Source organism: Streptomyces sp. NPDC020192, assembly GCF_044388685.1.
In the GTDB taxonomy this organism is placed as follows: domain Bacteria; phylum Actinomycetota; class Actinomycetes; order Streptomycetales; family Streptomycetaceae; genus Streptomyces.
Map to the genome: position 1 here is coordinate 168,822 of NZ_JBIRXG010000013.1, position 107,556 is coordinate 276,377.

At 69.8% G+C, this 107,556-nt stretch carries 114 protein-coding genes, 4 tRNA genes, 2 pseudogenes and 1 riboswitch (1 of these 121 cut by a window edge); of the genes and pseudogenes, 91 read left to right on the plus strand and 29 right to left on the minus strand.

The features are described 5' to 3' along the window. Both ACH47Z_RS25260 and fahA read right to left on the minus strand, forming a co-directional pair. Positions 1-848, minus strand: partial view of a M56 family metallopeptidase gene (locus tag ACH47Z_RS25260; protein WP_399077347.1) — the 5' portion only. It extends 91 nt beyond the left edge of the window; only the first 848 of its 939 coding nucleotides appear in the window; it begins with the start codon at positions 846-848; its stop codon lies beyond the left edge, outside the window. Between the two features lie 487 nt (positions 849-1,335). After that, positions 1,336-2,553, minus strand: a complete 1,218-nt coding sequence (gene fahA / locus ACH47Z_RS25265) for a fumarylacetoacetase (RefSeq protein ID WP_399077349.1) — start codon at positions 2,551-2,553, stop codon at positions 1,336-1,338. 288 nt (positions 2,554-2,841) lie between these two features. On the opposite strand from fahA, the gene ACH47Z_RS25270 reads away from it, so the two are divergent. The 5 genes and pseudogenes from ACH47Z_RS25270 to ACH47Z_RS25290 all read left to right on the plus strand — a co-directional run bounded on the left by ACH47Z_RS25270 (position 2,842) and on the right by ACH47Z_RS25290 (position 6,881). Continuing rightward, on the plus strand, positions 2,842-4,101 hold the full coding sequence (locus ACH47Z_RS25270; protein ID WP_399077547.1) for an ATP-grasp domain-containing protein: 1,260 nt from the start codon (positions 2,842-2,844) through the stop codon (positions 4,099-4,101). Between the two features lie 75 nt (positions 4,102-4,176). After that, positions 4,177-5,391 (plus strand): FAD-dependent oxidoreductase, encoded by a 1,215-nt coding sequence (locus ACH47Z_RS25275; protein WP_399077352.1) that lies wholly within the window; start codon positions 4,177-4,179, stop codon positions 5,389-5,391. A gap of 264 nt (positions 5,392-5,655) precedes the next feature. Beyond that, a pseudogene (locus ACH47Z_RS25280) lies at positions 5,656-5,742 on the plus strand (carboxymuconolactone decarboxylase family protein); the annotation flags it as partial. A gap of 15 nt (positions 5,743-5,757) precedes the next feature. Then, a complete protein-coding gene (locus tag ACH47Z_RS25285; protein ID WP_399077354.1) occupies positions 5,758-5,934 on the plus strand; it encodes a hypothetical protein in 177 nt (58 codons plus the stop codon). 65 nt (positions 5,935-5,999) lie between these two features. Continuing rightward, positions 6,000-6,881 (plus strand): HAD family hydrolase, encoded by an 882-nt coding sequence (locus ACH47Z_RS25290; protein ID WP_399077355.1) that lies wholly within the window; start codon positions 6,000-6,002, stop codon positions 6,879-6,881. Here the strand turns inward: ACH47Z_RS25290 and ACH47Z_RS25295 are convergent. Then, complete coding sequence (locus ACH47Z_RS25295; RefSeq protein WP_399077357.1) at positions 6,866-7,357, minus strand: transglycosylase SLT domain-containing protein; 492 nt, start codon at positions 7,355-7,357, stop codon at positions 6,866-6,868. The two genes, ACH47Z_RS25290 and ACH47Z_RS25295, sit on opposite strands and share 16 nt — an antisense overlap. Positions 7,358-7,362: 5 nt before the next feature. Further along, positions 7,363-7,537, minus strand: a riboswitch (cyclic di-AMP (ydaO/yuaA leader). Positions 7,538-8,133: 596 nt separating this feature from the next. Here ACH47Z_RS25295 and ACH47Z_RS25300 point away from each other — a divergent pair. From ACH47Z_RS25300 to ACH47Z_RS25315, 4 genes are all read left to right on the plus strand, one after another. Continuing rightward, positions 8,134-9,144, plus strand: coding sequence for a polyprenyl synthetase family protein (locus tag ACH47Z_RS25300; protein ID WP_399077359.1), 1,011 nt, complete (start codon positions 8,134-8,136; stop codon positions 9,142-9,144). Between the two features lie 395 nt (positions 9,145-9,539). Continuing rightward, positions 9,540-10,736 carry an outer membrane lipoprotein carrier protein LolA gene (locus ACH47Z_RS25305; protein ID WP_399077361.1) on the plus strand — a complete coding sequence of 399 codons (1,197 nt, stop codon included), beginning with the start codon at positions 9,540-9,542 and terminating at the stop codon, positions 10,734-10,736. 71 nt (positions 10,737-10,807) lie between these two features. Continuing rightward, a complete protein-coding gene (locus tag ACH47Z_RS25310; protein ID WP_399077363.1) occupies positions 10,808-11,824 on the plus strand; it encodes an ABC transporter ATP-binding protein in 1,017 nt (338 codons plus the stop codon). After that, the gene (locus tag ACH47Z_RS25315; RefSeq protein ID WP_399077365.1) at positions 11,811-12,692 is read left to right on the plus strand and encodes an ABC transporter permease; all 882 of its coding nucleotides are present in this window, start codon (positions 11,811-11,813) and stop codon (positions 12,690-12,692) included. The genes ACH47Z_RS25310 and ACH47Z_RS25315 overlap by 14 nt, the downstream gene beginning before the upstream one ends. 27 nt (positions 12,693-12,719) lie before the next feature. Here ACH47Z_RS25315 and ACH47Z_RS25320 read toward each other — a convergent pair whose 3' ends face one another. Beyond that, the gene (locus tag ACH47Z_RS25320; RefSeq protein ID WP_399077367.1) at positions 12,720-13,307 is read right to left on the minus strand and encodes a flavodoxin family protein; all 588 of its coding nucleotides are present in this window, start codon (positions 13,305-13,307) and stop codon (positions 12,720-12,722) included. Positions 13,308-13,511: 204 nt separating this feature from the next. On the opposite strand from ACH47Z_RS25320, the gene ACH47Z_RS25325 reads away from it, so the two are divergent. Then, positions 13,512-14,735 carry a hypothetical protein gene (locus ACH47Z_RS25325; RefSeq protein WP_399077369.1) on the plus strand — a complete coding sequence of 408 codons (1,224 nt, stop codon included), beginning with the start codon at positions 13,512-13,514 and terminating at the stop codon, positions 14,733-14,735. A 21-nt stretch (positions 14,736-14,756) separates the two neighbouring features. Here ACH47Z_RS25325 and ACH47Z_RS25330 read toward each other — a convergent pair whose 3' ends face one another. From ACH47Z_RS25330 to ACH47Z_RS25340, 3 genes are all read right to left on the minus strand, one after another. Next, the gene (locus ACH47Z_RS25330; RefSeq protein WP_399077371.1) at positions 14,757-15,224 is read right to left on the minus strand and encodes a VOC family protein; all 468 of its coding nucleotides are present in this window, start codon (positions 15,222-15,224) and stop codon (positions 14,757-14,759) included. A 70-nt stretch (positions 15,225-15,294) separates the two neighbouring features. After that, entirely contained in the window at positions 15,295-16,281 is a 987-nt protein-coding gene (rarD, locus tag ACH47Z_RS25335; RefSeq protein WP_399077373.1) for an EamA family transporter RarD, read from the minus strand. Positions 16,282-16,409: 128 nt separating this feature from the next. Continuing rightward, complete coding sequence (locus ACH47Z_RS25340; protein WP_399077374.1) at positions 16,410-17,264, minus strand: SDR family oxidoreductase; 855 nt, start codon at positions 17,262-17,264, stop codon at positions 16,410-16,412. Between the two features lie 93 nt (positions 17,265-17,357). On the opposite strand from ACH47Z_RS25340, the gene ACH47Z_RS25345 reads away from it, so the two are divergent. Continuing rightward, positions 17,358-17,747 carry a winged helix-turn-helix transcriptional regulator gene (locus ACH47Z_RS25345; protein ID WP_399077375.1) on the plus strand — a complete coding sequence of 130 codons (390 nt, stop codon included), beginning with the start codon at positions 17,358-17,360 and terminating at the stop codon, positions 17,745-17,747. A gap of 16 nt (positions 17,748-17,763) precedes the next feature. On the opposite strand, the gene ACH47Z_RS25350 is transcribed toward ACH47Z_RS25345, so the two are convergent. The 5 genes from ACH47Z_RS25350 to ACH47Z_RS25370 form a co-directional block, all read right to left on the minus strand. Continuing rightward, entirely contained in the window at positions 17,764-18,825 is a 1,062-nt protein-coding gene (locus ACH47Z_RS25350) for a 2-oxoacid:ferredoxin oxidoreductase subunit beta (protein ID WP_399077377.1), read from the minus strand. Further along, the gene (locus ACH47Z_RS25355; protein WP_399077379.1) at positions 18,818-20,746 is read right to left on the minus strand and encodes a 2-oxoacid:acceptor oxidoreductase subunit alpha; all 1,929 of its coding nucleotides are present in this window, start codon (positions 20,744-20,746) and stop codon (positions 18,818-18,820) included. The genes ACH47Z_RS25350 and ACH47Z_RS25355 overlap by 8 nt, the downstream gene beginning before the upstream one ends. A 335-nt stretch (positions 20,747-21,081) precedes the next feature. Then, positions 21,082-21,771, minus strand: a complete 690-nt coding sequence (locus ACH47Z_RS25360) for a LuxR C-terminal-related transcriptional regulator (RefSeq protein WP_399077381.1) — start codon at positions 21,769-21,771, stop codon at positions 21,082-21,084. A gap of 133 nt (positions 21,772-21,904) precedes the next feature. Next, positions 21,905-23,254: a sensor histidine kinase gene (locus ACH47Z_RS25365; protein ID WP_399077383.1), complete on the minus strand. Its 1,350-nt coding sequence runs from the start codon at positions 23,252-23,254 to the stop codon at positions 21,905-21,907. Between the two features lie 133 nt (positions 23,255-23,387). Continuing rightward, entirely contained in the window at positions 23,388-24,584 is a 1,197-nt protein-coding gene (locus ACH47Z_RS25370; protein WP_399077385.1) for a sensor histidine kinase, read from the minus strand. Between the two features lie 234 nt (positions 24,585-24,818). Here ACH47Z_RS25370 and ACH47Z_RS25375 point away from each other — a divergent pair, with 234 nt between their 5' ends. The 12 genes from ACH47Z_RS25375 (at position 24,819) to ACH47Z_RS25430 (ending at position 36,161) form a co-directional block, all read left to right on the plus strand. Continuing rightward, the gene (locus ACH47Z_RS25375; protein WP_399077387.1) at positions 24,819-25,238 is read left to right on the plus strand and encodes an NADH-quinone oxidoreductase subunit A; all 420 of its coding nucleotides are present in this window, start codon (positions 24,819-24,821) and stop codon (positions 25,236-25,238) included. Next, on the plus strand, positions 25,229-25,825 hold the full coding sequence (locus ACH47Z_RS25380; RefSeq protein WP_399077389.1) for an NADH-quinone oxidoreductase subunit B: 597 nt from the start codon (positions 25,229-25,231) through the stop codon (positions 25,823-25,825). Before ACH47Z_RS25375 ends, ACH47Z_RS25380 begins: the two co-directional genes overlap by 10 nt. Then, on the plus strand, positions 25,822-27,060 hold the full coding sequence (locus ACH47Z_RS25385; RefSeq protein WP_399077391.1) for an NADH-quinone oxidoreductase subunit C: 1,239 nt from the start codon (positions 25,822-25,824) through the stop codon (positions 27,058-27,060). Before ACH47Z_RS25380 ends, ACH47Z_RS25385 begins: the two co-directional genes overlap by 4 nt. Beyond that, the gene (locus ACH47Z_RS25390; protein ID WP_399077393.1) at positions 27,057-28,025 is read left to right on the plus strand and encodes an NADH-quinone oxidoreductase subunit H; all 969 of its coding nucleotides are present in this window, start codon (positions 27,057-27,059) and stop codon (positions 28,023-28,025) included. Before ACH47Z_RS25385 ends, ACH47Z_RS25390 begins: the two co-directional genes overlap by 4 nt. Before the next feature lie 2 nt (positions 28,026-28,027). Next, on the plus strand, positions 28,028-28,579 hold the full coding sequence (locus ACH47Z_RS25395; protein ID WP_399077395.1) for a NuoI/complex I 23 kDa subunit family protein: 552 nt from the start codon (positions 28,028-28,030) through the stop codon (positions 28,577-28,579). Next, positions 28,576-29,232: an NADH-quinone oxidoreductase subunit J gene (locus ACH47Z_RS25400; RefSeq protein ID WP_399077397.1), complete on the plus strand. Its 657-nt coding sequence runs from the start codon at positions 28,576-28,578 to the stop codon at positions 29,230-29,232. The genes ACH47Z_RS25395 and ACH47Z_RS25400 overlap by 4 nt, the downstream gene beginning before the upstream one ends. Further along, the gene (gene nuoK / locus ACH47Z_RS25405; RefSeq protein WP_399077399.1) at positions 29,232-29,621 is read left to right on the plus strand and encodes an NADH-quinone oxidoreductase subunit NuoK; all 390 of its coding nucleotides are present in this window, start codon (positions 29,232-29,234) and stop codon (positions 29,619-29,621) included. The genes ACH47Z_RS25400 and nuoK overlap by 1 nt, the downstream gene beginning before the upstream one ends. Beyond that, positions 29,618-31,612, plus strand: a complete 1,995-nt coding sequence (locus tag ACH47Z_RS25410; RefSeq protein ID WP_399077402.1) for an NADH-quinone oxidoreductase subunit L — start codon at positions 29,618-29,620, stop codon at positions 31,610-31,612. The genes nuoK and ACH47Z_RS25410 overlap by 4 nt, the downstream gene beginning before the upstream one ends. Before the next feature lie 6 nt (positions 31,613-31,618). Beyond that, on the plus strand, positions 31,619-33,193 hold the full coding sequence (locus ACH47Z_RS25415) for an NADH-quinone oxidoreductase subunit M (RefSeq protein ID WP_399077404.1): 1,575 nt from the start codon (positions 31,619-31,621) through the stop codon (positions 33,191-33,193). Continuing rightward, entirely contained in the window at positions 33,190-34,707 is a 1,518-nt protein-coding gene (locus ACH47Z_RS25420; protein WP_399077406.1) for an NADH-quinone oxidoreductase subunit N, read from the plus strand. The genes ACH47Z_RS25415 and ACH47Z_RS25420 overlap by 4 nt, the downstream gene beginning before the upstream one ends. Positions 34,708-34,908: 201 nt before the next feature. Further along, positions 34,909-35,772 carry a zinc metalloprotease HtpX gene (gene htpX, locus ACH47Z_RS25425; protein ID WP_399077408.1) on the plus strand — a complete coding sequence of 288 codons (864 nt, stop codon included), beginning with the start codon at positions 34,909-34,911 and terminating at the stop codon, positions 35,770-35,772. Then, positions 35,769-36,161, plus strand: a complete 393-nt coding sequence (locus ACH47Z_RS25430; protein WP_399077409.1) for a YccF domain-containing protein — start codon at positions 35,769-35,771, stop codon at positions 36,159-36,161. The genes htpX and ACH47Z_RS25430 overlap by 4 nt, the downstream gene beginning before the upstream one ends. A 90-nt stretch (positions 36,162-36,251) precedes the next feature. On the opposite strand, the gene ACH47Z_RS25435 is transcribed toward ACH47Z_RS25430, so the two are convergent. Continuing rightward, positions 36,252-37,505 (minus strand): APC family permease, encoded by a 1,254-nt coding sequence (locus ACH47Z_RS25435; protein ID WP_399077411.1) that lies wholly within the window; start codon positions 37,503-37,505, stop codon positions 36,252-36,254. Positions 37,506-37,659: 154 nt separating this feature from the next. On the opposite strand from ACH47Z_RS25435, the gene ACH47Z_RS25440 reads away from it, so the two are divergent. Then, on the plus strand, positions 37,660-37,926 hold the full coding sequence (locus ACH47Z_RS25440; RefSeq protein ID WP_399077413.1) for a GlsB/YeaQ/YmgE family stress response membrane protein: 267 nt from the start codon (positions 37,660-37,662) through the stop codon (positions 37,924-37,926). An 86-nt stretch (positions 37,927-38,012) separates the two neighbouring features. On the opposite strand, the gene ACH47Z_RS25445 is transcribed toward ACH47Z_RS25440, so the two are convergent. Further along, positions 38,013-38,501: a YajQ family cyclic di-GMP-binding protein gene (locus ACH47Z_RS25445; RefSeq protein ID WP_399077415.1), complete on the minus strand. Its 489-nt coding sequence runs from the start codon at positions 38,499-38,501 to the stop codon at positions 38,013-38,015. Between the two features lie 225 nt (positions 38,502-38,726). Here ACH47Z_RS25445 and ACH47Z_RS25450 point away from each other — a divergent pair. From ACH47Z_RS25450 to ACH47Z_RS25460, 3 genes are all read left to right on the plus strand, one after another. Then, positions 38,727-38,808, plus strand: a tRNA-Tyr gene (locus ACH47Z_RS25450). 171 nt (positions 38,809-38,979) lie between these two features. Then, a complete protein-coding gene (locus tag ACH47Z_RS25455) occupies positions 38,980-39,204 on the plus strand; it encodes a hypothetical protein (protein WP_399077417.1) in 225 nt (74 codons plus the stop codon). 43 nt (positions 39,205-39,247) lie between these two features. Next, positions 39,248-39,460, plus strand: a complete 213-nt coding sequence (locus tag ACH47Z_RS25460) for a hypothetical protein (protein ID WP_399077419.1) — start codon at positions 39,248-39,250, stop codon at positions 39,458-39,460. Between the two features lie 96 nt (positions 39,461-39,556). Here ACH47Z_RS25460 and ACH47Z_RS25465 read toward each other — a convergent pair whose 3' ends face one another. Beyond that, positions 39,557-40,213 carry an SDR family oxidoreductase gene (locus tag ACH47Z_RS25465; protein WP_399077421.1) on the minus strand — a complete coding sequence of 219 codons (657 nt, stop codon included), beginning with the start codon at positions 40,211-40,213 and terminating at the stop codon, positions 39,557-39,559. A 281-nt stretch (positions 40,214-40,494) separates the two neighbouring features. Beyond that, positions 40,495-41,760: an amidohydrolase family protein gene (locus tag ACH47Z_RS25470; protein WP_399077423.1), complete on the minus strand. Its 1,266-nt coding sequence runs from the start codon at positions 41,758-41,760 to the stop codon at positions 40,495-40,497. A 509-nt stretch (positions 41,761-42,269) separates the two neighbouring features. Between ACH47Z_RS25470 and ACH47Z_RS25475 the strand changes: the two genes are divergently transcribed. The 9 genes from ACH47Z_RS25475 to ACH47Z_RS25515 all read left to right on the plus strand — a co-directional run bounded on the left by ACH47Z_RS25475 (position 42,270) and on the right by ACH47Z_RS25515 (position 47,575). After that, positions 42,270-42,342 (plus strand) — tRNA-Thr (locus ACH47Z_RS25475). 46 nt (positions 42,343-42,388) lie between these two features. Beyond that, a tRNA-Met gene (locus ACH47Z_RS25480) sits at positions 42,389-42,461 on the plus strand. 90 nt (positions 42,462-42,551) lie between these two features. Continuing rightward, positions 42,552-42,716 carry a 50S ribosomal protein L33 gene (gene rpmG / locus ACH47Z_RS25485; RefSeq protein ID WP_003948671.1) on the plus strand — a complete coding sequence of 55 codons (165 nt, stop codon included), beginning with the start codon at positions 42,552-42,554 and terminating at the stop codon, positions 42,714-42,716. Positions 42,717-42,829: 113 nt separating this feature from the next. Continuing rightward, positions 42,830-43,282: a MaoC family dehydratase N-terminal domain-containing protein gene (locus ACH47Z_RS25490; RefSeq protein WP_399077425.1), complete on the plus strand. Its 453-nt coding sequence runs from the start codon at positions 42,830-42,832 to the stop codon at positions 43,280-43,282. Between the two features lie 7 nt (positions 43,283-43,289). Further along, positions 43,290-43,718, plus strand: coding sequence for a MaoC family dehydratase (locus ACH47Z_RS25495; RefSeq protein WP_399077427.1), 429 nt, complete (start codon positions 43,290-43,292; stop codon positions 43,716-43,718). 112 nt (positions 43,719-43,830) lie between these two features. Continuing rightward, a complete protein-coding gene (locus ACH47Z_RS25500) occupies positions 43,831-44,400 on the plus strand; it encodes a TetR/AcrR family transcriptional regulator (RefSeq protein WP_399077429.1) in 570 nt (189 codons plus the stop codon). 85 nt (positions 44,401-44,485) lie between these two features. Beyond that, positions 44,486-45,991 carry an MFS transporter gene (locus tag ACH47Z_RS25505; protein ID WP_399077431.1) on the plus strand — a complete coding sequence of 502 codons (1,506 nt, stop codon included), beginning with the start codon at positions 44,486-44,488 and terminating at the stop codon, positions 45,989-45,991. Between the two features lie 38 nt (positions 45,992-46,029). Then, positions 46,030-46,263, plus strand: coding sequence for a hypothetical protein (locus ACH47Z_RS25510; protein ID WP_399077433.1), 234 nt, complete (start codon positions 46,030-46,032; stop codon positions 46,261-46,263). Between the two features lie 256 nt (positions 46,264-46,519). Beyond that, positions 46,520-47,575, plus strand: coding sequence for a UDP-N-acetylmuramate dehydrogenase (locus ACH47Z_RS25515; RefSeq protein ID WP_399077435.1), 1,056 nt, complete (start codon positions 46,520-46,522; stop codon positions 47,573-47,575). Between the two features lie 31 nt (positions 47,576-47,606). Here ACH47Z_RS25515 and ACH47Z_RS25520 read toward each other — a convergent pair whose 3' ends face one another. Beyond that, positions 47,607-48,239 (minus strand): NAD(P)-dependent oxidoreductase, encoded by a 633-nt coding sequence (locus ACH47Z_RS25520; RefSeq protein ID WP_399077437.1) that lies wholly within the window; start codon positions 48,237-48,239, stop codon positions 47,607-47,609. Positions 48,240-48,341: 102 nt separating this feature from the next. Here ACH47Z_RS25520 and ACH47Z_RS25525 point away from each other — a divergent pair, with 102 nt between their 5' ends. Continuing rightward, the gene (locus ACH47Z_RS25525; protein ID WP_399077439.1) at positions 48,342-48,965 is read left to right on the plus strand and encodes a TetR/AcrR family transcriptional regulator; all 624 of its coding nucleotides are present in this window, start codon (positions 48,342-48,344) and stop codon (positions 48,963-48,965) included. An 18-nt stretch (positions 48,966-48,983) separates the two neighbouring features. Further along, the gene (locus ACH47Z_RS25530) at positions 48,984-49,700 is read left to right on the plus strand and encodes a hypothetical protein (RefSeq protein WP_399077441.1); all 717 of its coding nucleotides are present in this window, start codon (positions 48,984-48,986) and stop codon (positions 49,698-49,700) included. Here the strand turns inward: ACH47Z_RS25530 and ACH47Z_RS25535 are convergent. After that, positions 49,636-50,685 carry an adenosine deaminase gene (locus ACH47Z_RS25535; RefSeq protein WP_399077443.1) on the minus strand — a complete coding sequence of 350 codons (1,050 nt, stop codon included), beginning with the start codon at positions 50,683-50,685 and terminating at the stop codon, positions 49,636-49,638. The genes ACH47Z_RS25530 and ACH47Z_RS25535 overlap by 65 nt on opposite strands. 135 nt (positions 50,686-50,820) lie before the next feature. Next, on the minus strand, positions 50,821-52,047 hold the full coding sequence (locus ACH47Z_RS25540) for a pyridoxal phosphate-dependent aminotransferase (protein ID WP_399077445.1): 1,227 nt from the start codon (positions 52,045-52,047) through the stop codon (positions 50,821-50,823). A gap of 273 nt (positions 52,048-52,320) precedes the next feature. On the opposite strand from ACH47Z_RS25540, the gene ACH47Z_RS25545 reads away from it, so the two are divergent. The 10 genes from ACH47Z_RS25545 (at position 52,321) to ACH47Z_RS25590 (ending at position 66,223) form a co-directional block, all read left to right on the plus strand. Further along, a tRNA-Trp gene (locus ACH47Z_RS25545) sits at positions 52,321-52,393 on the plus strand. Between the two features lie 108 nt (positions 52,394-52,501). After that, positions 52,502-52,786: a preprotein translocase subunit SecE gene (secE, locus tag ACH47Z_RS25550; RefSeq protein WP_399077447.1), complete on the plus strand. Its 285-nt coding sequence runs from the start codon at positions 52,502-52,504 to the stop codon at positions 52,784-52,786. A gap of 80 nt (positions 52,787-52,866) precedes the next feature. Beyond that, positions 52,867-53,703: a transcription termination/antitermination protein NusG gene (gene nusG, locus ACH47Z_RS25555; protein WP_399077449.1), complete on the plus strand. Its 837-nt coding sequence runs from the start codon at positions 52,867-52,869 to the stop codon at positions 53,701-53,703. 169 nt (positions 53,704-53,872) lie between these two features. After that, positions 53,873-54,307, plus strand: a complete 435-nt coding sequence (rplK, locus tag ACH47Z_RS25560) for a 50S ribosomal protein L11 (protein ID WP_031167035.1) — start codon at positions 53,873-53,875, stop codon at positions 54,305-54,307. Between the two features lie 99 nt (positions 54,308-54,406). Then, complete coding sequence (gene rplA / locus ACH47Z_RS25565; RefSeq protein ID WP_399077452.1) at positions 54,407-55,132, plus strand: 50S ribosomal protein L1; 726 nt, start codon at positions 54,407-54,409, stop codon at positions 55,130-55,132. A gap of 181 nt (positions 55,133-55,313) precedes the next feature. Continuing rightward, positions 55,314-56,243: a hypothetical protein gene (locus tag ACH47Z_RS25570; RefSeq protein WP_399077455.1), complete on the plus strand. Its 930-nt coding sequence runs from the start codon at positions 55,314-55,316 to the stop codon at positions 56,241-56,243. Positions 56,244-57,163: 920 nt separating this feature from the next. Beyond that, positions 57,164-57,694 carry a 50S ribosomal protein L10 gene (rplJ, locus tag ACH47Z_RS25575; protein ID WP_399077457.1) on the plus strand — a complete coding sequence of 177 codons (531 nt, stop codon included), beginning with the start codon at positions 57,164-57,166 and terminating at the stop codon, positions 57,692-57,694. A 116-nt stretch (positions 57,695-57,810) separates the two neighbouring features. After that, positions 57,811-58,191 carry a 50S ribosomal protein L7/L12 gene (rplL, locus tag ACH47Z_RS25580; protein ID WP_399077460.1) on the plus strand — a complete coding sequence of 127 codons (381 nt, stop codon included), beginning with the start codon at positions 57,811-57,813 and terminating at the stop codon, positions 58,189-58,191. A 549-nt stretch (positions 58,192-58,740) separates the two neighbouring features. Next, positions 58,741-62,226, plus strand: coding sequence for a DNA-directed RNA polymerase subunit beta (gene rpoB, locus ACH47Z_RS25585; RefSeq protein WP_399077462.1), 3,486 nt, complete (start codon positions 58,741-58,743; stop codon positions 62,224-62,226). 97 nt (positions 62,227-62,323) lie between these two features. Further along, complete coding sequence (locus ACH47Z_RS25590; RefSeq protein ID WP_399077464.1) at positions 62,324-66,223, plus strand: DNA-directed RNA polymerase subunit beta'; 3,900 nt, start codon at positions 62,324-62,326, stop codon at positions 66,221-66,223. Positions 66,224-66,282: 59 nt separating this feature from the next. On the opposite strand, the gene ACH47Z_RS25595 is transcribed toward ACH47Z_RS25590, so the two are convergent. From ACH47Z_RS25595 to ACH47Z_RS25620, 6 genes are all read right to left on the minus strand, one after another. Next, positions 66,283-67,494, minus strand: coding sequence for a M48 family metalloprotease (locus ACH47Z_RS25595; RefSeq protein WP_399077466.1), 1,212 nt, complete (start codon positions 67,492-67,494; stop codon positions 66,283-66,285). Positions 67,495-67,545: 51 nt separating this feature from the next. Continuing rightward, positions 67,546-68,040 (minus strand): Pycsar system effector family protein, encoded by a 495-nt coding sequence (locus ACH47Z_RS25600; protein ID WP_399077468.1) that lies wholly within the window; start codon positions 68,038-68,040, stop codon positions 67,546-67,548. After that, the gene (locus ACH47Z_RS25605) at positions 68,037-69,476 is read right to left on the minus strand and encodes a hypothetical protein (RefSeq protein WP_399077470.1); all 1,440 of its coding nucleotides are present in this window, start codon (positions 69,474-69,476) and stop codon (positions 68,037-68,039) included. Before ACH47Z_RS25605 ends, ACH47Z_RS25600 begins: the two co-directional genes overlap by 4 nt. Positions 69,477-69,518: 42 nt before the next feature. Further along, entirely contained in the window at positions 69,519-71,879 is a 2,361-nt protein-coding gene (locus ACH47Z_RS25610) for a hypothetical protein (protein WP_399077472.1), read from the minus strand. Beyond that, entirely contained in the window at positions 71,876-72,745 is an 870-nt protein-coding gene (locus ACH47Z_RS25615) for a hypothetical protein (RefSeq protein WP_399077474.1), read from the minus strand. The genes ACH47Z_RS25610 and ACH47Z_RS25615 overlap by 4 nt, the downstream gene beginning before the upstream one ends. Before the next feature lie 829 nt (positions 72,746-73,574). Beyond that, positions 73,575-74,351, minus strand: a complete 777-nt coding sequence (locus ACH47Z_RS25620; protein ID WP_399077476.1) for a Crp/Fnr family transcriptional regulator — start codon at positions 74,349-74,351, stop codon at positions 73,575-73,577. Between the two features lie 469 nt (positions 74,352-74,820). Between ACH47Z_RS25620 and rpsL the strand changes: the two genes are divergently transcribed. The 5 genes from rpsL to ACH47Z_RS25645 all read left to right on the plus strand — a co-directional run bounded on the left by rpsL (position 74,821) and on the right by ACH47Z_RS25645 (position 82,390). After that, on the plus strand, positions 74,821-75,192 hold the full coding sequence (rpsL, locus tag ACH47Z_RS25625) for a 30S ribosomal protein S12 (RefSeq protein ID WP_003948652.1): 372 nt from the start codon (positions 74,821-74,823) through the stop codon (positions 75,190-75,192). A gap of 2 nt (positions 75,193-75,194) precedes the next feature. Beyond that, a complete protein-coding gene (rpsG, locus tag ACH47Z_RS25630; RefSeq protein ID WP_003992340.1) occupies positions 75,195-75,665 on the plus strand; it encodes a 30S ribosomal protein S7 in 471 nt (156 codons plus the stop codon). A gap of 39 nt (positions 75,666-75,704) precedes the next feature. Further along, positions 75,705-77,831, plus strand: coding sequence for an elongation factor G (gene fusA, locus ACH47Z_RS25635; RefSeq protein WP_399077478.1), 2,127 nt, complete (start codon positions 75,705-75,707; stop codon positions 77,829-77,831). 156 nt (positions 77,832-77,987) lie between these two features. Then, entirely contained in the window at positions 77,988-79,181 is a 1,194-nt protein-coding gene (gene tuf, locus ACH47Z_RS25640) for an elongation factor Tu (protein ID WP_399077480.1), read from the plus strand. A 185-nt stretch (positions 79,182-79,366) separates the two neighbouring features. After that, on the plus strand, positions 79,367-82,390 hold the full coding sequence (locus ACH47Z_RS25645) for a glycosyl hydrolase 115 family protein (RefSeq protein WP_399077482.1): 3,024 nt from the start codon (positions 79,367-79,369) through the stop codon (positions 82,388-82,390). 39 nt (positions 82,391-82,429) lie between these two features. Here the strand turns inward: ACH47Z_RS25645 and ACH47Z_RS25650 are convergent, their stop codons facing one another. Further along, positions 82,430-83,314 (minus strand): hypothetical protein, encoded by an 885-nt coding sequence (locus ACH47Z_RS25650; RefSeq protein WP_399077484.1) that lies wholly within the window; start codon positions 83,312-83,314, stop codon positions 82,430-82,432. Further along, positions 83,295-83,864, minus strand: a complete 570-nt coding sequence (locus tag ACH47Z_RS25655) for an ATP-binding protein (protein ID WP_399077486.1) — start codon at positions 83,862-83,864, stop codon at positions 83,295-83,297. The genes ACH47Z_RS25650 and ACH47Z_RS25655 overlap by 20 nt, the downstream gene beginning before the upstream one ends. 137 nt (positions 83,865-84,001) lie before the next feature. Here ACH47Z_RS25655 and ACH47Z_RS25660 point away from each other — a divergent pair, with 137 nt between their 5' ends. From ACH47Z_RS25660 to ACH47Z_RS25675, 4 genes are read left to right on the plus strand one after another with little or no spacing between them, the layout of a single operon-like run. Then, the gene (locus tag ACH47Z_RS25660) at positions 84,002-84,862 is read left to right on the plus strand and encodes a helix-turn-helix domain-containing protein (protein WP_399077488.1); all 861 of its coding nucleotides are present in this window, start codon (positions 84,002-84,004) and stop codon (positions 84,860-84,862) included. Continuing rightward, entirely contained in the window at positions 84,859-85,038 is a 180-nt protein-coding gene (locus tag ACH47Z_RS25665) for a DUF397 domain-containing protein (protein ID WP_399077490.1), read from the plus strand. The genes ACH47Z_RS25660 and ACH47Z_RS25665 overlap by 4 nt, the downstream gene beginning before the upstream one ends. A gap of 50 nt (positions 85,039-85,088) precedes the next feature. Next, positions 85,089-85,436, plus strand: coding sequence for a hypothetical protein (locus ACH47Z_RS25670; protein WP_399077492.1), 348 nt, complete (start codon positions 85,089-85,091; stop codon positions 85,434-85,436). A gap of 35 nt (positions 85,437-85,471) precedes the next feature. Further along, positions 85,472-86,152: a serine/arginine repetitive matrix protein 2 gene (locus ACH47Z_RS25675; protein ID WP_399077494.1), complete on the plus strand. Its 681-nt coding sequence runs from the start codon at positions 85,472-85,474 to the stop codon at positions 86,150-86,152. On the opposite strand, the gene ACH47Z_RS25680 is transcribed toward ACH47Z_RS25675, so the two are convergent. Then, on the minus strand, positions 86,149-86,691 hold the full coding sequence (locus ACH47Z_RS25680; protein ID WP_399077496.1) for a GNAT family N-acetyltransferase: 543 nt from the start codon (positions 86,689-86,691) through the stop codon (positions 86,149-86,151). The two genes, ACH47Z_RS25675 and ACH47Z_RS25680, sit on opposite strands and share 4 nt — an antisense overlap. An 83-nt stretch (positions 86,692-86,774) precedes the next feature. After that, positions 86,775-87,992 carry an MFS transporter gene (locus tag ACH47Z_RS25685; RefSeq protein ID WP_399077498.1) on the minus strand — a complete coding sequence of 406 codons (1,218 nt, stop codon included), beginning with the start codon at positions 87,990-87,992 and terminating at the stop codon, positions 86,775-86,777. A gap of 240 nt (positions 87,993-88,232) precedes the next feature. On the opposite strand from ACH47Z_RS25685, the gene ACH47Z_RS25690 reads away from it, so the two are divergent. From ACH47Z_RS25690 to ACH47Z_RS25855, 34 genes and pseudogenes are all read left to right on the plus strand, one after another. Then, positions 88,233-88,634: a hypothetical protein gene (locus ACH47Z_RS25690; protein WP_399077500.1), complete on the plus strand. Its 402-nt coding sequence runs from the start codon at positions 88,233-88,235 to the stop codon at positions 88,632-88,634. A 67-nt stretch (positions 88,635-88,701) separates the two neighbouring features. Further along, positions 88,702-90,843: a hypothetical protein gene (locus ACH47Z_RS25695; RefSeq protein WP_399077502.1), complete on the plus strand. Its 2,142-nt coding sequence runs from the start codon at positions 88,702-88,704 to the stop codon at positions 90,841-90,843. After that, complete coding sequence (locus ACH47Z_RS25700; RefSeq protein ID WP_399077504.1) at positions 90,843-91,379, plus strand: hypothetical protein; 537 nt, start codon at positions 90,843-90,845, stop codon at positions 91,377-91,379. Before ACH47Z_RS25695 ends, ACH47Z_RS25700 begins: the two co-directional genes overlap by 1 nt. Beyond that, positions 91,376-91,765 (plus strand): hypothetical protein, encoded by a 390-nt coding sequence (locus ACH47Z_RS25705; protein ID WP_399077506.1) that lies wholly within the window; start codon positions 91,376-91,378, stop codon positions 91,763-91,765. Before ACH47Z_RS25700 ends, ACH47Z_RS25705 begins: the two co-directional genes overlap by 4 nt. A 101-nt stretch (positions 91,766-91,866) precedes the next feature. Then, the gene (locus ACH47Z_RS25710; RefSeq protein ID WP_399077508.1) at positions 91,867-92,238 is read left to right on the plus strand and encodes a hypothetical protein; all 372 of its coding nucleotides are present in this window, start codon (positions 91,867-91,869) and stop codon (positions 92,236-92,238) included. Between the two features lie 442 nt (positions 92,239-92,680). After that, positions 92,681-92,989, plus strand: a complete 309-nt coding sequence (rpsJ, locus tag ACH47Z_RS25715; protein WP_003948644.1) for a 30S ribosomal protein S10 — start codon at positions 92,681-92,683, stop codon at positions 92,987-92,989. A gap of 16 nt (positions 92,990-93,005) precedes the next feature. Next, positions 93,006-93,650, plus strand: a complete 645-nt coding sequence (gene rplC, locus ACH47Z_RS25720) for a 50S ribosomal protein L3 (RefSeq protein WP_020135811.1) — start codon at positions 93,006-93,008, stop codon at positions 93,648-93,650. An 8-nt stretch (positions 93,651-93,658) separates the two neighbouring features. Further along, positions 93,659-94,312, plus strand: a complete 654-nt coding sequence (rplD, locus tag ACH47Z_RS25725) for a 50S ribosomal protein L4 (RefSeq protein WP_399077510.1) — start codon at positions 93,659-93,661, stop codon at positions 94,310-94,312. Continuing rightward, positions 94,312-94,731 (plus strand): 50S ribosomal protein L23, encoded by a 420-nt coding sequence (gene rplW / locus ACH47Z_RS25730; RefSeq protein WP_145886671.1) that lies wholly within the window; start codon positions 94,312-94,314, stop codon positions 94,729-94,731. The genes rplD and rplW overlap by 1 nt, the downstream gene beginning before the upstream one ends. A gap of 38 nt (positions 94,732-94,769) precedes the next feature. Next, positions 94,770-95,606 (plus strand): 50S ribosomal protein L2, encoded by an 837-nt coding sequence (gene rplB / locus ACH47Z_RS25735; protein ID WP_399077513.1) that lies wholly within the window; start codon positions 94,770-94,772, stop codon positions 95,604-95,606. Between the two features lie 12 nt (positions 95,607-95,618). After that, on the plus strand, positions 95,619-95,900 hold the full coding sequence (gene rpsS / locus ACH47Z_RS25740) for a 30S ribosomal protein S19 (protein ID WP_023547380.1): 282 nt from the start codon (positions 95,619-95,621) through the stop codon (positions 95,898-95,900). Positions 95,901-95,945: 45 nt separating this feature from the next. Then, on the plus strand, positions 95,946-96,293 hold the full coding sequence (gene rplV / locus ACH47Z_RS25745) for a 50S ribosomal protein L22 (protein ID WP_003998827.1): 348 nt from the start codon (positions 95,946-95,948) through the stop codon (positions 96,291-96,293). Continuing rightward, positions 96,293-97,111, plus strand: a complete 819-nt coding sequence (gene rpsC, locus ACH47Z_RS25750) for a 30S ribosomal protein S3 (protein WP_055706471.1) — start codon at positions 96,293-96,295, stop codon at positions 97,109-97,111. Before rplV ends, rpsC begins: the two co-directional genes overlap by 1 nt. Positions 97,112-97,116: 5 nt before the next feature. Continuing rightward, positions 97,117-97,536, plus strand: a complete 420-nt coding sequence (rplP, locus tag ACH47Z_RS25755) for a 50S ribosomal protein L16 (RefSeq protein WP_103837549.1) — start codon at positions 97,117-97,119, stop codon at positions 97,534-97,536. Next, positions 97,536-97,760 carry a 50S ribosomal protein L29 gene (gene rpmC, locus ACH47Z_RS25760; RefSeq protein WP_018564811.1) on the plus strand — a complete coding sequence of 75 codons (225 nt, stop codon included), beginning with the start codon at positions 97,536-97,538 and terminating at the stop codon, positions 97,758-97,760. Before rplP ends, rpmC begins: the two co-directional genes overlap by 1 nt. Beyond that, complete coding sequence (gene rpsQ, locus ACH47Z_RS25765) at positions 97,760-98,047, plus strand: 30S ribosomal protein S17 (protein WP_189268843.1); 288 nt, start codon at positions 97,760-97,762, stop codon at positions 98,045-98,047. Before rpmC ends, rpsQ begins: the two co-directional genes overlap by 1 nt. Positions 98,048-98,154: 107 nt before the next feature. Next, positions 98,155-98,523 carry a 50S ribosomal protein L14 gene (gene rplN, locus ACH47Z_RS25770; protein WP_003998823.1) on the plus strand — a complete coding sequence of 123 codons (369 nt, stop codon included), beginning with the start codon at positions 98,155-98,157 and terminating at the stop codon, positions 98,521-98,523. A gap of 2 nt (positions 98,524-98,525) precedes the next feature. Then, positions 98,526-98,849, plus strand: coding sequence for a 50S ribosomal protein L24 (rplX, locus tag ACH47Z_RS25775; RefSeq protein WP_061920721.1), 324 nt, complete (start codon positions 98,526-98,528; stop codon positions 98,847-98,849). After that, on the plus strand, positions 98,849-99,406 hold the full coding sequence (rplE, locus tag ACH47Z_RS25780) for a 50S ribosomal protein L5 (protein WP_019753095.1): 558 nt from the start codon (positions 98,849-98,851) through the stop codon (positions 99,404-99,406). The genes rplX and rplE overlap by 1 nt, the downstream gene beginning before the upstream one ends. 5 nt (positions 99,407-99,411) lie before the next feature. Then, positions 99,412-99,597, plus strand: coding sequence for a type Z 30S ribosomal protein S14 (locus tag ACH47Z_RS25785; RefSeq protein WP_003948630.1), 186 nt, complete (start codon positions 99,412-99,414; stop codon positions 99,595-99,597). 214 nt (positions 99,598-99,811) lie between these two features. Beyond that, positions 99,812-100,210 carry a 30S ribosomal protein S8 gene (gene rpsH / locus ACH47Z_RS25790; RefSeq protein WP_116148541.1) on the plus strand — a complete coding sequence of 133 codons (399 nt, stop codon included), beginning with the start codon at positions 99,812-99,814 and terminating at the stop codon, positions 100,208-100,210. A gap of 24 nt (positions 100,211-100,234) precedes the next feature. Next, the gene (gene rplF / locus ACH47Z_RS25795; protein ID WP_399077517.1) at positions 100,235-100,774 is read left to right on the plus strand and encodes a 50S ribosomal protein L6; all 540 of its coding nucleotides are present in this window, start codon (positions 100,235-100,237) and stop codon (positions 100,772-100,774) included. A 3-nt stretch (positions 100,775-100,777) separates the two neighbouring features. Further along, positions 100,778-101,161 carry a 50S ribosomal protein L18 gene (gene rplR, locus ACH47Z_RS25800; RefSeq protein ID WP_053661883.1) on the plus strand — a complete coding sequence of 128 codons (384 nt, stop codon included), beginning with the start codon at positions 100,778-100,780 and terminating at the stop codon, positions 101,159-101,161. A gap of 36 nt (positions 101,162-101,197) precedes the next feature. Next, the gene (rpsE, locus tag ACH47Z_RS25805) at positions 101,198-101,803 is read left to right on the plus strand and encodes a 30S ribosomal protein S5 (protein ID WP_019753099.1); all 606 of its coding nucleotides are present in this window, start codon (positions 101,198-101,200) and stop codon (positions 101,801-101,803) included. Between the two features lie 2 nt (positions 101,804-101,805). After that, on the plus strand, positions 101,806-101,988 hold the full coding sequence (gene rpmD / locus ACH47Z_RS25810) for a 50S ribosomal protein L30 (RefSeq protein ID WP_399077520.1): 183 nt from the start codon (positions 101,806-101,808) through the stop codon (positions 101,986-101,988). A 2-nt stretch (positions 101,989-101,990) separates the two neighbouring features. Beyond that, positions 101,991-102,446 carry a 50S ribosomal protein L15 gene (gene rplO / locus ACH47Z_RS25815; protein ID WP_030745257.1) on the plus strand — a complete coding sequence of 152 codons (456 nt, stop codon included), beginning with the start codon at positions 101,991-101,993 and terminating at the stop codon, positions 102,444-102,446. Between the two features lie 176 nt (positions 102,447-102,622). Next, entirely contained in the window at positions 102,623-103,936 is a 1,314-nt protein-coding gene (gene secY / locus ACH47Z_RS25820; RefSeq protein ID WP_399077522.1) for a preprotein translocase subunit SecY, read from the plus strand. Next, positions 103,936-104,598 (plus strand): adenylate kinase, encoded by a 663-nt coding sequence (locus ACH47Z_RS25825; RefSeq protein ID WP_399077524.1) that lies wholly within the window; start codon positions 103,936-103,938, stop codon positions 104,596-104,598. Before secY ends, ACH47Z_RS25825 begins: the two co-directional genes overlap by 1 nt. 108 nt (positions 104,599-104,706) lie before the next feature. Beyond that, entirely contained in the window at positions 104,707-105,543 is an 837-nt protein-coding gene (map, locus tag ACH47Z_RS25830) for a type I methionyl aminopeptidase (RefSeq protein ID WP_399077526.1), read from the plus strand. Between the two features lie 147 nt (positions 105,544-105,690). Next, entirely contained in the window at positions 105,691-105,912 is a 222-nt protein-coding gene (gene infA, locus ACH47Z_RS25835) for a translation initiation factor IF-1 (protein WP_003948620.1), read from the plus strand. A 59-nt stretch (positions 105,913-105,971) separates the two neighbouring features. Next, complete coding sequence (gene rpmJ, locus ACH47Z_RS25840; RefSeq protein ID WP_003998809.1) at positions 105,972-106,085, plus strand: 50S ribosomal protein L36; 114 nt, start codon at positions 105,972-105,974, stop codon at positions 106,083-106,085. Positions 106,086-106,281: 196 nt separating this feature from the next. Further along, entirely contained in the window at positions 106,282-106,662 is a 381-nt protein-coding gene (gene rpsM, locus ACH47Z_RS25845) for a 30S ribosomal protein S13 (protein WP_031167100.1), read from the plus strand. 66 nt (positions 106,663-106,728) lie between these two features. Continuing rightward, entirely contained in the window at positions 106,729-107,133 is a 405-nt protein-coding gene (gene rpsK / locus ACH47Z_RS25850) for a 30S ribosomal protein S11 (RefSeq protein ID WP_003956432.1), read from the plus strand. Between the two features lie 151 nt (positions 107,134-107,284). After that, positions 107,285-107,556: pseudogene (locus tag ACH47Z_RS25855) on the plus strand (DNA-directed RNA polymerase subunit alpha); the annotation flags it as partial.

Sequence of the window (107,556 nt, forward strand, 5' to 3'; positions counted from 1 at the left end):
CGGCGCAGCAGGCGCGGCGGGGGCTCCAGCAGGCGGTCCACGCGCTCGCCGAGCAGGCGGCGGCTGGAGTCGCAGGACAGGACGCCCCGGTGCTGGTTCAGCTCGATCAGCGCGAGGGCTGTGGTGAGGTGGCCGCAGCGACGGGATGCCGTGTCGTCGGCGGCCAGCTCGACCAGGCGGTGCGTCTGGTCACAGAAGTGGGCGAAGACCGGCACGCGCGGGAAGCCCGTGGCGAGCGCGGTGGACAGGTGCAGCAGCCAGTCGTGATGGGCACGCGCGTGCCCGCGTTCGTGCGTGAGGACGGCGTCCAGCTGGTGGTCGGTGAGACGCTGCAGCGCACCCGTGGTGACGACCAGCTGCGGCGGGTGCCCCGGCATCCACCAGGCGTCCGGGTACTCGTCCTCGAGCACCAGCATCGGGCCGCGCGCCGCCGGCAGCCCGGCCGGCAGGTCGGGGGCGCGCTCGCGCAGTTGCGCCCGGGCCTGGCCGCGCCTGCGGCGGGCCTCGACGAGTTCCCGGGCCAGCATCGCCGTTGTCCAGGCGGCCCCGAAGGCCAGCAGCAGGGTGAGGGCGGTGGCCCACACCGGTGCGGAGGAGAGGTCGTACGCGGCGGTCACGGAGGGCGGCGCGGGGGCGAAGACGCGGTCGCGGACGGTGTGGAAGACGGCCGCGGTGCCCAGGATCAGCGCGGCGAGGCAGCACAGCAGGACGGTGGCCACCAGACACTGCCACACCCACAACGCGACCACGGGTTCCCGCTCGGGCCAGGCGGCGCGGGTCAGCGCGCGCGGCGCCGGCAGGGCGGCCGTCAGGGCGACGACGCTCAGCAGGAGCAGGCAGACGGTCATGCCGGGGCTCCGGTTCCTGGTCGCAGAGGTGTGCGGGGCGGGTGGTGCCGAGGGTGCGCCGCGCGGGTGCGCGCCGCGTATGGTGCGTGTCCCTGCCAGTATGACGAAAACCGTGGGCACGAGTCAGGTGTCGGCGACGATCCGGTTCGCGGCCCGCCACGCGCGTGTGGACGCCCATAACGGCCGCCGGTGCTCCCGCGCGGCGCCGCCCCGCCACTCCCGCAGCCGCTCCCGCAAGGCCCGGCCCCGCTACTCCCGCAGCGCTCCACGTACCGCATCGAGCCGCTCGTCGTCGTCCGCCCCCAGGGCCTGTGTCTGGGTGGCGAACGTTCTGGTCAGCGCGGTCAGTTCGGCCGGGGCGGGGAGGTGCGGGCGGCCGGTCGCGGGGCGGTACGGGGCAGGTGGCGTCGACGCGTACGAAGGCGCCGTTCACCGGAGCGGTCCCCGGTCCGCCCAACGCGTCGGTCGGCTTGCTACAAGGTGCTGGTCACCGTGTTACGACCCGCCCGCGGACCTCCCCCAGCCCGACCCGGCGCCCGTCCGGACCGGGGGCCCACGCGGACAGGGTCACGACGTCGCCATCCTCCAGGAAGGTCCGCTTGCCGTCGGGGAGTTCGAGGGGCTCGCGGCCGTTCCAGGTCAGCTCCAGCAGGGAGCCGCGCTGGCGTTCCTCGGGGCCGCTCACCGTGCCGGAGCCGTACAGGTCGCCGGTGCGTAGCGAGGCGCCGTTCACCGTCATGTGGGCGAGCTGCTGGGCGGCTGTCCAGTACATGGTCGAGAACGGGGGCTCGGAGACCACGTGGCCGTTGATCGCGATGGAGATCCGCAGGTCGTAGCCGCTCGGCTCGATGTCCGGCGCCGAGTCGTCCAGATAGGGCAGCAGGGGGTGCGTGCGTTCCGGCGCGGCCACGCGCGCGTGCTCCAGCGCTTCCAGCGGGGTGATCCACGCCGACACGGAGGTCGCGAAGGACTTGCCGAGGAAGGGGCCGAGGGGGACGTATTCCCAGGCCTGGATGTCCCGCGCGGACCAGTCGTTCAGCAGGCAGAGGCCGAAGACGTGGTCACGGAAGTCACCGAGTGCGACGGAGCAGCCCAGCTCGGACGGGACGCCCACGACGAAGCCGACCTCGGCCTCGATGTCCAGCCGGATCGACGGGCCGAACACGGGTGCCGGGTCGCCCGGGCCCTTGCGCTGCCCGGACGGCCGTACGACGTCGGTGCCCGAGACGACGACCGTGCCGGAGCGGCCGTGGTAACCGATCGGCAGATGCTTCCAGTTGGGGGTGAGGGAGTCCTCGGCGTCCGGGCGGAAGATCCGGCCGACGTTTCTGGCGTGGTTCTCCGAGGCGTAGAAGTCGACGTAGTCCGCGACCTCGAAGGGCAGGTGCAGAGTCACCTCGGACAGAGGGTGGAACAGCGGTTCCAGGTCCGCGCGGTGCACGGGGTCCGTGACCCAGGACGTGATCGTGCGCCGTACCTCCGACCAGGCTGTGCGGCCGGCGGCCAGCAAGGGGTTGAGGGTGGGGCGGGCGAGCAGCGACTGGTACGGCGAGCCGAGGGCGGCGGCCGCGGCGCCCGCGTCGAGGACGTGGTCCCCGAGCCGGACACCGACCCTCCGCTCCGTGCTGCCGGAGGGCGTGAACACGCCATAGGGAAGGTTGTGCGGACCGAAGGGGTCGCCCTCGGGGACGTCGAAGGGGGGCATGGGGTGCTGCCTCACTCTCATCCGGGCCATGCATGGCGATGCGTTCCATGTGGTCGCGCCACACGTTACGGCCGTGACGCATGTCTTGGGCAGAGCCTCAAGTAACCCAGGGGCTGCCTGCGAAGTGTTCGAAAGGTTGCCCGCACGATGCCTAAAGGGTTCGCAATGTCCGGAAAAGCCTTGTCGGAGCGGGCAATTCCGGCTTAGCGTCCTTTGGGGACATGGACGGATGGATCCGTTCCGTTGGGGGGACACGTGGGGGGACCCGTGGCCGGAGACGCCGTCAGTGTGCCGTTCGAGCCGGACCGTGACGTGCCGGGACTCATCGTCAAGTTCGGCGACTATCCGCTGCACCACGGCGGGGTCGGTGCGATCCGCAGTCTGGGCCGCCTCGGCGTGCCCATGTATGCCATCACCGAGGATCCGTACACGCCGGCGGCCTCCTCGCGCTATCTGAAGAAGGCGTTCGTGTGGCCGACAACCGGTGCGGAGGACCCGGGCCACCTGGTCGAGGGAATGCTGCGCATAGGCCGCCGGATAGGCCGCCCGGCCGTCCTGATACCGACCGACGAAGAGGCCGCCGTCCTGATCGCCGAGCACCAGGACGAGCTGGCCGGATCTTTTCTCTTCCCGGGGGTCGACCCCGCGCTGCCGCGCCGGCTCGCCAGCAAACAGGGGCTGCACGAACTGTGCGTCGAACACGGCATCGCGAGCCCGTCCGCCGCGTTCCCGGAGTCGTACGACGACATCGTCGCCTTCGCCGACACGGCCCGCTTCCCGGTGGTGGCCAAGAACCGCGAGGCGTTCGTACGGCGCCGACGGCCCGCCGTGAACGGCACCACACGCATCGCCACCCGCGAGGGCCTGCTCGCCCTGGCCCGCGACTGGGGCGAGGAACCGGGCGTGATTCTCCAGGAGTACCTGCCGCGCGAGGAGGCCGAGGACTGGATCGTGCACGCCTGCTTCGGCCCGGACTCCACTCCGCTCGCGCTGTTCACCGGCGTCAAGGTCCGCTCGTGGCCGCCGCACGCCGGCATGACGGCGAACGCGTACGTCGTCGACAACCCGGAACTCGCCGACCTCGCCGCCCGTTTCATCAAGCAGATCGGCTTCAGCGGCGTCATCGACCTCGACCTGCGCTTCGACCGGCGCGACGGACAGTACAAACTCCTGGACTTCAACCCCCGCATGGGCGCGCAGTTCCGGCTCTTCGAGAACGAGTCGGGGGTGGACGTCGTACGCGCCCTGCACCTGAGCCTGACCGGCCGCGCCGTACCGGAGGGGGAGCAGCGCGCCGGCCACCGCTACATCGTGGAGAACATCGACCTGCCCGCCCTCCTCGCCTACCGCCGCAGCGGCTATACGACGCCGCACGCGCCGGCGCGGGCGAGCGGGACGGAGCTGGCCTGGCTCGCGGGTGACGACCCGCTGCCGTTCCTCACGATGCTCGCCCGCTTCGTGCGCCCGGGCGCGAAGCACCTCTATCAGCTGTGGCGCACCAACCGCCGCGGCAACGGCACCGCCAAGAAGCCTGCATCCACCACCTAGGCATCCGAGAAGCAGGCATCCACGAAGCAGGCAAGGCCACCACGCGTGGCGCACCGTGTCCTGGGGAGGGACTTCGTGACTCGACCGGTTGCAGTCATCGGCGCCGGGCCGTTCGGCCTGTCGACCGCCGCCCATCTCCGCGCGCGCGGCATCCCCGCCCGCGTCTTCGGCGACCCCATGGTCAGCTGGCGCGCGCACATGCCCGACGGCATGCTGCTGAAATCGACCCCCGCCGCCTCCAGCCTCGACTGCCCACAGCCCGGTCACACCCTCGCCGACTACTGCGACGCGGCCGGCATCCGCCGTCTGGCCGCCGACGAGGACATCATCCCGGTGGAGACCTTCATCGCCTACGGCGAGTGGTTCCAGCAGCGCCTGCTGCCCGGCCTGGAGCAGGTGCGGGTCGTCTCCGTCGACCGCGCCACGGACAGCGACCGGAGCGGCGGCTTCGAACTCAAACTGGACTCCGGGGAGTTGTTCACCGCGCGCGCGGTCGTCGTCGCCACCGGGCTGTCCGGCCTCGCCCATCTTCCGCCGGAGCTGGCGGGCGCGGCGGCCGACGGACCCACCGCGACCGGCCCGGTCTCGCACAGCTCCCAGCACCACGACCTCGGCCGGTTCGCCGGCAAGGAGCTGATCGTCGTCGGCGCCGGCCAGTCCGCGCTGGAGACGGCGGCACTCGCCGCCGAAGCGGGGGCACGCGTGCGCGTGGTCGCGCGTGGCCGGGGCCGGGTCGCCTTCGGCGCCCCACCGTGGAAGCAGCCGAAGCTGCGCCCCGAGTCCCCCTTCGGCAACGCCTGGTCGCTGTGGGCGCTCAGCTACTACCCGCACCCCTACCGCTACCTGCCCGAGGCCGCCCGCCACTACCTGGTCCGCCGGGTCCTCGGACCGCTCGGCGCCTGGTGGCTGCGCGAGCGTTTCGAGAGCGCCGTACAGGTGCGGGAGGTCGAGCGGATCGTGAGCGCCGAGGCGCCGGACGGCAGCCCGGTCCTCACCGTTCGCACGCACGGGGGCCGTACCGAGCGGCTCGCCGCCGACCACGTCATCGCGGCCACCGGCTACCGCGCCGCCGTCGCGGCGATGGACTTCCTCGGCCACGGGCTGCGCACCCGGCTCGCGGTGAGCCGCGGCACGCCGAAACTCGGCCCGGGCTTCGTCTCCTCCGTGCCCGGCCTGTACTTCACGGGTCTGCCGGCGGCGTCGTCGTACGGCCCGGTGATGCGCTTCGTCTGCGGCACGGAGTTCGCCTCCCCGCGTCTGGCGAAACACCTGGCGGCGGCCCACGGCTGACGTCCGCGCCGGCCCCGTGCGTGACGTGCGCCACGCGTGCGTGACGCACGTCGGCCCGCGCGGAAAGGTCCGCCGGGACCGTCACATCTCCCGCCCGTGCTCCGTCAGTGCGGTGACAGCGAAGGACAGCGCGGCGGCGGCGACCGGCGCGCATCACGGACACGGCGGGAGACACCACCATGCAGGCACGGACGACGAACGCGGCCACCCATCTCCCCTCCGCCATGAAGGGCATCGACATGCTCCTGAAGGGCATCGGCGAGGAAGGAAGGCGCGAGCGAGGAGCGGATCTCCTCCGTCGCCGCCTGGCGCGAGGCGCCCCTCTTCACCGACGCCGAGCGCGCCGCGCTGCGGCTGGCCGAGCGGATGACCCGGCTCGCCGACCGCTCCGAGGAACCGGTGCCGGACGAGCTGTGGGACGACGTCGCCGGCCACTACGACGAGAAGCAGATCTCCGCACTGCTCCTGAGCATCTCGCTCGTCAACCTCTTCAACCGGGTCAACACCGCCACCAGGAAGCCGGCGGGCACCACTTGGGGCTGATGAGCACGTAAGTACGCGGCACGACAAGATGAGTCGGACCGGCGTCCCGTCCGTATTCTCTGATCATGGCAGCCTCCCCCGCATATGCACTGATCGCCACTGACCTGGACGGAACGCTGCTGCGCGGCGACGACACGGTCTCCGGCCGGTCGCTCGCCGCGCTTGCGCGGGTGGCGCGGGCCGGTGTACGGCACCTGGTGGTGACGGGCCGTCCGGCCCCGCGGGTACGGCCGCTGCTCGCGCACCTCGGCTGCACGGGGCTCGCGGTGTGCGGGCAGGGCGCGCAGGTCTACGACGCCGGAAGCGGGCGTTTGCTGTGGTCGGTCCGGCTGGACCGGGAGCTGGCCGAGGAGGCGCTCGGCAAGATCGAGGCCGAGGTGGGACAGGTCTTCGCGGCCGTCGACCAGGACGGCGTCGACGGGCGCACACTCATCGAGCCCGGCTACCGGATGCCGCACCCGACCCTACCCGCGGTGCGGGTCGGCCGGCGCGACGACCTGTGGCGCGAGCCCATCAGCAAGGTGCTGCTGCGCCATGCGGACCTGTCCGACGACGAGTTGGCGGCCGTCGCGCGCGCGGTGGTGGGTTCGCTGGCGACGGTCACCATGTCGGGGCCGGGAACCGTGGAGCTCCAGCCCGCCGGGGTGACCAAGGCGACCGGGCTGGCGCTGGCCGCCGACCGGCTGGGGATCACGGCCGAACAGGCCCTGGCGTTCGGGGACATGCCCAACGACATCCCGATGTTCGACTGGGCCGGGCGCGGGGTGGCGATGGCGAACGCGCATCCCGAACTCATGGCGGTGGCCGACGAGGTCACCTTGTCGAACGAGGACGACGGCATCGCCGTCGTCCTCGAAAGACTCTTCCCGGACTCTCCGACCGACCGGCCGGCGCTTCAGCACGCGCCGGTCACGTACGGGTCGGGCGACGGTCAGTACGCGCTGTAGACGTTGTCGATCGAGCCGTAGCGCGCGGCGGCGTAGTTGCAGGCCGCGGTGATGTTCGCGACCGGGTCGTAGATGTTGAACGCGGTGCCGGCCACGTGGTACGCGTTGAAGGTCGGGGCGATGACCTGGAGCAGGCCCTTGGACGGGATGCCGGCGGCGGCGTTGGAGTCCCAGTTGTTGATGGCCCACGGGTTGCCCGAGGACTCCCGGATGATGTTGCGGTAGATGCTGTTGTACGAGCCCGGGATGCCCTTCTTCGCCATGATCGCGAGCGACTCGCGGATCCAGCCGTCGAGGTTGTTCGGGTACCCGGCGAGGGTGGTGGAGGCCTTGGTGGCCTTCGTGGTCGTGGCGGCGGAGGCGCTGGTGGCGCCGACGAGCGGCAGAGCGAGGACGGCGGCACCGGTGCCGACGACGGCGAGGGTGCGCACGAGGCGGCTGGTCCGGGTGCGACGGTGCTGAGCGGCAGCAGGCATGGGGATGTTCCTCTCCGTCGCCTGCGAGGTGAGCTGTCGGGTTCGGGCGGGGAGGTGCCCGGCCGTGCCTTGGGGAAGGCACGGCTTCACCCCAAGCCGTTCCGGTGCGACGTGTGCCGTCCGGTCCGGCGACTTACCTGGGTCCCCCGCTCCTGCCGTACGAAATGGTTCGTGGATGGTTATGCGGGCGGCGGCAGGATTCGGCGTCCGCCCGACGGCCCGGAACGTATGCGAGAGCACATGTCGGGAACAAGTAGCAGATTCACACAACGCCCCATTTGACCTTGGTCTGCGCCCTATGTGGCACTTGATCCTTTGCTGTTGCCAACCCTCAACTCGCCGACAGGGCAAGAGGGGAGGGGTGTTCGGCGGCCAGGGGTGTGGGGATCAAGGACGTGACCCAACTCACGAAATAGCAAATCGCTCCAAAACGGGCATCAGGGATTTGGGGGTTTGCTCATGGGGTGGCGACGACCGGCGGGGGAGGGGCGGCCGGCGGGTGATCTCGGGGATGGTCTCGGGGGGGTGGGGTGGAGGTGTTACTCCGCTCGCCCCCTGGTTCGCGACAAAGTGGCTGACTTCCTGTTAAGTCGATAAATATCCGTTCTTACTGTCCGATCTCACGCATAGCGGTCATGATCCAATACCGCCCGGGCTGGACCGGTGGGCGCTATCGGTGATCGAAACAGGACCGGATACGCTGACTCGAGTGATGGCAGCGACCTATCGACAAACCGTGTAATCGCCAGCAGACACCAGCAGACAGGAGACCCCTCGTGACCGTCGTCGGGCCGTTCGGGCTGAGCGTGCGGGACCAGGCTCTCGAAGCCGATGTCCAGGCCGGATTGGCGGCTGTCGAGGAAGGCTTGCTCGAGGCCACCAAGAGCGAGGTTCCGTTCATCACGGAGGCCGCGCAGCACCTCGTGCGGGCCGGTGGGAAGCGGTTCCGGCCGCTGCTCGTGATGCTCGCGGCGCAGTTCGGCGACCCCTACGCGCCGGGCGTGGTGCCGTCGGCCGTCGTCGTGGAGCTGACCCACCTCGCGACGCTGTACCACGACGACGTCATGGACGAGGCGGCCGTGCGGCGCGGCGTGGACAGCGCCAACACCCGCTGGGGCAACTCCGTCGCGGTCCTCACCGGCGACTTCCTCTTCGCGCGCGCCTCCCAGATCCTCGCCGACCTCGGGCCCGAGGCGGTCCGGGTGCAGGCCCTCGCGTTCGAGCGGCTGGTCACGGGCCAGATCCTGGAGACCGCGGGCCCCTCCGACGGCCGTGACCCGGTCGAGCACTACCTGGACGTGCTCGGCGGCAAGACGGGCTCGCTGGTGGCGGTGTCGTGCCGGTTCGGCGCGATGATGTCCGGCGCCGACGAGACGGTCGTCGACGTGCTCACCCAGTACGGCGAGCGGCTCGGGGTCGCCTTCCAGCTCGCCGACGACGTCCTGGACATCGCCTCCGACTCGCACGAGTCCGGCAAGACCCCGGGCACCGACCTGCGCGAGGGCATCCCGACCCTCCCCGTGCTCCGGCTGCGCGAGCGCGCGGCCCGGCTGGGGCTGCCCGAGGACCTCGCGTTGTGCGAGCTGCTGGACTCCGACCTCAGCGACGACGCGCGGCACGCCGAGGCGCTGACCGCGCTGCGCGCCCACCCCGCGCTGGAGCAGGCCCGCCGCGACACCGTGCGGTACGCGGAGGAGGCCCGGGCCGCGCTGTCCCCGCTGCGGGAGTGCGACGCCAAGGCGGCCCTGCTGGAGCTGTGCGACGCGGTGGTGCACCGCGCGGGCTGACGCCCGGCGCCGGATCCGTGGAAACGTCGGCTGACGTGTCCACGACCTGCCGTCGGCGTCGGTCGATCCGCCGCTGACGGCCGGCCACCCGCCACGTCCGGATGCCCGCCTGCCCGCCGCATACGGCCGCCTGTGCCCGGCAAACGGCCGTACGGCGTCCTACGGCATCCGTGCGATCCGGTCCGGGCCCCCTAGGGGTCACGGGAGTCGTCGCCCCCGGGTGTCATACCGCAGTCGTACACGGAGTTGGCTCCGTGGTCTGACGCTTCTTCATGGCCGGTTTGGTGAGATGGAGAACACGGACATCACCACTCCTCACCGATTCGGGTGAGAATGGCGGCTCAGGGTGGACCAGCGTGAGGACAGCCGCCGCCGACGACGGAGGTAAGGCACACATGGCACCGTACGAATCCGACGACGCAGTGGACGGCGCACGGGACGAGAACCCGCACACCGGACGCCGCAAGGCCGCGCGGTACGCGGTCCCGGTCGCGGTGGTGGGCGTGGCGGCGGCCACGATCGGGCTGGTCCCGGCGCTCGCCGCCTCCGGCGACCCCGACCTGCCCAAGATCACGGCCAAGCAGCTCATCGACAAGATCGCCAAGTCGGACGTGCAGCAGCTGTCCGGCACGGTGAAGATCAGCACCGACCTCGGCCTGCCGAACCTCGGCGGCCTGGAGAACAGCCTGGCCTCCGGGGCCACCAAGGGCTCCGGCGACGGCTCCTCCGCCGACCCCCAGGCCAAGCTCACCGAACTGGTCTCCGGCACGCACACGCTGCGCGTGGCAGCCGACGGCCCGGACAAGCAGAAGGTGTCGCTGCTGGAGAGCGGCTCCGAGTACAGCGTCTTCCACGACGGCACGAACGTGTGGGGCTACGACAGCAAGACCAACGAGGTCGTCCACGGCACCTCCGCCGACTCCGGCAAGGACCGCAAGGCCGAGCCCCCGGCCACGCCCAAGGACTTCGCCGACCAGGCGCTGAAGGCGGTGGACGACACCACGTCCGTCACCGTCGACGGCACCGAGCAGGTCGCCGGCCGCGCCGCCTACAAGCTGCTGATCAAGCCCCGCCAGTCCGGCACCACGGTCGGCGCGATCAGCATCGCGGTCGACTCGAAGACGGGCATGCCGCTGAAGTTCACGCTGACCCCGAAGAGCGGCGGCGCGGCCGTCGTCGACGCGGGCTTCACCGAGGTCTCCTTCGCCAAGCCGTCCGCCGCCACCTTCGACTTCACCCCGCCCAAGGGCGCGAAGGTGACGGAGCAGAAGAAGGACGCCAAGGACCGGGAGCACGCGCCTGGCATGGGCTTCGGCGAGGACCACGGCAAGGGCACCGTCCTCGGCAAGGGCTGGACGTCCATCGCCACCTTCGAGACCGGCGCCAAGGGCGGCCTGCCGACCGGCGGTTCCAAGGCCGGTGACCTCGGCGGCTTCCTCGGCTCGCTGGGTGACAAGGTCTCCGGAAAGTTCGGCAAGGGCACGGTCTTCTCCACCCGCCTGGTCAACGTCCTGATGACCGACGACGGCAAGGTCTACGCCGGCGCGGTCACCAAGGGCGCCCTGGTGAAGGCGGCGAACGAGGGAAAGTGACCCCGTTCGGGCACTACGGACCGTTTACCGTGCGTTGACTCTTCACGGGAGCACGAATCGAGGGGGAGCCGATGGACGGACCGTCCGCCGCGGAGCCGGAGCCGGAGCCGGAGCGGGAGGCGGGGCACGCGCACGAGCGTGCCCCGGGCCAGGCGGAGGCGAGCGTCATCGCCACCCGCGGCCTGACCAAGCGCTACCGCGGCGGACAGCTCGCCGTCGACAGCCTCGACCTGGCCGTACCGGCGGGCAGCGTCTTCGGCTTCCTCGGTCCGAACGGCTCGGGCAAGACCACCACCATCCGCATGCTGATGGGCCTGATCGAGCCGACCGCCGGCACGGCGAGCGTGCTGGGCCGCCCGATGCCCCGGGCGGCCCGTGCCGTTCTGCCCCAGGTCGGCGCGCTCATCGAGGGCCCCGCCCTGTACGGCTTCCTCTCCGGCCGGGACAACCTGCTGCGCTACGACGCCGCCGACCCGACCGCCGACCCGCGCACCCGGCGCGTCCGCGTCGGAGCCGCCCTGGACCGGGTGGGCCTCGCGGCCGCCGCCGGCAAGAAGGCGAAGGCGTACTCGCTCGGCATGAAGCAGCGCCTCGGTCTCGCGGCCGCGCTGCTCCAGCCGCGCCGGCTGCTCGTCCTGGACGAGCCCACCAACGGCCTCGACCCACAGGGCATGCGGGAGATCCGCACCCTGATCAGGGAGCTGGCCGCCGACGGCACGACGGTCTTCCTCTCCTCCCACCTCCTCGACGAGATCGAGCAGGTGTGCACGCACGCGGCGGTCATGGCGCGGGGCCGGCTCGTCACCCAGGGCGCGGTGGCCGACCTGGCGGCCGGGGCACGCGGCCGGCTGCTGGTGATCACCCCGGACGCGGCCGAGGCGGCCCGGGTGCTGAAGGAGCAGGGCGTCGCGGACGTCACCGCCGACGGCGACCGGGTCACCGGCGACCCGCCCGCGCGGGACCTCGCCGAGGTGAACGCCGCCCTGGTCACGGCGGGCGTGCGGGTCCGCGGCTTCACGCTCGAACGGGCCTCGCTGGAGGACGCGTTCGTGGCACTGACGGGGGAGGGCTTCGATGTCGCGGGCTGAGACGGCGTACGAGCCTGTCGTACGGCGGCCGAGTCCGCTGTGGACGTTCGGGCTGCTGCGCAGCGAACTGGTCACGACCGTCCGCCGCTGGCGCACCCTTGCCCTGCTCGGGGTGCTGGCCGCGGTGCCGGTACTGGTCGGGATCGCGGTGAAGATCCAGACGCGCGGCGGCGGATCCGCTGACCACGGCGGCCAGGGCCCGGCGTTCATCTCGCAGATCACCAACAACGGCCTGTTCCTGGTCTTCACCGCGCTGGCCGCGACGCTGCCGTTCTTCCTGCCGATGGCCGTAGGTGTCGTCGCGGGCGACGCGATCGCGGGCGAGGCGGGTGCAGGCACCCTCCGTTATCTGCTGGTCGCCCCGGCCGGCCGGACCAGACTGCTGCTCACCAAGTACACGACCGTGATGGCCTTCTGTCTGCTGGCCACCCTGGTCGTCGCCGTCTCGGCACTGATCGTCGGCGCGGTGCTGTTCCCGCTGGGCGATCTCACGACCATCTCCGGCACGCAGATCAGCTTCACCGAAGGCCTCGGCCGGGCCCTGCTGATCGCCCTGGTCGTCGCCGCCTCACTGGTCGGCGTGGCGGCCCTCGGCCTGTTCGTGTCGACCCTGACCAACAGCGGTATATCGGCGATGGCGACCACGGTCGGCCTGGTCATCACCGTCCAGATCCTCGACCAGATACCCCAGTTGCACGCGCTGCAGCCGTACTTGTTCTCGCACTACTGGCTGTCCTTCGCCGACCTGATGCGCGACCCCGTCTACTGGGACGACCTCGTGAAGAACCTCGGCCTCCAGGCGCTGTACGCGGCCGTGTTCGGCTCGGCGGCCTGGGCGAGGTTCACGACGAGGGACATCAGCGCCTGACCCGCTGCGAGAGCCTTGGAGACGGTCTCAGGCGACCTGGTACGGGAAGCGCGCGAGGGGCGTGTCCTGTGCGAAGAACGTCTTCGCGCGGGTGAGCGCGTCGATGTCCCGCAGTACGTCACCGGGCCCGCTGCCGTTGCCCAGCAGCACCCCGCCGAAGCGCATGCCCAGATAGGCGGCCGAGTTGTTGAGCGTGCCGACGTACGGATCGGCGACCGACGGCTCGCGGTCGGCCAGCGCGGCGACGCCCCAGAGCGTGCGGTCGGCCATGGTCGCCTTGAAGTCCAGGCCGGGGATGCGCAGCCAGCCCGACCAGTGGTCGAGGTAGCGCTTGGTGAGGCCGGACACCGAGTACCAGTACAGCGGCGAGGCGATGACGATGTCCGTGGCCGCGAGGGTGGCGTCCAGCAGCAGACGGGTGGTGCTGCCCTCCGGCGGCACTGTGTGGTCGGCGCCGTGCCGCAGGTCCACGAAATCGGGCAGCGGGTGCTCGGCGAGTCGGATCCAGCGCTGCTCGATGTCACCGGGCAGCTGCTCGGCCGCCTCACGGGCCAGCAGTTCGGTGTTGCCCTCGGTGCGGGCGCTGCCGAGCACGAAGAGGAAACGGCGGTTCATGGGTCCCCCAGGGGAGTGCTGTCGTACCAGGAATTAAGGCGTGTGCATTTTATGCACACGCAAGTAATTTTCTCCAGGGCCACCCGAGTGCGGCTGGTGCGAGGCTGTGACGCCGCGGTGACGCGGAAGCCGTGGGGAGCCGACACACTGGTGGGCAGGACGCGTACGACCGGATCGCGACGCCGGGGGAGTGAGGGAAAACCGATGGCTCGACTGAGCTTCGAGAAGAAGCGGGCGCAGCAGCCCGCGGCGCATCCGGCGGTGGTACCGGTCCGGGTGTTCGGCGCGGGAGGCGCTTCGGTGGGCGGGACGTCGGTGGTCGCCGCGCCGGGCGAGGAGATCCAGCAGGCGGTCCTGAACCACCTCCAGCGCCTTGCCATCAGCCTCGGCGCCCCCATACACGCCACGATCCACGACGACCGGACGGGCCTCGTGGTCCCCCTGGAGGTCTCGGCGGACGGCTCCAGCCGGGTCGCGGGAGAGCCGGTCCGCGTGGCTCCGCCGGAGAAGCCGGGCGCTGCGGGCGTGGCTGCGCGGGAAGGCGTGGCGGACGTGTCGGACAGGGCGTCGGCGCAGGAGCCGGGGCCGGTGCGCGTACCCGCCGGGACGGTGCAGACGCCGACCGGGCAGTTCGGCCCCCCGCCGGTCATGGCGGCGCCCCCTGCCCCGACTCCGGCGGCCGTCACCGACGTTCCGGGGACCGGCGTCCCGACGGCAGGTGTCCCGAAGTCCGCTGCTCCGGAGGTCGGTGCCCGCGAGGCCGGCGTGCCGGAGGCTGGTGTGCCGGAGGCCGACCTCCCGAAGACCGATCTCCCGAAGACCGATCTCCCGAAGACCGGCTTCCCCGTGACCGGCTTCCCCGACGCCGAGGAACCCACCAGCACCGCCCACACCCCCGCCCGCGGCTTCGATGCCGTTGCCGAGGAGGTGCTCGGGGACGGGCCCGTGACGGAGACGGCGGAGGGGGCCGAGTTGCTGACCGAGCCGATGACGCGGATCAACGAGGCTGTGCGGGCGGGCCGTATCGAGGCGGCGGCCGAACTCGCCGACCGTACGGTCACCGAGGCGGCCGCCGTGCTGGGCCCCGGCCATGCCGAGGTGCTGCACCTGCGCGAACTGTCGGCCTACATCGCCTACTTGGGCGGCGACCCGGTCCGTGCCTTCCGGCAGTCACTGGACCTCGCCCGGCTGCGCCGGCAGGCCCGGGACACGGAGGCCGCCTACGGCAACGTGCAGAGCGCGGCGACCGCCTGGCGTGCGGTGCGCGACCCCGAGGAGGGCCTGCGGCTGGGCCACGACCTGATCGAGCTGTGGACGGACCTCAGCGCCGAGCCGGGTCCGGCCTCCGACGATCTGCGGCCCCTGGAGTCCGCCCGCGCCCGGATGGTCCGCCTGACCGACCGGGCGGCCCGGGCCGCACAGTCCTGACCGGGACCGGCACCACCAGCCTCACTGCAGGCAGAACTCGTTCCCCTCCGGGTCTGTCAGAATCAGCCACTCCCCAGCCGGCTCCTTCACCTCGCGCACCACCCGCGCGCCCAGCGCCTCCAGGCGTGCCGCCTCCGCCGTGCGCCGCTCCGGGCCGGCGTGCAGGTCCAGGTGGAGCCGGTTCTTGACGGTCTTCGGCTCCGGGACACGCTGGAAGAGCAGGCGCCGGCCCAGACCGGTGCCGGTCTCCGGGTCGTACGGGTCGTCGGGGTGTCGTACGGCGATCAGGTCACGGAAGGCGGGGCGGCCGTGGTACTCGACCGTGGCCTCGCCGGGCAGCGCGCCGGCGGACAGCAGCCGTTCGACGAGGGCGCTGTTGTCCTCGGCGGTGTAGTGCAGCGCGGCAGCCCAGAAGTCGGCCTGGGCGTGCGGGTCGGCCGCGTCGATGACGAGCTTCCAGTGCAGAGGTGCGGGCGTCTGTGTCGACATGGTCGCCACTTATAGCGCGCGGCACTCACATTGACCCTTCAGGCCGACAGAACCTCAGGCCGACATCCCGTCAGACGTCCACCGCCGCCGACTCGGTCGACCCGGCCGGCTCGGCGGGCTCGGCCCGCTCCACGCGCCGTACAGCCAGCGCTTCCCGCGTCCGTCGCGCCGTGCGCAGCGCGTCGCCCGTGAGCAGGACCAGCGCCAGCCAGACCAGCGCGAACCCGGCCCAGCGCTCGGGCGGCATGGCCTCGTGGAAGTACAGGATGCCGAGCAGGAACTGGAAGACGGGCGCGAGGTACTGCAGCAGGCCCAGCGTGGACAGCGGCACGCGGATCGCGGCCGCGCCGAAGCAGACCAGCGGGGCCGCGGTGACCAGGCCGGTGGAGGCGAGCAGGGCGGCGTGGCCGGCCCCGTCGTTGACGAAGCTGGCCTCGCCGTGGGCGACGAGCCACAGCAGATAGCCGAGCGCGGGCAGGAACTGGACCGCGGTCTCGGCGGCCAGCGACTCGACGCCTCCGAGGCCGACCTTCTTCTTGACCAGGCCGTAGGTGGCGAAGGAGAGGGCGAGGGTGAGCGAGATCCACGGCGGGCGGCCGTAGCCGACGGTCAGCACGACGACGGCGGCGAAGCCGGTCGCGACCGCCGCCCACTGCACGGGCCGCAGCCGCTCCTTCAGCAGCAGCACGCCCATGGCGATGGTCACCAGCGGGTTGATGAAGTACCCGAGTGAGGACTCGACCACATGGCCGGAGTTCACGGCCCAGATGTAGACGCCCCAGTTCACGGTGATGACGGCGGCGGCCACGGCGATGAGCGCGAGCCGGCGCGGCTGGCGCAGCAGCTCGCCCGCCCAGGCCCAGCGCCGTATGAAGAGCAGCGCGGCGGCGACGACGAGCAGGGACCAGACCATGCGGTGGGCGAGGATCTCCACCGCCCCGGCGGGCTTCAGCAGTGGCCAGAACAGGGGGACCAGCCCCCACATGCCGTAGGCGGCGAAGCCGTTCAGCAGGCCTATCCGGTCCTCACCCTTGGAATCCTTGGACGTCCCGCTCACGGCCCCTCCTCCTCGTGGTGCGTTCCGAGCTCTCGCACGCGAGAAAGAAGGTAGCGCCGAGCACCCCCGGCTGTCATGCCCGTATCGTCATACGGTCATGACAGCCGGGTTGGCGCGGAAGGCGAGGCTCAGCCCTTGAGCGCCGTGGCGACCGACTCGGCGATCGGCGTGGTCGGGCGGCCGATCAGGCGGGTGAGGTCACCGCTGGTCACGACCAGCTCGCCCTTCTCGATGGAGGCGTCGACGCCGGCCAGGATCTGTGCGAACGGCTCGGGGAGCCCGGCGCCGGTGAGGATGGCCGCGTAGGCGTCGACGGTGACCGGGTTGGCGGCGATCGTCCGGCCGGTCTGCCGGCTCAGCTCCGCCGCGTACTCCGCGTAGCTCCAGGCGACGTCGCCGCCGAGCTCGTACGTCGTGTTCTCGTGACCCTCGCCGGTCAGGACGGCGACGGCGGCGGCCGCGTAGTCGGCGCGGGCGGCGGTGGAGACCCGGCCCTCGCCGGCGGCGTGGGTGACGGCGTCGTGCGCCAGGACCGGGCCCAGGTTCTCGGTGAAGACCTCGCTGTACCAGCCGTTGCGCAGCAGCACGTACGGCAGGCCGGAGGCGAGGAGCGCCTGCTCGGTGCCGCGGTGGTCGTCGGCGAGCGCGGCCGTCAGGCTGCCCGGCGCGCTGGTGTAGGCGAGGAGCGCCACTCCGGCCGCCTTGGCCGCCTCGATGACGACCTTGTGCTGGGCCACGCGGTTCTTGCCGACCTCGCTGCCGGAGATCAGCAGCACCTTGTCACCGGCGGAGAACACGCCGTCGAAGGACTCCGGGGTGTCGTAGTCGGCGACCGCCAGCTTCACCCCGCGTGCCGCCAGCGATGCGGCCTTCGCCTCGTCGCGGACGACCGCGGTGATCTGTTCGGCCGGGACCTTCTCGAGCAGGCCCTCGATCACGTGGGTGCCGAGGTGTCCGGTGGCTCCGGTGACGACGATGCTCATGATGTGCCATCTCCTTCTCGGGTGCGTTCTACCGCTAACCCTAGGAGGTGCGCTAACTATCGGAAAGTACCCACTTTGAAGTAAGGTACGGGCATGCCGGTAAGTGAGTGGAAGGGTGACGGCGAGGCCATGTGCCCCCAGCGCCTGCTTCTGGAGCATGTCACCAGCCGTTGGGGCGTGCTGGTGCTGATCCAGCTCCTCGACCGCCCGTATCGCTTCAGCGAACTGCGCCGGGCGATCGGCCGCGTCAGCGAGAAGATGCTCACCCAGACCCTCCAGACCCTGGAGCGCGACGGCCTGGTCCACCGGGACGCCAAGCCCGTCATCCCGCCGCGCGTCGACTACTCCCTGACCGAACTGGGCCGCGAGGCGGCGGAGCAGGTGCGGGCGCTGGCGCAGTGGACCGAGCAGCGCATGCCCGACGTGCTCAGCGCACGCCTCGCACACGAAGAGGCCCGGGGCATCAAGTCCCGGGCCTCGTAGTCAAGCGGGCGACGGTCTAGCCGACGACCGTCCAGGTGTCCCCGCCCGCCAGCAGCGTGGCCAGGTCACCCTTGCCCTTCTGCTCGATCGCGGTGTCCAGCTGGTCGGCCATCGCGGTGTCGTAGACCGGCCGTTCGACGTTGCGGAAGACACCGATCGGGGTGTGGTGCAGGGTGTCGGGGTCGGCCAGCCGGGAGAGCGCGAAGGCGGTGGTCGGGGACGCGGCGCGCGCGTCGTGGACCAGGACGTCCGACTCGTTCTCCGCCGTCACCGTGACCACCTCCAGGTCGCCGGTGGCCCGGTCGCGTACGACACCGCGCGCGCCGTCGGCGCCGAAGCGGATCGGCTGCCCGTGCTCGAGACGGATCAGCGCCTCCTCGGACTGCTGTCTGTCCTTCAGGGCGTCGAAGGCGCCGTCGTTGAAGATGTTGCAGTTCTGGTAGATCTCGATCAGGGCCGTGCCGGGGTGGTCCGCTGCCGCGCGCAGCACCTCGGTCAGGTGCTTGCGGTCGGAATCGATCGTGCGCGCCACGAAGGACGCCTCCGCGCCGATCGCCAGCGACACCGGGTTGAACGGCGCGTCCAGCGAGCCCATCGGCGTCGACTTGGTGATCTTGCCGACCTCGGAGGTGGGCGAGTACTGGCCCTTCGTCAGGCCGTAGATCCGGTTGTTGAACAGCAGGATCTTCAGGTTGACGTTGCGCCGCAGGGCGTGGATCAGATGGTTGCCGCCGATGGACAGCGCGTCGCCGTCGCCGGTGACCACCCACACCGACAGGTCCCGCCTGCTGGTGGCCAGGCCGGTCGCGATCGCCGGGGCGCGGCCGTGGATGGAGTGCATCCCGTAGGTGTTCATGTAGTACGGGAAGCGGGAGGAGCAGCCGATGCCGGAGACGAAGACGATGTTCTCCTTGGCCAGCCCCAGCTCCGGCATGAAGCCCTGCACGGCGGCCAGGATCGCGTAGTCACCGCAGCCCGGGCACCAGCGCACCTCCTGGTCCGACTTGAAGTCCTTCATCGACTGCTTGGCCTCGGCCTTGGGGACCAGCTGCAGCAGCGCGTTGCCGGCGTCAGTCATGGATGGCCTCCTTCAGCGCCGCGGCGAGCTGTTCCGCCTTGAACGGCATGCCGTTGACCTGGTTGTAGGAGTGGGCGTCGACCAGGTACTTTGCCCGGATCAGGGTGGCGAGCTGCCCGAGGTTCATCTCGGGGATCACGACCTTGTCGTACCCCTTCAGCACGGTCCCGAGGTTGCGCGGGAAGGGGTTGACGTGGCGCAGGTGGGCCTGGGCGATCGACTCGCCGGCCCGGCGCAGCCGCCGTACCGCCGCCGTGATCGGTCCGTACGTCGAGCCCCAGCCCAGCACCAGCGTCCTCGCGCCGTCCGGGTCGTCGACCTCGATGTCCGGGACCTCGATGCCGTCGACCTTGGCCTGCCGGGTGCGGACCATGAAGTCGTGGTTGGCCGGGTCGTAGGAGATGTTGCCGGTGCCGTCCTGCTTCTCGATGCCGCCGATGCGGTGCTCCAGACCCGGCGTGCCCGGGACGGCCCACGGCCGGGCGAGGGTCTGCGGGTCCCGCTTGTACGGCCAGAAGACCTCGGTGCCGTCGGCAAGGGTGTGGTTCGGGGCGGAGGCGAACTGGACGGTCAGGTCCGGCAGTTCCTCCAGCTCCGGGATCCGCCAGGGCTCCGAGCCGTTGGCCAGGTAGCCGTCGGACAGCAGCATCACCGGCGTGCGGTACGTCAGCGCGATCCGGGCCGCCTCCAGGGCCGCGTCGAAGCAGTCGGCCGGGGTGCGGGGGGCGACGATCGGGACCGGCGCCTCGCCGTTGCGGCCGAACATCGCCTGCAGCAGGTCCGCCTGCTCGGTCTTGGTCGGCAGACCCGTGGACGGGCCGCCGCGCTGGATGTCCACCACCAGCAGCGGCAGCTCCAGCGAGACCGCGAGAGCGATCGTCTCGCTCTTCAGGGCCACACCCGGGCCGGACGTCGTCGTCACCGCCAGCGAGCCGCCGAACGCCGCGCCCAGCGCCGCGCCGATGCCCGCGATCTCGTCCTCCGCCTGGAACGTGCGCACGCCGAAGTTCTTGTGCTTGCTCAGCTCGTGCAGGATGTCCGAGGCCGGGGTGATCGGGTACGAGCCCAGGAACAGCGGCAGATCCGCCTGCCGGGAGGCCGCGATCAGGCCGTAGGCGAGGGCGAGGTTGCCGGAGATGTTCCGGTAGGTGCCCACGGGGAAGGCCTTGGCGGCCGGGGCGACCTCGTAGGAGACCGCGAAGTCCTCCGTCGTCTCGCCGAAGTTCCAGCCGGCCCGGAACGCGGCGATGTTCGCCGCCATGATCTCCGGCTTCTTCGCGAACTTCGACCTCAGGAACTTCTCGGTGCCCTCGGTCGGCCGGTGGTACATCCAGCTCAGCAGGCCCAGCGCGAACATGTTCTTGCTGCGTTCGGCCTCCTTGCGGGAGAGGTCGAACTCCTTCAGCGCCTCCACCGTGAGCGTGGTCAGCGGCACCGGATGCAGGTTGTAGCCGTCCAGCGAGCCGTCCTCGAGCGGGGAGGCGTCGTAGCCGACCTTCTGCAGGGCACGCTTGGTGAACTCGTCGGTGTTGACGATGATCTCGGCGCCGCGCGGCAGATCGCCGATGTTCGCCTTCAGGGCAGCCGGGTTCATCGCGACGAGCACGTTCGGCGCGTCACCCGGGGTGAGGATGTCGTGGTCCGCGAAGTGGAGCTGGAAGCTGGAGACGCCGGGCAGGGTGCCGGCGGGGGCTCGGATCTCGGCGGGGAAGTTGGGGAGAGTGGAGAGGTCGTTGCCGAAGGAGGCTGTCTCCGAGGTGAAACGGTCTCCGGTGAGCTGCATGCCGTCGCCCGAGTCCCCCGCGAACCGGATGATCACCCGGTCCAGGCGCCGCACGTCCTTCGCGTCGCCCGGGTTGCGCTGCTCTCCGACGACGGATCCGTCGGCCTGCTCCGTTGGGCTGCTGACCTGGCTGGTCACTGAACTGGACCTCCTTCGAGGCGGCTGTCCGGGGTGTGGTCGTCCCACGGACCATCCCAGATCAACCCTACGTCGGTTAGGGTCGCCTTCCCGAGGTCATCCACGCATTGGACGACATTTCGAGACGGCGTGTCGCGCTGCCTTCTTCATCGCCTTCCATGATGGCGCGCGGCCACTCGGGCGCCGATCAAGGCGCTCCCCGCGCGTTCCACGGTTCTCCGCCCGCCTCCCGCGGAAGCCGGACGGTCTGACGCGCGGCTGACGGGGTCGTGAGTCCGGATCCGGACGGGGTCATGAGCCGAGATGCCGACGGGTCATGGGTTCCGGCACGGGGGTCATGAGTTCAGATACGTCAGGACCGCCAGGACCCGCCGGTGGTCGCCGTCGCTCGGGGCCAGGCCGAGCTTCAGGAAGATGTTGCTGACGTGCTTCTCCACGGCGCCGTCGCTGACCACCAACTGCCGGGCGATCGCCGAGTTCGTCCGCCCTTCGGCCATCAGCCCGAGCACCTCGCGCTCGCGCGGGGTCAGCCCGGTCAATACGTCCTGCTTGCGGCTGCGGCCGAGCAGCTGCGCGACCACCTCCGGGTCCAGCGCCGTACCGCCCTCGGCGACCCGCACCACCGCGTCCACGAACTCGCGCACCTCGGCGACCCGGTCCTTGAGCAGATAGCCCACGCCCCGGCTGGAACCGGCCAGCAGTTCGGTGGCGTAGCGCTCCTCCACATACTGTGACAGCACCAGCACCCCGAGCCGGGGATACGCCTTGCGCAGGCGTACGGCCGCGCGCACGCCCTCGTCGGTGTGGGTCGGCGGCATCCGTACGTCCGCCACCACCACGTCGGGCATCGTCCCCTGCGCGTCCAGGTCGGCGATGGTCTTCACCAGCGCCTCCGCATCCCCGACACCGGCCACGACATCGTGCCCGCGGTCGGTCAGCAGCCGGGTCAGGCCCTCTCTGAGCAGCACTGAATCCTCGGCGATGACCACCCGCACCCTGTCCTCCACGATCTCCCGGCCCCCCATGCCCGCTCCCGGACTTCCCTGCAGTTCGTCTCTACGGTCCGTACGGGGGTCAAGCATTACAGCAATCGCCACGGCCCGCCGCCCCACCAGGGAAGTTCACTGGTGGGGCAGGGGGTCGTAGGGGGTACGAGGGTCAGGCCCGCCAGGGCAGTTCCGCGACCACCCGGGTGGGGCCGCCCACGGGGGAGTCCACCACGAGGACGCCGTCCACCGCGTCCAGGCGTCCGGCGAGGCCCGCCAGGCCCGAGCCGCGGGAGGCGTCCGCGCCGCCCACACCGTCGTCGGTCACCTGGATCAGCAGCCGGTCCTCCGCGTGCCACACGTCGACCGAGGCGCTGCGGGCCTGGCTGTGCTTGCTGATGTTCTGGAGGAGTTCGGAGACCGTGAAGTAGGCGATGCCCTCGATGGCGGGCGCCGGGCGGCCTGGCAGATCGACCTCGACCTTCACCGGAACCGTGCACCGCGTGGCGACCGAGGACAGGGCCGCGTCCAGCCCGCGGTCGGTCAGTACGGCCGGATGGATGCCGCGGGCGAGGTCGCGCAGCTCCCGCAGGGCCGTCTTCACCTCGCCGTGCGCCTCCTCCACCATCTGCGCCGCCGCCCGCGGATCCTCCCGGAGCTTCTCCTTCGCCAGCCCCAGGTCCATGGCCAGGTTCACCAGCCGAGCCTGTGCCCCGTCGTGCAGATCCCGCTCGATCCGGCGCAGGTCGGCGGCGGCCGTGTCGACCACGACCCCGCGGTCCGACTCCAGCTCCACCACCCGCGCCGACAGCGGTGACGGCCCCAGCAGCCCACGGACGAGCAGCCCGTCCACGGTCGTCAGGGCCCGTACGATCCACGGCGTGGCCAGCGTGAACAGCAGCCCGACCAGCGCGGCCACGGTGATCTCGAAGGGGTTGTCGAGATAGACGCTGTGGTGCTCGTCGCCGTAGAGCTGGATGCCGCCATGGCCGCCGTACATCGGGAAGACCCAGAACCACAGCGGGTACGTCAGCAGCGACAGGCTCAGCGTCCACAGGCTCACCGCCACCGAGAACGAGAACACCGCCCAGGGCAGCTGCACCAGCGTGTAGAGCAGGTTCCGCCAGGAGGCGCCGCTCTTGAGGACCGCGCCCATCCAGGCCAGTGCGCCCGGCTTGCGCACCCGCAGCGGCTCCGGCGCGGCCACGTCCAGGCCGAGCAGCCCGCGCGCCCGCGCCCGCTCCAGCGCGCCGAATCCCCGGCAGCCGGCGAGCGCCGCCGCGAGCACCGGGACACCGAGGAAGGTCACGAGGAGGCCCGCCCCGAGCGACACCGTCGTCACGGTCCAGGTGAACAGCACGATCGAGACCGGCAGGCTCAGCAGGACGTACCCGAACTCGCGCCAGGTGCGCGCCTCGAACGGCGCCCGCAGGCCGGCGGGCAGCCGGTGGCCGGTGCCGGCGGGCCGCCCCTGCTCCCGTCCGTACCCCTGTCCGTACCCGTGTCCGTACTCCATGGCCATCGAATCTCGTTCCGTTCTCGTCGTCTTCCCGGCGTGCCGTATCTCCAGGGTCGTGTGCCGCGGGTTCCCGGGCCATGGAGTCCGTCGGCGTCTCGACCCGGGGGTTCTCCCCACCCCGCAGCCCGTAAGGGGGCTATTCCGTCCGGTCCCGCCAAGGGAGTTCCGCCGTGACGACCGTGGGGCCGCCGGCCGGGGAGTCGAGGACGAACAGGCCGTCCACCGCGCCCAGCCGCTCCGCGAGGCCCCGCATCCCGCTGCCGCCCTCCAGCCGGGCGCCGCCCTGCCCGTCGTCGTGGACCTGGATCAGCAGCCGGTCCTCCGCGCGCCACACGTCGACCGAGGCGCTGCGGGCCCGGCTGTGCTTGCTGATGTTCTGGAGGAGTTCGGAGACCGTGAAGTAGGCGATGCCCTCGATGGCCGGCGCCGGCCGGTCCGCCAGGTCCACGGTGACCTTCACCGGAACCGTGCACCGCGTGGCGACCGAGGACAGGGCCGCGTCCAGACCCCGGTCGGTGAGCACGGCCGGATGGATGCCGCGGGCGAGGTCGCGCAGCTCCTGCAGGGCCAGCTTCACCTCCCCGTGCGCCTCCTCCACCATGTCCGCCGCCGAGTCGGGGTCCTCCAGCAGCTTCTCCTTGGCCAGACCGAGCCCCATGGCCAGGTTCACCAGCCGGGCCTGCGCCCCGTCGTGCAGATCCCGCTCGATCCGGCGCAGATCGGCGGCGGCCGTGTCGACCACGATCCCGCGGTCCGACTCCAGCTCGGCGATACGGCGCTCCAGCTCGTCCGAGGGCGACAGCAGCCCGCGCACCATGAACCGGTCCACGTTCGCGAGGCCCCGGGCCAGATACGGCAGCACCGGCCACAGCACGAACAGCGAGGTCAGCGCGGTGCAGAAAGTGAGAATGCCCCAGGGCAGCCGGATCAGGTCGTACAGCAGCGTGCGCCAGCCGACCGGGTCCTTGAGCGCCATCCACAGCCGCTGCGTCAGCCCGCCGCCCTTCGCGAGCGGCAGCGGGGTCGGCTCCTCCACCCGCACCCCGAGCAGTTTGCGGGCCCGGGCGCGCTCCAGCTTGCCCAGCTGCCGGGCGCCCAGCAGGCTGAGTGCGAGCAGCGGCAGGCCGACCACGGTGATCGTGAGCGCCCCGCCGACGGACAGCGCGGTGATCGCGTAGACGAAGCCGAACACCGTCACCGGCAGGTTCAGCAGGAGATGCAGGATCTCCTTCCACGTGTGCGCGTCGAAGGCCGGCCGGGGCGGAGGCAGGCGGTCGGTGCCGTCGGCCCGGTCCGTGCGGTCGGGCCGGGCGGCTGAGCTGGGAGCGGTCATACCGGTCAGCCTGCCGTGCGCGGCACCGTCCGCGCCATGCGGTACACCGCCCTCCGCTCGCGGGGGAAAACCCCACCCCCCTCCCGTCCTTGGCCCTCCACCACCTGTCCCACCCCGTGACGAGCTGCTTACTGGTCCTTTATCAGGGCCTAGACTCCGGTGCGTACGGATCCTCGAATATGCGGGATCACACACTTCACTCAGGTCACCAGGTCAGGGAGCGAGGCGCGGACGGTGCGGGAGACGTTGGGGGACGGGGCGGTCGCCACGGCGAACGTCATCGCGGCCGGCTACTTCCGGTCCTACTCGGTCGTGGGCCTGCTCGCGCTCGTCGGCGTGCTGTTCGTCGCGGTCGCTTTCGGCGCGGGCCGCCTGCTGCGGCCCGTGGTCCCCACCCCCGAGAAGCTCCTGACCTACGAGTGCGGCGTCGACCCTGTCGGCGAGGGCTGGGCCCACACCCAGGTCCGCTACTACGTCTACGCCTTCCTGTACGTGATCTTCGCGGTCGACTCGATCTTCCTGTTCCCCTGGGCGACGGTCTTCGCCGCCCCCGGCTACGGCGCGACGACGCTGGTGGAGATGTTCCTCTTCCTCGGCTTCCTCGCCGTCGGCCTGCTGTACGCATACAAGAAGGGCGTCCTGGCATGGACGTGAACCCGGACCCCGTTTACCTGCCCGAGCCGAAGCGGCTGGGCGCCCTCGCCCGGCTGGCCCCCGAGCCGATGAAGGTGATCCTGAACTGGGGCCGCCGCTACTCGCTCTGGGTCTTCAACTTCGGCCTCGCCTGCTGCGCGATCGAGTTCATCGCCGCGTCGATGGCCCGCCACGACTTCATCCGGCTCGGTGTCATCCCCTTCGCCCCGGGTCCCCGCCAGGCCGACCTGATGGTGGTGTCGGGCACGGTCACGGACAAGATGGCCCCGGCCGTGAAGCGCCTGTACGAGCAGATGCCCGAGCCGAAGTACGTCATCTCCTTCGGCGCCTGCTCCAACTGCGGCGGCCCGTACTGGGACTCCTACTCCGTCACCAAGGGCGTCGACCAGATCATCCCGGTGGACGTCTACGTCCCCGGCTGCCCGCCCCGCCCCGAGGCGCTCCTCCAGGGCATCCTCAAGCTCCAGGAGAAGATCGCCCGCGAGTCGCTCGGCGAGCGGTACGGCGACTCCCGGCCGTCGGTGGCCGCGCTCACCAGCGACCTGGTGAAGCCGCCTGTCCCAGCCGGTGAGGGGGACGCCCGATGAGCACGGTCGGCTGGCTGCCCGCCCCGGTCGAGGACCTCTTCGGTACGGACGCCACGGCCGAGGAGTCGTACGACCTCCTGACCGTGGACGTACCGCCCGCCGCCTGGCTCACCGCCCTGGAGACGGCCCGTACGACCCTGGGCTGCACCTACTTCGACTGGCTGAGCGCGGTCGACGAACCGGGCACGGGCTTGCGCGTCTCGGCCCACGTCGTCGCCCTGCACCCGGTCCGCCGCCTCCTCGTCCGTACGACGGTCCCGTACGAGGCGCCGGAACTGCCCACCGCCGTCGGCGTCTACGCGGGCGCCGGCTGGCACGAGCGCGAGACCCACGAGATGTTCGGCGTCCGCTTCGCGGGCCACCCGGGCCTGGACCACCTCCTCCTCCCCGAGAACTTCGAGGGCCACCCCCTCCGCAAGGACTTCGTCCTCGTCGCCCGCGTGGCCAAGGCCTGGCCCGGCGCGAAGGAGCCGGGCGAATCCGAGCACGGCGGCCCCAAGCGCCGACAGATGCTGCCCCCGGGCGTCCCCGACCCCAACGAGTGGGGCCCCCTGAAGGGCCAGCTCCCACCCGCCCCGTCCCGCCCAGCGCGCGAACGCCCGGCCCGCGCGGGTACGGGTGCGACGGGCGAGCGTCCGGTACGGCGTACCCGCACGGCGGCGGAGGGCTCGGCGAGCCAGACCGCGCCGTCGGCCGGGACGACCGGGGCGCCGGGGGAGACCGGTGCCGCCGCCGGTCCCGGTCCCGCTGCGGGTGCGCGGCCGCGTCGGATGCGGAGCGCGAGCCAGGGCTCGGTGAGCCAGGCAGCGGCGCAGCCTGCGGCCGAGGGCGAGTCCGGTCAGACGGCCAGTCAGACGGCGGAGGGTTCGGCCGGCGCCGAGGCCTCCGCGGCACCGACGCCCGGCCCGGTACCCGCCCGCCCGCGCCGCTCGCGCAGCGTCTCGGAGGGCTCGGCCACACAGCGGGCCGAGGCCGAGGAGCCGACGCGGACGCCGGAGCAGGAGGAGGGGCCGCAGGAGCAGGCCCCGGAGCCTGCCGAGCCGACGGAACCGGAGGGCACAGCCCGCCCCGCCCGCCGCAGCACGGCCCCGCGCAGCTCGGACGCCCCGTGGCACCACGCCCGCCCGGCCTTCGACGAGCCGACGCAACCCGAACAGCCCACTCCCGAGAACGAACCGCCCACCGCCGAATCCCCCGACGGCACCCCCGATGACACCGCAGGAGGCCCGCAGTGAACGACGTGCTGGACGTCGCCCTGCGACTCCTCGTCGTGTTCGTCGTCTTCCTCACCTTCCCCCTGATCGTCGGCCAGACCGAGCACAAGGTGATGGCCCACATGCAGGGCCGCCTCGGCCCGATGTACGCGGGCGGCTTCCACGGCTGGGCCCAGCTCATCGCGGACGGCGTGAAGTTCGCGCAAAAGGAGGACGTGGTCCCGGCGGGCGCCGACCGCCGCGTCTTCCAGCTCGCCCCCGCCGTCGCCCTGCTGCCGTACCTCCTCGTCCTGCTCGCCATTCCGATCGGCCCGAGCGAGGGCGCGGTCGGCCAGGTCCTCGACGCGGGCGTCTTCTTCGTGCTCGCCGTGATGGGCGTCGGCGTGCTCGGCTCACTCATGGCGGGCTGGGCCAGCGCGAACAAGTTCTCCCTGCTCGGCGGCCTGCGCACGGCCGCCCAGCTGCTCGCCTACGAACTCCCGATGCTGCTGGCGGCCGCCTCGGTCGCCATGGCGGCGGGCACGGTCTCCCTGCCCGGCATCCTGCACGCCTTCCACTGGTGGTGGGTGCCCTGGCAGATCGTCGGCGCGCTCGTCTTCTTCGTCGCCGGTCTCGCCGAGCTGCAACGCCCGCCGTTCGACATGCCCGTCGCCGACTCGGAGATCATCTTCGGCGCGTACACCGAGTACACCGGTCTGCGTTTCGCACTGTTCCTCCTCGCCGAGTACGCCGGCATCGTCGTCCTGTGCGGTCTGACCACCGTCCTCTTCCTGGGCGGCTGGCACGGCCCGTGGGGCCATGACGGCCTGGGCTGGCTGTGGACCCTGCTGAAGACCGCGATCCTCGCCTTCGTCGTCATCTGGCTCCGCGTCACCTACCCCCGCCTGCGCGAGGACCAGCTCCAGAAGCTCTCCTGGACCCTCCTCGTCCCCCTTTCCCTCGCCCAGATCGCCCTCACCGGCGTCGTCAAGGTGGTGATCTCCTAACCGTGGCTCCCATTCCTGGCAGTGGCCTGGCCAAGGGCCTGGCCGTCACCCTGCGCACGATGACGAGGAAGTCCGTCACCGAGCAGTACCCGGACGCCCAGCCCGAGCTGCCGCCGCGCACCCGTGGCGTGATCGGCCTGTTCGAGGAGAACTGCACGGTCTGCATGCTCTGCGCCCGCGAGTGCCCGGACTGGTGCATCTACATCGACTCCCACAAGGAGACCGTCCCGCCCGCCGCCCCCGGCGGCCGCGAGCGCAGCCGTAACGTCCTCGACCGGTTCGCGATCGACTTCTCCCTGTGCATGTACTGCGGTATCTGCATCGAGGTCTGTCCTTTCGACGCCCTGTTCTGGTCCCCGGAGTTCGAGTACGCCGAGACCGACATCCGCGATCTCACCCACGAGCGGGACAAGCTCCGCGAGTGGATGTGGACCGTGCCGGCCCCGCCTGCCCTGGACCCCGCCGCCGAGGAGCCGAAGGAGATCGCCGCCGCCCGCAAGACCGCCGAGAAGCTGGCGGCCGCGCAGGCCGAACCGGGGGAGGGACAGCCGTGAGCCGCGCCGCAGCCGTGAGCCTGGCGGCAGCCCGGCACGGCTTTCTGTCCCCGACCGGTGTCGAGATCGCCTTTCTGCTCGTCGGCCTGGTCACCTTCGGCGCGGCCCTGGTCACCGTCACCACCCGCCAGCTGGTGCACGCCGCCCTGTGGCTGGTGGTGGCGCTCGGCGGGCTCGCCGTCGAGTACCTCCTGCTCACCGCCGAGTTCATCGCCTGGGTGCAGGTCCTCATCTACGTCGGTTCCGTCGTCGTCCTCCTCCTGTTCGGTCTGATGCTGACCAGGGCGCCGATCGGCCGCTCCCCGGACGCCGACTCCGGCAACCGCTGGGTCGCCCTCGGCGTCGCGGCCGCCGCCGCCGTGGCCCTGGTGTGGGTGGTCGTCGACGCCTTCCGCACGACGTGGATCGACCTGAGCGGCCCCGCCGCCGGCACCACCCGCGTCACCGGCGAGAGCCTCTTTCGCACCTGGGTCCTGCCCTTCGAGGCCCTCTCCGTCCTCCTCCTCGCGGCGCTGGTCGGCGCGATCGTCCTGTCCCGCAAGGCGAAGGCGGAGTCGAGCCCTCCCCCTGTGAACTCCCGAGCGGTCACCCAGAGTTCCCCTTCCGTCACGGATTCCGGAATTCACCCGGACGAGAAGGAAGGCGCCCGCTGATGCACCTCGCCTACCCCGCCGTACTCTCCGCCCTCCTGTTCTGCACCGGCCTGTACGGCGTCCTCGCCCGCCGCAACGCGATCCTGGTCCTGATGTCGGTCGAGCTGATGCTCAACGCCGTCAACCTCAACCTGGTCGCGTTCGATGTCTGGCTCAGCCGGACCGCCCGGGAGACCCTGCACTCCGGCCAGGCACTGACCCTGTTCACCATCGCCATCGCCGCCGCCGAGATCGGCATCGGCCTGGCCATCGTGCTCGCTGTCTACCGCAACCGAGGCACCTCCGACATCGACAAGCTCCGCGACACCGCCGAAGGCCCCGAGACCGGTGGCCCCGGCACCGAGGGCCCCGGCACCTCCGCGGCCGAGAAGGCTGAGGCCACCGCGTGACCACGACCCACCTCGCCGTCCTCGTCCCCCTCCTGCCGTTCCTGGGCGCCGCGGCCGGGCTGCTGCTCGGCCGTACCGCCCCCGGGTTCGTCCGCCCGCTCGCCGTGCTGCCGCCGCTGGCCTCGCTCGTGCTGGCCGCGGTGGTCGCCGCCCACCAGGGCGGCGGCCGGGCGATCGACGCCCACACGGAGCTGACCCCCACCGGCTCGATCCCGATCGAACTGGCCCTGCACCTCGACGGCTTCGCCGCGCTCGTCGCGATCCTGGTCGCCTTCGTCGCGACCTGCGTGCAGATCTACTCGACGGGCTACCTGCGCGACGACCCGCGCTACCCCTCCTACGCCGCTCTCGTCTCCCTGTTCACCTCCGCGATGCTCCTGGTCGTCTACTCCGGCGACCTGATCGTGCTGCTCGTCGGCTGGGAAGTCATGGGCATCTGCTCCTACTTCCTCGTCGGCCACTACTGGGAGACCCCCGAGGCCCGCGCCGCCTCCCTGAAGGCCTTCCTGGTCACCAAGCTCGGCGACGTGCCGTTCCTCATCGGCCTGTTCGCCCTGGGCACCGACGCCGGATCGTTCCGCATCACCCGGATCCTCGGCACCGTCACGAGCGGCGGCCTCGACCACCCGACCGTGATCGCCCTGCTGCTCCTCGCGGGCGTGGCCGGCAAGTCGGCGCAGTTCCCGCTGCACACCTGGCTCCCGGACGCGATGGCCGGCCCCACACCCGTCTCCGCGCTGATCCACGCCGCGACGATGGTCGCCGCCGGTGTCTACTTCATCGCCCGTCTCCTTCCGGTGTTCGAGGCCTCCCGGGCCGCGATGATCGTCCTCGCCGTCATGGCCGCCGTCACGATGACCGGCTCGGCGCTCGCCGCTCTCGCCCAGGACGACATCAAGCGCGTCCTCGCCTACTCGACGATCGGCCAGCTCGGCTACATGACCGGCGCCCTCGCCGTCGGCGACCGCGGTGCCGCCGTCTTCCACCTCCTGTCCCACGGCGCCTTCAAGGCGCTGCTGTTCCTCGCGGCCGGCGTGATCATCCACGCCGCCGGCACCAACTCGCTGGCCGCCATGTCCCGCATGCGCGGCCTGCGCGACCGCGTCCCGGACGCCTACTGGACGATGACCGTGGCGCTGCTCGCGCTCGCCGCGATCCCGCCGTTCAGCGGCTTCTTCTCCAAGGAGTCCGTCCTCGGCGCCGCCGAGCACGTCGCCACCGGGAACACCGACCACGCGCCCGGTGCCGCCGGCTGGACCGTCCTCGTCGCCGGTCTGCTCACCGCCCTGCTCACCGCCGCCTACGCGACCCGCCTGTGGCTGCTGGCCTTCCGCGGCCGGGGCGCCGAAGCCCCGGACCACGGCCGCCAGCCGCTGACGATGACCGTGGTGCTGTGGGTCCTGGCCGTGCCCTCCCTGGCCTTCGGCGGGCTCGCCTACCGCGCGCTGCCCGGTTGGTTCGACGGCCGCGACCTGACCCCGACGCTCCTCACCTCCGTCCTCGGCACCGGCCTCGCGCTGGTCGGCGGACTGCTCACCTACGGCGCCTGGCAGCGCACCGGCGCGCTCGCCGCCCGCGTCCCGATGGGAGCCGTCGCCGCCCACCCCGAGAGCTACGCCGGTCTGGTCGAGGCCGAGACCATCGCCAGTCACGCGCCGGCCTACGGCGACATCGCCGCCGCGCCCGACCCGGCGGACCCCGGGCGGCTGCTGCTCGGCCCGCTGTACCGGCCCGCGGCCGCCGGCTTCCACCTGGACACCGTGTACACGGCGCTGTTCGTCCGCCCGGTCCAGGCCGGAGCGAGTCTCGTCCGGTTCCTCGACCGCGAGGTCGTCGAGACCTACGTACGCGGCGCCGCCGCCCTGCCCCGGCTGCTCGGGGCCGCCGTACGGCGGGCGCAGACCGGCAATGTGCAAACCTATGTGAGCGCGCTGCTCGCCGGCACCGTCGTCCTGACGGTCGCCGTCGTCCTCGTCGCCACGGGAGCGTGAGCAGGCGTGATCGATATCAACGAGTCCGTGATGCAGTTCCTTCTGGCATTCGTCGTCGTCGGCCCGCTCCTCGGTGCCGTCGCCGCGCTCCTGCCCGCCCCGCCCGGGCTGAAGGGGAAGTCGCCCGAGCAGGCCGTGCTCCGCCACGGCGTCACCGTGACCGGCGCGATCCTCATCGCCGCGATCGCCCTGGCGCTCGGCTTCGACCACGACCACCCGTCGAAGATGCAGGCCACGACCGACATCAGCTGGATCCCCGCACTCGACGTGCGGATCCACCTCGGCATCGACGGCATCTCCCTCCCCCTTCTGGTCCTTACCGCGCTGCTGACCTTCCTCTGCGCGCTGTACTCCTACTCCAAGCCGCCGGCCGGCGGCTCCCCGAAGGCGTTCGTCGCACTGCTGCTCCTGCTCGAGTCCGGCACCCTCGCGACCTTCGCCGTACTCGACCTGCTGCTGTTCTTCCTCGCGTTCGAGATGGTGCTCATCCCGATGTACTTCCTCATCGCCCGCTGGGGCGGCGAGGGCCGGACCCGGGCCGCGTGGAAGTTCATCCTGTTCACGCTGCTCGGCTCCGTCGTCATGCTGCTCGGCCTGCTCCTGATCGGAATCAAGGCGGGCACATTCGACATGGTGGCACTCGCCACTGACAACGGCCGGTCACTCACCGCATCCGTGCAGGTCATCGCCGTTCTGGCGATCGGGATCGGGCTCGCGGTCAAGGCGCCGATGTGGCCGCTGCACAGCTGGCTGCCCGACGCTCACACGGCCGCCCCGACCGTCGGCTCGGTCCTGCTGGCCGGTGTCCTGCTGAAGATGGGTACGTACGGGTTCGTTCGGATTCTGTTGCCGATCACGCCGCACGGTTTCCACACCTTCGCGCCGTATCTCGCCGCGTTCGCCGTCGTCGGGATCATCTACGGGTCCCTGGCCTGCCTGGCTCTCGCCAAGCGGGGCGCCAAGGGCGACCTCAAGCGGCTGATCGCCTACTCCTCCGTCGGCCACATGGGCTTCGTCCTGCTGGGCGTCGCCACCATGACCCCGACCGGCGTGAACGGCGCCCTGTTCGCCAACATCGCCCACGGCCTCATCACCGGCCTGCTGTTCTTCCTGGTCGGCGCGCTGAAGGACCGTACCGGCACGACCGACCTCGACGCCCTTGCCGAGGAGACCGGCGCCGCCCTGTACGGCAAGGCCCCGCGCCTCGGCGGCCTCCTCGCCTTCGGCGCCGTCGCCTCGCTCGGCCTGCCCGGACTCGCCGGGTTCTGGGGCGAGATGCTGGCCCTGTTCGGCGCGTTCAAGCCCGCCGCCGACCTCAGCCGGCCCGCGTTCCTCACTTTCATGGCGATCGGCGCGTTCGGCACCCTGCTGACGGCCGCGTACATGTTGATCGTGGTCCGCCGCGTCTGCATGGGCGGCGTGGAGCAGGAGGTTCCGAAGCTCGCGGACGTCCACGGCTACGAGTTCGCCGCCTGGACCCCGCTCGTCGTCCTCACCGTCGGCGCCGGACTGTGGCCGAGGGCGCTGCTCGGCCTGACCGACCCGGCCGTGCACCAGCTCCTCGCAGGAGGCACCCGATGAGCGCCCAGCCCCTCGCCGAGTCGCTGGTCCAGTCCGTCGACTGGCTCGCCGTCGCCCCGCCGGTCATCGCCGCCGCCGTGGGCCTCGTCGTGCTGGTCGCCGACCTGTTCCTGCCCGAGGCCCGCAAAGCCGTGCTGGGCAGGCTCTCGATCGCCGGACTGGCCGTGGCCACGCTGATGCTCCTGCCACTCCTGGACGGCGACCGCAGCACCTTCTGCGTGAACGGCGCCACGCGCGCGTGCAGCTACACCGCCGACCACTTCACGCTCGTCATCCAGTTCCTCGTCCTCGGCGGCGCCCTCCTCGCGGCCCTGCTGTCGGTCACGAACCTCAAGGACGACGAGCGGCGCGTCCCACCGGGGGAGTTCTGGTTCCTGCTGCTGTCCTCCGCGGCCGGCGCCGCCCTGCTGCCCGCCTCCCGCGACCTGGCCACCCTGATCGTCGCCCTGGAGGTCGCCTCCCTGCCGGCCTTCGCCCTCGTCGGCATCCGGCACGGCGACAAGCGCTCCTCCGAGGCCGCCCTGAAGTTCTTCCTGTCCTCGGTCACGGCCACCGCGGTCAGCCTGATGGGCATCAGCTTCGTCTATGCCTCCACCGGCACCCTCTACCTCACCCAGGTCGCCCAGCGCCTGCCCCACGTCGACGGACAGCTGCACACCCTCGCCCAGACCGGTGTCGTGCTCACCCTCGTCGGCTTCGCGTTCAAGACGGCCGCCGTGCCCTTCCACTTCTGGGTGCCCGACACCTACGTGGGCGCGCCGCTGCCCGTCGCCGCCTATCTGTCGGTCGTCGGCAAGGCGGTCGGCTTCTCCGGCCTGATCCTCGTCACCGTCGTCGCGTTCCCGTCGTACGCCGACGTCTGGGGGCCCGCGCTCGCCGCCCTGGCCGCCCTCACCATGACCGTCGGCAACGTCGCCGCCCTGCGCCAGCAGGCCACGCGCGCGTACAGCGCCGTACGGCTGCTCGCCTGGTCCTCCGTCGGCCAGGCCGGCTACCTGCTGGTGCCGATCGCCGCCGCCGGCTACGCCAAGGACCCGCAGAAGGCGATCGGCTCCACGGTCGCCTACGCGCTGATGTACGCGGCCGTGAACCTCGGCGCGTTCGCGGTGGCCGCCCTGGTGGGCCGCGGCCGCGCCCTGAACCGGATCAGCGACTACCGGGGCCTGTACGCCACCAACCCGCTCACCGCGCTCCTCCTGGCGTTCTTCCTGCTGTGCCTGGCCGGGCTGCCGCCGGGCATCATCGGCCTGTTCGCCAAGGTCACCGTGTTCTCGGCGGCCGTCGACGCGGGCCTCGGCTGGCTCGCCGTCGTCATGGCCGTCAACGTGGTGATCGCCCTCTTCTACTACCTGCAGTGGACGGCCCTGCTGTTCCGCGCCCCCGAGGGCGAGCCCGCCCGGCACCGCGTTCCGGCCCCCCTCACGGCAGCCCTCGCGCTCACCGGGGTCCTCGGCGTCGCCCTGTCCGGAGCGCCCCAGCTGGTCCTCCGTTTCGCGGCCACCGGACTGTTCTGAGCCGGATTCGGAGAAGCCGCCCCGCGCGCGTGGAGTATCCGTGCCCCACGCGCGCGTGCGCGTGAAGCCGCACGTCACCCGTACAGCCGAGCGGCGCCCGCGCGGGCACAGGGAACTCGTGACCGCCGCCTGGCGTTGTCACAAGCGGGAGGGTCCACTGGACCGAAGTGTTCCCCAGCTGCACGATTTGGAGGGCGTACGGTGCACCGCCGGCACAACGGGCTCAGGACCGCAGTACTCCTCGGGGGACTGTCCGCACTCATCATCGTCATCGGCAGCTTCTTCGGCCGCACCGGACTGGTCGTCGCCGTCCTGGTCGCTCTCGGCACGAACGCGTACGCGTACTGGAACAGCGACAAGCTGGCACTCCGCGCCATGCGCGCCCGCCCGGTCAGCGAGTTCGAGGCCCCCGCGCTCTACCGGATGGTCCGCGAGCTGTCCACGCAGGCCCGCCAGCCCATGCCCCGGCTGTACATCTCGCCGACGGAGGCCCCCAACGCCTTCGCCACGGGCCGCAACCCGCGCAACGCGGCCGTGTGCTGCACCGAGGGCATCCTGCGCCTGCTGGACGAGCGCGAACTGCGCGGCGTCATCGGCCATGAGCTCAGCCACGTCTACAACCGGGACATCCTCATCTCCTCGGTAGCCGGCGCCCTGGCCTCGGTGATCATGTTCCTGGTGAACTTCGCCTGGCTCATCCCGATCGGCCGCTCGGACGACGACGACGGACCCGGCCTGCTCGGCATGCTCCTGATCATGATCCTCGGCCCGCTCGCCGCCACCCTCATCCAGCTGGCCATCAGCCGCTCGCGCGAGTACGAGGCGGACGCCTCCGGCGCTCAGCTCACCGGCGACCCGCTGGCCCTCGCCCGCGCCCTGCGCAAACTGGAGACGGGCACCCAGCAGCTCCCGCTGCCGCCCGAGCCCCGGATCGAGACCGCCAGCCACATGATGATCGCGAACCCCTTCCGCGCGGGCCAGGGACTCACGAAGATGTTCTCCACACACCCGCCGATGGCGGACCGCATCGCCCGGCTCGAGAAGATGGCAGGACGTACCCGGTGAAGACCATCCTGAACGTCATTTGGCTCGTCCTGAGCGGCTTCTGGCTGTTCCTCGGCTACCTGCTCGCCGGCGTCCTGCTGTGCATCACCGTCATCGGTATCCCGTTCGGCATCGCCGCCTTTCGCATCGGCCTCTACGCCCTGTGGCCCTTCGGGTACACCACGGTCGAGCGCCGCGACGCGGGTGCCCCCTCCTGCATCGGCAACGTCCTGTGGCTGATCCTGGCCGGCTGGTGGCTGGCGATCGCCCACATCGTCACCGGCATCGCCCTGTGCATCACGATCATCGGCATCCCGTTCGGCATCGCCAACTTCAAGCTGATCCCGGTCTCCCTGCTGCCGCTGGGCCGCGAGATCGTCCCCACGGACCAGCCGTTCGCGACCCGCTGAACCGGCGCGTCGGCAGGGCGCCACGCGCGCGTGGCGCTGGAGTGCCCCAGGGGCCCGCAGGAAGGCGGTTGCCGACGCTCTGACGGCACGTCACGTGCCGTGCCGGTCTGCCCACCACCGTCGTACGCCGTAGGCCGCCACACCGACGGCGAGCACGCCCGCTCCCGCCGTCACCGAGACGGCGGGCAGTGCGAACGCCAGCGCGGCGCAGCCCAGCAGGCCCAGCACGGGCACCACGCGGGACAGCGGGGCCGGACTCAGTGTCCACGCGGAGGCGTTGGCGACGGCGTAGTAGGCCAGCACGCCGAAGGACGAGAAGCCGATCGCGCCGCGTACGTCCGCCGTCGCGGCCAGCACGGCGACCACCGCGCCCACGGCCGGCTCCGCCCGGTGCGGCACCTGGAACCGGGGGTGTACGGCCGCCAGCGCCCCGGGCAGATGCCCGTCCCGGGCCATGGCGAGCGTCGTACGGGACACCCCGAGGATGAGCGCGAGCAGTGAGCCCAGCGCGGCCACCGCGGCCCCCGCGCGCACCACGGGCACGAGCCCCGGCACTCCGGCCGCGCGCACCGCGTCGGCCAGCGGGGCGGCCGCGTGCCCGAGCCGGTCCACGCCGAGGACACCGAGCACCGCGACGGCCACGCACGCGTACACCGCCAGCGCGATCCCCAGGGCCAGCGGGATCGCGCGCGGGATCGTCCGCGCCGGTTCCCGTACCTCCTCGCCGAGGGTCGCGATTCGCGCGTACCCGGCGAACGCGAAGAACAGCAGCCCGGCAGCCTGAAGCACCCCGCCCGCCCCGGACGACAGCCCGATGTCCAGCCGCCCGGTGTCGGCCCGCCCGGAGGCGAGGCACACGACGACCACGGCCGCGAGGACGGCCAGTACGACGGCCACGATCACGCGCGTCAGCCACGCCGACTTCTGGATCCCGCCGTAGTTCACGGCCGTCAGCGCCACCACGGCCGCGACGGCCACCGCGTGCGCCTGCCCCGGCCAGACGTACGCGCCGACCGTGAGCGCCATGGCCGCGCAGGACGCCGTCTTGCCGACCACGAACGCCCAGCCGGCGAGATACCCCCAGAAGGCGCCCAGCCGCTCCCGCCCGTACACGTACGTCCCGCCGGAGGCCGGATAGCGGGCGGCGAGACGGGCCGAGGACATGGCGTTGCAGTAGGCCACCAAGGCCGCGAGCGCCAGCCCGGGCAGCAGCCCCGACCCGGCCGCGCGCGCGGCCGGCCCCAGGGCCGAGAAGACGCCCGCGCCGACCATCGATCCGAGACCGACGACCACGGCGTCCCGCACCCCCAGCGTGCGTCGCAGACCGGTCTCGGAAGGTGTCATGCGCCGCACCCTACTGACCACGGCAACCGGGTGATGGACCGGTGGCGTCCTCTCCGTCAACGGGGCACGAACACGCGCGCGTGCACAGCAGGTCCTCACCGGATTCTCAGCGGCAGGACAGTGCGAGGACAGCTGGGAAGGGCAGGTTCACGGCATGAGCATCATCGGTTGGATCATTCTGGGCCTGGTGGCCGGAGTCATCGCCAAGGTCCTCCTGCCGGGCCGCGACCCCGGCGGTTTCATCGGCACGACCGTGATCGGCATCGCGGGGGCGTTCATCGGCGGCTGGATCTCGGCCCGCTGGCTGCACCACCCGATCACCAAGAACTTCTACGACGGCGCCACCTGGGCCGCGGCCATCGGCGGTTCCCTGGTGCTGCTGATCGTCTACCGCATCCTGTTCGGCAACTCACGCGACTGAGTGCCGTACGGAAGTACGGAAGCGCGGAAGGGTGGGTCGCCCGGCCTGCACCGGACGGCCCATCCTTCCGCGCTTCTGCCGGTCTCCTACCGGTAGTTCACGAACTGCAGCGCGAAGTCGAAGTCCTGGCCCTTCAGCAGCGAGATCACGGCCTGCAGGTCGTCGCGGCTCTTGGAGCTGACGCGCAGTTCGTCGCCCTGGACCTGGGCCTTCACGCCCTTCGGACCCTCGTCGCGGATGATCTTCGCCACCTTCTTCGCGTTCTCCTGGGAGATGCCCTCCTGGAGCGACGCGGAGATCTTGTACTCCTTGCCGGACAGTTGGGGCTCGTCCGCGTCCAGGGCCTTCAGCGAGATGCCGCGCTTGATCAGCTTGGACTGGAAGACGTCGAGGACAGCCTTCACCCGGTCCTCGGAGTTCGCCCGCATCTCGATCTTGTCACCGGACCACGCGATCGAGGCGCCCACGCCCTTGAAGTCGTAGCGCTGCGAGATCTCCTTGGCGGTCTGGTTGAGGGCGTTGTCGACCTCCTGCCGCTCGACCTTCGAGACGATGTCGAAACTGGAGTCGGCCATGTCCTGTGGCTCCTTGTATCGGGTGTGAATCGGGTGCGTGCCGGCGTGCGCGGCGGCGGCCGCCGGGCCCGGCATGACACCGGGCCGCATCCGCACCAGCCTAGCCACCCCGGGGGCCGACGGGTGGAGATCAATGGGGTGGCGAAGCACCCCTACGCATCGGGTATTGTTTACGTCGTTGCCAGGGAGCACCGCCGAAAGCGGGCTCGAATGGCAGCACTACCCGGCGGTGTGCCCGAGCGGCCAAAGGGAGCAGACTGTAAATCTGCCGGCTCAGCCTTCCCAGGTTCGAATCCTGGCGCCGCCACACGGGAAACGAGAGCCCGTGATCTGTGAGAACAGATCACGGGCTCTCGTCGTTTGTCCGCTGCCCAGACCGATCACCCTTCGCTAGAATCGAACGCGTGAACGATTGCTTGGGGATTCTGGAATGACCGGTCCGGGTGCGGGGCTCGGCGGAGCGGACGATGCTGGAGCCATGGCCGGGAAGCGACCCATCATCGTGCACCTGCCGTCCCCGACCGGTGGGCGTCGGGTCCGTGTGGACGGCGAGATCCTCGGTCTGGCGCACAGCGTGCGGGACCTGGTGGAGTTTCTGCGCCGCGCGGGGCTGGAGCTCGAGCCGGAGCAGGTGGCCGACTCGCCCCTGATCGACTGGCGCGGGGTGGGGCCCGACCGCTGGGAGGCCGAGACCCGCACCTGACGGCGCTGTCGCCCGCGTCTGTCCGCGGGGGCACACTGACGGCATGTCCTCCCGACGCAGAACCTGTCCTGTGTGCCGCCGCGACATCGCCGTCGTCGCGGGCCGTTTCGCGCGGCACGACCCACCCGGGGCGCGGGAGAACGGCGAGCTCGTCTCCTGCGCAGGATCGCGGCAACAGGCACAACTCGGGGCGGTCCAGCCGGCGTTGGACGGATACGCCGTACCGGAGTTTCCCGGACAGCTGCCCCTGTTCTGACGTGGTGAAGCCTGACGGGGCGACAGCGGGGGGTGGCCGCGCGGCTCGGTGGTGGGCGGGGGGTGGCTCCGACCGTTCAACGGCCGGCGGGCCGGCTCAGTTCCCGGCCACCGACTTCACCGCGACCGACACCGGCTGCGATCCGCTGATCAGTTCCAGCGTCAGGCCGGTCGTCGCCGGGGTGTCCACCAACTCCGCGAGTACGGCCGCCACGTCGTCCCGCGGGATCATTCCGCGCCCGGTGTGCGCCTCCAGGCGGACCTGGCCGGTGCCGGCGTCGTTCGTCAGCGAGCCGGGGCGCAGGATCGTCCAGTCCAGGGCCTCCTGGCGGGTCACGTACGCGTCCGCCTCGCCCTTGGCCCGCAGGTACACGTCGAAGACGTCGTTGCCCTGGTGCGCGGGATCCGCGCCCATCGAGGAGACGACCAGGAAACGGCGTACGCCCGCGCGTACCGCCGCGTCCGCGAACAGCACCGCCGCGCCCTTGTCCACCGTCTCCTTGCGGGCCGTGCCGCTGCCCGGGCCCGCGCCGGCCGCGAAGACCGCCGCGTCGGCGCCCTGCAGATGCGCCGCGACCTCTTCCACCGAGGCGGACTCCAGGTTCAGCAGGACCGGTTCGGCGCCGGCCGCTCGCAGATCGTCGCCCTGCTCCGGCGTGCGGATGATGCCCGCGACCTCTTCCCCGCGCGCGGAGAGCAGCCGCTCCAGCCGCAGCGCGATCTGACCATGACCACCAGCGATGACAATGCGCATGATTCCGACCGTACGCCCGAAGAGGCGCATCCGCCGCACGAGTTAACCGGCATGGCCGGAGCGCGCCGGGCTCGCGCCCATGGCCACGCGCCGGGCGTGCGCGACGAGTGCAGGGCGCGCGCTCGGGAGCATGCGCTCAGCGTGCGATCAGGGCGGCCCTGCGTCTCCCCGGTGCTTCACGCCTTCCCAGTGTTCCGCGCCGCTCTCAGCCCCCTCGCCCCCTCAGGACCCCTCCGCTCCCCCTCAGGACCCCTCCGCTCCCTCTCAGAGCCCCGCGCCCCTCACGACAGCTCGCCGCGCCCCTGCCGGGGCAGTCCCAGCTCCGCTGCCGCCGCCGAGTTGCAGTACTCCCGGACCGCGCTGGTACGGGCGACCACGCGCCCCCGGTGGACCACGATGCGGCTGTAGGCCAAGGAGAGGGCGCCGGGCAGGCGGTCGCCGCGTACGGCCAGCAGGTCGGCGGGGAAGCCCGCCTCCACGCGTACCTCCGGCAGGCCCAGGACCGCGCGGGCCGAGGCGCTCACGGTGTCGTAGGCGTCCTCCGGGCGCAGGCCGTGGGCGGAGGCGAGGAGATAGGCCGCCTCCAGGGGGTCGCCGCGGCCGACGGGGTTGGAGACGTCGCGCAGGGCGCCGCTGCCGGCCGCCACCCGTACCCCGGCCGAGCGCAGCAGCCGTACCGGAGGTGTGCCCCGGCGCTCGGCGGCGCAGCAACTGCCCTGGGGCAGGCACACCACCGTGACCCCGGCCGCCGCGAGCTGGTCGGCCGCGCGCGAGGCGGCGTCGGCGGGCAGGCGCCCGAGACCGGCGCACGGCCCGATCGTCACGCCGGGGCGCAGGCCCCCCGCCATGGCCGCGAGCCGGGACAACCGGGCCGGGTCGGCCGCGTCCGTGTGCAGGTCCACCGGGCAGCCGTGCTCGGAGGCCAGCTCCAGGACCGCCTCGACATAGCCCGCGGGATCGGGGTCCAGGTCCGGGCAGCCGCCCACCACGGAGGCGCCCATCTTCATCGCGTCATGCAGCATCGCGAGCCCGTCGGCCCCGGCCGTGCCGGTCAGCAGGCGTGGCGTGGCCACCGTCGTCAGCTCCGCGAGACCCCGCAGCGACCGCCGCGCCTGCAGGACGGCGCCCAGCGCGCCGAGTCCCTGGACGTCGCCCACGCGCACGTGCGCGCGTACCGCCGTCGCCCCGTGCCCGAGCTGCAGCAGGGCCGCCTCCGTCGCCCGGCGCTGGACGTCCTCGGGGGTGTACGACACCGGGCCGGAGTGCTCGGCGGACAGGGCTGTGTCGCCGTGGGCGTGCGGTTCGGCCGGGGCCGGCAGCAGCAGATAGCCGCTGAGGTCCACGCGCGTGGCGCTCGCACGGGCCGGGCCCGGCGCCAGGCTGCCTGCCGTGCCCACCGCCTCGATGCGCCCGCCGCTCAGCCGTACGTCCACGGTCCTGCCGTCGGCGAGCCGCGCCCCGCACAGCAGCAGGGCGGGCGGGTCGGACGGCCCGGAGGAGCCCGGGGAGTTCGACGGCGGATGGGGCTGCGGCTGGCTGTCGGGCATCGCGCTCCAGGGTCGGGGCCGGGGGCTCGGGGCGGGCCCGCGTGAGGGGGGCGGGGGCGCGGGGCCCCAAGATCACGCAGAGTGAGTCGAGCCTAGGGTGGCGAGCCGCGCGGGTCGCGCAGGAGCGCAATAGTCGTACCGGTGTGGTCCGCCCACGGCGGGGTGCGCGTCGCCCACCTGCGTGGCCTCGACGCCCCTTCCGACACCCACGCGCGCGTGCTCGCGCACGGCCATGCCTGGGTGCCCTGCCGACGCCACGCGCGCGTGCCCCGCCGCTCGCCGCAGGGCCCGAGTGCGACCCGAGTGCCCGAGACCGGAGTGCCCGACTCCGAGCGCGAGCCCAACCGGCAGCCCCTGCGTGAGACGCGGGATGGCGTCCCCGCCCGCCCTCCGCCCGGCCTCTCCTGCGTCTCAGGAGGCGGCTGCGCGGGCCGAGATGGGGGGTGTGACGGGCCGCCGGATACGGATTTGGGTGAACGGCGGCGGACCGTGTAATGTCTTCATCGCTCGCCCCAATAGCTCAGTCGGCAGAGCGTCTCCATGGTAAGGAGAAGGTCAACGGTTCGATTCCGTTTTGGGGCTCTGGTGTGAGAGGTTCCCGTCGAAAGACGGGGCCCGATCGCATCAAAGCGGTGTAGCTCAGTCGGTAGAGCAAGCGGCTCATAATCGCTGTGTCACCGGTTCAAGTCCGGTCACCGCTACTGACAGTAGCCGATTGCGGGGTCGGTCCTTCGATCGGCTACTCTTTTTTGCGTTGAATCAGTCCACCCGTTCGTCTTAGGAGCACTCACGTGGCTGCCACCGACGTCCGCCCGAAGATCACGCTGGCCTGCGTGGAGTGCAAGGAGCGGAACTACATCACCAAGAAGAACCGGCGTAACAACCCGGACCGTCTTGAGATGAAGAAGCACTGCCCGCGTTGCAACGCGCACACCGCGCACCGCGAGACGCGATAAACAGGCTCGTACCTGAGGCCGTCCCCTTTCGAGGGGGCGGCCTCATGGCGTTTCACCGGCTGGTCCACGGCTCGTTCGGGGCCATCACAGCAGACATCAGGAGGTGCCGGGCCATGGCGCTCGACCAGTCCTTCGTAGGACGGACCTACCCGCCCACCGCGCCCTACGAGGTGGGCCGGGAGAAGATCCGTGAGTTCGCCGAGGCGTTGGGAGAGGCCAACCCGGTGTACACGGACCCGGAGGCCGCGAAGGCGCTCGGGCATTCCGATGTGATCGCTCCGCCGACGTTCGTGTTCTCCATCACCTTCCGGGCCGCCGGCCAGGTCGTCGAGGACCCGCAGCTCGGCCTCGACTACAGCCGCGTGGTGCACGGCGACCAGAAGTTCGCCTACAGCCGCCCGGTGCGCGCCGGTGACCGGCTCACGGTCACCTCCACCATCGAGGCGATCAAGTCCCTCGCGGGCAACGACATCCTGGACATCCGCGGTGAGGTCCACGACGAGGCGGGCGGGCACGTCGTGACCGCCTGGACCAAGCTCGTGGCCCGCGCGGCCGAGGAGGCGTGAGGACCTGATGACGGCGAAGATCGCGTACGACGACGTCGAGGTCGGCACCGAGCTGCCGGCGCAGACCTTCCCCGTGACCCGTGCCACGCTCGTGCGCTACGCGGGTGCCTCCGGGGACTTCAACCCGATCCACTGGAACGAGAAGTTCGCCAAGGAGGTCGGCCTGCCGGACGTCATCGCGCACGGCATGTTCACCATGGCCGAGGCGATCCGCGTGGTCACCGACTGGACCGGGGACCCCGGCGCGGTGGTGGAGTACGGCGTGCGCTTCACCAAGCCCGTCGTCGTGCCGAACGACGACCAGGGTGCCCGGATCGAGGTCAGCGGCAAGGTGGCGGCCAAGCTGGACGACAACACCGTCCGCGTGGACCTCACGGCGACCAGCGGCGGCCAGAAGGTGCTGGGCATGTCCCGGGCGGTCGTACGACTGGCCTGACGGCTTCACCGGAACCGGATGTAAGGGGCGTCCTCCATGGCGAGGCGTCCCTTACGTGCATCTCGGGTCAGAGGGGCTTGCCAAGTTAGTGATTGAGTACTAACTTACTTGCATGCCCAGGATGAGTGCGGAAGAGCGGCGCGAGAGCGTCATTCGTGCGGCGATCGCGGAGTTCGCGCAGAAGGGCTACTACGGCACTTCGACGGAGGCGATCGCGAGCCGCGTGGGCGTTTCGCAGCCGTACCTCTTCCGGCTCTTCGCGGGCAAGAAGGCGATCTTCGCCGCCGCGTCGCTCCGCTGTGTGGAGGACACCTGTCGGGTCTTCGAGGAGGCAGCCGCGGGGCTGGAGGGCGAAGAGGCCCTGCACGCCATGGCGAACGCCTATGTGCGGCTGATCACGGAGCAGCCCGAGAGGCTGCAGATGCAGATGCAGACGTACATCACGGTCGCGGCGGCCGAGGCGGAGGGTGACCACGAGTTCGGTGAGGCCGTACGGGCCGGCTGGATGAAGCTCTGGGACACCGTTCACCTGCCGCTGGGGGCGGACGACGGCGAGACCACGACCTTCCTGGCGTACGGAATGCTCATCAACACCCTCACGGCCATGGGGTTTCCACCCCAGCACCGGGTCTGGCAGGGGATGTATCCGTCGGCCCGGATCACGGGCCGGCTGAACAAGTAGCGGAACGAGGCGGGCTGTCCTGCCTCTTTTCCTGCCCACGAAAGTTAGTCATCAATAACTAACTAGATTGCTCTCTGGGGGAGAGATGTCACAGCAGACCGCACCGAGCACAGGCCGCGGGGGCGCCGCCTGGGCCCTCGTCATCACCAGCGTCGCCGGATTCATGGCGGCCCTCGACAACCTCGTCGTCACCACCGCCCTGCCCTCCATCCGCAAGGACCTCGGCGGAGCGCTGGACGACCTCGAATGGACCGTGAGCGCCTACACGCTCACCTTCGCGGTCCTGCTGATGTTCGGCGCCGCGCTCGGCGACCGCTTCGGGCGCCGCCGGCTCTTCATCGCCGGACTCACCGTCTTCACCGGCGCCTCCGCCGCCGCGGCCATGGCACCCGGCATCGGCTCCCTGATCGCCGCCCGCGCGGTGCAGGGCGTCGGCGCGGCCGTGATGATGCCGCTCACGCTGACCTTGCTGACCGCGGCCGTGCCCGCCGCCAGGCGCGGGATGATGTACGGCATCTGGGGCGCCGTCAACGGCCTCGCCGTCGCCTCCGGACCGCTCATCGGCGGCAGCCTCACCGAGCATGTCTCCTGGCACTGGATCTTCTGGCTGAACGTGCCGCTCGGCCTCGCCGTGCTGCCGCTCGCCCGGCTGCGGCTCGCCGAGTCCTACGGCACCGGCGCCCCGCTCGACGTCCCCGGCACACTGCTCGCCAGCGGCGGGCTCTTCGGGATCGTCTACGGTCTGGTCCGCGGGCCCGCCGACGGCTGGAACGACACCGTGGTCCTCACCGCGCTGTCCGCCGGCGCCGCCCTGCTGGCCGGGTTCGTGATCTACAGCTCGCGCGCGGAGCACCCGATGCTCCCCATGCGGCTGTTCCGTTCCCGCGCCTTCTCCGGGATCAACGCGGCCAGTCTGCTGATGTTCGTCGGGATGTTCGGCTCGATCTTCCTGCTCAGCCAGTACATGCAGGGCGTGCTCGGCTACTCGCCCACCGAGGCGGGCCTCAGGATGCTGCCGTGGACCGGCATGCCGATGCTGGTCGCGCCGGTCGCCGGCATCCTCTCCGACCGCATGGGCGGCCGACCGGTCGTCGCCGCGGGCCTGTTCCTGCAGGCCGTCGGGCTCGGTTACATGGCCGTCGTGGCCACCGTGGACGCCTCCTACGCCGCCCAGTTGCCCGCCCTGATCGTCAGCGGGGTCGGCATGGCCCTGTACTTCGCCCCGGCCGCCAACCTCGTGATGTCCAGCGTCCGCCCGCAGGAGCAGGGCATCGCCTCCGGCGCGAACAACGCGCTGCGCGAGGTGGGCGGTGCGCTCGGCATCGCCGTGATGTCGTCGATCTTCTCCGCGCGGGGCGGCTACCAGAGCGCGCAGAGCTTCGTGGACGGCCTGCGGCCCGCCCTGGTCACCGGCTCGGCGGTGGTCGCCGCCGCCGCGCTGGCTGCCCTGGTGATCCCGGCCCGCCGCAGCGCGGGCCCGGCCGGCCCGGTCGGCGCGGGGGAGGAGCTGGCGTCCGGGCAGGTCATGGAGATCGGCTCCCCGGAAAACGCCTCGCCGGAAACCGGATCGCTGGAGACCTCCGCCCGCTGATCCGGCGTCTCGCCGAAACTCGCCGAACGGATCCCGTGATGCCCGTTCTTCCCTGGACCGTGCCGGCCGTCGTGCTGCGGGACGCCGAGGTGTACGTCTTCGCCTCCCGCTTCGAGACCCGCACCCTGTGGGGCGCGCTGCGCTTCCTCGCCCGTGCCGCCGCCGCCCGCGGCGCCCGCGTCACGCTGAAGGCCTTCGCGCACTCCGGCCCCCACCGGCCGACCTCCCGCGCCCTGGCCGCCCACATACGAGACGTCTTCTTCGCCACCTGACAGACCGCCGGCGACCGGTTGCCGCCGGGCTGGGTGGAGGCGGAACGGCGCCTGCGGACAGAGGCCGTCGGATGGCAGTACACCGCGAATCGCCGCACGCGCGCGTGGCCCTGGGGGCGGGGCCACGCGCGCGTGCGTCGGCCCGGGTGCCCCCGTGTGCCCGGACGAGCGACGCGGCGTGGCCGCGGTGGGCGTGGGTCGGGAAGCCGCCCGTGTGTGTGCGGGGCTGTCGTAGGTGTCTCGTAGTCTTGGGCCCGTGCAGGTACTCCACGACGCCCCCCTCGCCCCGCTGACCACGTTCCGGCTGGGCGGTCCCGCGACACGGCTGGTCACCGCCGTGACCGACGCCGAGGTGATCGACGCCGTCCGCGAGGCCGACGACAGCGGGACCCCGCTGCTGGTCATCGGCGGCGGATCGAACCTGGTCATCGGCGACAAGGGCTTCGACGGCACCGCCGTACGCATCGCCACGCGCGGTGTGGAGCTGCGCGGTACGACGCTGGAGCTGGCCGCCGGTGAGGTGTGGACGGACGCCGTGGCCCGCACGGTCGAGGCCGGACTCGCCGGGGTCGAGTGCCTCGCGGGTATCCCGGGCTCCGCGGGCGCCACGCCGATCCAGAACGTGGGTGCCTACGGTCAGGAGGTCTCCTCCACCATCACCGAGGTGATCGCCTACGACCGGCGCGCCGGTGAGACAGTCACGCTGACGAACGAGGAGTGCGCCTTCTCGTACCGCCACAGCCGCTTCAAGGCCGACCCCGCGCGCTATGTCGTGCTGCGTGTCCGCTTCGGATTGGAGGACGCGGGCGGGCTGTCGGCGCCGATCAAGTACGCCGAGGCCGCCCGCGCGCTCGGTGTCGAACCCGGCGACCGGGTGCCGCTGGCCGACGCCCGCGAGACCGTGCTGAAGCTGCGCGCCGGCAAGGGCATGGTCCTCGACCCGGAGGACCACGACACCTGGTCGGCCGGGTCCTTCTTCACCAACCCGATCCTCACCGACGAGCAGTTCACCGCGTTCCACGCGCGCGTGCGGGAGCGGCTGGGGGAGGGCGTCGAGCCGCCCGCGTACCCGGCGGGTGCGGGCCGTACGAAGACCTCGGCGGCCTGGCTGATCGACAAGGCGGGCTTCACCAAGGGCTACGGCACCGGGCCCGCCCGCATCTCCACCAAGCACACCCTCGCCCTCACCAACCGGGGCGACGCCACCACCGAGGACCTGCTGGCGCTGGCCCGCGAGGTCGTCGCCGGTGTCCGCGAGGCCTTCGGGATCACGCTGGTCAACGAGCCCGTCACGGTGGGCGTCAGTCTCTAGGCACAGCGGCCCGAAAAGCCGCTGAAAGCCACTAATACGCCACCCCCACCCCCTGCTTCACCGTCCCCTCGTCGTCGATCATCGACAGCATCGCGTGGGCGACGTCCGCGCGGGCGATGAAACGGCCCTTGCGCGGGAAGCCGCCGATGACCGTGCGGTAGTGGCCGGTGAGCGGCTTGTCCTGGAGGCGCGGGGGGCGTACGGAGGTCCAGTCCGTGCCGCTGCGGGCCAGTTCGGCCTCCATCTCGCTCAGGTCGGCGTAGACGTCCTTCAGGACGGCCTCCACGATGCCGCGTACGGTGCGGTCCAGGGGGCCGTCGCCCTCGGGTGCCGGGCCGACCGGGCCGGCGCTGACCACCAGCAGCCGTCGTACGCCCTCGGCCTCCATGGCGCGCAGGACCGTGCGGGTCAGGCGGGTGGCGACCCCGGCGTCCTTGCGGCTGCGCGCGCCCAGGCCGGACAGGACGGCGTCCCGGCCCGCGACGGCGGCCCGCAGCGGCTCCGGGTCGGTCAGGTCGGCGCGGACGACCTGGAGGCGGTCGCCGGTGATGTCGAGCCCGGCCGGGTCCCGTACGACGGCCGTGACCGCGTGACCCGCGCCGAGAGCCTGGCCGACCAGTTCCCGCCCGATTCCTCCGGTGGCGCCGAAAACCGTGAGCTTCATGGTGTCTCCCGTACTCCGCCGAGGTGGGTGAGTATTTACTCACCCTGTCTCCCCTAGAGTGGGTAAGCACTCACCCACTCGTCAAGCCCGATTGGACGTCCCATGGAGCCGAAGCCGGCGCGTGTCCGCATCCTCGACGCCGCCCACGAGCTGATGCTCACCGTCGGACTCGCCCGTGCCACCACCAAGGAGATCGCGCGCGCGGCCGGCTGCTCGGAAGCGGCTCTCTACAAGTACTTCGACAGCAAGGAGGAGCTGTTCGTCCGGGTGCTCGCCGAGCGGCTGCCCCGCCTCGGCCCGCTGCTCGGCAGCCTCGCCGCCGAACCGGGACAGGGCACCCTGGAGGACAACCTCACCGAGATCGCCCGCCAGGCCGCCCTCTTCTACGAGCAGAGCTTCCCGATCGCCGCCTCCCTGTACGCCGAGACACAGCTCAAGGAACGCCACTTCGAGGCCCTGCGCGAGCTCGGCTCCGGCCCGCACCGGCCGATCAAGGACCTGGACGCCTACCTCCGCGCGGAACAGGCCGCCGGCCGCGTCCGCTCCGACGCCGACACCTTCGCGGCCGCCTCCCTGCTGCTGGGCGCCTGTGCGCAGCGCGCGTTCGCCTACGACGCGACCGGCCCGGGGGAGCGGCCGCCGGTCGACGCGTTCGCCGCGCGGCTCGCCAGGACGCTGCTGGGCGGAATCTCCGTTGCCGAGGAGCCGTCACAGCCGCGACCCTGAGGCCATGAGGCGGCGCACATGCGGCTGAGGCTGCGCGAGTTCAGATTCCGGACGGGCCCCTACGAGTACCGGGTCGTCCAGCCCTGGCGGCCCCTGCGCCACACCTCGCTGCGCGCCCCCGACCCCATCGGGTGGCTGCTCGGCGACCACGACGGGCTGAACCGGCTCGCCGGACTGTTCTCCTTCGCCGCGCACTCCCGGCACACGATCGTGCATCTGCCGCTGCGCGACGGCGTACCGCCCGACGAGGGCGTCGGCGACACCGTCGACCTCGTCCTCGCCCACCACACCCTCGGCCTGCGCCCCAGCCAGTGGCCCGACCTGCGCGGGAGGCTGCGGCACGGCACCCCGCTGACGGTCCGCACCGACGAGGCGCGCACCGCGCGGGCCGCTGCCGCCTGGCACGCACGCGTGGGCCGCACCGGCTTCCGGGACGTGCTGCGGCACGCCACGCACGCGCGTACGTTCTTTCTCTTCGGCAGCCGGGACGTGTTCGCCGAGACGGCCGGCTGGTTCGCCCACGCGGCCGGCCACGGGCCGTACCAGAAGGGCGTCGCCAAGGGGCGTATGACGATGATGGGGGAGATCCCGGCGCTGGTACAGCCGCCCGGCGGCGGGCACCCCCTCGACGTGCTGATCTGCTTCAAGCCCTATCCGCCGTACGCCCACTTCAGACGGCCGGGCGAGCCTCTCGGGAGAGCCACTCGTCCACGCCGGCCAACAGCCGCGCCCTGACGTCCTCCGGCGCGGCCGAACCCCGCACGGACTGGCGGGCCAGCTCGGCGAGTTCGGCGTCCGAGAAGCCGTGATAGTGCCGGGCGATCTCGTACTGGGCGGCCAGCCGGGAACCGAACAGCAGCGGGTCGTCGGCGCCGAGGGCCATCGGGACGCCCGCCTCGAAGAACGTGCGCAGCGGGACGTCCTCCGGCTTCTCGTACACGCCGAGCGCCACGTTCGACGCCGGGCACACCTCGCAGGTCACCTGCCGGTCCGCCAGCCGCTTCAGCAGCCGCGGGTCCTCCGCCGCGCGCACCCCGTGCCCGATCCGGGAGGCGTGCAGGTCGTCCAGACAGTCCCGCACCGAGGCCGGGCCGGTCAGCTCGCCGCCGTGCGGGGCCGACAGCAGGCCGCCCTCGCGCGCGATGTGGAAGGCCCGGTCGAAGTCCCGCGCCATGCCCCGCCGCTCGTCGTTGGACAGCCCGAAGCCGACCACGCCCCGGTCCGCGTACCGCACCGCCAGCCGGGCCAGCGTGCGCGCGTCCAGCGGGTGCTTCATGCGGTTGGCGGCGACCAGGACGCGCATGCCGAGCCCGGTCTCCCGGGAGGTCGTCTCCACCGCGTCCAGGATGATCTCCAGCGCCGGGAGCAGCCCGCCCAGCCGGGGCGCGTACGACGTCGGGTCGACCTGGATCTCCAGCCAGCCCGAGCCGTCCTTGAGGTCCTCCTCGGCGGCCTCCCGGACCAGGCGCCGGATGTCCTCCGGTTCGCGCAGGCAGGAGCGCGCCGCGTCGTACAGCCGCTGGAAGCGGAACCAGCCCCGCTCGTCGGTGGCCCGCAGCTTCGGTGGCTCGCCGCTGGTCAGCGCTTCCGTCAGGGCGTCGGGCAGCCGTACGCCGTACTTGTCGGCCAGTTCCAGCACGGTGGCCGGTCGCATCGAGCCGGTGAAGTGCAGGTGCAGGTGGGCTTTCGGCAGTTCAGAGAGATCACGTACACGCTCCATCCCAGGATCCTGCCGTACGTCCCCGAATTCCCGGTAGCCGTTTCCCTGAACGTGGTCTTGCTCGCACGAATGAACGAGGGGCACCTACCGGCATGGGTAGGTGCCCCTCGTCCAAAAACGGACTGCTCGGACCGGTCAGTCGCGGGCTTCCGCCAGCAGCTTCTGCATCCGGCTCACGCCCTCGACGAGGTCCTCGTCACCGAGGGCGTACGACAGCCGCAGGTAGCCCGGCGTGCCGAAGGCCTCGCCCGGGACGACCGCGACCTCGGCCTCCTCCAGGATCAGCGCGGCCAGCTCGACCGTGTCCTGCGGGCGCTTGCCGCGGATCTCCTTGCCGATGAGGGCCTTGACCGAGGGGTAGGCGTAGAAGGCGCCCTCGGGCTCCGGGCAGAGCACGCCGTCGATCTCGTTGAGCATCCGCACGATGGTCTTGCGCCGCCGGTCGAAGGCCTCGCGCATCTTCTCGACGGCGGACAGGTCACCGGAGACGGCGGCCAGGGCGGCCACCTGGGCCACGTTGGAGACGTTCGAGGTGGCGTGCGACTGCAGGTTCGTCGCGGCCTTGACGACGTCCTTCGGGCCGATGACCCAGCCCACGCGCCAGCCGGTCATGGCGTACGTCTTCGCCACACCGTTGACCACGACGCACTTGTCGCGCAGCTCGGGCAGGAGCGCCGGCAGGGACACCGCGGCCGCGTCGCCGTACACCAGGTGCTCGTAGATCTCGTCGGTCAGCACCCACAGGCCGTGCTCCAGCGCCCAGCGGCCGATCGCCTCGGTCTCGGCCTCGGAGTACACCGCGCCGGTCGGGTTGGAGGGGGAGACGAAGAGGACGACCTTGGTCTGCTCCGTGCGCGCCGCCTCCAGCTGCTCCACGGTGACGCGGTAGCCGGTGGTCTCGTCGGCCACGACCTCCACCGGGACACCGCCCGCGAGGCGGATCGACTCGGGGTACGTCGTCCAGTACGGCGCAGGGACGATGACCTCGTCGCCCGGGTCGAGGATCGCGGCGAACGCCTCGTAGATGGCCTGCTTGCCGCCGTTGGTGACGAGGATCTGCGAGACGTCGGGCTCCCAGCCGGAGTCGCGCAGCGTCTTCGCGGCGATCGCGGCCTTCAGCTCGGGCAGGCCGCCGGCCGGGGTGTAGCGGTGGTACTTGGGGTTCTTGCAGGCCTCGACGGCCGCCTCGACGATGTAGTCCGGGGTCGGGAAGTCGGGCTCGCCGGCGCCGAAGCCGATCACCGGACGCCCGGCGGCCTTCAGGGCCTTGGCCTTGGCGTCCACGGCGAGGGTGGCGGACTCGGAGATCGCGCCGACTCGGGCGGAGACCCGGCGCTCGGTGGGAGGGGTTGCAGCGCTCATGCGGCCCATCGTTCCAGACCGGAAATGTCCCCGGCACACGGGTTTCACAGACTGAACAACCAGGGGTCGCGACATGAACACGGGTCCGAATCCGGGCCCCATCCGCCCTCCGGCCAGGACGATCTTCGGCCACCCTGCCCCGGACGGGTACTTTCTGTTCGACGTCGGGCCGTTGACCACGTACACTCTCACCTCGTTGGCCTTCAGAAGCCGCCGCCGAAACGGGTGCACGCCCCGCACCCGGCCGGATGCGGTACGTTGGGGGACACACAAAGGGTCGTAGCTCAATTGGTAGAGCACCGGTCTCCAAAACCGGCGGTTGGGGGTTCAAGTCCCTCCGGCCCTGCTACACACACCGCCAGGATGTGTGCGCATGTACGTACAGCAATGCACCGCCGTGCGGCTCCAGAAACCGGGCGCGGCACGGCCATGACCCGGGACCAGGTGAGGACGCATGACGGACGCCGTGGGCTCCATCGACACGCCTGATGCCCAGGACGAGGTGTCCGAGTCCAAGAAGGCCCGCAAGGGCGGCAAGCGCGCCAAGAAGGGCCCGCTGAAGCGCCTGGCCACCTTCTACCGCCAGATCATCGCGGAGCTCCGCAAGGTCGTCTGGCCGACTCGCAACCAGCTGACGTCGTACACCACGGTGGTGATCTTCTTCGTCGCCATCATGATCGGCCTGGTGACCGTGATTGACTATGGGCTCAACCACGCGGCCAAGTACGTCTTCGGCTGAGCCAAGAGCGAAGGGCGCCGTGGTACCGGCGCCCGTTTTCGCATGTTCCACCCCTATGTATCCAGGAAGAAGCAGCCACCGTGTCTGACCAGAACCTGAACGACGCCGTCGAGCCGGACGAGTCCGTGGATGACGAGCTCGACATCGTCGAGGGCGCGGACGAGGACCTGGACGAGGTCGAGGCTGCCGACGCCGAGGCGGGCGAGGCTGCCGAGGAGGCCGCGCTGCACGCCGAGGACGAGGCCGAAGAGGTCGAGGAAGCCGAAGAGGCCGAGGAAGAGGTCGAGGCCGCCGCGCCCGTCGACCCCGTCGAGGCCCTGCGCGAGGAGCTGCGCACCCTGCCCGGCGAGTGGTACGTGATCCACACCTACGCCGGTTACGAGAACCGCGTGAAGACCAACCTGGAGCAGCGCGCCGTCTCGCTGAACGTCGAGGACTACATCTTCCAGGCCGAGGTGCCGCAGGAAGAGGTCGTCCAGATCAAGAACGGCGACCGCAAGACGATCAAGCAGAACAAGCTGCCGGGTTACGTCCTGGTCCGCATGGACCTGACCAACGAGTCCTGGGGCGTCGTCCGCAACACCCCGGGCGTCACCGGCTTCGTCGGCAACGCCTACGACCCGTACCCGCTGACCCTGGACGAGATCGTCAAGATGCTCGCCCCGGAGGCCGAGGAGAAGGCCGCCCGCGAGGCCGCCGAGGCCGAGGGCAAGCCCGCTCCGCAGCGCAAGGTCGAGGTCCAGGTGCTGGACTTCGAGGTCGGCGACTCGGTCACCGTCACCGACGGCCCGTTCGCCACGCTGCAGGCGACGATCAATGAGATCAACGCCGACTCCAAGAAGGTCAAGGGCCTGGTGGAGATCTTCGGCCGCGAGACGCCGGTCGAGCTGTCCTTCGACCAGATCCAGAAGAACTAGTCCATTTCTGGACGTCGCTCTTCCGTGCAGGTCAGACCGGCTGCCTCAGCCGGTCTGACCTGCTCGGTTTTTAGCCGCGCATCTATACCCGTTATCGTTGTGCGGTATGCCTGCGTCAGGACTCGATCCTCGCGCGGGCATGGACCCGAATGAAAGGACCCGGAGAGCTATGCCTCCCAAGAAGAAGAAGGTCACGGGGCTCATCAAGCTCCAGATCAACGCCGGTGCGGCGAACCCGGCCCCGCCGGTCGGCCCCGCGCTCGGTCAGCACGGCGTCAACATCATGGAGTTCTGCAAGGCCTACAACGCCGCGACCGAGTCGCAGCGTGGCTGGGTCATCCCGGTGGAGATCACGGTCTACGAGGACCGTTCCTTCACCTTCGTCACCAAGACCCCGCCGGCCGCGAAGATGATCCTCAAGGCCGCTGGTGTCGAGAAGGGCTCCGGCGAGCCGCACAAGACCAAGGTCGCCAAGATCACCGAGGCGCAGGTCCGCGAGATCGCCCAGACCAAGATGCCCGACCTCAACGCCAACGACCTGGACGCCGCGTCGAAGATCATCGCCGGCACCGCCCGCTCCATGGGCATCACGGTCGAGGGCTGACCTCACCCCCAGTAGTCATGCGGCCGTAGCCGGTCGCACGTGGCAGGGCCTGCTCGGCCCAGGGACCACGACTCCTTTCAGAACACACAGGAGCAAGTTGTGAGCAAGCGCAGCAAGGCTCTCCGCGCTGCGGACGCCAAGGTCGACCGGGAGAAGCTGTACGCCCCGCTCGAGGCCGTCCGTCTCGCCAAGGAGACCTCCACGACCAAGTTCGACGGCACCGTCGAGGTCGCCTTCCGCCTGGGTGTCGACCCGCGCAAGGCCGACCAGATGGTCCGTGGCACCGTGAACCTTCCGCACGGCACCGGTAAGACCGCCCGGGTCCTGGTCTTCGCGACCGGTGACCGTGCCGAGGCCGCGCGTGCCGCGGGCGCCGACATCGTCGGTGCCGACGAGCTGATCGACGAGGTGGCGAAGGGCCGTCTGGACTTCGACGCCGTCGTCGCCACCCCGGACCTCATGGGCAAGGTCGGCCGCCTCGGCCGCGTCCTCGGCCCGCGTGGTCTGATGCCGAACCCGAAGACCGGCACCGTGACCCCGGACACCGCCAAGGCCGTGACCGAGATCAAGGGCGGCAAGATCGAGTTCCGCGTCGACAAGCACTCGAACCTGCACTTCATCATCGGCAAGACGTCCTTCGACGACGACAAGCTGGTGGAGAACTACGGCGCCGCGCTGGAGGAGATCCTCCGTCTGAAGCCGTCCGCCGCCAAGGGTCGCTACATCAAGAAGGCCGCGGTCAGCACCACCATGGGCCCCGGCATCCCGGTCGACCCGAACCGCACCCGTAACCTCCTCGTCGAGGAGGACCCGGCCGCCGTCTGAGCCTTCAGCTCAGCCCGGTAGCCGCGTCAGGTACGCGTAAGCAGAGGGCGGACCCCGCAACCTTCCAGGTGCGGGGTCCGTCCTTTGTTCGTACGACTTTTCTTTGTACGACCTTTCGTAGGACTGTCAGTGCCCTGGGATACGGTGCGGGGCACACGACTCGCAATAGGGGTGGGACCAGATGATGAGCACGACCGTTCGCCGTACGGCCCTTGCCATAGCGGCGGCCGCCGCGCTGACCTCCGTGGCGGCCTGCGGCTCCTCCTCCGGCTCGGGCAAGGCTGACAAGGCAGCCGGCGGCAGCACGATCCACGTCAGCCCCATCGCCGCCGTGCTGCGCAGCGCCGAGCAGTCCACCGACAAGGCGGACTCGGCGAAGGTGCGCTCCACCATGTCCCTCGGCAACCTCCTGTCGGCGACCGGGAACGGCGCGCTGACGTGGGGCAACGGCCTCAAGGGCAACCTCACCATCACGTACACCGGCGGCCAGGCGGCCCAGATGATGCGCGCGGCCGGCACGTCGACGATGGAGGCCCGCTATCTGCCGGACGCCTACTACGCGCACATGAGCGATGCATTCGCCCAGAAGACGGGCGGCAAGCACTGGCTCAAGTACTCGTACGACGCCCTCGCCAAGGTCGGCGGCGCCTCCGGTTCGTACATGAAGGACCAGTTCCAGAACTCCACGCCGAAACAGTCGGTGAAGCTGCTGCTGGCCTCGCGCGACGTGAAGAAGGTCGGCGAGGAGACGGTCTCCGGCGTCCGTACGACGCACTACTCGGGCACGGTGAACGTCGCCGACTTCGCGGGCAAGAGCAGCAACCTCAGCGCGGACCAGCTGGCCGCCCTGAAGAGCCAGCTCGACCAGGCGGGCATCACCACCGACACCATCGACATCTGGATCAACGACCAGAATCTGCTGGTGAAGAAGTCCGAGCAGGCCCAGACGGCGAAGGGCACCATGACCAGCACGGCCTACTACAGCGACTACGGCGTCCCGGTCTCCGCCGAGGCACCCCCGGCCGCCGACACGCTGGACTTCACCAAGCTGCTGAAGTCCAGCGGCTCCGGCGGCACGGTGGCGGGCAGCAGCACGACCACCACGTCCTGACACCGGGGGCCACCCCACCGGGTCACCGGGCACGCACTTGAGCGGGTCCGGATCCGGGTCGAGGGTGAAGGACCGGGCGAAGCGACAGCGGGCACACGCTTTCGCCCGGCACCGCGGCCTTCGGCGAACCGACACGGCCGACGAAGGAGGGACACCCGTCCCGGAGCCGCGATGGCTTGGGGTTGGCCGGGCTGTGGGGTGATGGCCCTGGGTGAACCGGCGTACAGGCTCGACGGCCCGGGGCGGACCCGTGTACAGCACTGATGGCCGCGGGCTGACCGTGTACGCGAGACCGGCGGGTTCGGGCTGGCGGGCGTGCGGCCCCGAGACGGACCGGCGTACGGGACCTGCGGGGCCGACGCTCTCCTGCAGACCAGCCTGCGGTACCGGTGGCCCAGGTGGTGGACGGACGTCCGGGGCCGACGGTTTGGGGCCGGCCGTGCTGCGAGGCCCTGGGCGGACCGGCGTGCGGGGCTGATGGCCCCCGGCGGGCCGGCCTGCGCGTGCGACGGCCTAGGGCTGGTCGAGTTGCGGGACAGACGGCCCCGGGGGCTGGCCGGGGTGTGCGGGACCAGTGGCCCCGTACGTCCGACCAGCCACCGGACGACCCGCCTTCCAGGGCGGGCGGACCTGGGGTGGGGGCGATTTGCCTGGGGGTGGGGTGGTCCCGTACTCTCCTACAGAAGCCAAAGACCGCTGGTCGTTGCCGTGCGCTCTCGTGAGGGTGCGGTGGCCGAAGGATCCGCTGAAAAGTGGACGACCCGCGCAGGTGACAGTGGAAGAACTCCCGGAGTGCGCGCGCCGAGCGCGTGTGCGGCCGGTCGAGTCCGCCCCGTGCGCCTGCGCCGGGGCGTTTCGTTTTCCCCAGTCCTCCTTCGGGTCCGCGCGGTCAGAATCACCCGGAAGGAGGCCGAGGCTCTATGGCGAGGCCCGACAAGGCTGCCGCGGTTGCCGAGCTGACGGACAAGTTCCGCAGCTCCAACGCCGCCGTGCTGACCGAGTACCGCGGTCTCACCGTGGCGCAGCTCAAGACGCTGCGCCGGTCGCTCGGTGAGAACGCCCAGTACGCCGTGGTGAAGAACACGCTGACCAAGATTGCGGCCAACGAGGCCGGGATCACGCTGGACGACCAGCTCTTCGCTGGTCCGACGGCCGTCGCCTTCGTCACCGGTGACCCGGTGGAGTCGGCGAAGGGTCTCCGTGACTTCGCCAAGGACAACCCGAATCTCGTCATCAAGGGCGGTGTCCTTGACGGCAAGGCGCTGTCCGCCGACGAGATCAAGAAGCTTGCGGACCTCGAGTCCCGCGAGGTTCTGCTCGCCAAGCTGGCGGGCGCCATGAAGGGCAAGCAGACGCAGGCTGCTCAGCTCTTCCAGGCGCTCCCGTCGAAGCTCGTCCGCACCGTGGACGCGCTGCGCGCCAAGCAGGCCGAGCAGGGCGGTGCCGAGTAATTCGGCTCGCATCATGATCGCCGCCTGAGCTCCAGGCAGCGGTCGTAGCGGGCCGTCGTACGCCCGCCTCACCCAGTACATCCGGCACCAGCCGAATTAGTGGAAGGAAAGCCGACATGGCTCTCACCCAGGACGAACTGCTCGCCGAGTTCGAGGGCATGACCCTCATCCAGCTCTCCGAGTTCGTGAAGGCGTTCGAGGAGAAGTTCGACGTCACCGCCGCCGCCGCGACCGTCGTCGCGGGCCCGGCCGGCCCGGCCGCCCCGGCCGAGGCCGAGGAGGAGAAGGACGAGTTCGACGTCATCCTCACGGGCGCCGGCGACAAGAAGATCCAGGTCATCAAGGTCGTGCGCGAGCTCACCTCCCTGGGCCTCAAGGAGGCCAAGGACCTGGTCGACGGCACCCCGAAGCCGGTCCTCGAGAAGGTCAACAAGGAGGCCGCTGACAAGGCCGCCGAGGCCCTCAAGGGCGCCGGTGCCTCCGTCGAGGTCAAGTAAGACCTTCGCGACCGCATGAACGGCCCCCTGGGGCTGTAACGCGAACGCACCGAAGGGCGATCATCCATCCGGGTGGTCGCCCTTCGGCGTTCCCCAGGGTCGGGCCTGGGCTGCCTTGCACCTGTGTTCGTGAGGGGTAAGGTGATCTTCGTCGTGTCTCCGGATGCCTGGTTCGGGCAAGGGGGGCCTTGACGAACCGCACGCAGCGCGCAATTCTCAGGACGCGTCGCCACAAGGATCCGAATCCGAGGCATGGATCGGCGGCGAAGAGGGCAGTATCAACGTGCGTTGAGGGCAGCATGTCGAGGGCGTTGACGAAGGCGTTGAGAACAACGAGGGTCTCTGAAACTCGAGACTGGACATCAGTGTGCCGAGTGGCTACACTGACCCTTTGCGCTGCCTGTTAGCTGTCCCCTGCCCGTCACCAGGGGTCTGCCCTCACTCGAGCACCGACGACAAAAGTTCCCTTGACCTGGGATTTCTGTCTCTGTGTATGGGAGAGGGGCCGGCACGCGCGTAGTGAGTCCGAGCCCTCGGAAGGACCCCCTCTTGGCCGCCTCGCGCAATGCCTCGACCGCGAATACGAACAACGGCGCCAGCACCGCCCCGCTGCGCATCTCCTTTGCAAAGATCAAGGAGCCTCTCGAGGTTCCGAACCTGCTCGCGCTGCAGACCGAGAGCTTCGACTGGCTGCTCGGCAACACCGCCTGGCAGAGTCGGGTCGAGGAGGCTCTGGAGAACGGTCAGGACGTCCCCACCAAGTCCGGTCTGGAGGAGATCTTCGAGGAGATCTCCCCGATCGAGGACTTCTCCGGGTCGATGTCCCTGACGTTCCGGGACCACCGCTTCGAGCCGCCGAAGAACTCCATCGACGAGTGCAAGGAGCGCGACTTCACGTACGCCGCCCCGCTCTTCGTCACCGCCGAGTTCACCAACAACGAGACCGGTGAGATCAAGTCCCAGACCGTCTTCATGGGCGACTTCCCGCTCATGACGGGCAAGGGCACTTTCGTCATCAACGGCACCGAGCGTGTCGTGGTGTCCCAGCTGGTCCGTTCCCCCGGTGTCTACTTCGACTCCAGCATCGACAAGACGTCCGACAAGGACATCTTCTCCGCCAAGATCATCCCGTCCCGGGGTGCCTGGCTGGAGATGGAGATCGACAAGCGCGACATGGTCGGTGTCCGCATCGACCGCAAGCGCAAGCAGTCGGTCACCGTGCTGCTCAAGGCGCTCGGCTGGACGACCGAGCAGATCCTCGAGGAGTTCGGCGACTACGAGTCGATGCGCGCCACCCTGGAGAAGGACCACACCCAGGGCCAGGACGACGCGCTGCTCGACATCTACCGCAAGCTGCGTCCGGGCGAGCCCCCCACGCGTGAGGCCGCGCAGACGCTGCTCGAGAACCTCTACTTCAACCCCAAGCGCTACGACCTCGCCAAGGTCGGCCGCTACAAGGTGAACAAGAAGCTCGGCGCGGACGAGCCGCTGGACGCCGGTGTGCTCACCACCGACGACATCATCGCCACCATCAAGTACCTGGTGCAGCTGCACGCCGGCGAGACCGAGACGGTGACCGAGACCGGTCGCACGATCATGGTCGAGACCGACGACATCGACCACTTCGGCAACCGCCGTATCCGCAGCGTCGGTGAGCTGATCCAGAACCAGGTCCGTACGGGTCTCGCCCGTATGGAGCGCGTCGTGCGCGAGCGCATGACCACCCAGGACGTCGAGGCGATCACGCCGCAGACCCTGATCAACATCCGGCCGGTCGTCGCCTCCATCAAGGAGTTCTTCGGCACCAGCCAGCTGTCCCAGTTCATGGACCAGAACAACCCGCTGTCGGGGCTGACGCACAAGCGTCGTCTGAACGCCCTCGGCCCGGGTGGTCTCTCCCGTGAGCGGGCCGGCTTCGAGGTCCGCGACGTGCACCCGTCGCACTACGGCCGTATGTGCCCGATCGAGACGCCGGAAGGCCCGAACATCGGTCTGATCGGCTCGCTCGCCTCCTACGGCCGGGTCAACGCGTTCGGTTTCGTCGAGACGCCGTACCGCAAGGTCGACAACGGCCAGGTCACCGACGAGGTCGACTACCTGACCGCCGACGAGGAGGACCGCTTCGTCATCGCGCAGGCCAACGCCACGCTCAACGACGACCTCCGCTTCGTCGAGAACCGCGTGCTGGTGCGCCGTCGTGGCGGCGAGGTCGACTACGTCAGCCCCGAGGACGTCGACTACATGGACGTCTCGCCGCGCCAGATGGTGTCGGTCGCGACCGCCATGATCCCCTTCCTCGAGCACGACGACGCCAACCGTGCCCTCATGGGCGCGAACATGATGCGTCAGGCCGTGCCGCTCATTAAGTCCGAGTCCCCGCTCGTCGGCACCGGCATGGAGTACCGCTCCGCGGTCGACGCCGGCGACGTGGTCAAGGCCGAGAAGGACGGTGTGGTCCAGGAGGTCTCCGCGGACTACATCACCACCGCCAACGACGACGGTACGTACATCACGTACCGCCTGGCCAAGTTCTCCCGGTCCAACCAGGGCACCTCGGTCAACCAGAAGGTCATCGTCAACGAGGGCGACCGTGTCATCGAGGGCCAGGTCCTCGCCGACGGCCCGGCCACCCAGAACGGTGAGATGGCCCTCGGCAAGAACCTGCTCGTGGCGTTCATGCCGTGGGAGGGTCACAACTACGAGGACGCGATCATCCTGTCGCAGCGCCTCGTGCAGGACGACGTCCTCTCCTCGATCCACATCGAGGAGCACGAGGTCGACGCCCGTGACACCAAGCTCGGCCCCGAGGAGATCACCCGGGACATCCCGAACGTCTCCGAAGAGGTCCTCGCCGACCTCGACGAGCGCGGCATCATCCGCATCGGTGCCGAGGTCATCGCCGGCGACATCCTCGTCGGCAAGGTGACCCCGAAGGGTGAGACCGAGCTGACCCCCGAGGAGCGCCTGCTGCGCGCGATCTTCGGTGAGAAGGCCCGTGAGGTCCGTGACACCTCGCTGAAGGTGCCGCACGGCGAGACCGGCAAGGTCATCGGTGTGCGCGTCTTCGACCGCGAGGAGGGCGACGAGCTTCCCCCGGGTGTGAACCAGCTGGTGCGCGTGTACGTCGCGCAGAAGCGCAAGATCACCGACGGTGACAAGCTCGCCGGCCGTCACGGCAACAAGGGTGTCATCTCGAAGATCCTGCCCATCGAGGACATGCCGTTCCTCGAGGACGGAACTCCGGTCGACATCATCCTGAACCCGCTCGGTGTCCCGTCCCGAATGAACCCGGGACAGGTCCTGGAGATCCACCTCGGCTGGCTCGCCAGCCGCGGCTGGGACGTCTCCGGCCTCGCGGACGAGTGGGCCCAGCGCCTGCAGGCCATCGGCGCCGACCAGGTCGCCCCGCGCACCAACGTCGCGACCCCGGTCTTCGACGGTGCCCGCGAGGACGAGCTGGCGGGTCTGCTGCAGCACACCATCCCGAACCGCGACGGCGAGCGCATGGTGCTCCCGTCCGGCAAGGCGCGGCTGTTCGACGGCCGTAGCGGTGAGCCGTTCCCGGATCCGATCTCGGTCGGCTACATGTACATCCTGAAGCTGCACCACCTGGTCGACGACAAGCTGCACGCCCGTTCGACCGGTCCGTACTCGATGATCACCCAGCAGCCGCTGGGTGGTAAGGCCCAGTTCGGTGGCCAGCGGTTCGGTGAGATGGAGGTGTGGGCCCTCGAGGCCTACGGCGCCGCGTACGCCCTCCAGGAGCTGCTGACCATCAAGTCCGACGACGTCACCGGCCGCGTGAAGGTCTACGAGGCCATCGTCAAGGGCGAGAACATTCCTGAGCCCGGCATTCCCGAGTCCTTCAAGGTGCTCATCAAGGAAATGCAGTCCCTGTGCCTCAACGTGGAGGTGCTGTCCTCGGACGGCATGTCCATCGAGATGCGCGACACCGACGAGGACGTCTTCCGCGCTGCGGAGGAGCTCGGCATCGACCTGTCCCGGCGCGAGCCGAGCAGCGTCGAAGAGGTCTGACGGGAGTCCGGCGGGGCCCTCACCCACAGGGCCCCGCCGACCCCCAGGCCCCCGTTTCAGACCACAGACTTACAACCCTGAGAGGGATTGACGCATAGTGCTCGACGTCAACTTCTTCGACGAGCTCCGGATCGGTCTGGCCACCGCTGACGACATCCGCCAGTGGAGCCACGGCGAGGTCAAGAAGCCGGAGACCATCAACTACCGCACGCTCAAGCCCGAAAAGGACGGACTCTTCTGCGAGAAGATCTTCGGTCCGACCCGGGACTGGGAGTGCTACTGCGGCAAGTACAAGCGCGTCCGCTTCAAGGGCATCATCTGCGAGCGCTGTGGCGTCGAGGTCACGCGCGCCAAGGTGCGCCGTGAGCGGATGGGCCACATCGAGCTGGCCGCGCCCGTCACGCACATCTGGTACTTCAAGGGTGTCCCGAGCCGTCTGGGCTACCTGCTCGACCTGGCTCCCAAGGACCTCGAGAAGGTCATCTACTTCGCGGCGTACATGATCACGTACGTCGACGAGGAGCGTCGTACCCGCGACCTGCCCTCCCTGGAGGCGCACGTCTCGGTCGAGCGCCAGCACATCGAGAACCGCCGCGACTCCGACCTCGAGGGCCGCGCCAAGAAGCTCGAGACCGACCTGGCCGAGCTGGAGGCCGAGGGTGCCAAGGCCGACGTGCGCCGCAAGGTGCGCGAGGGTGCCGAGCGCGAGATGAAGCAGCTGCGCGACCGCGCGCAGCGCGAGATCGACCGCCTCGACGAGGTGTGGACCCGGTTCAAGAACCTCAAGGTCCAGGACCTCGAGGGCGACGAGCTGCTCTACCGCGAGCTGCGTGACCGCTTCGGCACGTACTTCGACGGCTCGATGGGTGCCGCGGCGCTGCAGAAGCGCCTGGAGTCCTTCGACCTCGAGGAGGAGGCCGAGCGTCTCCGCGAGATCATCCGCACCGGCAAGGGCCAGAAGAAGACCCGTGCCCTCAAGCGCCTGAAGGTCGTCTCCGCGTTCCTGCAGACGTCCAACAGCCCCAAGGGCATGGTCCTGGACTGCGTCCCGGTCATCCCGCCGGACCTTCGCCCGATGGTGCAGCTGGACGGTGGCCGCTTCGCGACCTCCGACCTGAACGACCTGTACCGCCGTGTGATCAACCGCAACAACCGCCTGAAGCGCCTTCTCGACCTCGGTGCGCCCGAGATCATCGTGAACAACGAGAAGCGCATGCTCCAGGAGGCCGTCGACGCGCTCTTCGACAACGGCCGTCGTGGTCGCCCGGTCACGGGCCCCGGCAACCGTCCGCTGAAGTCGCTGTCCGACATGCTCAAGGGCAAGCAGGGTCGCTTCCGTCAGAACCTGCTCGGTAAGCGAGTCGACTACTCGGCGCGTTCCGTCATCGTCGTCGGCCCGCAGCTGAAGCTGCACCAGTGCGGTCTGCCCAAGGCCATGGCGCTGGAGCTGTTCAAGCCGTTCGTGATGAAGCGCCTGGTCGACCTGAACCACGCGCAGAACATCAAGAGCGCCAAGCGCATGGTCGAGCGCGGCCGCACCGTCGTGTACGACGTCCTCGAAGAGGTCATCGCCGAGCACCCGGTGCTGCTGAACCGTGCGCCCACCCTGCACCGCCTCGGCATCCAGGCCTTCGAGCCGCAGCTGGTCGAAGGCAAGGCCATCCAGATCCACCCGCTCGTCTGCACCGCGTTCAACGCGGACTTCGACGGTGACCAGATGGCCGTGCACCTGCCGCTGTCCGCGGAGGCGCAGGCCGAGGCCCGCATCCTGATGCTGTCCTCGAACAACATCCTCAAGCCGGCCGACGGCCGTCCGGTGACGATGCCGACCCAGGACATGGTCCTCGGTCTGTTCTTCCTCACCACCGACGGCGAGCTGCGTGACACCAAGGGCGAGGGCCGCGCGTTCGGCTCCACGGCCGAGGCGATCATGGCGTTCGACGCCGGCGAGCTGGCGCTGCAGTCGTCGGTGGACATCCGCTTCCCGGTGGGCACCATCCCGCCGCGCGGCTGGACCCCGCCGGCCCGCGAGGAGGGCGAGCCCGAGTGGCAGCAGGGTGACTCGTTCCGCCTGCGCACCACCCTGGGCCGCGCGCTCTTCAACGAGCTGCTGCCCGAGGACTACCCGTTCGTCGACTACTCGGTGGGCAAGAAGCAGCTCTCCGAGATCGTCAACGACCTCGCCGAGCGCTACCCGAAGGTCATCGTGGCGGCCACGCTCGACAACCTGAAGGCGTCCGGCTTCTACTGGGCCACCCGTTCCGGTGTCACCGTCGCCATCTCCGACGTCGTCGTTCCCGAGGCGAAGAAGGAGATCGTCGCCGGGTACGAGGCCAAGGACGAGAAGGTCCAGAAGCAGTACGAGCGCGGTCTGATCACCAAGGAAGAGCGCACCCAGGAGCTCATCCAGATCTGGACCCAGGCGACCAACGAGGTCGCCGAGGCGATGAACGAGAACTTCCCCAAGACCAACCCCATCTTCATGATGGTTGACTCGGGTGCCCGAGGAAACATGATGCAGATGCGGCAGATCGCCGGTATGCGTGGTCTGGTGTCGAACGCGAAGAACGAGACCATCCCGCGTCCGATCAAGGCGTCCTTCCGTGAGGGCCTGTCCGTGCTGGAGTACTTCATCTCCACGCACGGTGCCCGTAAGGGTCTGGCGGACACCGCTCTGCGTACCGCCGACTCGGGTTACCTCACCCGTCGTCTGGTCGACGTCTCCCAGGACGTCATCATCCGCGAGGAGGACTGCGGCACCGAGCGCGGTCTGAAGCTGCGGATCGCCTCGCGCGGCGCCGACGGCGTGCTGCGCAAGGCGGACGACGTCGAGACCAGCGTCTACGCCCGCATGCTCGCCGAGGACGTCGTCATCGACGGCAAGGTGATCGCGCCGGCCAACGTGGACCTGGGCGACGTGCTCATCGACCAGCTGGTGCACCACGGCATCGAGGAGGTCAAGACCCGCTCGATCCTGACCTGCGAGTCGCACGTCGGCACCTGCGCGATGTGCTACGGCCGCTCGCTGGCCACCGGCAAGCTGGTCGACATCGGTGAGGCGGTCGGCATCATCGCCGCCCAGTCCATCGGTGAGCCCGGTACCCAGCTGACGATGCGTACCTTCCACACCGGTGGTGTGGCCGGTGACGACATCACCCAGGGTCTGCCGCGTGTCGTCGAGCTCTTCGAGGCCCGTACCCCGAAGGGTGTCGCCCCGATCTCCGAGGCCTCCGGCCGCGTGCGGATCGAGGAGACCGAGAAGACGAAGAAGATCGTCGTCACCCCGGACGACGGCAGCGACGAGACGGCGTTCCCGATCTCGAAGCGTGCCAAGGTCCTGGTCAGCGAGGGCGAGCACGTCGAGGTGGGCCAGCAGCTCACCGTGGGTGCCACCAACCCGCACGACGTGCTGCGCATCCTGGGTCAGCGTGCCGTCCAGGTCCACCTGGTCGGCGAGGTCCAGAAGGTGTACAACTCGCAGGGTGTGTCGATCCACGACAAGCACATCGAGATCATCATCCGGCAGATGCTCCGCCGCGTGACGATCATCGAGTCCGGCGACGCCGAGCTGCTGCCCGGCGAGCTGGTCGAGCGCTCGAAGTTCGAGACCGAGAACCGTCGTGTGGTCCAGGAGGGCGGTCACCCGGCCTCCGGTCGTCCGCAGCTGATGGGTATCACCAAGGCCTCGCTGGCGACGGAGTCCTGGCTGTCGGCCGCCTCCTTCCAGGAGACGACCCGAGTCCTGACGGACGCGGCGATCAACGCCAAGTCCGACAGCCTCATCGGCCTCAAGGAGAACGTCATCATCGGTAAGCTCATCCCGGCCGGTACGGGTCTGTCCCGCTACCGCAACATCCGGGTCGAGCCGACCGAGGAGGCCAAGGCCGCGATGTACTCGGCCGTCGGCTACGACGACATCGACTACTCGCCGTTCGGCACCGGCTCCGGCCAGGCCGTTCCGCTGGAGGACTACGACTACGGTCCGTACAACCAGTAAGCGAGCAGCATGAAGGGCGGCCACTCCGTTTCGTACGGGGTGGCCGCCCTTCGGCGTGTTCAGGGGGTGGGTGATTGCAGGTACGGCTGGAGGTGGTGCAGCCGGGTGTAGTGGTCCGGGTGGGAGGACAGCAGCCGGGCCGGCGCGCTCTCCTGGACGGGACGGCCGCCGTTCTGCGCGGTCAGCTGGGCCTGCTGCCACTGCTCCTGCCGGTGCATCTGGTCGAGGACGGCCGCCAGCATGGGGGCGAAGCCGAGGGCGGCGGCGTGCTCGTCGGCCCGCAGCTCGGACCGGCGGCCCACGGCGGCCAGGGCGTACGGCACGGCCAGGATCAGCAGCGGCAGGCCGTAGAGCGTGGTGATCGTGGCCAGCGCGACAGCGCCGACGGTCACCGCCAGGACGGCGACGCCGACGCAGCCGAAGGCACTCGAGACCTTGAACATGATGCCGGAGCACGCCTTCAGCACCCGCCAGGCGACCCGGCCGGGCAGGGCGTACCAGTAGCCGAGCAGCGAGGACCAGGCGTGGCCGCCGACGTGGTGGCCCAGTTCGTGTGCCATGACGGCGGCCAGTTCGCCGTTGGGCAGCGCGTTCATGGCGAAGCGGGTGACGCCGACGATGTGGCCGGCGGCCGCGACCGCGTTCAGGCTGTCGCTGTCCTCCACCCACAGTTCGTAGTTTCGGCCCTCGACCCCGGCGCGGGCCGTGACCTCGCGCCAGACCGGTTCGAGTTTGGCGCGTTCTTGTGGAGTGGGGTAGCGCAGCCGGAGCACATGGCGCGCGAGGGCGCGTTCGGTGGGCCGGTGGAACACGAGTGCGCCGCTGGCGAGCCAGGCGAGTATGACGACGATGCCGAAGCCGCCGAAGAACAGGGAGACCAGGGCGACGACGAACAGGCTGCACAGGAAGTTGGGCACGTGCAGCAGCAGATTCCCCACGGCGGTGGCGTCCGTCCGGCGCTGCTTGTCGGACAGGAAGACGCGCCCTCGGTCGGTGTCGATGTGGTGCGGGTGCTGGGCCGGGGGCGGGGGCACCGGGGGCGCGGGCGGGGCCGCCGTCGGGTACTGCGGCGGCACCGCGGATGCCTGGGGGTACGGGGGCGCGGTGTGGGGGTGCTGCGGTGGCACCTGCGGGTACTGCGGTGGCGCCGCCGGGTACTGGGGCGGCACCTGCGGGTACTGCGGTGTGGCCTGCGGATACGGCGGCGGTGTCCGGGGAGGGGCCGGAGGCTGCCCGGGGTGGTCCGGGGGCGGCGGCGGAGGCTGGGTCATGGTGGTCGTTCGTTCCTTCACGTGCGGTGGGGACGGGTGCCGACGGGCGGTTCAGCCGATCAGCAGAGAGGCCGGCAACAGGACCGTGCCGGCGCAGAAGGCGAGAAGCCCGGTGCGGATCCACTGGTGTTTGCGTGCGGCGATACGGCTGTTCTCGGTGAGGGCGCGGGCCAGGCCGACCGTGGGCCGCCGCTCGGTGTCGGCGAGTGCGTCGTCCAACCGGCCCTGCTGGACGGCCTGTTGGATGTCGCCGAAGTACGACAGCGGTTCCCCGGGCGTCCAGGTGCCCAGCTGGTAGCGGGGCAGTACGGCGAGCAGCAGGGCGAACAGCGAGAGCAGGAGCGAGAGGGCCCCGGCCCACCACACGGCGGTGCCCACGGCGGACAGCTCCGAGGGGGCCCACTTCCGCCCCGCGAGCAGCGCGCTGAACACCCCGGCGGTCATCCCGAGCGCGGCGACCAGGACCGAGGCCTTGTTGTCGGCGTGCGCGATCTCGCTCCGCGTCTCGGCGAGCAGCCGCTCACAGAGCTGGTCCGTGGTGGTCATGTGCCGCCCTCTCGGCTGTCGTCATCGGCTGCCTTCGCGCCGTCCGCTGCCGTCGTCGCCCGCGGATCCGGCACCGTCGGCGTCGTGCCGTACCCGGGCGGCGGCTGCCAGGCCGGGGGCGGCGGGGAGTAGGCGGGCTGGGGCGGCAGGGGCGGAAAGCCGGGGGTGGCGTACGGCCCGGGCATGCCCGGCGGGGCGTAGGGCGCGGTGGGCGGGGCGGTCGGTGCCGGTGGGGTGACCGGAGCGGCGGGATCGACCGGCGGCGGTGGGCTCGCGGGCATCGGGGGCGTGGCCGGAGGGGCTGCCGTCACCTCCGGCTGTGGGCCGTGACCGGATCCCTCCGGCAGCAGCGGCGGGTTCTGCGGGACGCCCGGGAGGCGCTGGTTGAGGATGTCGCTGACGGTGCGCAGGGCCAGTTGTTTGGGACCCTCCAGTTCGTACGTCTCGGCCGTGTCGCCGCTCAGCAGTTGCTTCACCAGGTCCATCTGGGCCTGGATCATGCGGAGTTGGTCCTCGCGCATGCTGGACATCACCAGGTGTGAGTCCTCCGGGTGCTGGGCGAGATGGAGGGCCCAGGTGTGCACGCCGCCCTGCTGGAGGTGGTACTGGTAGAACGCGATCTTCTGGGCCTCGATCTGCTGCAACTCGGCTTCCTGGCGCCCCTGTTGGAGGGCGAGCTCGTGCTGCTGGCGCTGCTGCTGGAGGAGCAGTTCGTGCTGCTGGGCGCCGTACGTCACGGCCCGTTCGATCTGCAGGGCGTCCTGTTGGCGCAGCCGGCGGTCCATCTCGACGTCGACCTCCATGCCCCGCTGGGCCGCGAAGGCCTGCTCGGTGGCGGAGTGGTCGATGGCCCGCAGCCGCTGCTGGTGCTCGATGTCGGCCTGGTCGCGGCGCAGCCGCAGGGTCCAGGTGACCTGGAGCCCGGCCGTCGCCCCGAGCGGGCCGAGTACGGTCACCGCCCGCAGCAGCTCCTGTTCGGCCGAGGCGCTCTGCGCGACCGGGAAACGCCGGGTCACCGGCCGGGCGGCCTGCTGGAGTTCGCCGTGCACCAGCGCGGGCACGTCCCGGTGGCCGCTCGCCACGAACCGGGCCGGATCCAGCACCTGCCACGACAGGTCGACCTCGGCGGTGAACTCGAAGGCGTCGTTGTCGCTGGGCAGTGTGAGGGTCGTGGTGTGCGGGTGGACGCCCATGTCCACCTCGTAGACGGCGGAGTAGCGCTTGGCCGTGATCTCGGCGCGGGTCGGCCGGTGGGGTGGCAGGTAGGCCTCGTAGGAGCCCTTGGGGGTGGAGAAGACGAGGGCGTGGTCGATGCGGACCAGGGAGCGGAAGTTGAACTCGAAGCGCGACAGCTGCCGCACGGTGAGCACCGGGTCGACCAGCTGGGTGTGCCGGTCGGCGGGCTGCTGCCACTCGGGTTGCCGGAAGGAGGGCATGGTGTGTGTCTTCCAGGGTTCCAGGGGTCGGTCAGGGGTCGGTCAGTGGTCGGTGAGTACGGTCAGCAGGCGGGCGGCGACCCCGGGCGGGGGAGTGCCGTCCTCGCCCGGCATGGTGCGCAGCAGATGGCTCAGCCTCTGGTGGTCGGCGGTCGTGGTGACGAGCCTGGGCAGGAGTGCGGCCAGGGCCCACTCGACGGACGGTGACCGGTCGGCGATCAGCACCCATGCGCGCAGGACCTCCAGTGCCTGCCGGGTGGTGCCCAGATCGGCCAGTGCGGCCCGCCACAGCAGCGGAACGCCCTGCGCGGCGGTCGGATGGTCGGCGGTCGGGCGGTTGACGGTCCTGCTGCGGGCGGCGGCCATCCAGTCGTCGGTCTCGACGTCGTCGGCGGCCGGGTCGGAGTCGGGGAAGAGGTCGTCGGGCCAGTGGGCGGTGGCCCGGTGGGCCGTGACCGAGCCGGCGGTGGCCGGGCCCTCGGCGGCCGCGCGGGCGAACCAGGCGAGGACGAGCGGAGTGCCGTACCGCTCGTCGTCCTCGGTACGCCGGCACGCGCCGACGAAGCCGCCCAGCGTCAGGTCGCGTACGGCACGGTCGTCCTCGACGTGGGCCAGCAGCTCGCCGAGGACGCGGTCGCTCGCCGCCGACAGCAGCAACAGCTCGACGGCTTCGGCCAGTTCCTCGCCGAGTGCGCCGTCGATGTCGTCGGGCGTGTCCTCGTACAGCCGTCGTACGGCGCGGCGCAGGGCGGCCAGGGCCTGTTCCGGGCGCTCGGCCCCGATCAGGCCGTACGCCCGTACGGCCACCCAGCGCAGCCTCGGGTCGTCGCCCTCGCACCAGACGTCGAGGATGCGCGGGATGTTGGGCGTGCCGACCAGGTGGGCCAGAGCGAGCGCGTTGACCGCGACCAGCCGCTGCCGGTACCGCTTGGAGGTGCCCCACGGCTCGATGACCAGCGCCATCGCGGACGGCAGGTCGGTGCGGGCGAGGACGGCCACCGTGGAGGCGGCCCGGGTGCGCACCAACGGGCGTCCGTCGTCGGCGAGTCGGCGCAGCCAGCGGATCAGCGCGGGGCGCGCGGAGGGGTGGCCGGTCCACACCTCGCGCAGCAGCACCAGCGAGGCGCGCGCGTCGCGGAACGCGGCCTTCTGCTGGTCGACCGGGCCCCATTCGGTGTGCTCGGGCTCCCAGAAGGTGTGCGCCCGCGCCAACTGCAGCCGTTTGCCGACATGGGTGCCGAAGACGGGGACCTCGGGGACGCGAGCCGGGTTGTCGGTCTCCTGCAGGAAGCGGTAGAGCAGGTCGCTCAGTTCGGCGGTGAGCGCGTACGGCCCTCCGTCGAAGGCGGCGAGGGCGACGAGGAACGCCTTGTCCCGCAGATGGAGCGCGGCCTCCTCCGCCTCGAACCACTCCTGGACCTGCTTCTCCAGCGACACCAGCGAGAACTGTCCTACGGCGGCCTCGGCGGCGTCTCCGGTCGCGTACCGGGCGAGCAGGCGGGCGAACGCGGCGGCCTCGCGCGGCTGGTGGCTGTGCCGGAGGAACTCGGTGACCTGCGGCAGGCCGAGCAGTTTCCGCGCGCTCTCCTCGTCGGTGCGGGCGCGCAGGTGGGCGGCGAGCACGTCGGCGGCGGCCGGCGGGTGCCACTCCTCGGGGGTCACGTCGTCCAGCGCGGCGCCGGGATCCAGGGTGACGACGAGGTAGGCGTCGCGGTCGGCGAGGCGTTCGCGGACGGCGAGGAGATGGGTCCAGCGCAGTGGTTCGTCGCGGCGCGGGGCGAGGTCGCACAGCACATGCCCGCGGGCCTGCTGTGCGGCCTTTCCGCCCTGGCTGCCGAACTGGTCGGCGAGGCTGCCGGCGGTGGTGTCGCGGGTCAGGGTGCGCACGGGCACGGCGCCGAGGCCGCGCAGCAGCATCAGCGCGGCCGTGCGCCGGCCGGTGAAGCGGCCGCCGGACAGCACCAGGACCCGGTCGTCGCGCAGCCGTCGCGCCAGGCGGTGCATCAGCTGCTTGTCGGCCGCGAAGCCGCGTGCCAGCTCCGTCAGGGTGGCCTCGGGCACCTCGCCGGAGGCCGGGGCGGCGGCCGAGGGTACGGCGAGCTGGTAGACCTCGGTCTTGCTGCCGAGGAAGACGTCGCCGGTGAAGTGGCCGCCGCTGATGCCGCCGTGCTGGTCGCCGCCGAGCAGGCCGCCGCTGAAGCGGGCGCGGGCGCCGACGTTCATGCTGCGCGGACTGTGGTCGACCAGGTCGCGCCGGGCCGACCAGGCCTTCTGCGGCTGGTCCCGCTCCTCGTCCTCGCCGGGGTCCGTGGTGCCGTCGCCCGGCCGGGGTTCGTCGGGGGCCGGCTCGGACGGGGGTGCGGCGGCGGGACGGGACGGCGCCTGCGCCTCCGGCGTGCTCACGCGCCCTCACCCCGCCCGCTGTCCCTGCCGCCACGCTCGCCGAAGGAGACGTTGCCGCTGAAGTGGCCGCCGCTGATGCCGCCGTGCTGGTTGCCGCCGATCACTCCGCCGCTGAAGGTGCCGCCGTGGATGGTGACGACGGGGCCCGGCGCCGGGCTGCCCTGGGTGGGGGTACCTGATGGGGGCGCTTGCGGTGCCGGGCGGTCCCCCGATCCGCCCGGCACCTCCCCCGTGTCACCGTGGTCCTGGTCGGGGTCCGGGTCCTGGTCCTCGTCCTCCTGCCGGTCCCGGCCGACGGGCAAGGATCCGTGCAGCCAGGCCCGCAGCGGGCCGTTCTTGCTGTCCACCGTCACCGGGCGGAAGTCGGCGGCGGGGATGCCCGGGTGGTCGTGGCGCACCACACCGGCGTACAGGGCGTCCGAGACGCACAGCGCGAAGTCGTCGGGGCGCTCGCGCAGGGCCTGGCGCAGCAGGGCGGCGTCCAGCAGCCGGCAGGCGTGGTTCAGATCGGCGCCGACCCAGCCGTCGTGCTCGTCCACGGCGACGTAGCCGGTGGCGACGACACCGCGCAGCCGCATCTGCGCGGAGCGGGACGCCATGCGGTTGACGGCGCGCAGCTGGGCCGGGACCTCCGTGAGCAGGACCCGCAGCAGCGCGGTGACCGAGGCGTTGGCGTCGATCAGCTCCATCACCGCGTCCCCGCGGTCGGCCCGCAGCCGCCGGGTCTCGTCGATGCCGGCGCGCTCCAGGGCGCGGTCGGTGAGGTCGTAGAGCATGCGCCGCAGATAGGCCTGCTCCACGTCGTCTCGGTCGCTGAACCGCTCGATGTCCAGCAGCAGAATCGTGCGGCTCACGGGCTCGGTCATGGTCGCCTCTCGGGTGGTTCCGCCGTGCAGACCAGCAGAGTGCCGCCACGACGGCCCGACCCGTGAGGACGGATGACGCACTCGAAGTGTGACCGTGTGCACAGAGTGAACCCGGGGGCCGATGTCACTCTGCGGGCGTTCCGGGCCGGGGGCGGCTCATGCTCGGGGTGCCTGGGTGCGGTGGGGGTCCTGCTCCGGGCAGCGGTTCGCGTGACCCCGGTCGGCCGCCGTCACCGCTCGGGTGGCGTCGGCGGTGAGGGGATTCCCGCAATCCCTGGTGCGCCCGTGCATTGGGGCCGATGCCGCCTTGCGGGCGTTCCGGGCCGGGGCGCTCACTCTTGGGGGCCTGAGCGTGGCGGCGGTCATGTTGCGGGCGGATCCGGCGGGCGGCGGTCATCCTGAGGGCGGCTCCGGTCGGCGGCCTCGGTCGGCCGCGAGGCCTCTTGGACGGGGCCGGTGGCGAGGGGATCCTTGGAGCCTCTTGTGCTTGGGGCCCCGATGACACCCTGCGGCTGCCGCTGTCAGGGCGACCATGTTCGGCGGCCGTCCCCCTTCAGGACAGCCCGGGTCCGTGCGGTCGCCCTTCACGCGGCCCGGCCGACGGCTTGGCGTGCCCCGGTCGGTCGCCGACGCCTTTTGGACGGGGCCGGTGGCGAGGGGATTCCCGGAGTCCCCGGTGCCCCCGGTGTACCGGGCGCCGATGTCACTCTGCGGGCGGCCCGGGCCGGCAGCCGTCACCCTCCGGACGGCCCCGGCCCACGGACGTCACTCTTCGCGCACTCCCGTCGGCGGCCTCGCGCGGCCCTGGTCGCGGCCCCCTTCCGCCCCGTCACCCCTCGGACGGCCCCGGCGGTGACGGGATCCCCGGGATTCCCAGGACTTCCGGGGCCGAGGCTGCCGCCGCTATGCGGCGCAGCACGTCAGGCCGATGGATGAGCAGGGCTCGGCGGCCCGTCGTGACCGCCTGTTTGTCGCGGAGTTCCTTCAGCAGGCGCTGGACCATCTCGCGGGAGGCGCCCACCGAGCCCGCGAGCTCCTGTTTGCTCAGGGGGACGGAGACCTCGATGCCCTCGTCGGTGCGGCGGCCGTGGGTGCGGGCCAGGTCCAGGAGGAGGACGGCGAGGCGCTCGCGGACGTTCATGGAGGCGAACTCCAGGCGGCGGCGGTCTGCCGCGCGGGTCCGGTCGGCGGTCAGGCCCAGCAGGGCGAAGGCGGCGGCGGGGGAGTGCTGGAGGAAGTCGCGGAACTTCTCGTGCTCCACGGCCAGCGAGCGCACCGGCTCCAGCGCGGTCACCGTGGCCGAGCGAGGCCGTCCGGTGAGCGCGGCCGACTCGCCGACGATGTCACCGGGGCCGCGCAGCGCGAGCAGCGCCTCGTAGCCGTTGGCGGCCGCCGCCGTCACCTTGGTCCAGCCCGTGAGCAGGAAGATCACGTGTGAGGACGGCTCGTGCTGGTGGATCAGTACCGTCCGGGCGGTGAAGGTGAGCTCCCGGCCGAGCGCGAGCAGCACCGCCCGGTCCTCCGCCTCCAGCCGGGCCAGGAAGGGCACCCGGTCGTCCAGGCCGCCGTCGTCCCGTGCATGCGCGGTCGTCCACGTGCTCGTCATGCCGGCCCCCCGAAGTTGTTCACCCGTGGCGGACAACCCGCGACGGACGGATCAACGTACTGAAAGCGCACCCTTCCCCTCCCCGGCAAGAGCGGAAACCGGCCAGGAGTGTCCGGGGGGCGTCCGCGACCCCTCCGACCAGGCGTGACGCGGCGACGGGACGGCCGATCACCGGCCGTCGGACAACTGGGGCGAAACCCGGCTTACGAGGTGAGAAGTCCGGCGTGTCGGGCCCCGCTCCATTTGTTTTGACCGAAGTCCGTGAGGTAGGTACGCTCAGACCTTGTGCCTGGGGTGTGCCCTGGCTCTCGTGCGTGCCTTCAACCGCATGGCGAGCCGTGTTATGGCCACCGTAATCTGCGCCCCTTTGCCTTGCGGCAGGGTCTGCGGGATTCGACACACCCGACCGCGTGGGTCGGCGAAGTCCCAGGTTAGCTGTACCTATCGGCACACAGAAACCGGAGAAGTAGTGCCTACGATCCAGCAGCTGGTCCGTAAGGGCCGGCAGGACAAGGTCGAGAAGAACAAGACGCCCGCACTCGAGGGTTCCCCTCAGCGTCGTGGCGTCTGCACGCGTGTGTTCACGACCACCCCGAAGAAGCCGAACTCGGCCCTGCGTAAGGTCGCGCGTGTGCGTCTGACCAGCGGGATCGAGGTCACCGCTTACATTCCGGGTGAGGGACACAACCTGCAGGAGCACTCCATCGTGCTCGTGCGCGGCGGCCGTGTGAAGGACCTGCCGGGTGTTCGCTACAAGATCATCCGTGGCTCCCTCGACACCCAGGGTGTCAAGAACCGCAAGCAGGCCCGTTCCCGCTACGGCGCCAAGAAGGAGAAGTAAGAATGCCTCGTAAGGGCCCCGCCCCGAAGCGCCCGGTCATCATCGACCCGGTCTACGGTTCTCCTCTGGTCACGTCGCTCATCAACAAGGTGCTGCTGAACGGCAAGCGCTCCACCGCCGAGCGCATCGTCTACGGCGCCATGGAGGGCCTGCGTGAGAAGACGGGCAACGACCCGATCATCACGCTGAAGCGCGCGCTGGAGAACATCAAGCCGACCCTCGAGGTCAAGTCCCGCCGTGTCGGTGGTGCGACGTACCAGGTTCCGATCGAGGTCAAGCCCGGTCGTGCCAACACGCTCGCGCTGCGCTGGCTGGTCGGTTACTCCCGCGCCCGTCGCGAGAAGACCATGACCGAGCGTCTGCTCAACGAGCTTCTCGACGCGTCCAACGGCCTCGGTGCCGCTGTGAAGAAGCGCGAGGACACGCACAAGATGGCCGAGTCCAACAAGGCCTTCGCGCACTACCGCTGGTAGTCGCTACCCACATCGAGACCGAGAGAAGACTGAAGCCTTATGGCTACCACTTCACTTGACCTGGCCAAGGTCCGCAACATCGGGATCATGGCCCACATCGACGCGGGCAAGACGACCACCACCGAGCGGATCCTGTTCTACACCGGTGTGTCGTACAAGATCGGTGAGGTCCACGACGGCGCTGCCACCATGGACTGGATGGAGCAGGAGCAGGAGCGTGGCATCACGATCACCTCTGCTGCCACCACCTGTCACTGGCCGCTGGAAGACGTCGACCACACCATCAACATCATCGACACCCCGGGCCACGTCGACTTCACCGTCGAGGTGGAGCGCTCCCTGCGCGTGCTCGACGGTGCCGTGACGGTGTTCGACGGCGTCGCCGGCGTTGAGCCGCAGTCCGAGACGGTGTGGCGTCAGGCGGACCGCTACGGCGTTCCGCGTATCTGCTTCGTCAACAAGCTCGACCGCACGGGCGCCGAGTTCCACCGCTGCGTGGACATGATCTCGGACCGCCTGGGCGCGCAGCCGATCGTCATGCAGCTCCCGATCGGTGCCGAGGCCGACTTCAAGGGCGTCGTGGACCTGGTCCGCATGAAGGCGCTCGTGTGGTCCGCCGAAGCCACCAAGGGCGAGATGTACGACGTCGTCGACATCCCGGACACCCACACCGAGGCTGCCGAGGAGTACCGCGGCAAGCTCATCGAGACGGTGGCCGAGAACGACGAAGAGATCATGGAGCTGTACCTGGAGGGCCAGGAGCCCACCGAGGAGCAGCTGTACGCCGCGATCCGTCGTATCACCATCGCGTCCGGCAAGTCCAAGGACACCACGGTCACCCCGGTGTTCTGCGGTACCGCGTTCAAGAACAAGGGTGTTCAGCCCCTGCTCGACGCGGTCGTGCGCTACCTGCCGTCCCCGGTCGACATCGAGGCCATCGAGGGCCACGACGTCAAGGACCCCGAGGTCGTCGTCAAGCGCAAGCCGTCCGACGACGAGCCGCTGTCCGCGCTGGCGTTCAAGATCATGAGCGACCCGCACCTCGGCAAGCTCACCTTCGTCCGGGTCTACTCGGGCCGCCTGGAGTCCGGCTCTTCGGTGCTGAACTCCGTCAAGGGCAAGAAGGAGCGCATCGGCAAGATCTACCGCATGCACGCGAACAAGCGTGAGGAGATCGAGTCGGTGGGCGCCGGCGACATCGTCGCCGTCATGGGCCTGAAGCAGACCACCACCGGTGAGACGCTGGCCGACGACAAGAACCCGGTCATCCTGGAGTCCATGGACTTCCCGGCGCCGGTCATCCAGGTCGCCATCGAGCCCAAGTCGAAGGGCGACCAGGAGAAGCTGGGCGTCGCGATCCAGCGCCTGGCCGAGGAGGACCCGTCCTTCCAGGTCCACTCGGACGAGGAGACCGGCCAGACCATCATCGGTGGCATGGGCGAGCTGCACCTCGAGGTGCTGGTCGACCGTATGCGCCGTGAGTTCAAGGTCGAGGCCAACGTCGGCAAGCCGCAGGTGGCGTACCGCGAGACGATCCGCCAGGCCGTCGAGCGCGTCGACTACACCCACAAGAAGCAGACCGGTGGTACCGGTCAGTTCGCCAAGGTGCAGATCGCGATCGAGCCCATCGAGGGCGGCGACGCCTCGTACGAGTTCGTGAACAAGGTGACCGGTGGCCGTATCCCGAAGGAGTACATCCCTTCGGTCGACGCCGGTGCGCAGGAGGCCATGCAGTTCGGCATCCTCGCCGGTTACGAGATGACCGGCGTGCGCGTCATCCTGATCGACGGTGGCTACCACGAGGTCGACTCCTCCGAGCTCGCGTTCAAGATCGCCGGTTCGCAGGCCTTCAAGGAGGCCGCGCGCAAGGCCAAGCCCGTGCTCCTTGAGCCGATGATGGCCGTCGAGGTCACCACGCCCGAGGACTACATGGGTGAGGTCATCGGCGACATCAACTCCCGCCGTGGTCAGATCCAGGCCATGGAGGAGCGGGCCGGTGCCCGCGTCGTGAAGGGCCTCGTGCCCCTCTCGGAGATGTTCGGTTACGTCGGCGACCTGCGCAGCAAGACGTCCGGCCGTGCGAGCTACTCCATGCAGTTCGACTCCTACGCCGAGGTTCCGCGGAACGTCGCCGAGGAGATCATCGCGAAGGCCAAGGGCGAGTAACGCACCGCGTTCACACGCCGTAGGCTTGACTCCGGAGCCTCAAGGGGCAAACAGCCGTAAAACCGGATGTTTGCCCCGGGTTCCGGGCCTTTACAGCAAAGATCACCTGGCGCCGATGAAGTAAGGCGTACAGAACCACTCCACAGGAGGACCCCAGTGGCGAAGGCGAAGTTCGAGCGGACTAAGCCGCACGTCAACATCGGCACCATCGGTCACATCGACCACGGTAAGACGACCCTCACGGCCGCCATTACCAAGGTGCTGCACGACGCGTACCCGGACCTGAACGAGGCCACCCCGTTCGACAACATCGACAAGGCGCCCGAGGAGCGCCAGCGCGGTATCACCATCTCCATCGCGCACGTCGAGTACCAGACCGAGGCGCGTCACTACGCCCACGTCGACTGCCCGGGTCACGCGGACTACATCAAGAACATGATCACCGGTGCCGCCCAGATGGACGGCGCGATCCTGGTGGTCGCCGCCACCGACGGCCCGATGCCGCAGACCAAGGAGCACGTGCTCCTGGCCCGCCAGGTCGGCGTTCCGTACATCGTCGTCGCCCTGAACAAGGCCGACATGGTGGACGACGAGGAGATCATGGAGCTCGTCGAGCTCGAGGTTCGTGAGCTCCTCTCCGAGTACGAGTTCCCGGGCGACGACCTGCCGGTCGTCCGCGTCTCCGCGCTGAAGGCGCTCGAGGGCGACGCGGAGTGGACCCAGTCGGTCCTCAACCTGATGCAGGCCGTCGACGAGTCCATCCCGCAGCCGGAGCGCGACGTCGACAAGCCGTTCCTCATGCCGATCGAGGACGTCTTCACGATCACCGGTCGCGGTACGGTCGTCACCGGCCGTATCGAGCGTGGTGTCCTCAAGGTCAACGAGACCGTCGACATCATCGGCATCAAGACCGAGAAGACCACCACCACGGTCACCGGTATCGAGATGTTCCGCAAGCTGCTCGACGAGGGCCAGGCCGGTGAGAACGTCGGTCTGCTGCTCCGCGGCATCAAGCGCGAGGACGTCGAGCGCGGCCAGGTCATCATCAAGCCGGGCTCGGTCACCCCGCACACGGAGTTCGAGGCCACGGCGTACATCCTGTCCAAGGACGAGGGTGGCCGCCACACGCCGTTCTTCAACAACTACCGCCCGCAGTTCTACTTCCGTACGACGGACGTGACCGGCGTGGTGACCCTCCCCGAGGGCACCGAGATGGTCATGCCGGGTGACAACACCGACATGAAGGTGGAGCTCATCCAGCCCGTCGCCATGGAGGAGGGCCTGAAGTTCGCCATCCGTGAGGGTGGTCGCACCGTGGGCGCCGGCCAGGTCACCAAGATCGTCAAGTAAGTTCCGCTTGCTTGAGGGTCACCGACTGACCTAAGGGGAGGCCCGTACGACTTCGGTCGTACGGGCCTCTTCGCTGTTTCTGGGGCTCCGAAACTATTCGGCGCGTACGACAGGTTCCGCCCGTCGGTCACTCCCTCCACTATTTGTCATGCCGCTGAGCAAATAGAGGGTGGAGGGGACGACGCATGTCCGTGGCGCGCAGAACGGTGCTGGGGGCGGGGCTTGCCGCTGTGCCGGTGTTGGCTTCGGGGGCCGCGTTCGCAGCGGGTGACGGGGGTCTTCGGGTTACGGACCCGGGGGCGTACATCTCCTTCACGGGCGGGGCGTTCTCGCTCGTCGGCGCTCCCGTGGTGGTCAGCCCGGAGGATCATCCCGGAGTCGTACGGGTCGCAGGGGACCTGCGGGACGACCTGGAGCGGGTGACGGGTGTCCGTCCGGGGGCGACGATCAGCCGTCTCCCGATCCTCCTGGGCACGATCGGCCGCAGCGCGCTGATCGACGGGCTGGTGCGGTCCGGGAAGCTGGACGTGACCGGTGTGCGCGGGCGGTGGGAGACCTCGCTGCAGACGGTCGTGGAGCATCCGATGCCCGGCGTGGAGCGGGCGTTCGTCATCGCGGGCAGCGATCCGCGCGGCACGATCTTCGGCGCGTACGACGTCTCGTACGGCATCGGCGTCTCGCCCTGGCACTGGTGGGACGACGTGCCGCCGGTGCGGCGGGCCGGGGTGTGGGTGCGGGCGGGCCGCCACACGCAGGGCACTCCGGCCGTGAAGTACCGGGGTTTCTTCATCAACGACGAGAATCCGGCACTGGGTACGTGGGCCCCGGCGTATTTCGGCCCCGGGAAGGCGCCGGGATATCCGGGAGGACTCAACTCGGCGTTCTACGCGAGGGTCTTCGAGGTCCTGCTCCGCCTGAAGGGCAATTACCTCTGGCCGGCGGTGTGGGGCCGGGCCTTCGCGGAGGACGACCCGGAGAACCACCGCCGCGCCATGGAATACGGCGTTGTCATGGGCACGTCCCATGAGGCGCCGATGATGCGGGGCATCGAGGAGTGGAACCGCCATGCTTCGCCCGGACATGACCCCTACGGGGGCACCGGCGAGTGGTCGTACCGGCGCAATGCCGAAGCGATCCGCGCGTACTGGCGGGCCGGCATCCAGCGCATGGTGGATCAGGGCTTCGAGGGAGTAGTGACCCTCGGCATGCGCGGCAACGGCGACACCAGCCTGCCCGACGGCGACGGCATCGAGCTGATGCAGGAGATCATCGCCGACCAGCGGAAGATCATCGAGGAGGTGACGGGCAGGCCGGCGTCCGAAACCCCCCAGGTGTGGACGCTGTACAAGGAGGTGCAGCGCTACTGGGACCGGGGTCTGCGCGCCCCGGACGACGTCACGGTGGTCCTCACGGACGACAACTGGGGCAACATCCGCAAACACCCGGACGGCGTACGCGAGGGCGGCTTCGGCCTGTACTACCACTTCGACTACGTGGGCGCCGGCCGCAACTACAAGTGGGTCGACACGGCCAACCTCCGCAACGTCTGGGACCAGCTCCACCAGGCCCACGCCTACGGCAACCACGGCCTGTGGGTGGCGAACGTGGGCGACCTGAAGGGGAACGAACTGCCGACGGAGTTCTTCCTGTCGTACGCCTGGAACCCCGAGGCGTGGCCGCTGGAACGCCTCGGCGCATGGGAGGAGCGCTACGCCCGCCAGAACTTCGGCGAGACCCCGGCACGCGAGATCGCGTCGGTGCTGGCGACGTACGGCCGCCTCCAGGCGCGCCGCAAACCGGAGTTGCTGAACCGCCGGATCATGATGGCGGACGGCAAGGTGGTGTACGACGACCAGCAGACCCCGTACTACTTCGCGCACCGGGAGCTGGAGCGGGTGACGGAGGAGTGGCGGGTGCTGGGGGGCCGGGCGGAACGTGTCGCCCGTCGGCTGCCGGGCGATCTCCAGGACGCGTGGTACGAGCTGGTGGGCTACGAGGTGACGGCGACCGCGAACCTGTACGCGCTGCGGGAGGCGGAGTTCGGGAATCTCCTCTACGCCGCCCAGGGCCGAGCGGCGACGAACGACCGCGCGGCGCAGGCGGAGGCAGCCCTGGCGAGGGACTTCGCGCTGGCCGACCGCTTCAACTCCCGTGTGGCCGACGGCAAATGGAAGGGCTTCCAGACCCAGCCGCACATCGACTACGGCGACGTGGACCGCTACGGCCCCAATGCGGGCTGGCAGCAGCCGGAGAAGGACAACGTGGCGTTGCCGGATGTGTTGTTTCCGGCGGTACGACGGATCCAGGTGCCGGACGGGGCGGAGCTGGGGGTGTCGGTCGACGGGGCGGAGGACGCGGGGGAGTGGTGGCCGGGAGGTTCGGCGACGGACGTGCCGGTGCTGCCGTCGTTCAGCCGGTACCAGACGCGGCCGCAGCAGTACGTGGAGATCTTCAACAGGGGGCGTACGCCGTTCGTGTACGAGGTCCGTTCGTCCGTCCCCTGGCTGGTGGTGGACCGGGCGCGGGGCCGGGTGGATCAGCAGGTGCGGGTGGAGGTCCGGGCGGACTGGGCGAAGGCCCCTGCGGGCCGGGCCGAGGGCACGCTGACGGTGAGCGGGGCGGGGGCCTCGGTGACCGTGAGGTGCGTGACGGAGGGATCGCGGGTCCGTGGCGTGCGGGGCTTCGTGGAAGCGGGCGGCTATGTGGCGATCGACGCCGAGCACTACGACCGCGCGGTGGGCGACTGGCGCCGCCTGGACGGCATCGGCCGCACGGGCGCGGGGATGACTCCGTGGCCGGTGACGTCCCCGAGCGTTACTCCGGGGGGTTCGTCACCACGTCTGGAGTACGAGGTGAGCGTGCTGTCCGATCCCGGGGAGGTGACGGTGTGGGCGTACGTCTCGCCTCGTAATCCGGCACTTCCGGGGGTGACGGGCCTGAGCTACGGGGTGTCACTGGACGACGGCCCGATCCAGACGGTGGACATCACGGCGGGCGCGGATGACGGCGCGCTGAACGTGGTGTGGGCCCGGAACACGTCGGACAGCGTGAACCGCACGGCTACGCGGCACTCCGTGGGGTCGGGGGCCGGGGTCCATCGGCTGAAGTTCTGGATGGTGGATCCGACGGTGGTGGTGCAGAGGCTGGTGATCGATACGGGTGGGATGCCGGAGCTGTATTTGGGGCCGAGGGAGAGCCGGAGGGTGTGAGGTGCGATCGGCGCAGCCACCAGCCCCTGCGTCAGGCTGTTACTCGGTCTCGGTAAAGACTTCCGAGGCCGAGGTGGCGGTGATCGCTCGGTCGAACCAGACGTTCAGAAGATCCAGGTCGTCGCACGACGTGACGCGTTCGCGAGCCTCGTCCTGGATCTCGACGCCACGCCTGTCGAGGAGTCGCAGCACATCTTCGGCCTTGGCCTTGGCTCGGCCCTCGTCCCGTAGCTCTTCGGCGAGGGATGACTTGAAGAACGAGAGATCGACAGCCACGAGGCTCCTCCAGAGGGATGCGGCCGGGCTCCTGTCCAGGCCTTGCTGGGTCAGTTCGATGAAGATTTCTGCGGTGTCTTTGTCGCGTTCCTGCAGCTCCAGCAGTGCAGGGGCCAGCGCTTCAAGTATGGCCTTGATCTCCGGATCCTGGCGGTGCAAAGCGGCGGAGAGAACGGTCATCGGCAGATCGTGGGCCACCTCTTCCGGTGTGGTGACGACCGGGATGTTGTTCGGGCCCAGGACCAGTGGCCTGAGGGTGAGGCAGGGCCACTCCGGCGGGCCGATCTCCACGTGCTGGGCGGCCCATCTGGCCGTAGACCGGTCCGGGCACACGACGACGAGGACGGGCGGGATCTTGTACTTCGCGTAGAGATGGGCGAGGTAGTAGCTCCAGCTCGCCCGTTTGGCCAGGTCCTTCTTGCCTTGGGCCTCCACAGCCAGGATGTACTCGCCCGAGTCGGCCGTCTCGATCTTCAACAGGGTGTCGACGCGTCGTTCTACCGGGTGGTTCTCGGTGAGGTCGGTGGGTAACGGAGTGCTGGCCACGGGATCGGCGAACGGGGCGCCGATCGCGCGGGCGGCGCGGGCGAACAGACCGGGATCCTGCTGGAAGATCCGGTGCAGCGCCTCATGGGTGGAACTGACCATGTTCGTGTCGGTGACCTTTCTTTGTGTGGGCGGCTCGGTGGTCAGGGGCTGGTTGTACGACACCGTGTGCGTGACGATCCGGCCGCTGGGGAGACGTTCGCGGGTGCGCGCCAGGTAGGGCGATCGCCGTTGGGTGATGCCGCGCGGATTCGGGGCCGGTCTTCACCTCCGCCCAGACGGTCTTGCGCGGGGTGGGACCTTCGGTCACTCCCCAGCGGTCGGCGAGTGCCTGCACCAGGAGCAGGCCGCGACCGGATTCGTCGTTGGGGGACGTGTGTTGGGCGCGGGGCAGATGGTCACCGCGCGTGTCCGTCACCTCGATGCGCAGCGTGTCGCCGACGACGTAGAGCGTGAGCCGGAAGTCCCGCCCGGGAACGCGACCGTGGGTGACGGCGTTGGCCGCCAGCTCGGCCACGATGTGCTCCGCCGATTCCAGCGGGAGGTCCCAGTCGCGGAGTTGTCCGGTGGCGAGCAGGCGGGCGAGGCGGGCGCCGCGAGGCGTGGGGGACAGCAGCACGCTGAAGTTGGGGATGGCGGCTTCTTGAATCACGTCACTCAGCGTGGCCGAGCCTGCTTTTGTAGGTGAGTGACAACGCCTTTACGTAGCGTCACTGTCCTTGTTTTGTCTCGGCTGTCTCGGCTGTCTGAGGCGTTGTACGGGTACGAGTGCGCGTCGGAGGAGGAGCCGTGAGTGACAGTGTGAACGACGGTGTGGACGAGGCTGGTTGGGATGTCGAACCGGGGGACGAGATCGAACCGGTGGTGCAGGCGGTGGGGCGCCTGCTCAAGGTGTGCCGGGAGGCAGCCGGGATGAGTGTGGCCGACCTGGCGGCTGTCCTCGGGTACGGCGAGGACCTGATCCGCAAGATGGAGCGCGGGGCGCGTATTCCTCGGCCGGAGACGCTGGACAAGGCGGACCGGGTCCTAAAGGCGCAGGGGCACCTCCGGGAGTTCATGGAGGACATGCGGCGGGCCCGGTATCCGAAGAAGGTGCGGGATCTGGCGGACATGGAGGCGCGGGCGGTGGAGATGCTGCTGTACAGCAACCACAACATCCATGGCCTGTTGCAGACGCCGAAGTACGCGCGAGCGATGTATGAGATGAGGCAGCCTGCACTCGGCGAAGACGTCGTTGAGCGGGAAGCCGCCGCGCGCATGGCTCGAAAGGCTGTCTTCGAGCGACGGGATCCCGCCCCGACGCTCAGTTTCGTCCAGGAACAGGTGACGCTCGAACGTCCCTACGGTGGGAAGATGGTGCTGCGTCGACAGCTCGAACACCTCTTGGAGGTGGGGCAGTTGAGGAACGTAACGCTCCAGGTCATGCCAACCGACCGGGAGGAGCACGCCGGGGCGGCGGGCCTGATCGAGGTACTGAAGTTCGCCGACGGAACGGCGATCGGGCGTTCCGACGGCGCGTTCAACGGCCGCCCGGTCTCAAACCCGAAGGATCTTCGAATCCTTGAACTGCGCTATGGCATGATCCGGGCGCAGGCTCTCACGCCGAGGGAGTCGCAGGCCTTCATCGAGCGAGCGCTGGGGACACTATGAGCACCTCGCAACTCCACTGGTTCAAGAGCAGTTACAGCAGTACCAACGAACCCGGCGACTGCGTCGAGATCGCCCCCACCCCCACCACCATCCACATCCGCGACTCCAAGAACCCCACCGGCCCCCGCCTCGCCCTCGCGCCGGAGGCCTGGTCGGAGTTCGTTCGCACCCTCTGACGGAGGACGGTGGCGGCGGCCGGAACAGCAGGCGCCGCACCGTGGGCTCGGTGATCGGCGTGGCGCTGGCGGTCGCCGTCGTAGCCGTACGGCCGTCGCTGCTGCTGGACCGGCTTCCCGGCCGTAACCACGGCTCCAAGGCCTCGGCCGCCTCGCTGCCTGCCGAGACGGCGCTGCCGTCCAGCGCCCCGGGCGCGGTCGCCCAGGCCGGACTGCCCACGCGCAAGGACCCGTTCCGCGGTTCGCCCGCCCAGCGGTGGGCGGACGGGGCGGACGACATCGAGGTGCCGCGCGCGAAGGCCGTGGGCGGGATGAGCCAGGAGGACGTGGCCCTCGCCCTGCGCCGTACCAAGGAGTTCCTGGTCGGCACCAACCTGGACCCGGCCACCCGCACCTGAGGCAGAACCCAAGGGCTGCCCTACGATGCTCCGTTGTGGCGATACAGAATCCGTATCCGTGGGGACCACCGTACGGCGGCCCGCCCCCTCCGCTGCCGGCCATCCCGGCGAGGGACCTGCGGCCCCGGCGCATCTGGTACCTGGTGGCCGCACTGCTGGGGCTCGTGCTGGCCGGTGCCGGTATCGCCGTCATCGTGGTGACGGTGAAGAACACGCTGGACTCGATCGACACCGCCCGGAGCTTCTCCAGCGGTGACTCGCGGACGTTCGGTTTCGTCCAGGGGAAGACCAAGGCGATCTACGTCTCCCAGTCCGGGAAGGGCCGGGTCGAGTGCCGGATCCCGGAGCTGGGGTCCGGGTCGATGACCCGGCCGGACAGCACCTTCCGCATCACCCTGGGGTCCCGTACCTGGGAGCGCGTCTTCGAGGTGAAGCCCGGCAGCAGCGGCGCGTACACGCTCACCTGCACCTCGGAGCTTCCGGCCGAGTTCGCGCTGGGGGACACGCCCCGGGTGGGGGCCATGGCCGGCAACATCGTCGCGGGGGTCGGCTGCTTCCTTGCCGCGTTCGCCGTAGCGGTGGCCATCATCGTCGTCACCGCCGTCCGACGCAGCCGTCACCGCCGGCGGCTCGTCGCCATGTGGGCCCCTCCGCCGCAGTGGAGCCCGCCGCCCTACGGGCCCACCCCGTGGCCCCCGCACGGCCCGCAGCCCTAGGCCTTCGAGTCCTGCCTCCAGTCCTGGGCGAGGAGCCCGAGCAGCACCTCGTCCAGGAACTCGCCCATCACCCAGGCCGAGGAGCGCAGCACGCCCTCGCGGACGAAGCCGTTGCGCTCGGCGGAGCGCAGCATCGCGGCGTTGTCCGACAGCGTCTCGATCTGCAGCCGCTGCAGGCCGCGCACGACGAAACCGTAGTGGCACAGCACCGCGACCACGTCGGTGCCGTAGCCCTTGCCGCGGGAGGACGGCAGCAGTCCAAGGCCGATGTGCGCGGACCGGTTGTGGTTGTCGATGCCCCACAGCGTCGCGGTGCCGACCAGGGTGCCGCCCTCCAGCTCCACCACGGAGAACGGGACGCTCCCCTCCTTCGTGTCGTCCACGACGAGCCGCGGGTCCTTCGAACCGGGCGGGATCGGCCGCCACGGCCCGGCTTCGGTCCGCGAGGAGTTGACCACGTCGTCGTAGAGCTCGGCCCGCAGGATCGGGATGTCCTCCTCGTGCCGGGCCCTGAGCCCGACCTTGCCGCCTCTCAGCATGCAGGCTTCCTATCCGGCCGGACTGGCCGGCGGCAAGCCAATTGGCGCTCGCCTCACCTCAGTTGGTAGGGCGGCGACAGCAGTCACCTACGCCGCCGAAGGCTGACCGCCCACACCAGCAGCGCCACCGCCAGCAGTGCCGCTCCCGTCGCAGGTACGGCTCCCCACCCGCCGAACCGGTACGCGGTGACGCCGATCGCCGAGCCGGCCGCGCCGCCGAGGTAGTACGACGTCATGTAGACCGAGGCGATCCGGGCCCGGGGGTGGTCCGGAAGGTCGTAGACGACGCTCATGTTCAGCAGGTGGACGCCGTGCACCACGATGTCCAGCACCAGGACCCCGGCCACCAGCCAGACCAGACTGCGGCCGCCCGGCCACAGCGCGGCGAACGCGGCCACGCCCAGGGCAAGCAGTACACCCGTGGCCACCGCCTCGCGGCCGGTGTCGACGATGCGGCCCGTCGCCTTGGCCGCGATCGCGCCCGCCGCGCCCACCAGGGCGAACAGCCCGATCGCGGAGGTGCTCCAGCCGTAGTGGGGGCCGGCGAGCAGGAACGCCGAGGTGGCCCAGAAGACGCTGAAGGCGGCGAAGCAGCACGCGCCGATCAGTGAGCGGCGGCGCAGGACCGGTTCCGCGGCGGCCAGCCGGAGCGTGGCGGCGAGCTGGGCGCCGTAGCCGAGGGACACGTCCGGCGGGGACGACGGCAGTACGCGGACGAGGAGCAGGGCCACGGCCGCCAGCGTTCCGGCCGCGGCCAGGAACACCGTGCGCCAGCCGAAGGCCCCGCCGACCAGCCCGGCCGCCGTGCGGGAGCACAGGATGCCGAGCAGGACGCCGGTGAGCAGGGTGGCCATCGCCCGGCCGCGCTGGTCCGCGGGCACGACGGAGGCCGCGTACGGGATGAGGATCTGGATGACGACAGCCCCGGCGCCCACGGCGAAGCCTCCGGCCAGCAGCACCCACAGTGCGGGAGCCGCTCCGGACAGGAGCATTCCGGCGCCGGCCGCGCCGAGCAGGATCGCGATCAGCCGGCGGCGCGCGACGATGTCGCCGAGCGGGACGATCAGCAGCAGGCCCAGGGTGTAGCCGGCCTGGGTGGCGGTCACCAGCGCGCCGACGGCGGACGGGGAGGCGCCGTAGGAGTCCGCGATCCGGGGGAGCAGGGGCTGGCAGTAGTAGAGACAGGCGGCGATCAGGCCGCAGGCCGCCGCGAGGAGGGTGATCAGGCGGGGGTGGGGCGCGGCCTGGTCCGTCGGCAGTTGGTTCGGGTCTGTTCTCCCGGTCGGGGCGGAAACGGTCATGACGGAGACGTTAGGCAGCAACCGGACCCAACCAAAGATCCAATACCGCCCGCTGTGAGTGACCCAATCTCTCGCGCCTCTGGCCTGCCGATATCAACCATGTTCTCGTAAAGGAAGCGCCAAGGGGTGCAGCCCAACTGCCTGATGCCGCCAGCCCGTTGCTAGCGTGAAGCGGACACGCCAGAGCGGCAGACGGGGGTTGGCGGCATGGCAGGACATGGCGGCGAAGGTGCCGTGGGAATGCGGCTCAATCAGGTGGCGGACCCGGGCGGGGGCGGATCCTTCGGCGGTCAGCAGGGTCTGACGTCGTCGCCGGCCGAGAAGCAGGCCGCGGCGAATGCGATCGAGAACGACATCGAGCCGGGCACCCGCACGGCAGGGGCCTGGGCGGACCACGAAACGGGTGCCGTGGTCAAGGCGTTCGGGGCGAAGGACGGGCACGGTTGGCTGACCTCCGGAGCCGTTCGGACGGCGCACAAGATCTGGGGTGAGCAGGTCCAGGACCTCATGAACCTGTTGTCGGCGGACAAGGGGGCTCTGCGGGGCGCCAACACCACGTTGATCAGCACGGACGGCGAAGTCGCCGCAGGGGTGCGCAGACCGTCGGTGTTGGACCAGTACTCGCAACCGCCGCAGAACTGACCTCTGTCCGATTCGACTCGTACGCCATCGCACTCAACGGGGACCCATGCCGACGTACCACGAGATCATGACGACCGACCTGTCCACGCTCACCACGGCCGCCGACCGTTGGGACGGGATGGCGACGGAATTCCACAAGCATGAGACGGCTTACGGGAAGGATGTGCACGGCATCACCCTCGGCCCGACGTGGACGGGGTTCAGTGGGGATGCCGCACAAAAGCGCCTCGGGATCACGCTCAAGGAGTTCCAGAAGGCCCAGGTCGAGGCCAAGGCGATCGCCTCGCTCCTGCGTGACGCGCACACCCAGTTCGTGGACCTGCACAAGAAGCTGGAGTCGGCGCGGGACGAGGCGATTGCCGCCGGTATGAAGGTGTCGGACCAGGGAGTGGTCTCGTACGACACCGGGAAGCTCAGCCAGGGGGACAAGCAGGCGCTCGCCCACGACCCCGACTACCAGGACAGCATCCGCAAGGCCGTCGCCTCCTGGCAGGCCCGCATCGACCAGTGCGTGAACGACGTGGGTGATGCCGACAAGGGTGTCGAGGTCGCATTCCAGGCCGTCGTGATCGACTCCGACCTCCTCGACGGCACGATGAACGGCTTCAACGGCAAGGCCCAGGGCGACATCGAGAAGTACGAGGCCGACGAGGCCAAGGACATCGCGCAGCGCGTCAACTCCGGCAAGGCCTCGGCGGCCGACTACCAGGAGCTGCAGCGCCTCTTCCACGACAACTCCGGCGACACGGCGTTCAGCCAGACCCTGCTGGACGAGCTGGGCGCCAAGGGCACGCTGCAACTGTCCAACAGCCTCGACGGTCTCGCCTACCACGACGACAAGCAGCACAGCGGCCAGTACCTGGACATCCAGAAGGGGCTCGCCACGACGCTGGCGACCGCGACCCAGGACCCGAACTCGTCCTTCTACAAGAACTTCCGCGCGGACATGCAGAAGGCCGGCACCGAGCAGTTCAAGGTCGACGGCCTCAGCCCCATCCCGGACGAGAAGGTCCGCGGCTACCAGAGCCTCGTCACGCTGATGCAGCAGGGGCACGGCTACAACGGGAAGTTCCTGGAGGACACCGCCGACGACATCCGGCACGCCGAGGAGTCGTACATGCCCAAGGGGGACAACCCGACCGAGTCCATCTGGGCCCTGCGGGACAAGTTCAGCGGCAAGGACCGGGGCTGGTTCGCCAACGACCCGCTCGACGGGGTGCTGGGGATCATGTCCCACGACCCGAAGACCAGCACCGAGTACCTGGACCCGGCCCACAACGACAATCTGCAGTACCTGCTCCACGGTCGGAACTGGGACACCGTCATCGACCACTTCGCGACCCCGCCCGGCGGGACCACCACGGGCATACCGGTCCTGGCGCCGGACGGGGACGACCGGAAGGGCTTCGGAGACGCCCTGGCCGCGGCGGCCACCGGCATCGACCCGAACGGCCAGCGCCCCATGGCGCCGACGCCGCACACCGACGCCAACAACCGGGTGTTCGTGCACGCGCTGGACGTCCTGTCCCAGCAGGGCAACGACATGCCGGCCTCGCTGCGCGACGACATGGCGAAGATCATGGTCAACCACGGCCATGAGACGTACGTGGCGATGAGTGACCCGAGCGGCGGGCGGCGCATTGCCGACGGCCCGAACCTGGACCGTGACCAGGTCCTGGAGATGACGAAGCAGATCTCGCGGAGTCAGGACTCGTACAACATGCTGCACGAGGGCATGAACTACGCGATCATGGCCGACATTCACGACCCCTCGCGCCATCCGGAGGACACCCTCCATTCGGCCGGCACCGCGATCGGCTTCATGGAGGAGGGCCGGTACCTGGCGCTCAAGGGGGACCAGCACGACTACACCTGGGACAAGGCGTGGAGCTACCACGCGTCCGGAGCGCTGCTGAACTTCATCCCGGTGTACGGCGATCTCTACCAGCGTGGTGCCGACGCGCTCACCAGCGCGTGGGTCATGGACGAACAGCAGGATCAGGCGGCCAAGCTGACCAGCGACAGCCAGGCCACGTACCACCTGCGCCAGAACCAGCTCAACGAGATCGCCGACAAGTGGTACGCGGCCAACTCGCACTGGGCCGACAGCCACACCGGCTACTCTCACGACCAGGGCATATACGACCAGATCAACGGGGCGGCCAACGACGGCAACGCACGCGCCCGTGGCATGGCGGGAGCGCAGTGATGGCGACGGGACCGAGGCGTGGGGCGGTGGCCCTGATGTGCACCGCCGTCCTGGCAGCGGCGGCGGGCTGCAGCAGCAACACCCATGCCACCGTCCCCGCCGAGTTCTGCAAGGTCCCGGTGCCGAAGGAGGCCCTGTCACCGCTCATCCCGAACGACGGATCGGTGAAGCAGACCTACACGGCCCTTGAGGGACAATCGGGTGCGGCCTGCGCCCTGAGCGCCGGCGGCCACCGGGTTCTGTATGTCGACATCACGCGCTCGGACCGGGCCCTGGACCCGGCGGACTGGAAGCCCGGGGCAGTACCGCACAAGTACGCCGCCGAGCGGGCCGTGTCCTTCCCGGGACATGCGGCGATAGGAAGCGACGGCGCCGTGGTCCAGGCAAACTGCACCTCCCGGAATGCATACATGGTCTTCGGGGTCGATTTCTTCGGCGACCGAGTCGAGAACACCCCCACCGGCTACAAGAAGCTGCAGCGGTTCATCGACGCCTTCGTACCGGGGGAGACGAAGAAGTTCGGCTGCACGAAGTGAAGACCATCACTGTCGCCGCAGCCTGTCTGGCCGTGGCCGCGGGGATCGGCACCTGGCTGTGGATCGGCTCGGGCACGGAGTCCGGACCATGCCAGGACCTTCTGCGGGACAAGAGGGTGCGGTCGGCTCTGGGGGCGGAGTACCGGAGTGATCTCAGCTGCCCGGCGCTGGGCGCGGCCGTCAAGCACGTCACCATGGGGGCCACACCAGGCAGGCACTCCCTTCAGCAGGCGCGATCCATGCAGAGCCTGCTGCCGGCCATGGCGGACGAGGCTGGGACCGGCGGCCGGCAGATCCCTCCCGCCCTCGCCGTTCCCTTCGCCCAGGCGCTGGCCGACTACGCCGACGACACGGACCAGATCCTGACCTCCGTGAACGCGGACTAGACAGCCCCGAGGCCTACGCCGCGGTCCGTGACGCCGCCACCCGGCGGATCGCCGCCGATCTCGCCGCCACCCCCGCCACGGCGGGCAAGGAGGCGCTCACTGTGCGTGCGAAGCTCAGCGGGCGGATTCTCGGCTCCCTGGACGGGGTGGCGGAGAAGGTGACGCGCGGCATGGGGCAGACCGAGGCGCGGACGTGGGGCGGGGATGTCGCCGCCCGCCTGTCGGCGCACGCGTCCGCCCCGCCCGCCTACGGCCGGGACCCCGCCGGCCATCTGATCGGCTCCTGGAAGCAGGAGCTGAGGGACGCCGGCGCCGAGAACACGCTCGCGCGGCTGGAAGCCCAGAGCATGGACATGAGCCGTATCTGGGGCAGGGCGATCGGCGCCGGCAGCGGGCTGCAGGACTCACTGGCGTACGGCTCCCGGGACACCGCGGCTTCCGCTCGGAGCGACGCTCTCGACAAGCTCCGGTGACCGCGGAAGCCGGGGAGACCGGCGCCCCGGTTTGACCTACGTCACCCCCGGGGTATTCTCTCCGGCCCGATTGGCCAGCCCCCCGTCCCATATGGCAGACTGTCCGAGTTGCTCGGTCGAGTGTTGATGCTGCGCGCCTCCCGCCGGGGGGACCGGAAGCGAGTCCCACAGTACTCGTCGCCCTAACTGCCTTCACGGCAGCGCTGGGGCGGACGTACGGGAATCTTCCGGGAAGTGCGGTGCGGCACCGACCAGGCGCCCGGTGGGCCCGAGGTCCTCGGTCCGCGGTTCCGGAAGGGCCGTTGCATTCCCCCGCAGGGATGTTCGAACAAGGGACATCCGTGTCAGCGGAAGTGCGACACGCCCGACCGCGTGGGTCGGAGAAGGTCCGAAGAATCGCCGAGCGTCAGAGCGTAAGAAGAGACAGGACTACTGAGTAGCCATGGCGGGACAGAAGATCCGCATCCGGCTCAAGGCCTACGACCACGAGGTCATCGACTCCTCGGCGAAGAAGATCGTCGAGACGGTGACCCGCACTGGTGCGTCGGTCGCGGGCCCGGTGCCGCTGCCCACTGAGAAGAACGTGTACTGCGTCATCAAGTCGCCGCACAAGTACAAGGACTCGCGCGAGCACTTCGAGATGCGCACGCACAAGCGCCTGATCGACATTCTCGACCCGACCCCCAAGACCGTTGACTCTCTGATGCGACTCGACCTCCCGGCCGGTGTCGACATCGAGATCAAGCTCTGAGGCTGGTGGGCTGAGAATGGCTAAGCAGATCAAGGGCATCCTGGGCGAGAAGCTCGGCATGACGCAGGTATGGGACGAGAACAACCGTGTTGTTCCGGTCACCGTCGTCAAGGCCGGCCCCAACGTCGTCACCCAGGTCCGTACGAACGATGTCGACGGCTACGAGTCCGTCCAGATCGCCTTCGGCGAGATCGACCCGCGCAAGGTGAACAAGCCCCTCAAGGGCCACTTCGCCAAGGCCGACGTCACTCCCCGCCGCCACCTCGTCGAGATCCGTACCGCTGACGCCAGCGAGTACACCCTCGGCCAGGAGATCACCGCCGAGGTGTTCGAGGCCGGCATCAAGGTCGACGTGACCGGCAAGAGCAAGGGCAAGGGCTTCGCCGGTGTCATGAAGCGTCACAACTTCAAGGGCCTCGGCGCCGGACACGGCACCCAGCGCAAGCACCGCTCGCCCGGTTCCATCGGTGGCTGCGCCACCCCGGGCCGCGTGTTCAAGGGCCTCCGCATGGCGGGTCGCATGGGCAACGAGCGGGTCACCACCCAGAACCTGACCGTCCACGCCGTTGACGCGGAGAAGGGTCTGCTGCTCATCAAGGGCGCGGTTCCCGGTCCGAACGGCGGCCTCGTCCTGGTCCGCACCGCGGCCAAGGGGGCCTGAGGTAACCGATGAGCACTGTTGACATCCTTTCGCCGGCGGGCGACAAGGCCGGTTCCGTCGAGCTCCCCGCGGAGATCTTCGACGCCAAGGTCAGCGTTCCGCTGATCCACCAGGTCGTCGTCGCGCAGCTGGCCGCTGCCCGTCAGGGCACGCACAAGACGAAGACCCGTGGCGAGGTCCGTGGTGGTGGCAAGAAGCCTTACCGCCAGAAGGGCACCGGTCGCGCCCGTCAGGGTTCGACCCGCGCGCCGCAGTTCGCCGGTGGTGGCGTCGTGCACGGTCCCGTGCCGCGTGACTACTCGCAGCGCACCCCCAAGAAGATGAAGGCCGCCGCCCTGCGCGGTGCCCTCACCGACCGGGCGCGTCACAACCGCATCCACGTCGTCTCCGGCGTGGTCGAGGGCGAGACCCCCAGCACCAAGGCCGCCAAGTCGCTGTTCGGCAAGATCTCGGAGCGCAAGAACCTGCTCCTGGTCGTCGACCGCGCCGACGAGGCCGCGTGGCTGTCCGCCCGCAACCTGCCCCAGGTCCACATCCTGGAGCCGGGCCAGCTGAACACGTACGACGTTCTCGTCTCGGACGACGTGGTCTTCACCCAGGCCGCTTTCGAGTCCTTCGTGTCTGGCCCCAAGGCCGCTGACACCGAAGGGAGCGAGGCCTGATGGCTACGCGTCACCCGAGCATTGCCTCGAAGGCCGCCAAGGCCGCCAAGGCCGCGCGCGTCGCCAAGGCGCGTCGCCACGCCACCGAGGGCAAGAACACCGTCGAGACCCCGCTGAGCAAGTCGTACACGGACCCCCGTGACGTCCTGCTGAAGCCGGTCGTCTCCGAGAAGAGCTACGCGCTCCTCGACGAGAACAAGTACACGTTCATCGTCGACCCGAACGCCAACAAGACCCAGATCAAGCAGGCCGTCCAGGCGGTCTTCTCGGTCAAGGTCACCGGGGTCAACACGATCAACCGCCAGGGCAAGCGCAAGCGCACGAAGACCGGTTTCGGTCAGCGTGCCGGCAGCAAGCGCGCGATCGTGACCCTCGCCGAGGGCGACCGTATCGACATCTTCGGCGGTCCGACCGCGTAAGCGGGTCGGATCGTCCGATATCGGACGAGGACTGAGAAATGGGAATCCGCAAGTACAAGCCGACTACGCCGGGCCGTCGTGGCGCCAGCGTCGCCGACTTCGTCGAGGTCACGCGGTCCACGCCGGAGAAGTCGCTGGTCCGTCCCCTGCACAGCAAGGGCGGCCGTAACAACGCCGGTCGTGTGACCGTTCGCCACCAGGGTGGCGGACACAAGCGCGCCTTCCGTGTGATCGACTTCCGTCGTCACGACAAGGACGGCGTGCCGGCGAAGGTCGCGCACATCGAGTACGACCCCAACCGCACCGCGCGCATCGCGCTGCTGCACTACGCCGACGGCGAGAAGCGCTACATCCTCGCCCCGCGCAACCTGCAGCAGGGTGACCGCGTCGAGAACGGTCCCGGGGCCGACATCAAGCCGGGCAACAACCTGGCCCTCCGCAACATCCCGGTCGGTACCACGATCCACGCGATCGAGCTCCGTCCCGGTGGCGGTGCCAAGTTCGCCCGCTCCGCCGGTGCCTCCGTGCAGCTGCTCGCGAAGGAGGGCGCCTACGCCCACCTGCGCATGCCGTCTGGCGAGATCCGTCTCGTCGACGTCCGCTGCCGCGCCACCGTCGGCGAGGTCGGCAACGCCGAGCAGAGCAACATCAACTGGGGTAAGGCCGGCCGTAAGCGGTGGCTGGGCGTTCGCCCGACCGTCCGTGGTGTCGTCATGAACCCGGTTGACCACCCGCACGGTGGTGGTGAGGGCCGGACCTCCGGTGGTCGCCACCCTGTGTCCCCGTGGGGCAAGAAGGAAGGCCGTACTCGTTCGCCCAAGAAGGCGTCGAACAAGTACATCGTCCGCCGCCGCAAGACGAACAAGAAGCGCTAAGGACGGGTTGAGATGCCTCGTAGCCTGAAGAAGGGGCCCTTCGTCGACGACCACCTGATCAAGAAGGTGGACGCCCAGAACGAAGCCGGCACCAAGAACGTCATCAAGACCTGGTCCCGCCGCTCGATGATCGTCCCGGCCATGCTGGGCCACACGCTCGCGGTGCACAACGGCAAGACCCACATCCCGGTGTTCGTCACCGAGTCGATGGTCGGCCACAAGCTCGGCGAGTTCTCGCCGACCCGCACCTTCCGGGGTCACGTCAAGGAAGACCGGAAGTCGAAGCGCCGCTAGTAGCGGATCGCATTCAGACACGTAAGTAACTCTGAAGGGACAACCATGGAAGCCAGGGCCCAGGCGCGGTACATCCGCGTCACGCCCATGAAGGCCCGCCGTGTGGTGGACCTCATCCGTGGCATGGACGCCACGGAGGCCCAGGCTGTTCTGCGATTCGCTCCGCAGGCAGCCTCCGTGCCGGTCGGCAAGGTGCTCGACAGCGCCATCGCCAACGCCGCGCACAACTACGACCACACGGACGCCTCCTCGCTGTTCATCAGCGAGGCGTACGTCGACGAGGGCCCGACCCTGAAGCGGTTCCGTCCGCGTGCCCAGGGCCGTGCCTACCGGATCCGCAAGCGGACCAGCCACATCACCGTGGTCGTCGCCAGCAAGGAAGGAACCCGGTAATGGGCCAGAAGGTTAACCCGCATGGGTTCCGGCTCGGTGTCACCACGGACTTCAAGTCCCGGTGGTACGCCGACAAGCTGTACAAGGACTACGTCAAGGAAGACGTCGCCATCCGTCGGATGATGACGTCCGGCATGGAGCGCGCCGGTATCTCGAAGGTTGAGATCGAGCGCACCCGTGACCGCGTGCGGGTGGACATCCACACCGCCCGTCCCGGCATCGTCATCGGCCGCCGTGGCGCCGAGGCCGACCGCATCCGCGGCGACCTCGAGAAGCTCACGGGCAAGCAGGTCCAGCTGAACATCCTCGAGGTCAAGAACCCCGAGACCGACGCTCAGCTGGTTGCCCAGGCCGTTGCCGAGCAGCTCTCCTCCCGCGTCTCCTTCCGCCGTGCCATGCGCAAGAGCATGCAGTCGGCGATGAAGGCCGGCGCCAAGGGCATCAAGATCCAGTGCGGTGGCCGCCTCGGCGGCGCCGAGATGTCCCGCTCGGAGTTCTACCGCGAGGGCCGTGTGCCCCTGCACACGCTCCGCGCGAACGTGGACTACGGCTTCTTCGAGGCCAAGACGACCTTCGGCCGCATCGGTGTGAAGGTCTGGATCTACAAGGGCGACGTCAAGAACATCGCCGAGGTCCGCGCCGAGAACGCTGCGGCCCGTGCGGGTAACCGCCCGGCCCGTGGTGGTGCCGACCGCCCGGCCCGTGGTGGCCGTGGTGGCGAGCGGCGCGGTCGCAAGCCGCAGCAGGCTGCCGGCGCCGAGGCCCCCAAGGCCGAGGCCCCCGCCGCTCCGGCTGAGAGCACCGGAACGGAGGCCTGACCGACATGCTGATCCCCCGTAGGGTCAAGCACCGCAAGCAGCACCACCCCAAGCGCGACGGCGCTGCCAAGGGTGGCACGACGGTTGCGTTCGGCGAGTACGGCATCCAGGCGCTCACCCCGGCGTACGTGACGAACCGTCAGATCGAGGCCGCTCGTATCGCCATGACGCGTCACATCAAGCGTGGTGGCAAGGTCTGGATCAACATCTACCCGGACCGTCCCCTCACCAAGAAGCCTGCCGAGACCCGCATGGGTTCCGGTAAGGGTTCTCCGGAGTGGTGGATCGCCAACGTCAAGCCCGGACGCGTGATGTTCGAGCTGTCGTACCCCAACGAGAAGATTGCGCGTGAGGCCCTCACTCGTGCGGCCCACAAGCTGCCGATGAAGTGCCGGATCGTCAAGCGCGAGGCAGGTGAAGCGTGATGTCGGCCGGTACCAAGGCGTCCGAGCTGCGCGAGCTGGGCAACGAGGAGCTTCTGGGCAAGCTCCGCGAGGCCAAGGAAGAGCTGTTCAACCTCCGCTTCCAGGCGGCGACGGGTCAGCTCGAGAACCACGGCCGTCTGAAGGCGGTCCGCAAGGACATCGCGCGGATCTACACCCTGATGCGCGAGCGTGAGCTGGGCATCGAAACGGTGGAGAACGCCTGATGAGCGAGAGCAACGTGACTGAGAACACTGAGGCGCGCGGTAGCTTCCGCAAGACCCGTGAGGGTCTCGTCGTCAGCGACAAGATGGACAAGACCGTCGTCGTCGCTGTCGAGGACCGCGTCAAGCACGCGCTGTACGGCAAGGTCATCCGCCGTACGAACAAGCTCAAGGCGCACGACGAGCAGAACGCCGCGGGTGTCGGCGACCGCGTCCTCCTGATGGAGACCCGGCCGCTGTCCGCGACGAAGCGCTGGCGCGTCGTCGAGATCCTCGAGAAGGCCAAGTAATTTCCTGCGGGGCTAACCCCGCAGGTCAGTTCCGCCAGGCTCGGCAGGGGCTCCCCTCGTGAAGAGGCGGCCCCTGCCGGGAACCGGCAGACAAACAGGAGATAGACGTGATCCAGCAGGAGTCGCGACTGCGTGTCGCCGACAACACTGGTGCGAAGGAGATCCTTTGCATCCGTGTGCTCGGTGGCTCCGGTCGCCGCTACGCGGGCATCGGTGACGTCATCGTCGCCACCGTCAAGGACGCGATCCCCGGTGGCAACGTGAAGAAGGGTGACGTCGTCAAGGCGGTCATCGTTCGCACCGTCAAGGAGCGCCGCCGTCCGGACGGCTCGTACATCCGCTTCGACGAGAACGCCGCCGTCATTCTGAAGAACGACGGCGACCCTCGCGGCACCCGCATCTTCGGCCCGGTCGGCCGTGAGCTGCGCGAGAAGAAGTTCATGAAGATCATCTCGCTCGCGCCGGAGGTGCTGTAAGCATGAAGATCAAGAAGGGCGACCTGGTCCAGGTCATCACCGGTAAGGACAAGGGCAAGCAGGGCAAGGTCATCGCGGCCTACCCCCGCGAGGACCGTGTCCTGGTCGAGGGTGTCAACCGGGTCAAGAAGCACACCAAGGCCGGCCCGACCGCTCGCGGTTCCCAGGCCGGCGGCATCGTGACCACCGAGGCCCCGATCCACGTGTCCAACGTTCAGCTGGTCGTGGAGAAGGACGGCAACAAGGTCGTCACGCGTGTCGGTTACCGCTTCGACGAAGAGGGCAACAAGATCCGCGTTGCCAAGCGGACGGGTGAGGACATCTGATGGCTACCACCACCACTCCGCGTCTGAAGCAGAAGTACCGCGAGGAGATCGCGGGCAAGCTGCGTGACGAGTTCAAGTACGAGAACGTCATGCAGGTTCCCGGCCTCGTCAAGATCGTGGTCAACATGGGTGTGGGCGACGCCGCCCGCGACTCCAAGCTGATCGAGGGCGCCATCCGCGACCTCACCACGATCACCGGTCAGAAGCCGGCCGTCACCAAGGCCCGCAAGTCCATCGCGCAGTTCAAGCTGCGTGAGGGCCAGCCGATCGGTGCCCACGTCACGCTCCGTGGCGACCGCATGTGGGAGTTCCTGGACCGCACCCTGTCGCTCGCGCTGCCGCGCATCCGCGACTTCCGCGGCCTGTCCCCCAAGCAGTTCGACGGCCGTGGCAACTACACCTTCGGTCTCACGGAGCAGGTCATGTTCCACGAGATCGACCAGGACAAGATCGACCGTGTCCGGGGTATGGACATCACCGTGGTCACCACGGCGACCAACGACGCTGAGGGCCGCGCGCTCCTTCGTCACCTCGGCTTCCCGTTCAAGGAGGCGTGAGCGAGATGGCGAAGAAGGCTCTGATCGCGAAGGCTGCTCGCAAGCCCAAGTTCGGCGTGCGTGGCTACACCCGCTGCCAGCGTTGTGGCCGCCCGCACTCCGTGTACCGCAAGTTCGGCCTCTGCCGCGTGTGCCTTCGTGAGATGGCTCACCGTGGCGAGCTGCCGGGCGTGACCAAGAGCTCCTGGTAATCCCCACTTCAGGGATTCCTGGACCTCTCGGTAAGCAACTGGGCCGGTAAGAGGCCCCACCCTCCATGCCGTAGGCTGGGAGGGTTGGGCCTCTGCCGCCCTACGACTTACTACGCCGTAGGTCCCCGCACCGCACCCGTCTCGTCATTCAGAAGTACGAGGAGAGGGATGGCGCATATAGGAAACCCCGGCGAGAAAGGCCACAGGCCAATTCATGACCATGACTGATCCGATCGCAGACATGCTTACGCGTCTGCGGAACGCGAACTCGGCATACCACGACAGCGTGACGATGCCGGCGTCCAAGATCAAGTCGCACATCGCGGAGATCCTCCAGCAGGAGGGCTTCATCACGGGCTGGCGCGTCGAGGACGCTGAGGTTGGCAAGAACCTCACCCTCGAGCTGAAGTTCGGCCCGAACCGTGAGCGCTCCATCGCGGGCATCAAGCGGATCTCCAAGCCCGGTCTCCGGGTGTACGCGAAGTCCACCAACCTGCCGAAGGTGCTCGGCGGCCTGGGCGTGGCGATCATCTCCACGTCGCACGGGCTCCTCACCGACAAGCAGGCCGGCAAGAAGGGCGTGGGTGGGGAAGTCCTCGCCTACGTCTGGTAGCAGAAGGGAACGGAGGAAACAGCTATGTCGCGCATCGGCAAGCTCCCCATCGCGGTTCCCGCCGGCGTGGACGTCACCATCGACGGCCGTACGGTCGCGGTCAAGGGCCCCAAGGGCACGCTGACCCACACCGTCGTGGCGCCGATCGACATCGCCAAGGGCGAGGACGGCACCCTGCAGGTGACCCGCCCCAACGACGAGCGTCAGAGCAAGGCCCTGCACGGCCTCTCCCGCACGCTGGTGGCGAACATGATCACCGGCGTGACCCAGGGTTACGTGAAGAAGCTCGAGATCAGCGGTGTCGGTTACCGAGTGACCGCCAAGGGCTCGAACCTCGAGTTCGCGCTCGGCTACAGCCACCCGATCGTCGTCGAGGCCCCCGAGGGCATCACCTTCAAGGTGGAGACCCCGACCCGTTTCTCGGTCGAGGGCATCGACAAGCAGAAGGTCGGCGAGGTTGCGGCCAACATCCGCAAGCTGCGCAAGCCTGACCCGTACAAGGCCAAGGGCGTCAAGTACGAGGGCGAAGTCATCCGCCGCAAGGTCGGAAAGGCGGGTAAGTAAGCCATGGCATACGGGCAGAAGATCCTCAAGGGCGACGCCTACAAGCGCGCCGCGATCAAGCGCCGTCACATCCGGATCCGCAAGAACCTTTCCGGTACGGCGGAGCGTCCCCGTCTGGTCGTGACCCGCTCCAACCGCCACATCGTGGCGCAGGTGATCGACGACCTCAAGGGCCACACCCTGGCGTCGGCGTCCACCCTGGACGCGTCGGTCCGCGGTGGCGAGGGCGACAAGTCCGCGCAGGCCAAGCAGGTCGGCGCCCTGGTCGCCGAGCGTGCCAAGGCCGCCGGTGTCGAGGCCGTCGTGTTCGACCGTGGTGGCAACCAGTACGCCGGGCGCATCGCCGCCCTGGCGGACGCCGCCCGCGAGGCCGGGCTCAAGTTCTGAGCCGCTTGTAGCTAGCGGAAAGAGAGAGGTAATCCAATGGCTGGACCCCAGCGCCGCGGAAGCGGTGCCGGTGGCGGCGAGCGGCGGGACCGGAAGGGCCGTGACGGCGGCGCTGCTGCCGCCGAGAAGACCGCGTACGTTGAGCGCGTCGTCGCGATCAACCGCGTCGCCAAGGTTGTGAAGGGTGGTCGTCGCTTCAGCTTCACCGCGCTGGTCGTGGTGGGCGACGGTGACGGCACCGTGGGTGTCGGTTACGGCAAGGCCAAGGAGGTGCCGGCCGCCATCGCCAAGGGCGTTGAGGAGGCCAAGAAGCACTTCTTCAAGGTCCCCCGTATCCAGGGCACCATCCCGCACCCGATCCAGGGTGAGAAGGCTGCCGGCGTCGTGCTGCTCAAGCCCGCGTCCCCCGGTACCGGTGTTATCGCCGGTGGCCCGGTGCGTGCCGTGCTCGAGTGCGCCGGTATCCACGACGTGCTGTCGAAGTCGCTCGGCTCCGACAACGCGATCAACATCGTGCACGCGACCGTGGAGGCCCTGAAGGGTCTGCAGCGTCCCGAGGAGATCGCGGCCCGCCGCGGTCTGCCGCTCGAGGACGTCGCTCCCGCGGCTCTTCTCCGTGCGCGTGCCGGGGCGGGTGCGTAATCATGGCGCAGCTCAAGATCACGCAGGTCAAGTCCTACATCGGCAGCAAGCAGAACCACCGTGACACCCTGCGGTCGCTTGGTCTCAAGGGGATCAACACCGTGGTCGTCAAGGAGGACCGCCCCGAGTTCCGCGGCATGGTTCGCCATGTCCGTCACCTCGTGACGGTCGAGGAGGTCGACTGATCATGGCGGAGCAGAACCCGCTGAAGATCCACAACCTCCGTCCCGCCCCGGGCGCCAAGACCGCCAAGACCCGTGTCGGTCGTGGTGAGGCGTCGAAGGGTAAGACGGCCGGTCGTGGTACCAAGGGCACCAAGGCCCGCTACCAGGTTCCGGAGCGCTTCGAGGGTGGCCAGATGCCGCTGCACATGCGCCTCCCGAAGCTGAAGGGCTTCAAGAACCCGTTCAAGACCGAGTACCAGGTCGTGAACCTCGACAAGCTGGCCGCGCTCTACCCCGAGGGTGGCGAGGTCACCGTCGAGGGTCTGGTGGCCAAGGGTGCCGTTCGCAAGAACAGCCTCGTCAAGGTCCTCGGCCAGGGCGAGGTCTCCGTGGCGCTGCAGGTGACGGTGGACGCCGTCTCCGGCTCCGCCAAGGAGAAGATCACCGCCGCCGGCGGTACGGTCACCGAGCTCGTCTGAGCTTGAGGACGTAAACGAACCCGACCGGGGGTACCTCACAATGAGGTATCCCCGGTCGGTCGTTCCAAGGGAGGCAGTGTCGCCGGTAAGGTGGCCTGCACTGTTCTTTTTTCGTAGTCGTCGAACCTCAAGACCGTCACCCTTGACGCTGTTGCGCGGGGGTCGCAGGAGGCACCGTGCTCACCGCGTTCGCCCGGGCGTTCAAGACGCCCGACCTGCGCAAGAAGCTGCTCTTCACGCTGGCCATCATCGTGGTCTACCGCGTCGGTACCCACATCCCGATCCCCGGCGTCAACTACAAGGCCGTCCAGCAGTGTGTGAGCGAGGCGGGGGCCAACCAGGGCCTGTTCGGCCTCGTGAACATGTTCAGTGGTGGTGCGCTGCTCCAGATCACGGTCTTCGCGCTCGGCATCATGCCGTACATCACGGCCAGCATCATTCTTCAGCTGCTGACCGTGGTCATCCCGCGCCTGGAGGCCCTGAAGAAGGAGGGCCAGGCCGGCACGACGAAGATCACGCAGTACACCCGGTACCTGACCGTGGCGCTCGCCATCCTGCAGGGCACCGGCCTGGTCGCCACCGCCCGCAGCGGCGCGCTGTTCAACGGCTGCTCGGTCGCGGGCAGCATCGTCCCGGACCAGGCGATCTTCACCACGATCACCATGGTCGTCTGCATGACCGCCGGCACCTGTGTCGTGATGTGGCTCGGTGAGCTGATCACCGACCGCGGCATCGGCAACGGCATGTCGATCCTGATGTTCATCTCGATCGCCGCAACCTTCCCGTCCGCGCTGTGGGCGATCAAGAAGCAGGGCACCCTGGCCGGCGGCTGGATCGAGTTCGGCACGGTCATCCTGATCGGCCTGGTCATGGTCGCGCTCGTCGTCTTCGTCGAGCAGGCCCAGCGCCGCATCCCGGTGCAGTACGCGAAGCGCATGATCGGCCGTCGTTCCTACGGTGGTACGTCCACGTACATCCCGCTCAAGGTGAACCAGGCGGGTGTGATTCCCGTCATCTTCGCCTCCTCGCTGCTCTACATCCCGGCACTCGTGGCGCAGTTCGCGGGGGGCAACTCGGGCTGGAAGACCTGGGTCAGCCAGAACCTGACCAAGGGCGACCACCCGATTTACATCACTTCGTACTTCTTGCTCATCGTTTTCTTCGCGTTCTTCTACGTGGCTATCTCCTTCAACCCCGAGGAAGTAGCCGACAACATGAAGAAGTATGGTGGCTTCATCCCGGGCATCCGGGCTGGCCGACCGACCGCTGAGTACCTGAGCTACGTGCTCAACCGGATCACCTGGCCGGGTTCGCTGTATCTGGGTCTGATCGCTCTCGTACCGACAATGGCGTTGGTCGGCTTCGGGGCAAGCCAGAACTTCCCCTTCGGCGGGACCAGCATCCTGATCATCGTGGGTGTCGGCCTCGAGACGGTGAAGCAGATCGAGAGCCAGCTCCAGCAGCGCAATTACGAAGGGTTCCTCCGCTGATGCGTATCGTCCTCGTCGGGCCGCCGGGTGCCGGTAAGGGAACGCAAGCCGTCCGTCTCGCCGAGAAGCTGTCCATCCCGCACATCTCCACGGGCGACCTGTTCCGGGCCAACATCAGCCAGGGGACGGAGCTGGGCAAGCTCGCGCAGTCCTACATGGACAAGGGCGAGCTGGTGCCGGACTCGGTCACCATCGCCATGGCCAAGGACCGCATGGAGCAGCCGGACGCGGAGAAGGGCTTCCTGCTCGACGGCTTCCCGCGCAACGTGCAGCAGGCCGAGGCGCTCGACGAGCTCCTGCAGACCGAGAGCATCACGCTGGACGCCGTCCTGGACCTGGAGGTCCCGGAGGACGAGGTCGTGAAGCGGATCGCCGGCCGGCGCATCTGCCGCAACGACTCCTCGCACGTCTTCCATGTGACGTACAGCCCGCCGAAGAAGGAGGGCGTCTGCGACGTCTGCGGCGGTGAGCTGTACCAGCGCGAGGACGACCGCGAGGAGACCGTTCGCACGCGGCTGGAGGTCTACCACACGCAGACCGAGCCGATCATCGACTACTACAAGGCGCAGGGCCTGGTCGTGACGATCTCCTCCCTGGGCCCCGTCGCCGAGATCACGCAGCGGGCCCTGGGGGCCCTGAAGCGCGAGAAGGCCGAGCAGTAGTCTTACGGCTCAGGCCTTTCCGGCCGCGGTGCCCGACCCGGGTGCCGCGGCCGTACTGTTGTACAGGTAACACCCAGTCGACGTGAGTGACGGAGAGCGCAGGCCCCCATGGTGCAGATCAAGACCCCCGAGCAGATCGCCAAGATGCGTGCGGCGGGTCTGGTCGTGGCCGCCATCCACGACACCACCCGCGAGGCCGCGGTCCCCGGCGCGAGCACCCGGGACCTGGACGAGGTCGCCCGCAAGGTCCTCGCCGAGCACGGCGCGAAGTCGAACTTCCTGGGGTACGGCGGTTTCCCCGCGACGATCTGCACGTCGGTCAACGACGTGGTCGTCCACGGCATCCCCTCCGACGACGTCGTCCTGAAGGACGGCGACATCATCTCCATCGACTGCGGCGCGGTCGTCGACGGCTGGCACGGTGACGCGGCCTACACGGCCTTCGTGGGCTCCGGTCACGCTCCGGAGCTGATCGAGCTGTCCCGGGTGACGGAAGAGTCGATGTGGGCCGGCATCGCGGCCATGAAGCAGGGCAACCGCCTGGTGGACGTCTCCAAGGCCATCGAGACGTACATCCGCCGCCAGCCGAAGCCGGGCGGCGGCAAGTACGGGATCATCGAGGACTACGGCGGCCACGGCATCGGCACCGAGATGCACATGGACCCGCATCTGCTGAACTACGTCGACCGCCGCCGCGGCAAGGGTCCCAAGCTGGTCCCCGGCTTCTGCCTCGCGATCGAGCCGATGGTCTCCCTCGGCACCCCGCGCACCGAGGTCCTGTCGGACGACTGGACGGTCATCACGACGGATGGCACGTGGTCCTCGCACTGGGAGCACTCGGTCGCCCTCACGGCGGAGGGCCCTCTGGTCCTCACCGCCCCGGACGGCGGCAGGGCGAAGCTGGCGGAGTACGGGATCACGGCCGCCCCCGATCCGCTCGCTTAGTGATCTCCCGCATGGGGCAGACTTTCTCGATTCGCCTTTCCCAGGACGCCGACGTAGACTGACTCGTCGGCTCTCGTGCATCCTCATGCCTTCAAGCGTGAGACTGCCACGAAGGCCGACCAAGGTAGTCGATTCGAAGGGCGAAGCGTGGCCAAGAAGCAAGGTGCCATCGAGATCGAGGGCACTGTCGTCGAGTCTCTTCCGAACGCCATGTTCAAGGTCGAGCTCCAGAACGGCCACCAGGTCCTGGCACACATCAGCGGCAAGATGCGCATGCACTACATCCGCATCCTCCCTGACGACCGGGTCGTGGTGGAGCTGTCTCCGTACGACCTGACGCGTGGCCGGATCGTCTACCGCTACAAGTAGATCTTGCCCGCATCCCGCCCCGGCGGGGTGGTGGCACTGACCCGGAGAACCTCAATCCCATGAAGGTCAAGCCGAGCGTCAAGAAGATCTGCGACAAGTGCAGGGTGATCCGCCGTCACGGCCGGGTCATGGTCATCTGCGAGAACCCGCGCCACAAGCAGCGCCAGGGCTGACGCACGACCATCACCCTCTGCACCTCTATCGCAGAGATTCGCGCGACGCGAGCTGAATATGTTCATACGCAGAACCCGAGCCGCACGTCATGGCTCGACACCCCCGGCTCGGAGGCCGGGGACCCGGTTCGTACCTGATACGGCGGCCGGGAACCGGTTTTGTGGAAGACCTCCGACGATCACCAGGAGCCATTGAATGGCACGCGTTTCCGGTGTTGACATCCCGCGCGAAAAGCGCGTGGAGGTCGCCCTCACCTACGTGTTCGGCATCGGCCGGACCCTCTCCCAGCAGACGCTGGCCGAGACCGGCATCGACCCGAACACTCGCGTCCGTGACCTGACCGAAGAGCAGCTGGTCGCGATCCGCGAGTACGTCGACAACAACATCAAGACCGAGGGTGACCTCCGTCGCGAGATCCAGGCCGACATCCGCCGCAAGGTCGAGATCGGCTGCTACCAGGGTCTCCGTCACCGTCGCGGTCTGCCCGTCCGCGGTCAGCGCACCAGCACCAACGCCCGCACCCGCAAGGGCCCGCGTCGCGCCATCGCCGGTAAGAAGAAGCCGGGCAAGAAGTAGTCCGCAGCGGACTCGCCGTCCAGCGGTCTTCGCTGTAGGACCGACCACCTCCCGTAGGAGTTATAGATGCCCCCCAAGGGTCGTCAGGGCGCTGCCAAGAAGGTGCGCCGCAAGGAAAAGAAGAACGTCGCTCACGGCCACGCGCACATCAAGAGCACGTTCAACAACACGATCGTCTCGATCACGGACCCGTCCGGCAACGTGATCTCCTGGGCCTCCGCCGGCCACGTCGGCTTCAAGGGCTCCCGGAAGTCCACGCCGTTCGCCGCGCAGATGGCCGCCGAGTCGGCTGCCCGCCGCGCCCAGGAGCACGGCATGCGCAAGGTCGACGTGTTCGTGAAGGGCCCGGGTTCCGGTCGTGAGACCGCGATCCGCTCCCTGCAGGCCACGGGCCTCGAGGTCGGCTCCATCCAGGACGTCACCCCGACCCCGCACAACGGCTGCCGTCCGCCGAAGCGCCGCCGCGTCTGACGCACGGCCTTCGTCTGGCTCAGGATTCGGGCGGTACGGCTCCGTAAGGGCCGTATCGCCCGTACCCTTGCAATACCCGCACTTTTCAGGGGTGCGGTTTCCGTCGGACGTCAAATAGCGGGCGTCCACGAAAGAAGGATCTGATCCACACATGCTGATCGCTCAGCGACCCTCGTTGACCGAAGAGGTCGTCGACGAGTTCCGCTCCCGGTTCGTGATCGAGCCGCTGGAGCCGGGCTTCGGCTACACCCTCGGCAACTCCCTCCGCCGTACCCTCCTCTCCTCGATCCCGGGTGCGGCTGTCACGTCGATCCGGATCGACGGCGTGCTGCACGAGTTCACCACCGTGCCGGGCGTCAAGGAGGACGTCACCGACCTGATCCTCAACATCAAGCAGCTGGTCGTCTCCTCGGAGCACGACGA

Coding starts and splice junctions, on each gene's coding strand:
- fahA (WP_399077349.1), bottom strand. CDS start 2,553: ATGCCCCCCTTCGACGTCCCCGAGGGCGACCCCTTCGGTCCGCACAAC.
- ACH47Z_RS25285 (WP_399077354.1), top strand. CDS start 5,758: ATGACCCGGCTCGCCGACCGCTCCGAGGAACCGGTGCCGGACGAGCTG.
- ACH47Z_RS25290 (WP_399077355.1), top strand. CDS start 6,000: ATGGCAGCCTCCCCCGCATATGCACTGATCGCCACTGACCTGGACGGA.
- ACH47Z_RS25295 (WP_399077357.1), bottom strand. CDS start 7,357: ATGCCTGCTGCCGCTCAGCACCGTCGCACCCGGACCAGCCGCCTCGTG.
- ACH47Z_RS25305 (WP_399077361.1), top strand. CDS start 9,540: ATGGCACCGTACGAATCCGACGACGCAGTGGACGGCGCACGGGACGAG.
- ACH47Z_RS25310 (WP_399077363.1), top strand. CDS start 10,808: ATGGACGGACCGTCCGCCGCGGAGCCGGAGCCGGAGCCGGAGCGGGAG.
- ACH47Z_RS25315 (WP_399077365.1), top strand. CDS start 11,811: ATGTCGCGGGCTGAGACGGCGTACGAGCCTGTCGTACGGCGGCCGAGT.
- ACH47Z_RS25320 (WP_399077367.1), bottom strand. CDS start 13,307: ATGAACCGCCGTTTCCTCTTCGTGCTCGGCAGCGCCCGCACCGAGGGC.
- ACH47Z_RS25325 (WP_399077369.1), top strand. CDS start 13,512: ATGGCTCGACTGAGCTTCGAGAAGAAGCGGGCGCAGCAGCCCGCGGCG.
- ACH47Z_RS25330 (WP_399077371.1), bottom strand. CDS start 15,224: ATGTCGACACAGACGCCCGCACCTCTGCACTGGAAGCTCGTCATCGAC.
- ACH47Z_RS25340 (WP_399077374.1), bottom strand. CDS start 17,264: ATGAGCATCGTCGTCACCGGAGCCACCGGACACCTCGGCACCCACGTG.
- ACH47Z_RS25345 (WP_399077375.1), top strand. CDS start 17,358: ATGCCGGTAAGTGAGTGGAAGGGTGACGGCGAGGCCATGTGCCCCCAG.
- ACH47Z_RS25350 (WP_399077377.1), bottom strand. CDS start 18,825: ATGACTGACGCCGGCAACGCGCTGCTGCAGCTGGTCCCCAAGGCCGAG.
- ACH47Z_RS25360 (WP_399077381.1), bottom strand. CDS start 21,771: ATGGGGGGCCGGGAGATCGTGGAGGACAGGGTGCGGGTGGTCATCGCC.
- ACH47Z_RS25365 (WP_399077383.1), bottom strand. CDS start 23,254: ATGGCCATGGAGTACGGACACGGGTACGGACAGGGGTACGGACGGGAG.
- ACH47Z_RS25370 (WP_399077385.1), bottom strand. CDS start 24,584: ATGACCGCTCCCAGCTCAGCCGCCCGGCCCGACCGCACGGACCGGGCC.
- ACH47Z_RS25380 (WP_399077389.1), top strand. CDS start 25,229: ATGGACGTGAACCCGGACCCCGTTTACCTGCCCGAGCCGAAGCGGCTG.
- ACH47Z_RS25385 (WP_399077391.1), top strand. CDS start 25,822: ATGAGCACGGTCGGCTGGCTGCCCGCCCCGGTCGAGGACCTCTTCGGT.
- nuoK (WP_399077399.1), top strand. CDS start 29,232: ATGCACCTCGCCTACCCCGCCGTACTCTCCGCCCTCCTGTTCTGCACC.
- ACH47Z_RS25420 (WP_399077406.1), top strand. CDS start 33,190: ATGAGCGCCCAGCCCCTCGCCGAGTCGCTGGTCCAGTCCGTCGACTGG.
- ACH47Z_RS25435 (WP_399077411.1), bottom strand. CDS start 37,505: ATGACACCTTCCGAGACCGGTCTGCGACGCACGCTGGGGGTGCGGGAC.
- ACH47Z_RS25440 (WP_399077413.1), top strand. CDS start 37,660: ATGAGCATCATCGGTTGGATCATTCTGGGCCTGGTGGCCGGAGTCATC.
- ACH47Z_RS25445 (WP_399077415.1), bottom strand. CDS start 38,501: ATGGCCGACTCCAGTTTCGACATCGTCTCGAAGGTCGAGCGGCAGGAG.
- ACH47Z_RS25455 (WP_399077417.1), top strand. CDS start 38,980: ATGGCCGGGAAGCGACCCATCATCGTGCACCTGCCGTCCCCGACCGGT.
- ACH47Z_RS25460 (WP_399077419.1), top strand. CDS start 39,248: ATGTCCTCCCGACGCAGAACCTGTCCTGTGTGCCGCCGCGACATCGCC.
- ACH47Z_RS25465 (WP_399077421.1), bottom strand. CDS start 40,213: ATGCGCATTGTCATCGCTGGTGGTCATGGTCAGATCGCGCTGCGGCTG.
- ACH47Z_RS25470 (WP_399077423.1), bottom strand. CDS start 41,760: ATGCCCGACAGCCAGCCGCAGCCCCATCCGCCGTCGAACTCCCCGGGC.
- ACH47Z_RS25490 (WP_399077425.1), top strand. CDS start 42,830: ATGGCGCTCGACCAGTCCTTCGTAGGACGGACCTACCCGCCCACCGCG.
- ACH47Z_RS25495 (WP_399077427.1), top strand. CDS start 43,290: ATGACGGCGAAGATCGCGTACGACGACGTCGAGGTCGGCACCGAGCTG.
- ACH47Z_RS25500 (WP_399077429.1), top strand. CDS start 43,831: ATGCCCAGGATGAGTGCGGAAGAGCGGCGCGAGAGCGTCATTCGTGCG.
- ACH47Z_RS25505 (WP_399077431.1), top strand. CDS start 44,486: ATGTCACAGCAGACCGCACCGAGCACAGGCCGCGGGGGCGCCGCCTGG.
- ACH47Z_RS25510 (WP_399077433.1), top strand. CDS start 46,030: ATGCCCGTTCTTCCCTGGACCGTGCCGGCCGTCGTGCTGCGGGACGCC.
- ACH47Z_RS25520 (WP_399077437.1), bottom strand. CDS start 48,239: ATGAAGCTCACGGTTTTCGGCGCCACCGGAGGAATCGGGCGGGAACTG.
- ACH47Z_RS25525 (WP_399077439.1), top strand. CDS start 48,342: ATGGAGCCGAAGCCGGCGCGTGTCCGCATCCTCGACGCCGCCCACGAG.
- ACH47Z_RS25530 (WP_399077441.1), top strand. CDS start 48,984: ATGCGGCTGAGGCTGCGCGAGTTCAGATTCCGGACGGGCCCCTACGAG.
- ACH47Z_RS25535 (WP_399077443.1), bottom strand. CDS start 50,685: ATGGAGCGTGTACGTGATCTCTCTGAACTGCCGAAAGCCCACCTGCAC.
- ACH47Z_RS25540 (WP_399077445.1), bottom strand. CDS start 52,047: ATGAGCGCTGCAACCCCTCCCACCGAGCGCCGGGTCTCCGCCCGAGTC.
- secE (WP_399077447.1), top strand. CDS start 52,502: ATGACGGACGCCGTGGGCTCCATCGACACGCCTGATGCCCAGGACGAG.
- rplK (WP_031167035.1), top strand. CDS start 53,873: ATGCCTCCCAAGAAGAAGAAGGTCACGGGGCTCATCAAGCTCCAGATC.
- ACH47Z_RS25570 (WP_399077455.1), top strand. CDS start 55,314: ATGATGAGCACGACCGTTCGCCGTACGGCCCTTGCCATAGCGGCGGCC.
- rplJ (WP_399077457.1), top strand. CDS start 57,164: ATGGCGAGGCCCGACAAGGCTGCCGCGGTTGCCGAGCTGACGGACAAG.
- rplL (WP_399077460.1), top strand. CDS start 57,811: ATGGCTCTCACCCAGGACGAACTGCTCGCCGAGTTCGAGGGCATGACC.
- ACH47Z_RS25595 (WP_399077466.1), bottom strand. CDS start 67,494: ATGACCCAGCCTCCGCCGCCGCCCCCGGACCACCCCGGGCAGCCTCCG.
- ACH47Z_RS25600 (WP_399077468.1), bottom strand. CDS start 68,040: ATGACCACCACGGACCAGCTCTGTGAGCGGCTGCTCGCCGAGACGCGG.
- ACH47Z_RS25605 (WP_399077470.1), bottom strand. CDS start 69,476: ATGCCCTCCTTCCGGCAACCCGAGTGGCAGCAGCCCGCCGACCGGCAC.
- ACH47Z_RS25615 (WP_399077474.1), bottom strand. CDS start 72,745: ATGACCGAGCCCGTGAGCCGCACGATTCTGCTGCTGGACATCGAGCGG.
- ACH47Z_RS25620 (WP_399077476.1), bottom strand. CDS start 74,351: ATGACGAGCACGTGGACGACCGCGCATGCACGGGACGACGGCGGCCTG.
- rpsG (WP_003992340.1), top strand. CDS start 75,195: ATGCCTCGTAAGGGCCCCGCCCCGAAGCGCCCGGTCATCATCGACCCG.
- fusA (WP_399077478.1), top strand. CDS start 75,705: ATGGCTACCACTTCACTTGACCTGGCCAAGGTCCGCAACATCGGGATC.
- ACH47Z_RS25645 (WP_399077482.1), top strand. CDS start 79,367: ATGTCCGTGGCGCGCAGAACGGTGCTGGGGGCGGGGCTTGCCGCTGTG.
- ACH47Z_RS25650 (WP_399077484.1), bottom strand. CDS start 83,314: ATGGTCAGTTCCACCCATGAGGCGCTGCACCGGATCTTCCAGCAGGAT.
- ACH47Z_RS25665 (WP_399077490.1), top strand. CDS start 84,859: ATGAGCACCTCGCAACTCCACTGGTTCAAGAGCAGTTACAGCAGTACC.
- ACH47Z_RS25680 (WP_399077496.1), bottom strand. CDS start 86,691: ATGCTGAGAGGCGGCAAGGTCGGGCTCAGGGCCCGGCACGAGGAGGAC.
- ACH47Z_RS25685 (WP_399077498.1), bottom strand. CDS start 87,992: ATGACCGTTTCCGCCCCGACCGGGAGAACAGACCCGAACCAACTGCCG.
- ACH47Z_RS25690 (WP_399077500.1), top strand. CDS start 88,233: ATGCGGCTCAATCAGGTGGCGGACCCGGGCGGGGGCGGATCCTTCGGC.
- ACH47Z_RS25695 (WP_399077502.1), top strand. CDS start 88,702: ATGACGACCGACCTGTCCACGCTCACCACGGCCGCCGACCGTTGGGAC.
- ACH47Z_RS25700 (WP_399077504.1), top strand. CDS start 90,843: ATGGCGACGGGACCGAGGCGTGGGGCGGTGGCCCTGATGTGCACCGCC.
- rpsJ (WP_003948644.1), top strand. CDS start 92,681: ATGGCGGGACAGAAGATCCGCATCCGGCTCAAGGCCTACGACCACGAG.
- rplC (WP_020135811.1), top strand. CDS start 93,006: ATGGCTAAGCAGATCAAGGGCATCCTGGGCGAGAAGCTCGGCATGACG.
- rplD (WP_399077510.1), top strand. CDS start 93,659: ATGAGCACTGTTGACATCCTTTCGCCGGCGGGCGACAAGGCCGGTTCC.
- rplW (WP_145886671.1), top strand. CDS start 94,312: ATGGCTACGCGTCACCCGAGCATTGCCTCGAAGGCCGCCAAGGCCGCC.
- rplB (WP_399077513.1), top strand. CDS start 94,770: ATGGGAATCCGCAAGTACAAGCCGACTACGCCGGGCCGTCGTGGCGCC.
- rpsS (WP_023547380.1), top strand. CDS start 95,619: ATGCCTCGTAGCCTGAAGAAGGGGCCCTTCGTCGACGACCACCTGATC.
- rplV (WP_003998827.1), top strand. CDS start 95,946: ATGGAAGCCAGGGCCCAGGCGCGGTACATCCGCGTCACGCCCATGAAG.
- rpsC (WP_055706471.1), top strand. CDS start 96,293: ATGGGCCAGAAGGTTAACCCGCATGGGTTCCGGCTCGGTGTCACCACG.
- rplP (WP_103837549.1), top strand. CDS start 97,117: ATGCTGATCCCCCGTAGGGTCAAGCACCGCAAGCAGCACCACCCCAAG.
- rpmC (WP_018564811.1), top strand. CDS start 97,536: ATGTCGGCCGGTACCAAGGCGTCCGAGCTGCGCGAGCTGGGCAACGAG.
- rpsQ (WP_189268843.1), top strand. CDS start 97,760: ATGAGCGAGAGCAACGTGACTGAGAACACTGAGGCGCGCGGTAGCTTC.
- rplX (WP_061920721.1), top strand. CDS start 98,526: ATGAAGATCAAGAAGGGCGACCTGGTCCAGGTCATCACCGGTAAGGAC.
- rplE (WP_019753095.1), top strand. CDS start 98,849: ATGGCTACCACCACCACTCCGCGTCTGAAGCAGAAGTACCGCGAGGAG.
- ACH47Z_RS25785 (WP_003948630.1), top strand. CDS start 99,412: ATGGCGAAGAAGGCTCTGATCGCGAAGGCTGCTCGCAAGCCCAAGTTC.
- rpsH (WP_116148541.1), top strand. CDS start 99,812: ATGACCATGACTGATCCGATCGCAGACATGCTTACGCGTCTGCGGAAC.
- rplF (WP_399077517.1), top strand. CDS start 100,235: ATGTCGCGCATCGGCAAGCTCCCCATCGCGGTTCCCGCCGGCGTGGAC.
- rplR (WP_053661883.1), top strand. CDS start 100,778: ATGGCATACGGGCAGAAGATCCTCAAGGGCGACGCCTACAAGCGCGCC.
- rpsE (WP_019753099.1), top strand. CDS start 101,198: ATGGCTGGACCCCAGCGCCGCGGAAGCGGTGCCGGTGGCGGCGAGCGG.
- rpmD (WP_399077520.1), top strand. CDS start 101,806: ATGGCGCAGCTCAAGATCACGCAGGTCAAGTCCTACATCGGCAGCAAG.
- rplO (WP_030745257.1), top strand. CDS start 101,991: ATGGCGGAGCAGAACCCGCTGAAGATCCACAACCTCCGTCCCGCCCCG.
- ACH47Z_RS25825 (WP_399077524.1), top strand. CDS start 103,936: ATGCGTATCGTCCTCGTCGGGCCGCCGGGTGCCGGTAAGGGAACGCAA.
- map (WP_399077526.1), top strand. CDS start 104,707: ATGGTGCAGATCAAGACCCCCGAGCAGATCGCCAAGATGCGTGCGGCG.
- rpmJ (WP_003998809.1), top strand. CDS start 105,972: ATGAAGGTCAAGCCGAGCGTCAAGAAGATCTGCGACAAGTGCAGGGTG.
- rpsM (WP_031167100.1), top strand. CDS start 106,282: ATGGCACGCGTTTCCGGTGTTGACATCCCGCGCGAAAAGCGCGTGGAG.
- rpsK (WP_003956432.1), top strand. CDS start 106,729: ATGCCCCCCAAGGGTCGTCAGGGCGCTGCCAAGAAGGTGCGCCGCAAG.